Source organism: Tunturiibacter gelidiferens (assembly GCF_013410115.1).
In the GTDB taxonomy this organism is placed as follows: Bacteria; Acidobacteriota; Terriglobia; order Terriglobales; family Acidobacteriaceae; genus Edaphobacter; species Edaphobacter gelidiferens.
The window spans coordinates 460,797-576,139 of the sequence record NZ_JACCCV010000002.1 but is presented as its reverse complement, the minus strand read 5'-3'; the positions used below and the strand labels follow the sequence as shown (position 1 = coordinate 576,139).

Annotated in this window: 90 protein-coding genes, 1 tRNA gene and 1 pseudogene (2 of these 92 cut by a window edge); 53 read left to right on the top strand and 39 right to left on the bottom strand. The window is 57.7% G+C overall.

Features of this window, described 5'->3' with window-relative positions; translation table 11 throughout:
• A protein-coding gene (locus tag HDF12_RS14490) for a cytochrome b/b6 domain-containing protein (protein ID WP_348641519.1) crosses the window boundary here: on the bottom strand, positions 1-593 show its 5' portion. 184 nt of this gene lie to the left of the window's left edge; only the first 593 of its 777 coding nucleotides appear in the window; it begins with the start codon at positions 591-593; its stop codon lies beyond the left edge, outside the window.
• A 206-nt stretch (positions 594-799) separates the two neighbouring features.
• Here HDF12_RS14490 and HDF12_RS14485 point away from each other — a divergent pair, with 206 nt between their 5' ends.
• Both HDF12_RS14485 and HDF12_RS14480 read left to right on the top strand, forming a co-directional pair.
• Positions 800-1,810, top strand: coding sequence for a hypothetical protein (locus tag HDF12_RS14485; RefSeq protein WP_179584480.1), 1,011 nt, complete (start codon positions 800-802; stop codon positions 1,808-1,810).
• A 548-nt stretch (positions 1,811-2,358) separates the two neighbouring features.
• The gene (locus HDF12_RS14480) at positions 2,359-2,985 is read left to right on the top strand and encodes a TetR/AcrR family transcriptional regulator (RefSeq protein ID WP_183787862.1); all 627 of its coding nucleotides are present in this window, start codon (positions 2,359-2,361) and stop codon (positions 2,983-2,985) included.
• Positions 2,986-3,027: 42 nt separating this feature from the next.
• Here the strand turns inward: HDF12_RS14480 and HDF12_RS14475 are convergent, their stop codons facing one another.
• Positions 3,028-3,816, bottom strand: coding sequence for a 3-keto-disaccharide hydrolase (locus HDF12_RS14475; RefSeq protein ID WP_179584476.1), 789 nt, complete (start codon positions 3,814-3,816; stop codon positions 3,028-3,030).
• Between the two features lie 157 nt (positions 3,817-3,973).
• Positions 3,974-5,029 (bottom strand): 3-deoxy-7-phosphoheptulonate synthase, encoded by a 1,056-nt coding sequence (locus HDF12_RS14470; RefSeq protein WP_179584474.1) that lies wholly within the window; start codon positions 5,027-5,029, stop codon positions 3,974-3,976.
• Positions 5,030-5,227: 198 nt separating this feature from the next.
• Here HDF12_RS14470 and tdh point away from each other — a divergent pair, with 198 nt between their 5' ends.
• The 8 genes from tdh (at position 5,228) to HDF12_RS14430 (ending at position 12,922) form a co-directional block, all read left to right on the top strand.
• On the top strand, positions 5,228-6,262 hold the full coding sequence (tdh, locus tag HDF12_RS14465; RefSeq protein ID WP_179584472.1) for an L-threonine 3-dehydrogenase: 1,035 nt from the start codon (positions 5,228-5,230) through the stop codon (positions 6,260-6,262).
• 426 nt (positions 6,263-6,688) lie between these two features.
• Entirely contained in the window at positions 6,689-7,429 is a 741-nt protein-coding gene (locus HDF12_RS14460; protein WP_257025675.1) for a class I SAM-dependent methyltransferase, read from the top strand.
• 4 nt (positions 7,430-7,433) lie between these two features.
• A complete protein-coding gene (locus HDF12_RS14455; protein WP_257025674.1) occupies positions 7,434-8,213 on the top strand; it encodes a TIGR04282 family arsenosugar biosynthesis glycosyltransferase in 780 nt (259 codons plus the stop codon).
• Positions 8,213-9,673: an MptA/MptB family glycosyltransferase gene (locus tag HDF12_RS14450; protein WP_179584468.1), complete on the top strand. Its 1,461-nt coding sequence runs from the start codon at positions 8,213-8,215 to the stop codon at positions 9,671-9,673. Before HDF12_RS14455 ends, HDF12_RS14450 begins: the two co-directional genes overlap by 1 nt.
• Positions 9,670-10,812, top strand: coding sequence for a radical SAM protein (locus HDF12_RS14445; protein WP_179584466.1), 1,143 nt, complete (start codon positions 9,670-9,672; stop codon positions 10,810-10,812). The genes HDF12_RS14450 and HDF12_RS14445 overlap by 4 nt, the downstream gene beginning before the upstream one ends.
• Positions 10,813-10,877: 65 nt before the next feature.
• A complete protein-coding gene (locus HDF12_RS14440; protein WP_179584464.1) occupies positions 10,878-11,354 on the top strand; it encodes a GyrI-like domain-containing protein in 477 nt (158 codons plus the stop codon).
• Positions 11,355-11,405: 51 nt separating this feature from the next.
• Positions 11,406-12,104, top strand: coding sequence for a glycosyltransferase family 2 protein (locus HDF12_RS14435; protein WP_179584462.1), 699 nt, complete (start codon positions 11,406-11,408; stop codon positions 12,102-12,104).
• Positions 12,105-12,166: 62 nt separating this feature from the next.
• Positions 12,167-12,922 (top strand): TIGR00266 family protein, encoded by a 756-nt coding sequence (locus HDF12_RS14430; RefSeq protein WP_179584461.1) that lies wholly within the window; start codon positions 12,167-12,169, stop codon positions 12,920-12,922.
• Positions 12,923-12,977: 55 nt separating this feature from the next.
• Here the strand turns inward: HDF12_RS14430 and HDF12_RS14425 are convergent, their stop codons facing one another.
• Entirely contained in the window at positions 12,978-13,412 is a 435-nt protein-coding gene (locus tag HDF12_RS14425; protein WP_218892470.1) for a hypothetical protein, read from the bottom strand.
• A gap of 56 nt (positions 13,413-13,468) precedes the next feature.
• On the opposite strand from HDF12_RS14425, the gene HDF12_RS14420 reads away from it, so the two are divergent.
• The gene (locus HDF12_RS14420; RefSeq protein WP_179584459.1) at positions 13,469-14,863 is read left to right on the top strand and encodes a cytochrome P450; all 1,395 of its coding nucleotides are present in this window, start codon (positions 13,469-13,471) and stop codon (positions 14,861-14,863) included.
• On the opposite strand, the gene HDF12_RS14415 is transcribed toward HDF12_RS14420, so the two are convergent.
• On the bottom strand, positions 14,860-15,282 hold the full coding sequence (locus HDF12_RS14415) for a DoxX family membrane protein (protein ID WP_179584456.1): 423 nt from the start codon (positions 15,280-15,282) through the stop codon (positions 14,860-14,862). The two genes, HDF12_RS14420 and HDF12_RS14415, sit on opposite strands and share 4 nt — an antisense overlap.
• A 129-nt stretch (positions 15,283-15,411) precedes the next feature.
• Between HDF12_RS14415 and HDF12_RS14410 the strand changes: the two genes are divergently transcribed.
• The gene (locus HDF12_RS14410) at positions 15,412-16,203 is read left to right on the top strand and encodes an ABC transporter ATP-binding protein (RefSeq protein ID WP_179584454.1); all 792 of its coding nucleotides are present in this window, start codon (positions 15,412-15,414) and stop codon (positions 16,201-16,203) included.
• A gap of 306 nt (positions 16,204-16,509) precedes the next feature.
• On the opposite strand, the gene HDF12_RS14405 is transcribed toward HDF12_RS14410, so the two are convergent.
• From HDF12_RS14405 to HDF12_RS14365, 9 genes are all read right to left on the bottom strand, one after another.
• A complete protein-coding gene (locus tag HDF12_RS14405) occupies positions 16,510-17,115 on the bottom strand; it encodes a GNAT family N-acetyltransferase (RefSeq protein WP_179586929.1) in 606 nt (201 codons plus the stop codon).
• Between the two features lie 403 nt (positions 17,116-17,518).
• Complete coding sequence (gene argH / locus HDF12_RS14400; RefSeq protein ID WP_179584452.1) at positions 17,519-18,940, bottom strand: argininosuccinate lyase; 1,422 nt, start codon at positions 18,938-18,940, stop codon at positions 17,519-17,521.
• A 10-nt stretch (positions 18,941-18,950) separates the two neighbouring features.
• On the bottom strand, positions 18,951-19,466 hold the full coding sequence (locus HDF12_RS14395; protein ID WP_179584450.1) for a hypothetical protein: 516 nt from the start codon (positions 19,464-19,466) through the stop codon (positions 18,951-18,953).
• A gap of 65 nt (positions 19,467-19,531) precedes the next feature.
• Positions 19,532-20,881 carry an argininosuccinate synthase gene (gene argG / locus HDF12_RS14390; protein WP_179584448.1) on the bottom strand — a complete coding sequence of 450 codons (1,350 nt, stop codon included), beginning with the start codon at positions 20,879-20,881 and terminating at the stop codon, positions 19,532-19,534.
• Between the two features lie 189 nt (positions 20,882-21,070).
• Positions 21,071-22,165, bottom strand: coding sequence for an ornithine carbamoyltransferase (gene argF, locus HDF12_RS14385; RefSeq protein ID WP_179584446.1), 1,095 nt, complete (start codon positions 22,163-22,165; stop codon positions 21,071-21,073).
• The gene (locus tag HDF12_RS14380; protein ID WP_179584444.1) at positions 22,158-23,414 is read right to left on the bottom strand and encodes an aspartate aminotransferase family protein; all 1,257 of its coding nucleotides are present in this window, start codon (positions 23,412-23,414) and stop codon (positions 22,158-22,160) included. The genes argF and HDF12_RS14380 overlap by 8 nt, the downstream gene beginning before the upstream one ends.
• A complete protein-coding gene (gene argB, locus HDF12_RS14375; RefSeq protein WP_179584442.1) occupies positions 23,411-24,193 on the bottom strand; it encodes an acetylglutamate kinase in 783 nt (260 codons plus the stop codon). Before argB ends, HDF12_RS14380 begins: the two co-directional genes overlap by 4 nt.
• Positions 24,190-25,359: an N-acetyl-gamma-glutamyl-phosphate reductase gene (gene argC / locus HDF12_RS14370; RefSeq protein ID WP_218892468.1), complete on the bottom strand. Its 1,170-nt coding sequence runs from the start codon at positions 25,357-25,359 to the stop codon at positions 24,190-24,192. The genes argB and argC overlap by 4 nt, the downstream gene beginning before the upstream one ends.
• Complete coding sequence (locus tag HDF12_RS14365; RefSeq protein WP_179584440.1) at positions 25,352-25,792, bottom strand: arginine repressor; 441 nt, start codon at positions 25,790-25,792, stop codon at positions 25,352-25,354. The genes argC and HDF12_RS14365 overlap by 8 nt, the downstream gene beginning before the upstream one ends.
• A 199-nt stretch (positions 25,793-25,991) precedes the next feature.
• On the opposite strand from HDF12_RS14365, the gene HDF12_RS14360 reads away from it, so the two are divergent.
• The 5 genes from HDF12_RS14360 (at position 25,992) to HDF12_RS14340 (ending at position 35,191) form a co-directional block, all read left to right on the top strand.
• Positions 25,992-30,524, top strand: coding sequence for a glutamate synthase-related protein (locus HDF12_RS14360; RefSeq protein WP_179584438.1), 4,533 nt, complete (start codon positions 25,992-25,994; stop codon positions 30,522-30,524).
• A 277-nt stretch (positions 30,525-30,801) separates the two neighbouring features.
• Entirely contained in the window at positions 30,802-31,395 is a 594-nt protein-coding gene (locus tag HDF12_RS14355; RefSeq protein ID WP_218892467.1) for a TetR/AcrR family transcriptional regulator, read from the top strand.
• Positions 31,396-31,516: 121 nt separating this feature from the next.
• Positions 31,517-33,310, top strand: a complete 1,794-nt coding sequence (locus HDF12_RS14350; protein ID WP_306458029.1) for an AMP-dependent synthetase/ligase — start codon at positions 31,517-31,519, stop codon at positions 33,308-33,310.
• Positions 33,279-34,139, top strand: a complete 861-nt coding sequence (locus tag HDF12_RS14345; RefSeq protein ID WP_257025672.1) for an HAD family acid phosphatase — start codon at positions 33,279-33,281, stop codon at positions 34,137-34,139. The genes HDF12_RS14350 and HDF12_RS14345 overlap by 32 nt, the downstream gene beginning before the upstream one ends.
• Before the next feature lie 20 nt (positions 34,140-34,159).
• Positions 34,160-35,191, top strand: coding sequence for an MBL fold metallo-hydrolase (locus tag HDF12_RS14340; protein WP_257025671.1), 1,032 nt, complete (start codon positions 34,160-34,162; stop codon positions 35,189-35,191).
• A 7-nt stretch (positions 35,192-35,198) separates the two neighbouring features.
• On the opposite strand, the gene HDF12_RS14335 is transcribed toward HDF12_RS14340, so the two are convergent.
• A complete protein-coding gene (locus HDF12_RS14335) occupies positions 35,199-36,896 on the bottom strand; it encodes an energy transducer TonB (RefSeq protein WP_179584434.1) in 1,698 nt (565 codons plus the stop codon).
• Between the two features lie 163 nt (positions 36,897-37,059).
• On the opposite strand from HDF12_RS14335, the gene HDF12_RS14330 reads away from it, so the two are divergent.
• From HDF12_RS14330 to HDF12_RS14320, 3 genes are all read left to right on the top strand, one after another.
• Entirely contained in the window at positions 37,060-38,100 is a 1,041-nt protein-coding gene (locus HDF12_RS14330; protein ID WP_179584431.1) for a 6-phosphofructokinase, read from the top strand.
• 113 nt (positions 38,101-38,213) lie between these two features.
• A complete protein-coding gene (locus HDF12_RS14325; protein WP_179584429.1) occupies positions 38,214-38,468 on the top strand; it encodes a helix-turn-helix domain-containing protein in 255 nt (84 codons plus the stop codon).
• A 5-nt stretch (positions 38,469-38,473) separates the two neighbouring features.
• Complete coding sequence (locus HDF12_RS14320; protein WP_179584427.1) at positions 38,474-38,677, top strand: hypothetical protein; 204 nt, start codon at positions 38,474-38,476, stop codon at positions 38,675-38,677.
• 61 nt (positions 38,678-38,738) lie between these two features.
• Here HDF12_RS14320 and HDF12_RS14315 read toward each other — a convergent pair whose 3' ends face one another.
• Positions 38,739-39,614 carry a metallophosphoesterase gene (locus HDF12_RS14315; protein ID WP_179584425.1) on the bottom strand — a complete coding sequence of 292 codons (876 nt, stop codon included), beginning with the start codon at positions 39,612-39,614 and terminating at the stop codon, positions 38,739-38,741.
• An 86-nt stretch (positions 39,615-39,700) separates the two neighbouring features.
• On the opposite strand from HDF12_RS14315, the gene HDF12_RS14310 reads away from it, so the two are divergent.
• From HDF12_RS14310 to HDF12_RS14285, 6 genes are all read left to right on the top strand, one after another.
• Positions 39,701-40,774, top strand: coding sequence for a M24 family metallopeptidase (locus tag HDF12_RS14310; protein WP_306458028.1), 1,074 nt, complete (start codon positions 39,701-39,703; stop codon positions 40,772-40,774).
• A 39-nt stretch (positions 40,775-40,813) separates the two neighbouring features.
• Positions 40,814-41,317 (top strand): acetyl-CoA carboxylase biotin carboxyl carrier protein, encoded by a 504-nt coding sequence (gene accB, locus HDF12_RS14305; RefSeq protein ID WP_179586919.1) that lies wholly within the window; start codon positions 40,814-40,816, stop codon positions 41,315-41,317.
• A gap of 60 nt (positions 41,318-41,377) precedes the next feature.
• Positions 41,378-42,733, top strand: a complete 1,356-nt coding sequence (gene accC / locus HDF12_RS14300; RefSeq protein ID WP_179584421.1) for an acetyl-CoA carboxylase biotin carboxylase subunit — start codon at positions 41,378-41,380, stop codon at positions 42,731-42,733.
• Complete coding sequence (gene thiE / locus HDF12_RS14295; protein ID WP_353071617.1) at positions 42,734-43,366, top strand: thiamine phosphate synthase; 633 nt, start codon at positions 42,734-42,736, stop codon at positions 43,364-43,366.
• Between the two features lie 128 nt (positions 43,367-43,494).
• Complete coding sequence (locus tag HDF12_RS14290) at positions 43,495-44,985, top strand: APC family permease (RefSeq protein ID WP_218892548.1); 1,491 nt, start codon at positions 43,495-43,497, stop codon at positions 44,983-44,985.
• Positions 44,986-45,008: 23 nt separating this feature from the next.
• Positions 45,009-46,619, top strand: coding sequence for an amino acid permease (locus tag HDF12_RS14285; protein ID WP_179584419.1), 1,611 nt, complete (start codon positions 45,009-45,011; stop codon positions 46,617-46,619).
• An 89-nt stretch (positions 46,620-46,708) separates the two neighbouring features.
• Here the strand turns inward: HDF12_RS14285 and HDF12_RS14280 are convergent, their stop codons facing one another.
• From HDF12_RS14280 to HDF12_RS14270, 3 genes are all read right to left on the bottom strand, one after another.
• Positions 46,709-49,348, bottom strand: coding sequence for a hypothetical protein (locus tag HDF12_RS14280; protein WP_257025670.1), 2,640 nt, complete (start codon positions 49,346-49,348; stop codon positions 46,709-46,711).
• A 76-nt stretch (positions 49,349-49,424) separates the two neighbouring features.
• Positions 49,425-50,183, bottom strand: a complete 759-nt coding sequence (locus HDF12_RS14275) for an ABC transporter ATP-binding protein (RefSeq protein WP_281376719.1) — start codon at positions 50,181-50,183, stop codon at positions 49,425-49,427.
• A 129-nt stretch (positions 50,184-50,312) separates the two neighbouring features.
• A complete protein-coding gene (locus tag HDF12_RS14270; RefSeq protein ID WP_179584417.1) occupies positions 50,313-51,713 on the bottom strand; it encodes an efflux RND transporter periplasmic adaptor subunit in 1,401 nt (466 codons plus the stop codon).
• Between the two features lie 288 nt (positions 51,714-52,001).
• Here HDF12_RS14270 and HDF12_RS14265 point away from each other — a divergent pair, with 288 nt between their 5' ends.
• Positions 52,002-53,741 carry a GWxTD domain-containing protein gene (locus HDF12_RS14265; protein ID WP_179584415.1) on the top strand — a complete coding sequence of 580 codons (1,740 nt, stop codon included), beginning with the start codon at positions 52,002-52,004 and terminating at the stop codon, positions 53,739-53,741.
• 144 nt (positions 53,742-53,885) lie between these two features.
• The gene (locus HDF12_RS14260) at positions 53,886-55,610 is read left to right on the top strand and encodes a carboxypeptidase-like regulatory domain-containing protein (RefSeq protein WP_179584413.1); all 1,725 of its coding nucleotides are present in this window, start codon (positions 53,886-53,888) and stop codon (positions 55,608-55,610) included.
• A 353-nt stretch (positions 55,611-55,963) separates the two neighbouring features.
• Here HDF12_RS14260 and HDF12_RS22025 read toward each other — a convergent pair whose 3' ends face one another.
• Positions 55,964-56,875, bottom strand: a complete 912-nt coding sequence (locus HDF12_RS22025) for a hypothetical protein (RefSeq protein WP_373563932.1) — start codon at positions 56,873-56,875, stop codon at positions 55,964-55,966.
• 350 nt (positions 56,876-57,225) lie between these two features.
• Between HDF12_RS22025 and HDF12_RS14245 the strand changes: the two genes are divergently transcribed.
• Both HDF12_RS14245 and glgA read left to right on the top strand, forming a co-directional pair.
• Positions 57,226-58,536 (top strand): winged helix-turn-helix domain-containing protein, encoded by a 1,311-nt coding sequence (locus tag HDF12_RS14245; protein WP_179584411.1) that lies wholly within the window; start codon positions 57,226-57,228, stop codon positions 58,534-58,536.
• Positions 58,537-58,708: 172 nt separating this feature from the next.
• A complete protein-coding gene (gene glgA / locus HDF12_RS14240) occupies positions 58,709-59,944 on the top strand; it encodes a glycogen synthase (protein WP_218892465.1) in 1,236 nt (411 codons plus the stop codon).
• A 51-nt stretch (positions 59,945-59,995) separates the two neighbouring features.
• Here the strand turns inward: glgA and HDF12_RS14235 are convergent, their stop codons facing one another.
• The 5 genes from HDF12_RS14235 to HDF12_RS14215 all read right to left on the bottom strand — a co-directional run bounded on the left by HDF12_RS14235 (position 59,996) and on the right by HDF12_RS14215 (position 67,934).
• Complete coding sequence (locus HDF12_RS14235) at positions 59,996-60,949, bottom strand: carbohydrate kinase family protein (RefSeq protein ID WP_246373400.1); 954 nt, start codon at positions 60,947-60,949, stop codon at positions 59,996-59,998.
• A gap of 48 nt (positions 60,950-60,997) precedes the next feature.
• Positions 60,998-62,356, bottom strand: coding sequence for an APC family permease (locus HDF12_RS14230; protein WP_179584409.1), 1,359 nt, complete (start codon positions 62,354-62,356; stop codon positions 60,998-61,000).
• 41 nt (positions 62,357-62,397) lie between these two features.
• Complete coding sequence (locus tag HDF12_RS14225) at positions 62,398-64,932, bottom strand: glycoside hydrolase family 2 protein (protein WP_179584407.1); 2,535 nt, start codon at positions 64,930-64,932, stop codon at positions 62,398-62,400.
• Between the two features lie 393 nt (positions 64,933-65,325).
• A complete protein-coding gene (locus tag HDF12_RS14220; RefSeq protein ID WP_179584405.1) occupies positions 65,326-66,489 on the bottom strand; it encodes a LacI family DNA-binding transcriptional regulator in 1,164 nt (387 codons plus the stop codon).
• A gap of 203 nt (positions 66,490-66,692) precedes the next feature.
• Positions 66,693-67,934, bottom strand: coding sequence for a tetratricopeptide repeat protein (locus HDF12_RS14215; RefSeq protein WP_179584403.1), 1,242 nt, complete (start codon positions 67,932-67,934; stop codon positions 66,693-66,695).
• A gap of 216 nt (positions 67,935-68,150) precedes the next feature.
• Here HDF12_RS14215 and HDF12_RS14210 point away from each other — a divergent pair, with 216 nt between their 5' ends.
• Both HDF12_RS14210 and HDF12_RS14205 read left to right on the top strand, forming a co-directional pair.
• Positions 68,151-71,792, top strand: a complete 3,642-nt coding sequence (locus HDF12_RS14210; RefSeq protein WP_257025669.1) for a TonB-dependent receptor — start codon at positions 68,151-68,153, stop codon at positions 71,790-71,792.
• A gap of 268 nt (positions 71,793-72,060) precedes the next feature.
• Positions 72,061-74,091, top strand: a complete 2,031-nt coding sequence (locus HDF12_RS14205; protein ID WP_179584399.1) for a beta-N-acetylhexosaminidase — start codon at positions 72,061-72,063, stop codon at positions 74,089-74,091.
• Positions 74,092-74,294: 203 nt separating this feature from the next.
• On the opposite strand, the gene HDF12_RS14200 is transcribed toward HDF12_RS14205, so the two are convergent.
• The 3 genes from HDF12_RS14200 to HDF12_RS14190 form a co-directional block, all read right to left on the bottom strand.
• Positions 74,295-74,370: transfer RNA gene (locus HDF12_RS14200), tRNA-Lys, on the bottom strand.
• 184 nt (positions 74,371-74,554) lie between these two features.
• The gene (locus HDF12_RS14195; protein WP_179584397.1) at positions 74,555-75,409 is read right to left on the bottom strand and encodes a menaquinone biosynthesis family protein; all 855 of its coding nucleotides are present in this window, start codon (positions 75,407-75,409) and stop codon (positions 74,555-74,557) included.
• Positions 75,410-75,504: 95 nt separating this feature from the next.
• A complete protein-coding gene (locus HDF12_RS14190) occupies positions 75,505-76,101 on the bottom strand; it encodes a biotin transporter BioY (protein WP_179584395.1) in 597 nt (198 codons plus the stop codon).
• A 214-nt stretch (positions 76,102-76,315) separates the two neighbouring features.
• Between HDF12_RS14190 and HDF12_RS22400 the strand changes: the two genes are divergently transcribed.
• Positions 76,316-76,447: a hypothetical protein gene (locus tag HDF12_RS22400; protein WP_257025668.1), complete on the top strand. Its 132-nt coding sequence runs from the start codon at positions 76,316-76,318 to the stop codon at positions 76,445-76,447.
• A 74-nt stretch (positions 76,448-76,521) separates the two neighbouring features.
• Entirely contained in the window at positions 76,522-76,911 is a 390-nt protein-coding gene (locus HDF12_RS14185; protein WP_179584393.1) for an FtsB family cell division protein, read from the top strand.
• A 156-nt stretch (positions 76,912-77,067) separates the two neighbouring features.
• Here the strand turns inward: HDF12_RS14185 and HDF12_RS14180 are convergent, their stop codons facing one another.
• Positions 77,068-79,560 (bottom strand): ABC transporter permease, encoded by a 2,493-nt coding sequence (locus HDF12_RS14180; protein ID WP_179584391.1) that lies wholly within the window; start codon positions 79,558-79,560, stop codon positions 77,068-77,070.
• Between the two features lie 338 nt (positions 79,561-79,898).
• Here HDF12_RS14180 and HDF12_RS14175 point away from each other — a divergent pair, with 338 nt between their 5' ends.
• The 7 genes and pseudogenes from HDF12_RS14175 to HDF12_RS22935 form a co-directional block, all read left to right on the top strand.
• Complete coding sequence (locus HDF12_RS14175; protein WP_179584389.1) at positions 79,899-81,872, top strand: peptidylprolyl isomerase; 1,974 nt, start codon at positions 79,899-79,901, stop codon at positions 81,870-81,872.
• Between the two features lie 157 nt (positions 81,873-82,029).
• The gene (malQ, locus tag HDF12_RS14170; RefSeq protein WP_179584387.1) at positions 82,030-83,625 is read left to right on the top strand and encodes a 4-alpha-glucanotransferase; all 1,596 of its coding nucleotides are present in this window, start codon (positions 82,030-82,032) and stop codon (positions 83,623-83,625) included.
• 37 nt (positions 83,626-83,662) lie between these two features.
• On the top strand, positions 83,663-83,848 hold the full coding sequence (locus HDF12_RS14165) for a hypothetical protein (RefSeq protein WP_179584385.1): 186 nt from the start codon (positions 83,663-83,665) through the stop codon (positions 83,846-83,848).
• On the top strand, positions 83,845-84,444 hold the full coding sequence (locus HDF12_RS14160) for a 3-hydroxyacyl-CoA dehydrogenase NAD-binding domain-containing protein (protein ID WP_179584383.1): 600 nt from the start codon (positions 83,845-83,847) through the stop codon (positions 84,442-84,444). Before HDF12_RS14165 ends, HDF12_RS14160 begins: the two co-directional genes overlap by 4 nt.
• 130 nt (positions 84,445-84,574) lie before the next feature.
• Positions 84,575-85,831 (top strand): ABC transporter permease, encoded by a 1,257-nt coding sequence (locus HDF12_RS14155; RefSeq protein ID WP_179584381.1) that lies wholly within the window; start codon positions 84,575-84,577, stop codon positions 85,829-85,831.
• A gap of 4 nt (positions 85,832-85,835) precedes the next feature.
• Complete coding sequence (locus HDF12_RS14150; RefSeq protein WP_179584379.1) at positions 85,836-87,077, top strand: ABC transporter permease; 1,242 nt, start codon at positions 85,836-85,838, stop codon at positions 87,075-87,077.
• A 69-nt stretch (positions 87,078-87,146) separates the two neighbouring features.
• A pseudogene (locus HDF12_RS22935) lies at positions 87,147-87,230 on the top strand (pentapeptide repeat-containing protein); the annotation flags it as partial.
• Between the two features lie 132 nt (positions 87,231-87,362).
• On the opposite strand, the gene HDF12_RS14140 reads toward HDF12_RS22935, so the two are convergent.
• Both HDF12_RS14140 and lpxB read right to left on the bottom strand, forming a co-directional pair.
• A complete protein-coding gene (locus tag HDF12_RS14140; protein WP_179584377.1) occupies positions 87,363-89,345 on the bottom strand; it encodes a M1 family aminopeptidase in 1,983 nt (660 codons plus the stop codon).
• A gap of 45 nt (positions 89,346-89,390) precedes the next feature.
• Positions 89,391-90,629, bottom strand: coding sequence for a lipid-A-disaccharide synthase (gene lpxB, locus HDF12_RS14135; RefSeq protein WP_373563981.1), 1,239 nt, complete (start codon positions 90,627-90,629; stop codon positions 89,391-89,393).
• 57 nt (positions 90,630-90,686) lie between these two features.
• On the opposite strand from lpxB, the gene HDF12_RS14130 reads away from it, so the two are divergent.
• Positions 90,687-91,373, top strand: a complete 687-nt coding sequence (locus tag HDF12_RS14130) for a YdeI/OmpD-associated family protein (RefSeq protein WP_179584375.1) — start codon at positions 90,687-90,689, stop codon at positions 91,371-91,373.
• On the opposite strand, the gene HDF12_RS14125 is transcribed toward HDF12_RS14130, so the two are convergent.
• Entirely contained in the window at positions 91,360-93,396 is a 2,037-nt protein-coding gene (locus HDF12_RS14125; RefSeq protein ID WP_179584373.1) for an ABC transporter ATP-binding protein, read from the bottom strand. The genes HDF12_RS14130 and HDF12_RS14125 overlap by 14 nt on opposite strands.
• 59 nt (positions 93,397-93,455) lie before the next feature.
• Positions 93,456-94,238 carry a DUF1223 domain-containing protein gene (locus tag HDF12_RS14120; protein WP_179584371.1) on the bottom strand — a complete coding sequence of 261 codons (783 nt, stop codon included), beginning with the start codon at positions 94,236-94,238 and terminating at the stop codon, positions 93,456-93,458.
• 102 nt (positions 94,239-94,340) lie between these two features.
• Between HDF12_RS14120 and hemW the strand changes: the two genes are divergently transcribed.
• The gene (gene hemW, locus HDF12_RS14115; RefSeq protein ID WP_179584369.1) at positions 94,341-95,567 is read left to right on the top strand and encodes a radical SAM family heme chaperone HemW; all 1,227 of its coding nucleotides are present in this window, start codon (positions 94,341-94,343) and stop codon (positions 95,565-95,567) included.
• Positions 95,568-95,601: 34 nt separating this feature from the next.
• On the top strand, positions 95,602-96,648 hold the full coding sequence (locus HDF12_RS14110) for a threonine aldolase family protein (protein ID WP_179584367.1): 1,047 nt from the start codon (positions 95,602-95,604) through the stop codon (positions 96,646-96,648).
• A gap of 40 nt (positions 96,649-96,688) precedes the next feature.
• On the opposite strand, the gene HDF12_RS14105 is transcribed toward HDF12_RS14110, so the two are convergent.
• A complete protein-coding gene (locus HDF12_RS14105; protein WP_179584365.1) occupies positions 96,689-98,488 on the bottom strand; it encodes an ATP-binding protein in 1,800 nt (599 codons plus the stop codon).
• A gap of 37 nt (positions 98,489-98,525) precedes the next feature.
• Entirely contained in the window at positions 98,526-98,894 is a 369-nt protein-coding gene (locus HDF12_RS14100) for a response regulator transcription factor (protein ID WP_179584363.1), read from the bottom strand.
• Positions 98,895-99,053: 159 nt separating this feature from the next.
• On the opposite strand from HDF12_RS14100, the gene HDF12_RS14095 reads away from it, so the two are divergent.
• From HDF12_RS14095 to phoU, 7 genes are all read left to right on the top strand, one after another.
• A complete protein-coding gene (locus HDF12_RS14095; protein ID WP_179584361.1) occupies positions 99,054-99,758 on the top strand; it encodes a winged helix-turn-helix domain-containing protein in 705 nt (234 codons plus the stop codon).
• A gap of 11 nt (positions 99,759-99,769) precedes the next feature.
• Positions 99,770-101,140: an ATP-binding protein gene (locus HDF12_RS14090; protein WP_179584359.1), complete on the top strand. Its 1,371-nt coding sequence runs from the start codon at positions 99,770-99,772 to the stop codon at positions 101,138-101,140.
• A gap of 108 nt (positions 101,141-101,248) precedes the next feature.
• Entirely contained in the window at positions 101,249-102,256 is a 1,008-nt protein-coding gene (gene pstS / locus HDF12_RS14085; RefSeq protein ID WP_179584357.1) for a phosphate ABC transporter substrate-binding protein PstS, read from the top strand.
• A 133-nt stretch (positions 102,257-102,389) separates the two neighbouring features.
• Complete coding sequence (gene pstC, locus HDF12_RS14080; protein WP_179586902.1) at positions 102,390-103,454, top strand: phosphate ABC transporter permease subunit PstC; 1,065 nt, start codon at positions 102,390-102,392, stop codon at positions 103,452-103,454.
• A 1-nt stretch (position 103,455) separates the two neighbouring features.
• Positions 103,456-104,367: a phosphate ABC transporter permease PstA gene (gene pstA, locus HDF12_RS14075; protein WP_218892463.1), complete on the top strand. Its 912-nt coding sequence runs from the start codon at positions 103,456-103,458 to the stop codon at positions 104,365-104,367.
• Positions 104,367-105,125 (top strand): phosphate ABC transporter ATP-binding protein PstB, encoded by a 759-nt coding sequence (gene pstB / locus HDF12_RS14070; RefSeq protein WP_179584355.1) that lies wholly within the window; start codon positions 104,367-104,369, stop codon positions 105,123-105,125. The genes pstA and pstB overlap by 1 nt, the downstream gene beginning before the upstream one ends.
• Complete coding sequence (gene phoU, locus HDF12_RS14065) at positions 105,125-105,787, top strand: phosphate signaling complex protein PhoU (RefSeq protein WP_179584353.1); 663 nt, start codon at positions 105,125-105,127, stop codon at positions 105,785-105,787. Before pstB ends, phoU begins: the two co-directional genes overlap by 1 nt.
• Positions 105,788-105,874: 87 nt before the next feature.
• On the opposite strand, the gene HDF12_RS14060 is transcribed toward phoU, so the two are convergent.
• From HDF12_RS14060 to HDF12_RS14050, 3 genes are read right to left on the bottom strand one after another with little or no spacing between them, the layout of a single operon-like run.
• Complete coding sequence (locus HDF12_RS14060) at positions 105,875-109,498, bottom strand: UvrD-helicase domain-containing protein (RefSeq protein WP_179584351.1); 3,624 nt, start codon at positions 109,496-109,498, stop codon at positions 105,875-105,877.
• The gene (locus HDF12_RS14055) at positions 109,491-112,229 is read right to left on the bottom strand and encodes a PD-(D/E)XK nuclease family protein (protein ID WP_179584349.1); all 2,739 of its coding nucleotides are present in this window, start codon (positions 112,227-112,229) and stop codon (positions 109,491-109,493) included. Before HDF12_RS14055 ends, HDF12_RS14060 begins: the two co-directional genes overlap by 8 nt.
• 45 nt (positions 112,230-112,274) lie before the next feature.
• Positions 112,275-113,432: an MFS transporter gene (locus tag HDF12_RS14050; protein ID WP_257025667.1), complete on the bottom strand. Its 1,158-nt coding sequence runs from the start codon at positions 113,430-113,432 to the stop codon at positions 112,275-112,277.
• A 58-nt stretch (positions 113,433-113,490) separates the two neighbouring features.
• Between HDF12_RS14050 and HDF12_RS14045 the strand changes: the two genes are divergently transcribed.
• Positions 113,491-114,378: an SCO family protein gene (locus tag HDF12_RS14045; protein ID WP_179584347.1), complete on the top strand. Its 888-nt coding sequence runs from the start codon at positions 113,491-113,493 to the stop codon at positions 114,376-114,378.
• Positions 114,379-114,546: 168 nt separating this feature from the next.
• Here the strand turns inward: HDF12_RS14045 and HDF12_RS14040 are convergent, their stop codons facing one another.
• Positions 114,547-114,726 carry a hypothetical protein gene (locus HDF12_RS14040; RefSeq protein WP_218892462.1) on the bottom strand — a complete coding sequence of 60 codons (180 nt, stop codon included), beginning with the start codon at positions 114,724-114,726 and terminating at the stop codon, positions 114,547-114,549.
• Positions 114,727-115,030: 304 nt separating this feature from the next.
• On the opposite strand from HDF12_RS14040, the gene HDF12_RS14035 reads away from it, so the two are divergent.
• On the top strand, positions 115,031-115,343 hold the 5' portion of the coding sequence (locus HDF12_RS14035) for a TMEM14 family protein (protein WP_179584344.1). 68 nt of this gene lie beyond the right edge of the window; only the first 313 of its 381 coding nucleotides appear in the window; the start codon lies at positions 115,031-115,033; its stop codon lies beyond the right edge, outside the window.

The window sequence follows — 115,343 nt, the reverse complement described above, 5'->3', positions numbered from 1 at the left end:
GACTGCCGGCCTCCGAGTGCGCTTGCGAGGAAGGGATAGGCGGAGACAAGCGACGGCGACTGAGCGAGGCCGGTCCAGATGATGAGCGGGAATAACACGAAGATTACAGTCAGATAGGCGGTCCGCTGGATCACGTTGTAAGCATTGGCACCGGGTTCCTCAGAGGATGGGCGGCGGTGGAGGTACATTGCGATCACGTCGCGGTAGGCTTGCCAGGTGCGCTGGCCACGGGGAGGGAGCAGGTGGTTGCGGAGGTGTCCGTTCCACAGGCTTGCCCCGAGGTAGAGCAGCCCCGTGAGAACGAGGACCCATGCGGCCTCAAAGTGGAGGTAACGACTCCAGCCGTTCTGGTCGGGGAGGACACGATAGCCAGTGGGCACGGTGCCTCGTGATGAAGGGATATGCAGGTTGACGAGCGGAGCCATGTTCACGTTGCCGGTCTCGCCCCAGTAGAAACGGGGATGAGAGATGACGATCTCAATGCCGGTCAACAGCAGGGCGAAGAAAGCTGCGGTGGTTATCCAGTGAGTAAGGCGAACGAGTGCGGAGTGTCGGGGATCTTCGGATTCGCGCAGTACGGACGTGCGTGGCACACCCGGAGGATAGCACCGGGGAATCGAGGAGTTGAATTTTAATCGCGCACTTAGATTTCAGCTGGTTTGCAAGGGCGCGTTGGCGATTTGTTTCGGGCGCTCAGGTTATTTAGGGTCCTTCAAGAGGGGTCCATTCGAGATAGCGCAATTGACATCAGTCGAGTCTTAATATATATACCTACTAGTACGTATTTTTTAGGAGGGTTATGAAACATCTATCCGGTGCTGCGTTCGTGCTTATCCTTCACGCGTCTTTATGCGTGCCAACCCATCTCTCGGCTGCAACCATCCAGGTTGTTTCCCAAGATCATGCCGTTCTTGCTACTGTCGCAACCTGGAAGTCCACCAAGGCTGAACATGTGTATGGGCTACCAGATATGAAGCCCAATAAAAAAGGCACATTGACGCTCGGTGCGGATGCCCTTACGTTCACAGGGAAGTCGGGCAATACGTCCATTCAGCGCAGTTCTGTAACGGCCGTGAGCGCCGGCAACCAGAGAGTCGAGATCTGGGGTATCGGCGGAAGGCTCTTGAGAATGACGATCCCTGATGGCGGCGGCGTCGCAGCGGCTGCCGTCATGCATCACCGGGTCGACATGCTGACGGTTGAGTTCAACGACAGCAGCGGCGGCTATCACGCTGCTGTCTTCTTACTACCAGCCAAAGAGGCAGACCGTGCGCTGGAGAGCTTCGTTTTAAGTCCTGTGCCGCCACGGAAATTTTCGGAGACGGTCTGTCATAACGCCCCGATTGAACCGAAGAGTGTGCTTGTGTCCGCTCCCAACTGGGATCAAGCTGAGGTGCCGGCTGCCTATCGAGCACTCGTATACGAGCACCTGATCGATCGTATTCAGAGTACGAAAGAAGTCGCGCATGTCTATCGGGGTGGCGAAGATAATGGCCAAGGTGTGTGCCCACAGTACAAGGTTCACATCTCGATTGCGACTTTCAAGGAGGGAAGCTCGGTGATGCGTGCAGCTCTGGGCCCTGCCGGAATGTTCGTTGGGACCACGCAGATGAAGTTCGATGTCACTTTCACCGATTCGTCGGGAAGGCTGAATACAAGCGAACAGATCACGGCGACGATGCGAGGCGAGTCCGAGAGCACAAACGTCGCGGATCACGTCGCCAAAAGTATTGCCAAGCATTACGCTACCGTGCTGAAGAGCGCCGACAAGAGCAACTCAGCGAAGAACATCGTCGACCCTGCTTCGTAAATCCGCAGAAGCGTCGTCCGTCATGGAGGCTGCGTGACGGCGCTCTTAGCAGAGTTCCTTGCTCCTTTCTACACTGTAAGCACCCAAGAGCTTCACTTTCTGAGCTTTGAGCGAAAAACAGAGAGGAAACATGAACACCGGCGAAGTACCGCACACGACTGACAATCGTTGGAGTAACGATTCGTACCTGGAGATGGACCACAGGCTCAATTCCTTGCGCTCGCTTGTTTGTGATCTTCTCAAGACCAATCAGGAGCTCCGTCAGGCTCTTCTGGAGGCGAGGTCAGGCGTATCTGAGGATCAGGGCTCGCGGTCGTCAGATGCTTTGGGAGCGAAGAGCGAACTTTGATCAATCAGAATCAGGTATCACCACCTTTATCAACGTGGCCGGCACTAGTCTGCAGATAGTGAGTTGGCTCCATCGAGTTGGAGCCGTCGAAGCGTCGTACTCAAACCAAATTATGATGATGAATAGTCTTCGCCATTGCGCAGAGCGCGTTTCAACCGCCGAGGAAGGGCTTTACTTCACGAACATGAGACCAGAGAAGATGACAGTCAAAACAGCTAACAAACACGAACTCAGGACAAGAGAGACGCGGGCACTTTTGCTCCAGGCTGCTGAAACGATCTTCGTGCGGGACGGATACGAAGGGGCAGAACTGGGAGAGATTGCGGCCCTTGCCGGGCGCACCAAGGGTGCAATCTACGCGCAATTCAAGAGCAAAGAGGATATCTTTCTCGCGCTCATTGAGGAGCGCACGAATTGCTACCGCGCTCGAATGGAAAAGATTTTGGCCGCATCAACGACCGTTGACGGGAATATGAATGCTGTTCGGAATTTTTTCCTGGAGCGCACTGAAGACCAGGCGTGGTCCCTTTTAGTATTGGAATTCAAACTTTTTGCCTTGCGGCATCCCGAATCGAAGAAGCGGCTGCAGACGTTGTACGCCGGAATCCTCTACCGGACTGATGAAAAGAAGCTTGCCGACATACTAGGGGCAGCCGCGAAAGGAAAAGATGCGATCAGTCGGGCGGTCGCGGTCCAAACCCTGGGACCCGTGATCTCTGCTCTCGTTCTCGAATCTCAATTGGAAAACCATCTTATGAATAAGAATGTCATCAAGAAGGTTGCTAACCGAATATTTGACGCTCTGCTGGAAGTCCCGACACGTTAGTTTGCGATGAGATTCAGGCTCTCTTCGGTGTGGGAAGGTTTGCTATTTGAGTTCGCGGACCCAGATGTTGCGGAAGCTGATGGGTTCGCTCTTGTCGCCGTGGGCTTGCAGTTTGATGGGGGCGGTATCGTACTTTTTGTAGAAGGGCTGGCCGATGTAGAGCGTTTCACCTTTTAGTTCGAAGTGATTCTCGACGAGGACGCCGTTGAAGAGGACGGTGGCGTAGGCGGGAGTTTTGACGGTGGCGTCGGCGTTGAAAGTTGGTGCGGTCCAGATTACGTCGTAGGTCTGCCACTCGCCGGGTTTGCGGTTTGGATTGGCGAGGGGAATGGCCTGCTTGTAGATGCTTCCGGCCTGGCCGTTGACGTAGGTCTTGTTGTTGTAGGAGTCGAGGATCTGGAGCTCGTATCCGGCGTCGCCGGGGCCGGTGGAGGCGAGGAAGACGCCGCTGTTTCCGCGTGCCTGGTCGGTGCCGGTGATGTTCTCGGGGATTCTCCACTCGATGTGGAGCTGGTAGTTCTTGAAGGTGCGCCTGGTTTCGATGTTGCCGGAACCGGGCGCTTTGCTGACGGTGAGGATGCCGTCGGCGACGGTCCATGCGGCGGGGGATTTGTCTTTGGTGGAGACCCATTGGTCTAGGTTTTTTCCGTCGAAGAGGACGATGGCGTCGGAGGGGGGCGCGGAGTCGGTGATGCCGGGTGTGACGATTGGGGGGACCGGCTCGTAGACTTCGGTGTCCTGGTGTTTTGGTGCGGCAGGCTGTTGGGCGGTGAGGGAAGTGGCGGCGATCAGGGCTGCGAGTGCGAGGAAGTTCGAAGGTTGAATGCGCATGATTTTTCTAGAAGAGAATATACCCAATCGTGCGCTGCCTGAGAGCGTCGTCATCTTGCTACAGGTGAACGGATGGATCCGCGAGGACAAAATACGGGGATCCTTCGCTCCGCTCAGGATGACGACTTCTTGGATATCGGTTGGGAAGGTGGCTTGGTTAGCTGCGGGCGGAGCGGACGGCGGCGGCTAGTTCGGCCAGGGCGGTTTTAGTTTCGGGCCAGTCGATGCAGGCGTCTGTGATGGACTGGCCGTAGACGAGGGGTTTGCCGGGGACTAGTTTTTGGGCGCCGGCTACGAGGTTGCTTTCGAGCATGACTCCTATGATGCGCTTGTCTCCGGCGGCGATCTGGGCGGCCACGTTGCTGGCGACGCCTGACTGCTGGGTGTGGTCTTTGTGGCTGTTGGCGTGGCTGCAGTCGATCATGACCTGGGGGCGGATGCCGGCCTTCTCCATCTGCTTGCAGGTGTCTTCGACGGCGGTGGCGTCGTAGTTGGTGGTGTTGCGTCCGCCGCGCAGGATGATGTGGGTGTCGTGATTGCCTTTGGTGACGAAGATGGCGGTCTGGCCGTGTTTGGTGTGGCCGAGGAAGTTGTGCGCCTGGCCGGCGGAGAGGATGGCTTCGATGGCGATCTGGACATTTCCGGAGGTTCCGTTTTTGAAGCCAACGGGGCAGGAGAGTCCGGAGACGAGTTCGCGGTGGACCTGGCTTTCGGTGGTGCGGGCGCCGATGGCTCCCCAGCTGACAAGCGAGGAGACGTACTGGGGGGAGATCATGTCGAGGAACTCGGTGCCGGCGGGGACGCCCATCTCGGCGAGGTCGAGGAGGAGATGGCGGGCTTTGCGGAGGCCGTCGTTAATCTTGAAGGACTCGTCGAGGTAGGGGTCGTTGATGAGGCCCTTCCAGCCGAGTGTGGTGCGGGGTTTCTCGAAGTAGACGCGCATGATGATGCAGAGTTCGCGGGAGTGCTCGGCGATGGCGGATTTGAGGAGCTCGGCGTACTCGCGGGCGGCTTCGGTGTCGTGGATGGAGCAGGGGCCGACGACTACTAGGAGGCGATGGTCTTCGCCGTGGAGGATTTTGATGATCTCGGTGCGAGCCTTGTAGGCGGTTGCAGAGGCGGCTTCGGTGATGGGGAGCTCTTCTTCGAGGGCGACGGGCGGAAGGACGACTTTGGTCCAGGTGATGCGAAGGTCATCGGTGGGAAAGAGCATGGGTCTCGCTTGAGTCGGATCAGATGGAGCGGCATTCCGCTGTGAGTCTTGTGAAAGTATCACGTCCCCTCAATCTTATAGCCTGATGGCTGCTGTGTACTGGCGGACGATCGGGTGCAGACTAGAATAGTAGCTGCGGGTTGTCTTCGACGAAGCCGCGATTCATCTGCGAGATGCAACAGGAAAGGTTTCCCCCAAGTGAAGGCATTAGTGAAGAGCCGCGAAGAACGCGGCCTGTGGCTAGAGGATGTTCCCGAGCCTGAGATGGGCATCAATGACGTTAAGATTCGTGTTCTGGCTACCGGGATTTGCGGTACCGACCTCCACATTTATGAGTGGGATGCGTGGGCCCGTTCGACGATCAAGCAGGGGCTGACGATTGGGCATGAGTTTGTCGGCGAAGTGGTGGCGGTGGGGTCGAACGTAAACGACATTCCGATCGGGCAGCTGGTGAGCGGCGAGGGGCATGTGGTCTGTGGGCGCTGCCGCAATTGTCTTGCTGGGCGGAGGCATCTTTGCGCGTTCACGCTGGGTGTCGGGGTGAATCGTAACGGGGCGTTCGCGGAGTACATTGTGCTGCCCATGTCGAACATCTGGATTCATAGTCCAGGGGTGCCGCATGAGATCGCGGCGATCTTTGATCCGCTGGGAAATGCGGTGCATACAGCGCTGGCGTTTCCGGTGCTTGGCGAGGATGTGCTGGTTACAGGCGCGGGGCCGATCGGGATTATGGCTGCGGCGGTGGCGCGGCATGCCGGAGCTCGGCATGTGGTGATCTCAGACCCGAATGAGTATCGCAGGGCGCTGGCGGAGAAGGTTGGGGTGACGCTTGCAGTGGATCCTCGGGCTACACCTCTGAAGGAGATTCAGCAGAAGCTGCATATGCAGGAGGGCTTCGATGTGGGGCTTGAGATGTCGGGCAATCCGAACGCATTCCGGGATATGCTCGCGAATATGAGCCACGGCGCGAAGATTGCGATGCTCGGGATTCCGTCGGAGGATATCTCGATCAACTGGAACCAGGTGGTGTTCAACCAGCTTACGATTCGCGGCATTTACGGACGGGAGATGTATGAGACCTGGTACAAGATGACCGTGATGCTTGAGAGTGGATTGGATATTTCGGGAGTGATTACGCACCGGATGAACTGGCGTGACTATGAAGACGGCTTTGCGGCGATGCGATCGGGGAACTCGGGCAAGGTGATTCTCGATTGGAGCGACGTTGCTTAGGTTGTCCGCGCTTGAGTTGAGGTAGGTGTAGAGCTCGCATCCCACCACGGTTTTCCCTCGGTCTGAGAGGGCGGATCGTGGTGGAACTGCGTTATGGGTCCGCCGGCCTGAGATACATGTCGGGATTCGTAAGTCGGGCGTTCTCTATGGTCAACAAAATTCATACAATTTTCGATTGCATGTGGTGGGCTGTCGCCCGTGTTATCTGCCGGATGGCTGCTATCTGTAGCGGAAGCGGGCAATCTACGACATTAGTACGGCCGTAACTTTAATGGGAGATGTGAATCAAACTACGCAGGAGCAGAACGGTGCACATTCCAGACCATTAAGCGTCTATTATCTGAGTCATCGCAAACCCGGGAGTTCTCGACCGAAGCGCACGTTCACACCTTGACAGGGCCAAGAATGGAAACAAGCGACTGCGAAATGCCCGGCCGGACCCTTGCGCATCCTCCTGCGCATCAGCCGGACAGCCTCTTTGAGAGCTGCTCGTGGTTTTACGCTCTTTGCCGTGAATATTTGTTTCGCGATCACACGCCGGAGATCAGTCGAGCGCTGTTTCCTTCTGCGAGACCGGCTCCTGGTACCAGGGTTCTTGAGCTGGGTTGTGGCCCTGGCTTCTATGCCTGTCGACTCTCGCAGGAGTATCCGCAGATTCATACCACTGGTGTCGACCTCTCGCGTCGATTGCTGGCGAGAGCGAAGTCCCGGGCTGCGAGTAGAAGTCTTCAGAACTGCACGTTCGCGCATGGCGACGCCCACTCTCTCCCGGATGATTCCAACTCTGTCGACGCAATTGTTGTCTCGCGGCTTTTTCTGATTGTTGCGAACAGGGAGGCTGTGTTGGGTGAGATCTTTCGGGTTTTGCGGCCGGGGGGACGCTGCTTTATCGCAGAACCGACCTCGGGCTTTCGCACACGCATACCACTTGGCTGCATGTGGCTGCTCTCTAAGGTGACTAATAGTCCCGCCGGAAGATATCGCGAGCCGCGACAGGCTGACGTGATGAGTGCGCCTGACTTTTCCGCGTTGATTCATTCGCAGCCTTGGGGCGAGGTAGACCTGCAATATGATGGCTGGTATCAGTACGCGGTCTGCGAGAAACGAGCTGAGGCTCTGATCGACTCCGCATGGCTGGAGAGGCGGGTCGAATGGAGGGCGGTTTAGTCTTATGACTCCTTCAACGATGTCCTACCCGATTCTTGATCCTGGGAAGCCGGTGGCGGTAAGAGCCGGGCAGACGGCTCTCGCTGTGATGGCGAAGGCTCCGCGCGCTGGTAAGGTGAAGACCCGCCTCTCGCCTCCTCTGACGCCGGAACAGGCTGCGGATCTCAACATCTGTTTTCTGAAGGACACTGCTGAAAATATCGCTTCGGCTTCCGTGCCGGGTGGCGCGGTTGGGGTGATTTCTTATACTCCGGCGGGCGATGAGGGCCTCTTCGACAATCTTCTGCCTGTCGACTTTGCGTTGATTCCGCAGCGTGGCGATGGCTTTGGCGAAAGGCTGTTTGCGACTGCACAGGATCTTCTCTCCTGCGGCTACGGCAGCGTTTGTCTTATTGACTCCGATTCGCCCACCGTTCCGGTGGCCGCGTTTAAACAGGCCATCGCTGAGTTGCAGAGGGAAGGTGACCGCATTGTTATTGGGCCGGCAATGGACGGTGGCTACTACTTGATCGGACTCAAACAGGCTCATCCCGAACTCTTCGCCGAGATCGCGTGGAGTACTTCGTCTGTGTTTGCGGAGACGGTTGCTGCGGCGAACAAGGGTGACATTGAGGTCGTAGTTCTGCCCCTTTGGTACGACGTAGACGATGGAGAGACGCTTGAATTGCTGACTGCCGAACTGCTTGACGACGCCCTGCCACCGTTTGCCACGCTGGCCGGGTATCGCGCTGAACATACGCGCGCTTACCTTCGTTCGCTGCGATCTAGGGGAGGCGAAAACTGATGATCGCAACGACCGACCGTGCTGCAAAATCCGCCGCGAGCGTTGGGATAGACTCTGGTGTTCGTCGACACTGGTCGGTTGCTCGCGCGTGGCACACCAATGCTGCACTGGTTCTGATCGGGATTGCTCTCTTCTTATTGACGCGACAGTTGGTCAGCGAGTACGACCACTTTACGATTGGGTTTTCCGGCGTGTCGGGGTGGTCGTGCATTCTTTATCTTGGCGCGGCGTTGATAGTGCTGACCCAGCCAGTCGATAGATTCACTTTTCCTATTATTGTGACTGTGGCGATCGCGTGCCGTCTGGTTGCGCTGCTGGGTCCGCCTTTTCTTTCGAGCGATGTCTATCGATATGTGTGGGATGGCGTGGTCCAACATGCTCACATCAGCCCGTATCGCTATGTTCCCGGGGATGCTGTACTCGCTTTTCTGCGGGAGCCTTTTCAGAGTGTCTTCGACAAAATCAACCGACGTGACTATGCCCACACTATTTATCCGCCCGCGGCGCAGGCGCTCTTCTATTTGATTACCTGGATCTCCCCAACGATCATTTTTATGAAGTCGGTGATGGTTCTGTTCGAAGGGATTACGATGTATGCGCTCGTGTCCCTGCTTCACTCGCTCGGTTTTCGTCGCGAGCAAACACTGCTTTATGCGTGGTGTCCGATGCTTGTGTGGGAGATCGCCGGCTCGGGGCATCTTGATTCTGCGGCGATGGCGTTCATTGGGCTTGCTTTGCTGGCGCGCTTTCGGAAACATCCAGTGCTGACAGGAATCTTTCTCGGCGTCGCTATTCTGCTGAAGCTCTATCCGCTTGTGCTGCTCCCTGCGCTCTATCGACGCGGGGATTTCAAGATGCCTGCCGCTGTTGCCACCGTTGTAGCGGTGGGCTACGCGGCATATTCGAGCGTTGGTCTTCTCGTCTTTGGATTTCTTGGGGGTTATGTAAAGGAAGAGGGTCTGGCGACGGGCTCGCGATACTTCTTACTGGAGCTAGCGCAACAAATCCCAGGTCTGCACGGTCTCTCTACTGCCGCCTACATCGTTTTTTGTGCTGCGGTCTTCGCGGGGATCGTCTGGCGGTGCGGGCAGATCGCGGGCCGCGACCGGAGCAGCCGTAAAAAGCCGTTTGCTTCGGATGGGGTTGCGGGTTTTCTTCCGCCTGCGTTTGCGCTGGCGAGTGCGCTGATGTTTTTGTTTTCACCTCACTACGCGTGGTACATCCTCTGGTTGATTCCGTTTTTCAGTTTGATGCCGAACCTGCCAATCCTGACTTACGTTCTCGGCTTCTTCTACCTGTACACAACGGATTTGGCTGAGCCGGGGCCTAAGATGTTTCTGGCTAATAAAATTCTCTACGCTTCGGTGTTTGCAGCGTTCATAATTCAGTTAGCTTTCAAGCGATGGCCGATTCATCGCAAGTTGTTTATTCAACCAGTGGTGGCGAGTGAATCTCTATGAGTACACTTCTTCCGATTCTTCCTCCCAACGACCTGCTCCATGACAAGGAGAGGCTTAGCCCCGCGGCGCAGCAGGCTGAGGAGGAGAAGAACCGCATGCGCCGGTACTTCGAGAAGCCTGAGTCGGACGCACATCTTGCTGCGATCGCCGCTTACGAGCCGTTTTGTCTTTACCTCGAGACGACGAACCGATGCAATCTGCTGTGCACGACCTGCCCGCGCACCTACGAGGAGCTGGAGCCCGAGGCCGATATGCCGTGGGAGCTTTTCACGTCTCTCATCGATCAGTATCCGAATATTGCGCGGGTTGTGCTGCACGGCATCGGCGAGCCCATGCTAGTCAAGGACATTGCTCAGCGAGTGAAGTATTTGAAGGATCGAAACATCTATGTTTTGTTCAACACGAATGGGACTTTGCTCACGAAGGCGAATGGGCGGGCTCTCATTGAAGCGGGTCTGGATGAGCTTCGCGTGTCACTCGACGCCGCGGAGTCTGAGGTCTTTCAGATGGTTCGCGGCAAGGACTTCTTCGACAAGATCGTTGCTAACGTCAAAAATTTCACGCGACTGCAGCGCGAGCTTGATGCTCCCAAACCGCGCGTGTCATTGTGGCTAACTGGTCTGCGTGAGACGGTGGATCAGCTACCTAATTTTGTGCGTCTGGCCCACTCTATCGGGGTGACCGAGGTTTATCTACAGCGGCTGGTATTCTTCGATGTCCCGATGGATGAACACTCTCTCGCGCGTGCGGAGTCGGCGCTCTTTGAACACACTACCGAGCGAGAAGAGGCTTTGATTCGTGAGGCTGAATCGGTTGCTCAAGAACTCGGTGTGATGTTCTCTGCATCCGGCGCAGTCGATCCTGGCGAGTCAATCAAGATGCAGCGCTCAGATAGTCCGTGGTCCCTGTGCCGTCGGCCCTGGTCGCTGATGTACATCACGGCGAACGGGCGTGTGCTGCCGTGCTGCATCGCGCCTTTCAGCATGAAGGGCTATGGCAGCTTTACTCTGGGTGATGCTACGCAGAGTAGCCTCCGCGAGATATGGAATGGGGCGGAATATCAACATTTCCGCGAGGGCCTTCTGACCAGCGCTCCGCCGCCGGCCTGTGTCAATTGCGGACTTCGCTGGAGCCTTTGACGATCGCTCTTGCACCTTTGCGGCAACGCCTTATAATCGCACCTGCGAAAGACAGAGAGGATGCGATGAATATCCAGCAGCACTCCGGCTTCTACGTGGTAGGCGTAGCGGCGCGCACGCATAATGCGGCTGAGAAGAATGGCAAGGGAAAGATCGGGGAGATCTGGCATACCCTGCTGCGAGACAATCTCGCCGCGAAGATCCCGAACAAGCTTGGGATTGATCTGATCGCGGTGTATACCGACTATGAAGCCGGCCGTGACGGTTACTACACCTACCTTCTTGGATTGCCTGTCTCTTCCATTCACAACATACCCGCGAAGTTCGTCGCGAAACATGTTCCCGGAGGCCGCTACGCAGTTGTTACGTCGAACAGAGGGCCTGTGACACGGGTGGTTCCGGAGATATGGGACCGGATCTGTTCTATGTCGGCCGGCGAATTAGGTGGCTCGCGATCCTTCCGTGCCGACTACGAGGTTTACGACCAGCGTTCGACCGATCCGGAGAAGGCCCAGATCGAAGTGTATGTCGGTCTTCGCTAGACGCATCCATACGCACTGAATTTCAGGATTGACTCGAAGTAAAGAATCAGAATGCAACCAACAATTTCTGTCATCATTCCGGCGCTGAATGAAGCCGAGTCGATCGGGCATGTTGTCTCCGAGATGCCCTGGCAACTCATTGCCGAATGCATCGTCGTCGACAACGGGAGCTCCGATGAGACTGCCGCTGTTGCGGAGGCGGCAGGCGCGCGCGTCGTTCGATCTCCGCGTGGATATGGAGCTGCCTGTAAAGCGGGCTGCGAGGCGGCAATTTCCACGAGCCTTATTCTGGTCTACATGGATGGCGATGGATCCGATGTTATTGCGGGCCTGCCACGACTGGTGGGTCCGATAGAGGCCAACGAGGCGGACTTCGTTCTCGGCTCGCGAATTCGCGGCACGCGTGAGGCGGGATCTATGCTCGGTTCGCAGGTCTTCGCTGCACATCTGGTCAGCACTCTTTTGCGTCTTTTTCAAGGCGTGCACTATACCGACATGGGGCCCTTTCGTGCGATTCGTAGAACGTCACTCGATGAGTTACAGATGTCGGAGCTGACCTACGGATGGAATCTAGAGATGCAGATTCGCGCTGCTCAGAACAAACTTCGCATTCGGGAGATTCCAGTCGATTATCGTAAACGCATGGGCGGAACCTCCAAAGTTTCGGGTGATGTGAGAGCGAGTATGAAAGCTGCGATTCGCATTCTCAAGGTCCTGTTTCGCGCGGGTCTTTCGCGCAAACTGAGCTAGGATTGCGAAGAAGAAGGAAAGTTCCAACGTATACTTGTTGCGTCAAGTTATCAGGAGACACTATGCAAAGTCGTATTCTCGGCACCACTATGCCCGTTCTCGAGTTCGCCCTCGGCCCGAATGACGCGGTCATCTCGGAAGCAGGGGAGCTCTCGTGGATGACTTCTTCTGTTCAGATGACCACGCACACTCAACACGCGGGTGGCGGCGGCTTCTTCGGGGCAATTGCGCGGGTCGCGGGCGGCGGATCGCTCTTTATGACTGAGTACAGGGCGGTTGGCGGTTCCGGCGAGGTTGCGTTCGCGACGCGAGTTCCAGGACACATCGTACCTGTGGAGGTTGGTCCGGGGCATGAGTACCTCGTTCACCGTCATGGGTTTCTCTGCGCCACCGCCGCGATAGAACTAGGGGTTGGTTTTCAGCAGTCGCTTGGCGCGGGGATCTTCGGTGGTGACGGTTTTCTGTTGCAGAAGATCAGCGGACAGGGCATCGCCTGGCTGGAGCTATCTGGGGAGCTTGTCATCAAGGATCTTGCTGCCGGCGAGACGCTGCGCGTTCATCCCGGTCACGTGGGCGCGTTTCAGTCTACTGTTGCGTTCCAGATCCAGCGCGTTCCTGGCATTAAAAACATGATCTTTGGCGGAGACGGTGTCTTTCTTGCGGCGCTTACTGGACCTGGCCGCGTGTGGCTGCAGACTCTGCCTATTTCGCGGCTTGCACATCAGATTCAAGAGTATCTGCCGAAGGAGCGCGCGCAGCAGGCTACTGAGGGCGGGGTCGTTGGCGGTATAGTGGGTTCCATCCTGAAGGGAATGTAGTCGCGATTAGCTGAATTGACGACATTCTTCTCCCTGTTCGTGATGGGTGAGATGTTTAGGTTTTAGAAAGTGAAACGACTATGCCCCCGGCAACGATCAGCGTTCCTCCTATAAGGATCGTTGGTGAGGGAACCTGTTTGAAGATTAGCCATGAGAGCAGTTGGGCGACTACGAAGAAGAAGACGACGTACAAACCAAGTAGTCTTCCAAAGTCCCACGGTGGTGCGTTGACGGTCCAACCGTATGCAAAGAGGATGATTGCGGCTGCGCCGAACATTAGAATGCGGGCCCGGGCTGAATTCGAATGAAGGCCTGCACGAATTAGAGCATCGCCGCCGGCTTCGAGAGCTGCGGCGGCAAGCAAGATCAAAACTGTGGCGATGCGGCTCATGTTTCTATGTGATGAGACTCTTGAGGACAGCTCTACATAGAGGACCATGTCGCGGATAAGAAAGTCGTAAAAGCGCTTCTTCGAGCGGGTCAAAGTCATTTCGACCAGATGCTGCAGCCCCTGCCAGCCGGGGCTAAACTCGAGTAGAGGCTCGAATGACAGTAGTTGCGCTCGATATTCATCCAGGACGCTCGAAGAGATTTCCTGCTGGCCCCTCGTTTCTTCCAAGGTTTTTGACAGGCCGCATGTTTCGACAGACAGCGGTTGAGTCTATGGTGGAGTCTGCGCGGCGTTACGGAGACCTTGTCCACTACACCGTCTTTGGTCGCCATATCTATCAACTGAATCATCCTGAGCTTATTGAGGATTTTCTTATCAAGGACGCGGGCAAGCATCACCGCGGGATCGTGATGCAACGGTCAAAGACTGTTCTAGGAGAAGGGCTGCTGACCAGTGAAGAGCCACTGCACATGCGTCAGCGAAGACTTGCGCAGCCGGCGTTTTTGCGTCATCGAATTGCAAATTATGGAGAGGTGATTGGAGAGAATGCTGCCGCGATCTCACAAAGTTGGAAGCCTGGTTCGATTCGTGATGTGCATGAAGATATGCTCGAGCTGGCGTTGCGGATTGTCGGCAAGTGCCTCTTCGATCTGGACGTTCAGTCGCACGAAGAGGTGAAGAAGGTTTCGGCTGCGGTAGATGCGTTCATGGGGTTTCTTCCGCTGGCCATACTGCCATTCTCGGAACAGATTCAGCGATTGCCGCTGCCTGCCATGACGCGGATCCGGAAGGGACAGGCGGACCTCGACAGGATCATTTACGGAATGATCAAGGAGCGCCGCAGATCTCCGGGAGATCGGGGCGATCTGCTCTCGATGCTGATGGAGGCGGTGGATACGGAAGGATCCAGCGGCCGCATGTCGGACCAGCAGGTGCATGATGAGTGTCTGACGATTATGCTGGCGGGGCACGAGACCACTGCGAATGCGCTGAGCTTTGCGCTGTGGCTGCTCGCCAAGTACCCGGAGGTGCAGACGCGTTTGTATGAAGAAGCCCGTATGGTTCTCGGAGATCGTGCGCCGACAGCAGCCGATTACTCCCGTCTTCCTTATGCTACTCAGGTTTTTTCCGAGACGATGCGGCTTTATCCACCGGTCTGGGTGATTGCCCGTAGCTGTGTCGAACCATATGACATCGCCGGCTATGCAATTGCCAAGGGAGCTATTCTTATCGCGCCTCAGTTCGTCGTTCACCGCGATGAGCGTTTCTATCCGGATCCACTTCGATTTGATCCTGAGCGTTTTGCAGTGGATAAGAAGGAGACTGTAAGGTCGCGCCCGCGCTTCGCCTTTTTTCCGTTCGCGGCGGGAAGCCGGCAGTGCATCGGTGAAGGGTTGGCCTGGATGGAAGGAGTGCTTTCTCTTGCTACGATCGTCCGTGACTGGAGGCTTAGCCTGCCAGTTGGAGCCCCGGCTCAGATCGCGGTCAATCCTGCAATTAGCCTGCGACCGAAGCATGGAGTTCCGTTATTGATGGAACGAAGAGGCTAGCGCCCCTCCATCCAGGAGTCGATCGAGTATCCGTTGCGGCGGTGTAGAAAGATCAATATGGAGTAGACCAATGCATAGGTCAGTTGAATTGCTGCGGCGGCCCAATCCTGCAAAAGTGCGGATCCAAACGTCAGCACGACGATGAGGAGACTTGCCGCGATGAGCGCTGCTCGCGTTCTGAGGCCGATTAGAATTAGGAGACCGAAGAGACCTTCAATTGAGGGCAGGATCAATCCGAAGAACCAGACGCTCCATGCGGGAAGTGGTGCATGGCCGAACTGAATGACTAGCTTTGCGGCGAACTCGCCTGGGCCGGCAATCATGCGGCTTACGCCGTGCATCATCAAATTTACGCCGACCACTATGCGCAGTAGGGCATATGCTGTGCGCTCGTCAGAAAAATTCAATTCTTCAACCATTGGGTCCCCGCTTAGTGGTGCGCTCAACTCGGGATCGCATTATTTCTTCAGATGCCAAAGCTGACGGAACGGTATAAGGAATTGTCGAGGGATGCATAAGTTGAGTGCGGGGCTCTATATTCTGGAGCGATGCAAGGAAACTCAACAGAACCTTTTCTTCATCTCGCTCACGTCAATGTAGCCCGCGGAGATAGTGTCGTTCTTCACGACATCAACCTGTCGGTTAATGCGGGGGAACATATAGCGATTCTTGGCCCGAACGGATGTGGCAAGTCGACGCTGATCAAGACCATAACGTGCGAGTGTTATCCGCTGGTGCAACCGGAGATGAAGGTGAGAATCTTTGGGCGCGAACGGTGGGATCTAACGGAGTTGAAGAAGCGGCTCGGGGTTGTTTCTGCGGAGTTGCCAGGGAAACAGACGCTACAGACTACGGGGCGCGATGCCGTGATTACTGGCTTTTTTTCGAGTAGTACGCTGTGGCCGAATCTTGTGGTGACGGAGGCTATGCGGGCTTCTGCGGAGGAGGTGTTGGGGCAGACTGATGCGGTGGGGTTTGCGGAGAAGCTGGTGGGAGAGATGTCGGCGGGGCAGCAGAGGCGGATTATGATTGGGCGGGCGCTCGTGGCGTCGGCGGGGATGTTGTTGTTGGACGAGCCTTCGAATGCGCTGGATCTTGCGGCTCAGGCGGAGTTGCGAGGGTTGTTGCGAAGGTTAGCGGAGCAGGGGACTGGGATCATGCTGATTACTCACCATATTGCGGATATTCCACCGGAGATTGATCGGATTTTGATGATGCGGGAGGGGCGGATTGTGGCGGATGGGTCGAAGGCGGAGCTGCTGACCGCAGAGAGGCTGAGTGATCTGTTTAAGACGGAGGTTCAGCTTTCGGAGCGGGATGGTTTTTATCACGCTTGGTGAGGGATTATTTTCTGGCGTGGTGATTTGCGGGTTTTACAGGGGGGATTTTGCGAACAGTGGGTGCGCGGCGTGGTGTTTTGGGTGGTGAAACGTGGTGTTTAAGCATGGTAAACGTGGTGGGTTAGCAGTCACTTTTTCAGTGACGAAAAATGCGCCACGGTTTTGAGATTTATTTTTGAGTGGTTGAAAGAGATGTCCTGCCGGACGGGCCCACTGCGCGTGGAGCGGTCACTTCGTGACTCGTCTTCCGGTCTGGGCGCGATCAATTGCTCGGTCCTCCCGTTGGTCGGAAGTAGGAGAACCGCTTTAGTCTGCTTGGGGGATTACGCCGGTTTGGAGCTTGACTAGTTCTGGCTGGGCTATGCGTGATGGGCCGAGGACCGCGATTTTGGGTAGGGGGCCGCGGACCATGGCTACCTCGTCGCAGGCGTAGAGGCGCGGGCAGGTCTGGCAGTCCTTGTAGATCTTGTCGGGCAGGGTGGTGCGGTCGACTACGCGGAAGCCGAAGTGGAAGAAGAAGTCGGGGATGCGGGTGAAGAGGCAGACGGCGGTGACCTTTTGCTCTTCGGCTTCTTCAAGGAGGGCGCGGAGGAGACGGCCCCCTGCGCCCTGGCCCTTGGCTTCGGGCTTGACGACGATGGAGCGGACTTCGGCGAGGTGGGGGCCGTAGAGGTGGAGTGCTCCGCAGCCGAGGAAGACGCCGCCTGAGTCTCCATCGACGGGGGATTCGGCTACGGCGAAGTCGCGGATGTTCTCGCAGATCTCGGCGTAGTTGCGGCGGAGGAGGGTGCCGTCGCCGGAGAGGGAGTTGACGAGATCGAAGATGTTGACGGCGTCAGGGAGCTTGGCCTTGCGCACGGTTGCGCCGCCTACGCGGAGGCGGGATGAGGAGGTGGATTCACTCACGGTCATCAAGGGGGTAGTGGGCAACTGCGTTTAGCTCCTTACTTTATTTTCGCAGAGTATTGGATGATTTGATGATTCGGTTTGGTGCGGGGGTTGAAGAGTGCGGTTCGCGTGTGGCGCGAATGCTAACTCATGCGGTGAGACTGGGTAAGTAGCGTTCGCAACGGCAACAGACGAAATACGGGGGTCTCTCCACTACGCAATAGACGATGGAACTGTCTATTGCTTCGGTCGAGATGACGAATCTTTGGGGAAGCGGGATTGGATGAGACTGCATGAGTGGGCATTCGCAGCGGCAACAGACGAAATACGGGGGTCTCTCCACTGCGCGATAGACGATGGAACTGTCTATCGCTTCGGTCGAGATGACGAATCTTTGGGGATGCGAGAGATTGAACCGGCTTTGTCGTCACGCGTGCTCCGTGAGACGGGCCTTGGCTTCAGCGAGGGCTGTGGCGACGCGGGGACGGGCGGTGCCTCCGATTACGTCGTGGCAGTCGAGGGTGGCTTCGAGGGTGATGGCGGCGAAGAAGTCTTCGCCGAATGCGGGGGAGATTGCGCGGAGGTCTTCGAGGGTGAGTTGCTGGAGTTCGCGTTGGGTTTCGAGGCCCCCGTCTCCCATTGCTAGGCGGACGGCGTTGCCGATGTGCTCGTGGGCTTTGCGGAAGGGGATGCCTTTGTCGGTGAGGTAGGTGGCGGCGGCCATGGCGTTGAGGTAGCCGGAGTGGGCGGCGGTCTTCATGATGTCGTAGCGGAACTTGAGGGAGGCGGTGAAGGCTGGGAGAACGCTTAGGATGCCGGCGATGGTGTCGGCTGCGTCGAAGACTGGCTCCTGGCCTTCTTGAAGGTCTTTGTTGTAGGCGAGGGGTAGGCCTTTGATGAGTGTGGCTAGTGTTGTGGCTGCGCCTAGGAGGCGTCCGGATTTGCCGCGGATGAGTTCGGTGAGGTCAGGGTTCTTCTTTTGCGGCATGGCGCTTGAGCCGGTGGAGAAGCGTTCGGGGAGGTCTAGGAAGCCGAACTCGGCTGTTGAGTAGAGGGTTAGTTCTTCGGCGAAGCGGGAGATGTGGATGCCTAGAGTGGCGATGGCTTGGGTGAATTCGAGGGCGAAGTCGCGGTCGCTGGTTGCGTCCATGCTGTTGGGGGTGGGGGCGTCGAAGTTGAGGGCGCGGGCTGCGATGGTGCGATCGAGGGCGAGGGTTGCGCCGGCGACTGCTCCGGAGCCGAGCGGGCAGAGGTTCATGCGCTTGCGGGCGTCGGTGAGGCGGCTGGCGTCGCGCTCGATCATGCTGACGTAGGCGAGGAGCCAGTGGGCTACGAGGACGGGTTCGGCGCGCTGGAGGTGGGTGTAGGAGGGCATGGTGGCTTCGCCTGCTGATTCGGCGAGTTCGATGAGGGATTTGCGCCATGCGGTGAGGCCTGCGAGGGTGTTGTCGATGGCTTCGCGGACGAAGAGGCGCATGTCGGTGGCGATCTGCTCGTTGCGGCTGCGGCCGGTGTGGAGCTTGAGGGCTAGGTCGCCGATTTGTTTGGTCAGTTCGAGTTCGACGTAGTGGTGGACGTCTTCGGCCTGGGGATTGAAGGTTACGATGGCTTCGCCTTGTTCGGCGTGCTGTTTGGCTACGGCGCGGAGGCCTTCTTCCATTTGCAGAAGCTCTTCGCTGGTGAGGATGCCGGCGGCTTCGATGGCGCGGGCGTGGGCTATGCTGGCTTCCACTTCGTAGGGGACGAGGCGCCAGTCGAAGGGAAAGGAGCGTTGCCAGGATTCGAAGGTAGGGTCGAGTGGTTCGCGGAAGCGGCCGGACCACATTTTGGTGGATTGGGTGTTGGACATATTCTGGCTCTCAGGGGCTCGGATTCGTGTTGGTGCAGGACGGCATGGACTGAAGCGGCACATGCATCGAGATGAAGTTTGGCGAAGGATGCTTGATCTCGATCGGTTTAGCGTTAGGCGCCTCCTCATGGGCGATCTGGCAGGTCACCTGGTCTAAGCGACCGTGTTCAATCTCGATTTCGACGATGCCGCGTGATTCTGACTGGGCGCGAAAAAAATACTGCTTCCCCGGCTCAAGCGTAATAGCAAGGTGATGGCCGCTGGTGGGGTGGCTGCCGTACCAAGCAGCGAAGTCATGCAGCCCCGGAGGAATGTTTAGCGTAGCGAAGCGGTCGTTTTTGGCGAAGGAGAATCCCTGGTGAAACGGAAACAGACGTTGGGTGCCATCGTAGATTGACCCATAAAATATGCCTGTGTTTGTGCCGGGTACTCCACTCTTGAGACGAGAGCCATGAACATAGAAAGTGACCTGAGTGCTTTGCGCGAACCCGTAGGAAGAAAGCGCCAATAGTATAGCGAGCAACAAGGATCGAACTTCTCTCGACATCACACCCTGTCGCGTAAAGTGCGAAAGGGCGGGCAAACGGCTTTTCACCTTGTGATCTCCTTATCGGTTCCGCTGTTGAGTTGGGGCATTTCGGAGCCTTTGCTTAGGGTGATTAGGCCGCTTTGCGCGTAGGTGATTAGCTTGGCGCGGGTGTCGGTGATGTCGAGGTTGCGCATGGTGAGCTGGCCGATGCGGTCGCGGGGGGAGAAGGTGGATTCGCCCTTTTCCATGGTGAGGCGCTCGGGGTGGAAGGTGAGGTTGGGTGAGGCGGTGTTGAGGATGGAGTAGTCGTTGCCGCGGCGGAGTTCTATTGTAACTTCGCCGGTTACAGGTTTGGCGACCCAGCGCTGGGCGGCTTCGCGAAGCATGATGGCCTGGGGGTCGAACCAGCGGCCCTGGTAGAGGAGACGGCCTAGCTTGCGGCCGTTGTCGCGGTACTGCTCGATGGTGTCCTCGTTGTGGATGCCGGTGATGAGGCGCTCGTAGGCGATGAAGAGGAGAGCGAGGCCAGGTGACTCGTAGATGCCGCGGCTCTTGGCTTCGATGATGCGGTTTTCGATCTGGTCGGACATGCCGAGGCCGTGGCGGCCGCCGATGGCGTTGGCTTCGAGCATGAGGGCTACGGGGTCGGAGAGCTCTTTGCCGTTGAGGGCTACGGGGAAGCCTTCTTCGAAGCGGATGGTGATGGCTTCACGTTTAATGTGGACGTCGTCACGCCAGAAGGCGGTGCCCATGATGGGGGCGACGATCTTCATGCTGGTGGTGAGGAGCTCGAGGTCCTTGGCTTCGTGAGTTGCGCCGAGGATGTTGGAGTCGGTGGAGTAGGCTTTTTCGGCGGACATCTTGTAGCCGAAGCCGGCCTTGGTCATGAAGGCGGACATCTCGGCGCGGCCGCCTAGCTCGTCGATGAAGGTGGGGTCGAGCCAGGGCTTGTAGACCTTGAGGTCGGGGTTGACGAGGAGGCCGTAGCGGTAGAAACGCTCGATGTCGTTGCCTTTGAAGGTGGAGCCGTCGCCCCAGATGTTGACGTCGTCCTCTTTCATGGCGGTGACGAGCATGGTGCCGGTGACGGCTCGGCCGATGGGGGTGGTGTTGAAGTAGGTGACGCCGGCGGTGGTGATGTGGAAGGCGCCGGATTGGAGGGCGGCGATGCCTTCGCGAACGAGCGGGCCGCGGCAGTCGATGAGGCGGGCCTTTTCGGCGCCGTACTCTATGGCTTTGCGGGGGATCTCGTCGTAGTCGGCTTCGTCGGGCTGGCCGAGGTTGGCGGTGTAGGCGTAGGGGAGGGCGCCCTTCTGCTTCATCCAGTGAAGCGCGGCGCTGGTGTCGAGGCCTCCGGAGAAGGCTATGCCGACTTTTTGGCCGAGGGGAAGGGTTTCAAGGATTACGGACATTTGGTACAAACCTCGATGGTTCAGCTGATGCGTTAGGCGGTTTGAGCGTAGCTCGAACACTTTGGCAAAAAGTTCGGGCGGTTGTGGTTGGTGTGAGGCTTCGGGATCCTTCCCCTTCGCTTCGCTCAGGGTCAGGATGACAGCAAAAACAAACAGAGGCCGGGTGCGTCTGCGAACGGCGACCCAGGCTTAGGAGCGTTTGCGGGGTTGGATTCCGCGGCTGCGGCTGTTGGAGGTGCGCTTGGCCCCGCCGAGGAGCATGAGCAGGATTGCTTTTTGGGCGTGCATGCGGTTTTCGGCTTGATCGAAGACGAGGGACTGGGGGCCGTCGAGGACGGCGTCGGTGACTTCGGCGTTGCGATGGGCGGGGAGGCAGTGCATGAAGACGGCGTCGGCTTGCGCGTTGGCCATGAGGGCTTCGTTGACCTGGTAGGGCTTGAAGATGGGGGCGCGCTTGGTGGCCTCGTGCTCGAAGCCCATGGAGGTGCAGACGTCGGTGTAGACGGCGTCGGCTCCGGTGACGGCCTTGACGGGGTCGTGCATGAGGGTGATGCTGCCGCCGGTGGTTTCGGCGATCTCGATGGCTTTGTGGATGATTTCGAGCTTGGGGGCGAAGCCTTTGGGCGTGGCTACGGTGCAATGCGCGCCGAGTTGCGCGGCGGTGAGCATGAGGGAGTGGCAGACGTTGTTGCCGTCGCCGATGTAGGTGAAGTGAAGGCCCTCTGCGGAGCCGAAGCGCTCTTCGAGGGTGAAGAAGTCGGCGATGGCCTGGCAGGGGTGCTCGAGATCGGAGAGGGCGTTGATGACGGGGATCTTGGAGCAGGCGGCGATCTCGGTGATGGTGTCGTGGGCGTAGGTGCGGAGGACCATGATTGCCATCCAGCGCTCGATGTTGTGAGCCATGTCGGAGAGGGATTCGCGCTCGCCGAGGGGGGACTGGGTCTGGTCGACGAAGATGGCGTTGCCGCCGAGGGTGTTGATGGCGGTCTCGAAGGTGAGGCGGGTGCGGAGGGAGGCCTTCTCGAAGAACATGACCATCTGGCACGCGTCGAGGGCGTGACGGAAGTCTTCGGGATTGTTCTTGACGGCGTGAGCGAGCTCCATGAGGGCTGCCATCTCCTCGACGGTGAGGTCGGCGATGGAGCAGAGGTCGCGGCCGTGGAGGCGCTTGGAGGCTTCGCTGAAGGCGGTGTCGGACTGGATGCCGAGGGTAGCGTGTGCGCGTGTGGGGGCGAAGTCTTCAGCTTCGGACTTCGTGTTCATGATGACGGTTTTGCTACCCATTGGCTTTGTCTCCTGCCGGAACTGCTCCGGCCAGTGCTGCAGTGAAGATCTCGTCGAAGGCTTTGATGGCGGTGTCGACGTGTTGACGCTCCAGAAGGAAGGGCGGGAGGAGCCGGAGGACTGTCTCGCTGGTGCGGTTGATGATGATGCGGCGCTCTAGCATCTGTGCGGCGACGCGCTGGGCAAGGTCGGCGGAGTTGATTTCGATGCCGAGCATGAGGCCTTTACCGCGAACGTCCGTGATGCAGTCGTGGCGCTTGGCTAGTTGCGTGAGTTGATCGTGGAAGTATGCGCCTACTTCGTTGATGTGGGCGAGAAGGTTGTCGCGCTTGATGGTGTCGATGACCGCAATGGCTACAGCGCTTGCGAGTGGATTGCCGCCGAAGGTGGTGCCGTGCATGCCGGGAGTGATGGCCTCGGCGGCGGCGTTGGTGCAGAGCATCGCGCCCATGGGGATGCCGTTGGCGATGGGCTTGGCGAGTGTGGTGACGTCTGGGAGGATGTTGTAGTGCTGGTAGGCGAACCACTTGCCGGTGCGGCCCATGCCGGACTGGATCTCGTCGGCGATGAGGAGGGCGCCGGTGGAGTCGCAGAGGGCTCGAGCTGCGGCGAAGAACTCTTGAGTTACGGGATGGATGCCGCCTTCACCCTGGATGGGTTCGATGCAGATGGCGCATATTTCATTCGAGAACTTTGCGCGAAGGTCGGCTACGTCGTTGAAGCGGACGAATTCGACGCCGGGCATGACGGGCATGAAGGGCTCGCGGTACTTGTCCTTCGCGGTGGTGGCGACGGAGCCCATGGTGCGGCCGTGAAAACTGTGGTCGAGTGCGAGAAACTTTGTGCCGATGACTTTGCTTTTAGAGCGGAGGAGACCGGCGTGGGCGCGGGCCAACTTGAGGGCGGCCTCCCAGGCTTCGGTGCCGCTGTTGGTGAAGAAGACGCGGTTCAGACCGGTGATCTCAGTGAGGCGAAGGGCGAGTTGGGCAGTGTGCTCGTGGAAGAAGAGGTTGGAGGTGTGGATGAGGCGTTTCGATTGGCTGATGATCGCGTCTTCGACGGCGGGGTGTGCGTAGCCGAGGCCGTTGACGCCGATGCCGCTGAGGAGGTCGAGGTAGTCGTTGCCGTTCTCGTCGCGCAGGTGAACGCCCTCGCCGCTGACGAAGAGGATGGGGTTGCGCTCGTAGGTGTTGAGGAGCAGCTTCTTCTCTGCCGCCTGGATGGATTGCAAGTTCGGTGTTGCGTTCATGCGACCATGACCTCCGTTCCGTCGTTGACCCGTGTGGAGACGAGGTCAGGTAGTAGAGATGCTGCTTTTGCGGGAAGAATGCGTACGCGCTTGACGCCGTGAGTGAGGGCATCGCGGCAGGCGTTCAGTTTGGGGAGCATACCGCCGGAGACGACCTGCGCCTGCTCCATGGCGGGAATCTGTGCGAGGGTGAGCCAGCGCATGACGTTGCCGTCTGCGCCTTTGACGCCGGGGACGTCGGTGAGGAAGACGAGGGTGTCGGCTTTGGTGCCGATGGCGCAAGCTGCGGCCATCTCGTCGGCGTTGATGTTGTAGTACTCACCGTCGAAACCAAGGGCGATGGAGGAGATGACGGGGACTGCGCCCATGGCCCAGATGGCCTCGAGCCACTTGGGGTCCATGGCGGCGATCTCGCCGACGAAGCCGAGGTCGGGGTTGGTCTTTTTCTTGCGTGCGCGGAAGACGTGGCCGTCGCCACCGGAGAGGCCGACAGCGGACTGGCCGTGCGTGCCGATGGATGCGACAAGGGACTTGTTGACGCGGCCGGCGAGGACCATGAGGGCGGCGTCGCGGGTTTCGGCGTCGGTGATGCGGAGGCCGGAGATGAACTCGCTCTTCTTGCCCATGAGGGCGAGGGTGCGGGTGAGTTGCACACCGCCACCGTGGACGACGGCGACCTGATTTCCATCAGCGACGAGGTCGGCGATGGCTTTGCCGCAGGCGTGGAGGATCTTCTTGTCCTCGAGAGCGGCACCGCCAAGTTTGACGACGAATCTCACAGCAAGCCCTCCTCTTCGTTCCATCCGCACATCAGGTTGAGGTTTTGGACGGCCTGGCCGGAGGCGCCCTTTAAAAGATTATCGAGGCAGGAGACCAGGATCAGACGCTTTCCGTCGGCGGCGAGTGCGAAGCCGAGGTCGCAGAAGTTGGTGCGAACGATGTGTTGAATCTCCGGCAGGTGCGGCGTGGCGCGGAGCCTGACAAGCGGGCTATGTCGGTAGAAGTTCTGCAGCACTTCAGTGATGGTGGAAGGCTCGGTCTTTTCTTTAAGCCGGACGTAGATGGTGGAGAGGATGCCACGCGGTATGGGGAGTAGATGCGGGGTGAATTGGATTTGATCCGAGGTGATGTGGAGCTGCTCGAGTAGCTCTCCGGTGTGGCGGTGGCCGAAGACTGCGTACGCGGAGAGGTTGTCGGCTGCGTACATGAAGTGGGTTTTGGCGGTGGGTGCTTTGCCTGCGCCGCTGACTCCGGATTTGGCGTCGCAGATGATGCCGTGGTCGAGGTCGATAAAGCCTGCCTGGACCAGAGGGGCTAGCGCGAGGAGGATGGAGGTGGCGTAGCAGCCGGGGTTGGAGACGATGCGGGCTTTGCGGATCTCATCGCGGTGGAGTTCGGGGCAGCCATAGATGGCTTCGGATTGAAGCTGCGCGGCATGCTCTGCGTTGGCGTCTTTGAGCTTGTAGACTTCGCGGTTGGCGTGATGCTGGAGACGCCATGCTCCGCTTAGGTCGATGACTTTGATGCCGCGTGAGATGGCTTCAGGGACCCACTCGCGGGATTGCTCGTGCGGGGTGGCCAGGAAGAGGACTTCGGTTCCGGCATCGACGAGGCGCTCCCAGGTGAAGGGGAGGATCTGGTGGGTGCGGCTGGCGCCGGCGACTGCGAGTTGCGGGTGGAGATCTTCGAGGTAGAGCTTACTGGTGGGCTCTGTTTCTCCGCCGCGTCCGAGGAACGTTGGGGTCGAGTTCTGGAATCTTGGATGATGCAGGAGCAGGCGTGCTAGTTCGCCGCCGGCATAGCCGCCGATGCCCGCGATGGCTACGCGGGGTGCGGTACCGCTAAAAGGCCCACTGCGCGTGGAGCGGTCACTTCGTGACGGGTATACCCCTTCGGTGGGCGCTCCCGTTGGTCGCGATGAGATGTTTTCTGCTGAGTTAGCCAAGGTAGCCTTCGATTCGTGTCTTCAACAGGTTTGCTTGTTTTTCGTCCGGGCAGATGATGAGGACGGTGTCGTCGCCTGCGATGGTGCCTATGACCTCAGGCCAGTCCTCGTAGTCGATGCCGGCGGCGATGGGTTGAGCGCTTCCAGTGGTGGTGACGAGGACGAGGAGGTTGATGGCCTGGCGCACCTCGAGGCCGAAGCTTTCGAGAACTTCGCGGATGCCGGGGAGTGCATCTTCGTCGGAGTCGTTTCCGTTGGGAAGAGAGTAGCCGTTCGGTCCTTTATTTAATCTCAGTTCATGGATATCGCGCGATAATGTTGCTTGAGTGACATGAAATCCGCGTCCGGCTAGTTTTCGACGTAGCTCGTCCTGGCTGGTGACCGCGCTCTTTACCAGCAACTCTCGAATTACGGCGTGACGCTGTTGTTTCATGAGTTTGTTGTACCTGTGTTCGCGTAGTTAAGTCGTCAATTGTGGCTCAATTTGTTAGAGAGCCCACCTGTATAAATATACATTATCTGTGTATATTTATACACGCGTTGCTTCGTCTTCTCTTTCGTTGACGAGCGCTCCACAAAAAAGGAAGGGTTGTAGCCGGGATTTTGGTGCCGGGTGCGACGTATAGTGAAGCATGGAACGGTCCCTGGCAGCTAGTTTGAACCCAACTCGCCGAGATGCGGGTGTGTCTTCCTCGGTTTCGCCGTCATTAGTTGACGAGCGTTTTGACCACGACTCGTGTGGTGTGGGTTTTGTTGCCTCGGTGGGCGCTTCGCCTTCGCATGTGATTCTGGAGCAGGCGCTGACGGCGCTGGGCAGGCTGGCTCATCGTGGGGCGACGGCGGCTGATGGGAAGAGCAGCGACGGAGTGGGCGTGATGACCGCGGTTCCGCGGTCGCTGCTGGTGAAGGCTGCGAATCTCTCGATCGATGACACGCAGTTGCTGGGTGTGGGGATGTTGCTGATTCCGGCGGCGGAGACGCGTGCCGAGGAGGTCCTGGGACGGTGCCTGCTCTCGCATGACTTCGAGATTCTTTGTTGGCGCGATGTTCCGGTGCGGACGGAGTTCCTAGGGGAGACGGCGCTGGAGACGATGCCGAAGATTCGGCAGGTGCTGATTGTCGACGGTGCAGATGCAGAGCCGGAGACGATGGAGCGGCGGCTGTATCTGGCGCGGAAGCAGTTTGAGCGGGCGCATGAGCAGGGCGACGTTACGGGGTACGTATGCTCGCTATCGTCACAGACGATTGTTTATAAGGCGATGTGTACGGGAGTTTTTCTGCGGGATTTTTATCCTGATCTGGCTTCGGAGGACTACGTTACGCCGTTCGCGGTGTTTCATCAGCGCTATGCGACGAATACGTCGCCTACCTGGCATCGCGCGCAGCCGGGGCGGAAGCTGGGACATAACGGCGAGATCAATACGGTGTGGGGAAACCGGGCGCGGATGGATGCTCGCGACTCGACGCTGCCGGTGGAGTGCAAGCCGGTGCTGACGAAGGATGGGACGGACTCTACGAGTCTGGATGAGGCGGTGGAACTGCTGTCGCAGAATGGCAGGACATTGGCTGAGGCTGTTCGCATGTTGTTGCCGCCGGCGGCCGAAGGGCATCATGAGTCTTCGTTTTTGAGGTACCACACGGATTGCGCGGAGCCGTGGGATGGTCCGGCTGCGCTTGCGTTCAGCGATGGACGCGTGGTGGGTGCGGCGCTGGACCGGAATGGGTTACGGCCTTGTCGATTTGCGATAACGAGTGCGGGGCTTGTGGTTGCCGGGTCGGAGGCGGGGTTGGTGGATCTCGATCCGGAAGAGGTGACGCATAGCGGACGGCTGGGGCCGGGGCAGATGCTTCTGGTGGATCTGGAGAAGCACAAGGTTTATCAGGATGAGGAGCTGCTGGAGCTGTTCGACGTGGGGGCTACGTACGCGAAGCTGGTGGAAGATACTCCGCTGATTGCGGCTGAGACGCCGGTGGTGGATTCGGCTGCGCTGGCTGCGGTGCAGCGTGGATTTGGATATACGCGCGAAGACGTGAAGATGATTTTGCAGCCGATGGCGCTGGAGGGGAAGGACGCTGTGTATTCGATGGGGGACGATACGCCGCTGGCGTTTCTGGCCCGGTCGCCTCGTCCGATCTATGCGTACTTTCGACAGAGGTTTGCGCAGGTGACTAATCCGCCGATTGATTCGCTGCGCGAATCTTGCGTGGTGTCGCTGCATACGCGACTTGGACCTTGGCCTCACATGCTGGATAAAAATGCACCGCTGCCTGGAGTTTCGCTGCCTTCTCCCTTTTTGACGCTGGGGCAGGTTGAGGCGCTGCGGAAGGGTGAGTATCCGCATAAGGAAGAGTTGAAGCTTGCGGAGTTGCAGGCGGTGTTTGGTGCGGAGAAGACGCTGACGCAGGGGATCGATGAGCTGTGCATGCAGGCGATCAAGCTGGTGCGGGAGGGGGCTCGTATTCTGCTGCTGTCTGATCGCAGTGCGAGTGCGGAGAGGCTGCCGATTCCGATGGCGATGGCTACGGGTGCGGTGCATCATGCGCTGGTGGATGCGGGGTTGCGTACGCTCGCTGGGCTTGCTGTTGAGGCGGGAGACTGCAGGGATATTCATCATGCTGCGGTGCTGATTGGTTATGGCGCTGGAGCAGTCTGTCCGTGGCTTGCACTGGAGACGGGCAGGAGTCTTGCGCCTGCGGGTACTGACGCGGCGGATGCTGAGCGGAAGATGATGAAGTCGCTCGATGCCGGGCTGGCGAAGGTGATGTCGAAGATGGGGATCTCGGTGGTGGACAGCTACCGTGGGGCCCATCTGTTCGACATTCTCGGGTTGCACTCGAGCGTGGTGGCGCGATGTTTCTTTGGGACGCCGGCTCCGTTGTCAGGTGTGGGATTTGCCGAAGTGGAGCGGCAGCTGCGGCAGACGTGGACGCCGGGCGAGGCGGTCGCTGTGGCTTCGGCAGAGCTGCCGGACTATGGGTGGGTGCGATTCCGGAAGGCTGATGTTTCGGAGCCGCATGCGTGGCAGCCGCCTACGGTGAAGGCGTTGCAGTCGGTGGTGGGGAGTGCGCGGAATGTTCCGCAGCCTACGGACCCCGCGGGTGCATTTGCGATCTATACGCGGGATGTAATTGCGCGTGATCCTGCGGTGCTCAGGGATCTGCTGGAGATTCGTCCGGCCGGGCCGGAGTTGGTGCTGAGTGATGTGGAGACGCCTGCGAGTTTGTGCAAGCGATTTGTGGCAAGCGCCATGTCGCTTGGGTCGTTGAGTCCAGAGGCTCACCAGACGATTACGGCGGCGATGAATATGCTGGGCGGCCGGTCGAATACGGGCGAGGGCGGCGAGGACTCGGCGGTTTATCGCTTGCATCCCATGGGCGCGGAGAAGACCGACGCGGGTGTAGGAATGAGTGTTGCTGCGCGGGCAGGCGGCGGAGCGGCGGTGGCCGAGGCCGCAGTGGAAGCGCCCGCGGTGCATGTGTCGCTGAACAACAAGATCAAGCAAATTGCGTCGGGACGGTTTGGCGTGACGGCGGAGTATCTCGTGCATGCGGAGGAGATTGAGATCAAGGTGGCGCAGGGTGCGAAGCCAGGCGAGGGTGGACAGTTGCCTGGGCACAAGGTGAGCGGGCTGATTGCGCGGTTGCGTCATGCGCAGCCGGGAGTGGCGCTGATCTCGCCGCCGCCGCACCATGATATTTACTCGATCGAGGACTTGGCGCAGCTGATCTATGACTTGAAGCGCGTGAACCCGAAGGCTGCGATTGGGGTGAAGCTGGTGTCGGGTTGTGGCGTGGGTACGGTGGCTGCTGGTGTGGCGAAGGCTTATGCGGATTACATCGTGATCGCTGGGAACACTGGCGGGACTGGTGCGGCTGCGCTTTCGAGCATCAAGTATGCGGGGAATCCGTGGGAGCTGGGGCTTGCTGAGGCGCAGCAGGTGCTGATGCAGAACGGCATGCGCGGACGCGTGAGGCTGCGCACCGACGGCGGGCTGGCTACGGCGCGGGATATTTTGATTGCGGCGCTGCTGGGCGCGGATGAGTATGCGTTCGGGACGGCGGTGCTAGTGGTGCTGGGCTGCGACATGGCGCGGCAGTGTCATTTGAATACTTGTCCGACGGGGATTGCGACACAGAAGCCGGAGCTGCGGGCGAAGTTCCGTGGAAAGCCGGAGCATGTGGTGCGGTTCTTCGAGCAGCTTTCGGGGGATCTGCAGCATCTGTTAGCTCGGTATGGACTTCCTTCGATGGAGGCGGCGATTGGGCGCTCGGATCTGTTGGAGCAGGTTCGGTTCGATGGGAATCTTGATCTGCAGCCGATGTTGGCGAAGGTGTCGGATGGGCCGAGCCGGTTTATGGGCGTGCGGAATACGCAGCCGGTGGCGGGGCCACCGCTCGATGAGCCCTGGGTTGGGCCGGCGATGACGGCGACGGATGCTGGAGAGCCTTTTGTTGTGGACTCGAAGATTGCTAACTCTGATCGTGCGGTGGGTTCTCGGTTGGCGGGAGAGCTGGCGCTGCGTCGAGCGCAGGGAGAGCTTGCGGCGGATATTACGTTCAACCTGACGGGAACGGCTGGACAGTCGTTTGGCGCGTTCACGGTGGATGGGATGAAGCTGGTACTCGATGGACAGGCGAACGATTTCGTCGGGAAGGGCCTGTCGGGTGGCGAGCTCGTGATTCGAGCGCGTGGTCTGGCGGCGAAGGACAGCGGGAAGCATGTGATTCTTGGCAACGTCGCTCTCTATGGCGCGACGTCCGGGCGGTTGTTTGCAGCAGGACGTGCTGGAGAGCGGTTTGCGGTTCGCAACTCGGGCGCGATTGCCGTTGTCGAGGGGGTGGGTGACCATGGGTGCGAGTACATGACTGGTGGTGTGGTGGCGATTCTTGGCAGGGTTGGCATTAACTTTGGCGCTGGGATGACGGGGGGCCTGGCGTGGGTTTTGGATGCGGATGGTTCCTTCGTGTCGGGGCTGAGGTATCACCCGGAGTTCATTGATGCGGAGTCGTTTGATGTCGTTGGCGCTGAAGCGCAGGAGAGTCTGCGGGCGTTGATTGCGGAGCATGTGAAGGAGTCAGGGAGCGGGCTGGGGCAGGCGATGCTGGCGGATTGGCCTGCGCGGGCTGCGGAGTTCATTCGGTTGACTCCGCGTCCCCAGGCTTAGACGCTGATCAGGCTGCTGTGGTGTGGCATTGGGATGGCGCGCCACAGCAGCGTGAGAGGACGACTGGTTAGATTGCGGCTACGCCGTAGATGTGTTCGGCGATGCACTTCCGTGAGACAGGGATTGCATAAAGATTCATTTTGGAGGAATGAATCGTAATTCATTCTTGGCAAAGTCGTGTGGATTCATTAGAGTGGCGGCACCGGAGATTTCCGGTTTGAGGCCTGGACTGAAACGATTAGCGAAGAAGACGAGGCCTGATTCGATCAAGGCAGATGTGCCGACAACGGGACCCGGAAGCGAAAAATATCAGCGCATTCTGGATGCGGCGGTGGAGGTCATCGCCGAGCACGGTTATTTCAGTTCGCCGGTAAGTGCGATTGCGAAGCGCGCCGGGGTGGCGGATGGGACGATCTATCTCTACTTCAAGAGTAAGGACGACGTGCTGCGGACGGCGATCGACTCGACCTTCGACAAGTTTCATCGGCAGGTGGAGGAGGAGTTCAAGACGCTGCAGGGGCCGCGGGAACAGTTGGAGTACATCGCACAGGTTCACCTGGAGAGCCATGCGGTGAATCGCAGCATGGCGGTGTTGATGCAGACCGAGGTGCGGCAGAGCGCGAAGTTTATCGCGGAGTTTTCGCATCATCATCTGGTGAAGTACATCCAGGTGGTGCGCGAGGTGGTGCGGAGGGGGCAGCAGGAGGGAATCTTTCGGCGCGATGTCTCCGACGGCGTGGTGGCTCACTGCATGTTCGGGGCGATTGATGAGCTGCTGAGTTCTGCTGTGTTTACGGGACGGGTCTATGATTCGAAGGCGACGGCGGCGCAGGTTATGGATGTGCTGCTGAGTGGGATTCAGACGAAGTGAACACCTGTCTTGGTTGTGGTGATTTTGGGAAAAGGGTCGCAAAAGCAGATTCCTCCGCTGCGCTGCGGAATGACAACAATAAATGCGTTGCGGAATGACAACAAAAGAGATTTGGAGATGAATGATGTTTGATTTTGTGACTTTGAATGATGTTTTGGAGCAGGCGACGGGGCGGGGCGGTCTGGCAGTGATGATGGGGCAGGGCGCGGATGGGGCGTGGAAGCAGATTACCTCAGATGAGCTTTATGGGCGGGTTCGTGCGCTGGCGGATAAGTTTCGCGGATGGGGTGTGGGGAAGGGCGATCGCGTGGCGATTGTTTCGGAGAACAGGTGGGAGTGGCCGGTGACGGACTTTGCTACGCTGGCGATTGGGGCAGTGGATGTGCCGCTCTATCCGACGCTGACGCCGGAACAGATTGGGTATATGTTGCGGGACTCGGGGGCGAAGGTGGCGGTGCTGTCGTCGCGGGAGCAGTATGACAAGCTGTCGGCTGCGGGCGAGTTGCCGGAGCTGGAGCATGTGGTGGTGATGGACGCGGGAAGGTTTCCGAATGCGGAGAGCTTTGGCGCGCTGATGGAGGGGGCGAAGACGAAGCAGCAGAGGGATGTGGGCTTCGATGGGATGCTGAAGACGGTGAAGCCGGAGGACCTGGCGACGATTATTTACACGTCGGGCACAACGGGAGAGTCGAAGGGCGTGATGCTGACGCATGGAAACCTGACGAGCAATGTGAACTTCTCGACGGGCAAGATGGGATTTTCGGAGAAGGATAGCTGCATCTCTTTTCTGCCACTGTCGCATGTGACGGCGCGCCATCTGGATTACTCGATGATGTGCCATGGGGCGCGGCTGGCATATTGTCCGAAGTTTGACCAGCTGGCGGCGGCGATGAAGGAGGTGAAGCCGACGGTGTTTGTTGCGGTGCCGCGGGTGTATGAGAAGATTCGGCAGGCGGTGGAGGGCAAGTCGGCTGCGTCGCCGGCGAAGTTGAAGATACTGCGCTGGGCGTTGGGCGTGGGGAAGAAACATCGGCCGGAGATCCTGGCAGGGACGACGCCTGGTTCGGTGAGCTGGAAGATTGCGAACAAGCTGGTGTACTCGAAGATTCGCGAGGCGTTTGGCGGGAGCGCTGAGGTGTTCATCTCGGGCGGCGCGCCGCTTGGGATGGATTCGGCGGGGTGGTTCGCGGATGTTGGGATCCGGATTTTTGAGGGGTATGGGTTGACGGAGACCTCGCCGGTGATTGCGCTGAACTTTCCGGAGGCGCATCGGATTGGGACGGTTGGGCAGGCTTTGAAGAATGTGGAGTGCCGATTTGCGGAAGACGGCGAGCTGGAGGTGCGGGGGCCTTCGGTGTTTGTGGGGTACTGGAAGAAGGAGGAAGCGACCAAGGAAGCATTTACTGCGGATGGGTGGTTCAAGACTGGGGATATCGGGAATATCGATAAGGATGGGTACCTGTCGATTACGGACAGGAAGAAGGAGCTGTTGAAGACGAGCGGAGGAAAGCTGATTGCTCCGCAGCCGATTGAGAATAAGCTGAAGGCGAATGTTCTGGTGGCGCAGGCGGCTCTGGTGGGCGATAAGCACAAGTTTGCGTGTGTGCTGATTTCTCCGAACTTCGCGGCGCTTGAAGGATGGGCGAAGGGGCAGGGCATCAACGCCGGTGATCATGCGGCGCTGGTGAAGGATGCGAAGGTGGTGAAGGCTTACCAGGAGATCGTAGATAAAGTGAATATGGGCCTGGCGAACTTTGAGAGTATGAAGCGGATGAGCGTGGTTGCCGAGGAGTGGAGCGTGGAGGATGGAACACTGACTCCGAGTATGAAGTTGAAGCGCCGGGTGGTGGAGCAGAAGTACGCGAAGGAGATTGGAGATTTCTATGCGGATGAGGCGACTGCATCGAAGGGGTGAGTTAGATGGTTTAGGGGGCGGTGTGTTGCGCGTCATGGGTGTGATGGCGCTTGCTGGTGGAGTTTGTCTGGCGCAGATGGGACCGCCGGTTTGCGCGGTGCCGGCGGGAAAGCAGGTTGCCAGTTTGCGGCCTCAAGTAGGACCGAGGCCTACGGTGGAGGCCGCGGTGGCTACGGGGGAGACCGCGGCGGCAGATCCGACGATGGTGGTGGCGGCAGAGCCGATGGAGAACTTTGGGGTGGCGCGATATCGGCTGGAGGACTACGCCGATTGCGTGGGGACGGGTGGGTGCTACTGGGCGGATCTGGATGCTCAGGCTAAGCGGGCAGAGGCCGGGTTGAAGAGGCTGATCGCTGCGGAGAAGGTGGGCGAGAAGCTGGCGCTGGTCTTGGATATTGATGAGACGTCGCTGACGAACTACTGCGAGATGAAGCGGGAGGACTACGGATTTATCTCGGTGCCGTTCAACGAGTGGGCGGTCTCACCGGAGGCGGACATGCCGATAGCGGGGACGCTTAGGTTGTTCAATGAAGCTCGGGCAGCGGGGTTGGAAGTTTTCTTTATCACGGGGCGGCCTGGGGAGCAGAGGGCAGCTACGGCGAAGAATCTCGAGGCTGCAGGGTATAAGGGATGGAAGGGGCTCGCGCTGCGAGAGGGGCCTCAGAAGACAATGGCTACAGTCGCTTACAAGAGTGAGGAGCGAAAGAAGATTGTGGATGCGGGGTATCGGATCGTGATGAGCGTTGGGGACCAGTGGAGTGACTTGAATGGGGAACCCAGGGCGGAAATCAGCGTGAAACTGCCGAATCCCTTTTACTATTTGCCTTAGGATTGTGCAGGGGGCTTGATTTGGGGACTTTAGTATCCGGCGATAGGACGGTGTTGCGGCGGGCGCGTAAGGCGGGGCGGAGGTTTTTAAATCCGGTGCCTACCGTGATCGGTGGGTTGAGTACGATGTTCAAAGTGCTGCCGCATTATTTGATGAATAAAGCGGAGACGGTGCCGGTGAGGGCGCTGGGGCCGTTCCACACTGATGTTTCGATGTATGACGCGGCTCCTGCGAGTGGGCTCCGGGTGACCTGGATGGGGCACTCCTCGATGCTGATGGAGATTGATGGGCTGCGAGTGCTGATGGACCCGATGTGGGATGAGCGGGCTTCTCCGACGCGATGGGCGGGCCCGAAGAGGTTTTTTGCTGCTCCGATGCGCCTGGAGGAGTTGCCGCCTGTGGATGTGGTGTTGGTGTCGCATGACCACTACGACCACCTGGGCGAGGTTACGATTCGAGGATTGGCGCGGCTGGCGTCGATGCGTGAGGCGAGGTGGGTGACCTCGCTTGGTGTGGGAGAGCTGTTGCGGGGATTTGGAGTTGATACTGCTCGGATCTCGGAGCTGGATTGGACGCAGAGTGTCTCCGTGGGTGGAGTGGAGATCACAGCAGTTCCGTCGCGGCATTTTTCCGGGAGAAGCCTATTCAATCGGTTTGAGACTCTTTGGTCGGCGTTTGTTTTTAAGGGTCTAAAACACAGGGTTTACTTTGGTGCGGACTCGGGATGGTGGGAGGGGTTTGCGGAGATCGGCGCGACGTATGGACCGTTCGACCTGACGATGCTGGAGATCGGAGCGTTTGATGCGCTGTGGAATGCAATTCATCTGGGGCCGGATGGTGCGGCACGTGCGTTCGAGGCGCTAGGCGACAAGGGATTGATGATGCCTATTCATTGGGGTCTGTTCGACCTGGCGCTGCATGCGTGGCGGCAGCCGATAACGGCGATGCTGGAGATTGCCGATGAACGGGGGATTCGGTTGTGGGCGCCAGAGCCGGGACGGCCAACAGAGGTAGTCAGTGGGGTGGAAGTGCGGTCGGATTGGTGGCTGTGAGCGGGCTCTAGTGCCGCGCGAAGTCAACACTGACGATAGTTGCTACCTCTACTGGAACGCCATCCACCAGATAGGGCCGGAAGCGCCAGGTGCGTACTGCGCTGGTTGCGGCGCTTCGTAGCAGGCGGTGTCCTTTGAGGACGCGCAGGTTCTCGACGGTACCTTTTTTCGAGATGATGGCCTGCATAACGACATTTCCCTGCGTATGGGTGAGACTAGCGAGCTTCGGGTAGGTAGGCTTTGGAGCGGAAAGAAGATTCGCTGCCATGACACCGGACGATACGTTGACACGGCGATTGGAGAGCACTGAGGGAGTCCATCGAGTGGCTGCGCGAGGGGCTGGTTCAGGGGAACGAGCATCTGTGCCAGCGGTGGTGTCAGTGGCTACTTCGGCAGAGCTCTCGCTGTAGGCGGGGGCAGAACTTGGCGATGGGTCGAAGGAACTCGATGCGGTTGTGCTGGATTGTCTGGTTGCGATCGGGGATCGCGGGTTTACGGACTGATCGCTTTTGGCCACGGACCTCGAGGTCGTGTTTGATGGGTCGGTGGTGAAGACTGCTGAGGGTTTCTGGGTCTCGTGAGGTAGAGAATCTGCGCTGGGTGGAAGAGTCTCGCTGACGGGGACGGCGTTTGCCTGGGCCGTGTCACGCCCGAGACGCCGGTACACGAGACCCGCAAGGAGCAGCACGCCGCAGAGAAGAAGAATTGGGAATGCATATTGTCTCCCGGAAGAGAACAGATGTTTGGACCGTGTCCAGGGCTGAGCGAAGGCCAGAGGGAATTTCTTGGTTTGCCAAAATTTCTTTGGCTCTGGGTCGTGCTTCGGCTCGTTTGCCTGGTTCGCCTCGACATTCTTCCTGACTTCATTTTGTCGTGTTGCCTGGAGGGGGTCTCGATTTGAATCAGAGTCGTCGTGCCGTGTGAGTGGCGGAACGGCGGCGGAGAACTTCGCATCGTTGGCGTCTCTGACGTGCGGAGTGACGTTCTGGCTGTGGGGTTGCGGCGCAGCGGGCAGCACAAGCGAAGGGATGTTTTCGAGTCGCGGCTCCATTCGGCTAATCCGTTGGTCGATTGAGTCGAGGTAGAACTTGACCTCCAGGCTGCTGAGCTCGAGCCGGGTGAGCGATTCTGTGAGAATGTTCACGTTGGCGTGGGAGTCGGCAGCTATCGGATCGAGTGAGGAAGCAAAGGCGGGCTGGAGGATCAGTTCTTGTGATCCTTGGTCCGGAGTGGTGTCGGAGATAAAGGTATCGTGGTGTGTCGCGAGGGGCGGATGGTCAGGGGAGGAGCGGTCGAGCGCTAGAGAATGTTCGTCAGGGTCGACAATAGATTCTGAACAGGGGCTGTCGGGGTGTTCGGCGCTGATTCGACTGCAGCCTCCCACGCTGATGAGGAAGTCGATGATGAGGTTGACCGGCAGGCTGATCTCGCGGTCGGAGGTGGCGACGTCAGGGCCGCCGCTGGCTACGGCGAGGATCGTGAGGACAGTACGGAGGGAGACCTGGCTCTCCCTTTCCATAAAGGTTTTAGCCAGAACGGAGAGATCGGCGCGAAGCTGGGTGTCCTTTTGAAGCCTTCGGGCGAAGGTGAAAAAGTTGTCCGGTACACCGAAGGCGACGCCACTGCTCCGAAAAAAATCCTGCAGTTCGTCGATGTACTCACCGAACCGGGAGATCGTTTCCTGCGAGTCGGAGAAGAAGGTCATGGCAGTCGTTTTGATGCCGATTGACCCCGAGTGGTGATCCTGCCGGGCATGAAGTGTGGAAATTGGCAGATTGAGGCTTGCGGCCGGTCGATGACACCGATGGTCTGGCCAAGGGGTGCGGCTAACTGAGGTATGATTTCGCTGACGTTTAAAGGAGATTGCGATGCGGGTTGGGATGTTGACTGGAGGCGGAGATTGTCCTGGGCTGAACGCTGTGATCCGGGCGGCGGTACGTAAGGGGATTTTGCACCATGGGGATGAGTTTGTCGGCTTCATGGAGGGGTGGCGGGGCGTGTTAGATGACGTAACGATGCCGCTTACGCTCGCGACGACCTCTGGGATTCTGCATCGGGGTGGGACGATTCTGCGGTCTTCGAGAACGAACGTGAAGAAGATTCCTGGTGGGTTTGAGAAGTGTCTTGAGGTGCTGGGGAGACACAAGCTGGATGCTCTGATTGCGCTGGGTGGAGATGATACCCAGTCGATCAGTTTGGCGTTGAGCGAAAAGGGCGTGAAGTGCGTGGGCGTGCCGAAGACGATCGACAACGATTTGAATGGGACTGACGCCTGCTTCGGGTTTGATACGGCTGTGGGGATTGCCACCGAGGCGGTGGACCGGCTGCACTCGACCGCAGAGGCGCATAACCGCGTGATGGTGTGTGAGGTGATGGGGCGCGATGCTGGATGGATCGCGATTACGGCGGGCATCGCAGGCGGCGCGGATGTGATTCTCGTGCCGGAGGTGCCGATCGATATCGAAGAGGTGTGCCGTTTGGTGAAGTATCGGCGCGAGCATGGGAAGAAGTTTTCGATTGTGGTCGCGGCCGAGGGCGCACAGTTTCCAGAGACTGGGCAGGCGACTCACGGAACTTCTGTCGACTCTTTCGGCCATGCGCGGCTGAGCGGGATTGGGCAGGCGCTGGCGGAGGAGATTGAGAAGCGCACCGGCTACGAGACGCGCAGCGTGAACCTGGGGCATACGCAGCGGGGAGGGACTCCTTCGGCCTATGACCGGATGCTGGCTACGCGGTATGGCGTGGCGGCGATCGACCTGGTGCATGCGGGGAAATTCGGCCGTCTGGTGGTGCTGAAGGGGACCGAGATCACGGATATCCCGTTGGCGGACGCGATTGCCAAGACGAGAACGGTGGGGGAGGACTTACTGGCGGTGATGAAGGGGTTACAGCCGTTAGCTTCCAGTTAACAAAGGGAGATTTTTGTTGTGCCGGTAGACAAAAGGGGGTACAAAGAGGGTGCTGGGTGTTGCTCTGCATCCGGCATCCACTTTGCACTGCTTTCGTCGAACGGAGACTTGTGATGGCTGTGTCGGTACAGGCAACGGTGCGTGAGGTGATGGACATCCGGCAGGCGTCGGAGTATCTGGGCATCAGCGGGGACACGTTGTACAGATACGCGTCGGAGGGGTTTATTCCTGCGTTCAAGCTGGGGAATCGGTGGCGGTTCAAGAAGACGCTGCTGGATGCCTGGATGGATGAGAAGTCGGGCGTGAAGCCACCTGCGCCGATTGCTGTGATGCCAAAGCAAAAGAAGCCAGTTGCGAGGGCGCGGTAGACGGATTGATTAAACTGCTGGCGTTGCACATCGATGGATACGTTGTCCTGTTCGGGGCAGTTGCAGTCGCGGCGTTCTGGTTTGCGATTCAGCTTTGCTGGTCGGCTGCGGGCAAGCCCTGGTATGGAGTGGTGGGGCGGCTTGTGGGGGCGCTGGCGCTGCTGGGACTGGGAATCGTGATGATCTTTTTTACTGCCTTCGGGACCTGACTGAGGGGTTCGATTATCTGCGATGGAGGTTCGAACCTCTGTGCCGTATGGTGCGTGCTGCTTAGGCCGGTTGAAGTGTAATGACCGTGATCTCCGGAGGACAGTTGAGTCGGAAGGGCAGCCCCACGGTGCCGATACCGCGATTAACGTAAAGCTGCATCTGATTGAAGCGATAGTGGCCTTCCGGATATTTTTCGCCTAGCGGAGGCAGGATGAGCGGGCCGAGGAAGGGCAGACGGACCTGGCCGCCGTGGGCGTGGCCGGAGAGCATGAGATCGACGAGCGGGCCGCGGGGATGGGCGATGACTGTGTCGGCGTAGTCGGGTTCGTGCGCCATGAGAATGACTGGGCCGTCGGGCTTTGTGGGGATGGCGAGATCGAGGTTGGGAGCGCTGGTGCCGGGGTCGTCGACGCCGCAGAGCCAGAGACGAGCGCCGTTGCGTTCGATGGGAAGATACTGGTTAACGAGAACTGGCGTGCCGCGGCTGGAGAGAGCCTGGATGACCATCGGGGCGTCGACGGCTACGTCGTGATTGCCGAGGATCGCGTAGCGCAGGGGGGCGGTGAGGGTGGCAACGATCTCGGCGCAGCGGTGGGCTGCGTGTTTGCCGGCTATGAAGGTGATGGAGCCGTGGGTGATGAAGTCGCCGGTGAGGAGGACGAGGTCTGCGGCCAACGTGTTGACTTTGCGGATGACGCGCTCGAGGAAGAAGGGCTCGGTGTACTCGTCGAGGTGGATGTCGCTGAGTTGAACGATGCGGTAGCCATGGAAGGCGGAGGGGAGATTCGCGATGGCGATGGGACGTTGGACGATGTCGACTTCGTGGCGAGCGATCTCTCCGGAGTAGAGAGCCAGAGCTGCGGCGGCGGTCCCTGAGCCTATGAGGAAGTTGCGTCGAGTAAAGCGCGACGGCTGAGCGGATTGAGAGCCGGGCATACTTCATGATACCGGGTGGAAGGGGATAGACGAAAGGCGGTGTTCGATCTGGGAGTTGGGTAGAATCAGAGGTAATGAATTTTAGTTTGAGAAAGAAAAGAGCCGGCGCCGCGGCGAAGGTAGCTGGAGTTGATGGGATACTGGTCACACATCTCCCGGACGTTCGTTACTTGTGTGGGTTTACCGGCTCGAGCGCGGTGCTGGCGTTGGTGGGCGCACGCGCAACGCTGTTTACCGATGGACGGTACACGGTGCAGGCGCGGGCGGAGGCGGCTGGGACTAAGGTCGTGATTGCGAAGAAGCCGGCTGTGGTGGCGGCTTGTGAATGGCTTGAAGCAACTGGGGTGAGGCGCTGTGGGTTCGACGCGGCGCATACGACGGTGACCGCTTTGGAGACGATGCGGAAGGCGCTTTCGGCGAAGGTGCGACGGGGGATGTTTGTGGCGGTGGGGCCGGTGGTGGCCAGGATGCGAGAGGTGAAAGATGCCGACGAGATAGAGCTGATACGGGCCGCTGCGCTGGTGGGGTGCGATCTATTTGATGGCATGCTGACGTATCTTGAGGCGGGGCTGACTGAGGTGGAGGTGGCGGCGACGCTGGAGTACGCAGCGAGGCTAGCGGGTGCGGAGGGGATGTCGTTCGATACGATCGTTGCGAGTGGAGAGCGATCGGCGCTGCCGCATGGGCGAGCGACGAGGGCAAAGCTGCCGAAGCAGGGGTTCGTGACGTTGGACTTCGGTGTTATTCTCGACGGATATTGCAGCGATATGACCCGTACCGTGCACATGGGCAAGGCGTTGCGTAATGAGCGGGACGTGTATGATTCTGTGCTGGAAGCGCAGGAGGCTGCGGTCGCCGCTGTGGCGCCGGGCGTGACTGCCGGAGAGGTGGACGAGGCGGCCAGGAGCGTTTTGCGGAGGGTGAAGCTGGATAAATACTTCAGTCACTCTACCGGGCACGGTGTTGGGTTGGAGATTCATGAAGGACCGAGACTTGCAGCGAAGCAGACGCAGGTGTTAAAGCAGGGAATGGTGATTACAATCGAACCTGGTGTGTATATGCCGGGACAGTTCGGTTTGCGCATTGAAGATATGGTTTTGGTGACGGCTAATGGCGGTGAAGTTTTGACGCCCAGTGTGAAGGCCTGGATAGAGCTCTAAAAAAGACATGGTGCCGGAAGAGGCACGGGAAGAGACATGATGGACGGAAATAAGTTGAATGAGCTGCGCGAACTGGTCGAGTTTTTGAAGGCGAATGAGATCGCCGAGTTCGATATGGAGCAGGACGACCTGAAGGTGCGGATCAAGTTTGCGGGTGAGCCTGCTGCCGCGCCTGCCGGTGGGTTTGATATGGCGCAGTTGAGTCGATTGATGGCGTCAGCTCCTGCTGCTGCGCCGGTGTCTGCTGCTGCTCCTGTGGGTGGGGCGATTGCAGCTGCTCCGGCTGCTGAGGTTGAGGAAAAGCTGCATGAGGTGAAGTCGCCTATTGTGGGGACCTTCTATGAGTCGCCGTCACCGGGCGCGCCTGCGTTTGTGAAGGTAGGCGATCAGGTGGAAGTGGGGCAGGTGCTCTGCATCGTTGAGGCCATGAAGCTGATGAACGAGATTGAGTCCGATGTGGCCGGCGAAGTGGTGAAGCGGATCGCGGCGAGCGGCCAGCCGGTGGAGTATGGACAGGCACTGTTTGCCATCAAGTCGCGATAAGAGACGGTAGCGATCCGTCAGCAAAGATTCGTAAAAGATCGATGGAAGGCTCCTGTATTTATGTTTCGTAAGGTATTGATTGCCAATCGTGGGGAGATTGCACTGCGCGTGATCAGCGCTTGCAAAGAGATGGGTATCCGCACGGTCGCGGTATATAGCGAGGCTGATCGGAATTCGCTTCATGTGCGGTTTGCCGATGAGGCGATCTGCATTGGACCTCCACGTTCGGCGGACAGCTATCTGAATGTGCCTGCCGTGATCTCGGCGGCTGAGATTGCGGACGTTGACGCGATTCATCCCGGGTATGGATTGTTGAGCGAGAATGCGAACTTCGCAGAGGTGTGCCGGGCTTCGAATATCAAGTTCATTGGGCCTCCGCCAGAGGTGACGCGGATGATGGGCGAGAAGTCCACGGCGCGACAGACGATGAAGAAGGCGAAGGTGCCGATTCTGCCGGGGTCGGACGGCGTGATTGCCGACGAAAACGAAGCGCTGGAGTGGGCGAAGGATGTGGGATATCCGGTGATTCTGAAGGCTGTCGCAGGCGGCGGCGGTCGCGGAATGCGCATCTGTCGCAACAAAGAAGAGCTACCGGGGATGTATCAGCAGGCTTCTACGGAAGCAGCGAATGCATTCGGCAACGGCGATATGTACATGGAGAAGTTCATTGAACGACCTCGGCATATCGAGTTCCAGGTGCTGGCGGATGAGCATGGAAATGTAATGAGCCTGGGCGAGCGGGAGTGTTCGATTCAGCGTCGGCATCAGAAGCTGATCGAAGAGGCTCCTAGTCTGATGATCACGCCGAAGTTGCGGGAGGAACTAGGTAAGACGATCAAGCGAGCGCTGGAGAATATCGGTTATTGGAACGCCGGGACCATCGAATTTTTGATGGATGAGGATGGCAAGATCTACTTCATCGAGATGAACACCCGGATCCAGGTGGAGCATTGTGTCACCGAGATGGTTACAGGAATTGACCTGGTAAAGGCTCAATTACGGATTGCCGCGGGGGAGAAGCTGACCTCGATTATTACGCGCCCGGTGGAGATTCGTGGACATGCGATCGAGTGCCGGATCAATGCAGAACATCCGGAGAAGTTCACGCCCAGCGCCGGAAAGATTACGGCTTTCAATCTGCCGGGCGGCAATGGGGTGCGGGTGGATACTGCCCAATATGCTGAGGGATTTGTGCCGCCTTACTACGATTCGTTGATCGCAAAGCTGATCTGCCATGGATCGGATCGCGAAGATGCGATGAACAAGATGCAGCGGGCTCTGAGCCAGTTTGTGGTGCAGGGAATCCATACGACGATTCCGCTGCATGAGAAGATCTTTGCGGATAAAGAATTTCGGTCGGGGCAGTTCGATACGAAGTTTATGGAGCGATTCTTCGAGCGGCAGAAGGACAGCTAGGTGGAGACCTCTCTGCCTCGCTTGTATCCGATTGTGGATGACGGGTTTCTGGTGAGTCGCGGCTTTACGGTTGAGCGATTCGCGAAGGAACTAAGAGCAGCTGGGGTTGGGCTGCTCCAGTATCGCAGTAAGACGACAGGTCCTCGGGAGGTTCTGAGGGTTGCAGCGTTAATTCGTGATGCGATGGCTGGAAGTGAGTGTCGATTGATTTTGAATGACCGGGCAGATCTCGCGTTGCTTGCCGGGTGGGATGGAGTTCATGTAGGGCAGGAGGATCTGTCGCCTGATGAAGCACGCCGGGTTGTGGGGGCACAGCGTTGGGTGGGGGTTTCGACGCATACCGAGGAGCAGGCTCGACAGGCGGAGTTGAGTTCTGCGGATTATGTTGCCGTGGGGCCGGTGTTTGCTACGGGGACGAAGCTGGATGCGGAACCGATTATTGGTTTGGCGGGTGTGAGGCTGGCGCAGAGACTGACGAAGAAGCCGATTGTGGCGATCGGTGGAGTTACGCGGGCGAATGCGCGAAGTGTGATCGATGCCGGGGCGGATTCGGTTGCGGTGATCAGCGCATTGATCGCTGAGGGGGAGTCGGTTGAGAAAGTGGCGAGAGACTTTCTCGATGTTTTGCGGTAGAACAGACGAACGTGAATCTTGTGAAAAAAATAACAGCAGATCCCCCTGCTTCGCTTCGGGATGACAAACAAATAGGCATTGTGGACGATGCTGCACCGGTGTCGTCGGCTCCTCAGTTTGTACAGGGGATGGGGCTGTTTTCGGCGACCGCGATTGTGATGGGTTCGATGATCGGGTCGGGCATCTTCATTGTGTCGGCGGATATGTCGCGCGGGTTGGGTTCGCCGGCGTTGCTGATTGCGGCCTGGCTGGTGACGGCGGCGATGACCATGATCGGCGCGCTGAGCTACGGGGAGCTCGCGGCGATGATGCCTAAAGCCGGTGGACAGTATGTTTATCTCCGCGAGGCGCTTGGGCCGCTGTGGGGTTTTCTTTATGGGTGGACTCTTTTCCTGGTGATTCAAACAGGGACGATTGCGGCCGTGGGGGTTGCGTTCGGAAAGTTTCTTGGAGTTTTCTTTCCGAGTGTGAGTGCGCAGAACTGGATCTGGCACATTGGGCATGTTCCGCCGTGGCATGTGGGACCGATGGTGTTGGGCAACATGGATATTGGGCTGAATACGGCGAACCTGTCGGCGATTGTGGTGATCACGCTGCTGACGCTGCTCAATACCTTTGGCGTGAAGATGGGGGCGGCAGTGCAGAATGTCTTCACCTCTGCGAAGGTGCTTGCGTTGGCGGCGGCGGTGCTGGTGGGTGTGCTGGCAAAGAATTCGGTTGCGGTGGCGGCGAACTTTGGGGCGGGCTGGCAACACTTCTGGACGGGGGCAGGATGGCACACGTTGCATGCGGTGCAGGTGGGGGTGGGTGGCCCGACCGCCTATGTTGGATTGCTGACAATGGTGGCGGTGGTTCAGGTGGGATCGCTGTTCAGCTCGGATGCGTGGAACAACGTTACCTTTACGGCGGGCGAGATCAGGAACCCGAAGAAGAATCTTCCGCTCTCGTTGGCGATTGGCACGGGTGTGGTGCTGCTGCTGTATGTGCTGTGCAACTTCGTTTATCTGAGTGTGCTGCCGCTGGCGGGCGATGCAGCGGCGACGACGATTGTGGGCCGAGGGATTCAGTTTGCTTCTGAGGACAGGGTTGCGACGGCGGTGATGGAGCAAGCCCTTGCTGGCTACGGCGCGAGGCTGATGGCTGCGGCGATTCTGATCTCGACCTTTGGATGTGTAAACGGAATGCTCCTGGCGGGTGCGCGGGTGTACTACGCGATGAGCCGGGATGGGCTGTTTTTTAAGTCTGTGGGGAGGCTGAGTGAGAGGTCGAAGACGCCGGTGAACTCGCTGTGGGTGCAGTGGGCGTGGACCTGCCTGTTGTGCCTCTCGGGGAGTTATGGGCAGCTTCTGGATTATGTGATCTTTGCCGTGCTGGTCTTTTATATTCTGACGATTGCGGGGCTGTTTGTGCTTCGGCGGACTCGGCCGACGGCGGCGCGGCCTTATCGGGCGTTCGGGTATCCTCTGCTGCCGGGGCTTTATATCGTGATGGCGCTGTGGATTTGTGCAGTACTATTGCGTTACAAACCTCAGTACACGTGGCCGGGCCTGATAATTGTTCTGTTGGGCATACCGGTGTATCTGGTGTGGAAGCGACAAGCTGTCGCGGATGCTGTTTAGGAAGTTGGGAGATTAGAGCGCGCATGGGAAATTTGTTTGCCAAGAAGTCGATGAACAAGATGATGGCCGAGGCCAATGAACATGGCGTCGATACACTGGAGCGGGTGCTGGGGCCAGTGCAGTTGACTGCACTCGGCATCGGCGCGGTGATCGGTGCAGGTATCTTCGTGCTGAGCGGATTGGGAGCGAGAACCGCCGGGCCTAGCCTGATGCTGGCATTTGTGCTGAGCGGGTTGGGATGCGCCTTCGCGGGATTGTGCTATGCGGAATTTGCGGCGATGATTCCGTTGGCAGGCAGCGCCTACACCTATGCGTACGCGACCCTGGGTGAGTTGATCGCGTGGATCATCGGGTGGGATCTGACGCTTGAGTACGCGATGGGCGCGAGCACGGTGAGTTCGGGTTGGTCGAACAATTTTGTAGAGATGCTGAACATCTTCCATCTCAGGTTTCCCTTATGGCTGGCCTATGATCATTGGACGGGGCTGAGGCAGGCGACCGATCGTGTGGCGAGAGGCATGGTTTTGAGCTCTCATCCGGGCATGGTTCCGGGTACTCCAACGTTCAGCGATGCGATGGACGCATTGAAGGCGGCGCATCCGCCCGAACTTGAGACCCAGGCGCATGCGCTATTGAATGCACCACACATCTTTGGAGTGGAGATCGGGGTCAATGTACCGGCTTTCCTGATTGCGCTGGTGATTACAGCGGTGCTCGTGGTGGGCATTAAAGAGAGCGCGAAGTTCAACGCGACCATCGTGGCTATCAAAGTTGGAATCGTGCTGTTTGTGCTTGGGCTGGGATCACACTACATCACCAAGTCGAATTGGGGGACGGACTGGCATAGCTTCGCGCCGTTTGGCGTTGGCGGAATTGGACTGGCTGCTGGTCTGGTCTTTTTCTCGTACATCGGTTTCGACGCTGTGTCGACGACGGCGCAGGAGGCAAAGAATCCGCAGCGCGATCTGCCAATTGGGATTATCGTGTCGCTTTCTATCTGCACGCTGCTCTACATCGGAGTGGCGGCCGTTCTGACTGGGATGGTGCCGTGGCGCGAGGTGAATATTGAAGCACCAATCTCGCGGGCCTTTCTCGATCACAACTTGGCGTGGGCTTCAAACATCGTGACCATTGGTGCGCTGGCCGGGTTGACCAGCGTGATGTTGGTGATGTTGCTGGGGCAGAGTCGGGTACTCTACTCGATGGCACACGACGGTTTGCTGCCGAAGAAGTTTTTTGGGGATATCCACCATAAGTTCAGGACGCCGTGGAAAGGTACGATCCTCGCAGGCCTTTTAGCCGCAATTGTGGGAAGCATTACTCCCATCGACGATATTGGCAAGATGGTGAACATCGGAACGCTGTTGGCGTTTGTCATCGTATGTATCGCCGTGATTGTGCTGCGGAGGACCGATCCTGATCGCGCAAGGCCGTTCAAGACACCGCTGGTGCCGTTCGTGCCGATTCTTGGGATTTTCTTCAATGGCTACATGATGTACAAGCTGGGAATCTGGAACTGGGTCCGATTGATCGTGTGGCTGATTATCGGGCTCGTTGTCTATTTCACCTACAGCAGAAAACACAGTACGCTGCAGCAGAGCCTTGAAGCGAAGGAGTCAGTGGAGATCAAGTAGCAGACAGATTTTGAGAGCAAGAAGGGCGTCCGGCTTCGGCTGGGCGTCTTCTTTCATTTGGCTCTGATTTGCTCCTAGACTAGTGGTTGCTAATTTCTCAGTGGGCTCTTGGGGCTGGCGGACGCGGTCGGGGAGTTGGGTGCGGCGGTCGGCGCCGCCTGAGGCAGGATTGGAAGAATTACGGTATTCGCGGACGTGGGGTCGTCGCGCAGGCGGAGAAAGAAGCCGGTCTTTGCGGGGCGGGGGAGCGTAAGAGCGGTACCAACGAACCCTTCCGGGACAGTGATTGGAGAGGTAAAGGCAACGTCGGTGGCGATGGAATCTACCAGATAGAGGCTGGAGCCGGTGACAGTGCAGGGCTGGGTGGTGTCGGCGGGGCAGTGAAGGTCTTTGAAGGTTGGGAGGCGGACGAGAGTGACAAGTGGGAGCCAGTCGCCGGTGGTTCCGTCGGGGGAGACGGGGCGAAGGCGGAGTGGCCCAAAGGCGGAGGCGCCAAAGTCTTTGAGGGGATCCAGGGTGGCGAGGATGGTGTGCGGATTTTGAAGTACCAGGTTGCCGGAGGAGACACTCAGGGTGGTGTGCAGACTTTCGTCGGCGTTCGCTATCTCAATCTTGCCGGAGCGGGGAAAGGGCACAACTGACTTGAGGGAGAAGGTGAGTTGCTGGTCGGCTGGCAGATCGTCCTGGTCGGCTAGGTGGATGGGCGTAGTGCTCGATTGGCCGATGTTCTTGCTGATGAGAGTAACGGAGGGCCGTGGTGGCGAGACCGTGACGGGAAGGGTGAGGGTGCGACCGTCTTTGAGTGACAAGCTGGCGGTAAGATGGTCGCCGACGCGAAGTTTGGGCGCCTGGCTGTTTGGGGGAAGGGTAAGACGAAGTTGAGTGTCGGAGTTAGGTGGTGCGGGAGTTGGGGTCGCGGTGTCCTGATTAGAGGGCGTGCTTGGCGGAGCGGGGGTAAAGGTGAGGTCGTTGATGGTTAGCTGCTGGACCTGATCGAGGCTGGAACCGGTGAGGTCTGCGGTGGTGTCCCCGGCGTGGAGTTCGAGCGAGGCTAGACGTGCGGGTTCAGAGTAAGTCTTGGCGGCGACTGTGCTTGCCTTCGTGTCGCCAAACTGTTTGATAGCGAGGTGAAGGGCACCCGGGTTGATGGATTTGAGAGAGACGGTTACGTCGACCGCGGCAGGTTTGCCCGTTGGCTTCCACTTGGTTTCGACCAATTTGCCGGCGCTGGTGTCGAGAGAGATGGTGTCGACGCATGCGGTGCCGGTGGAGCTGAGCATGAGATGATTTTCGCGGCCTGCGATCAGGACGTCATCGTCGGCGAGCTTCCAGTCTTTTCCTGGGGTGTCCTGGAGCTGGAGGGTGGGACCTTTGAAGGCGTCGAAGCCCCAAAAGCCGGTAATGGTGCCGGTGTCGGTGTTGGTGGTTTGATGCGCTGCAGGTGCAGAGGCCGCTACCGCCGGTTGGGATTCCGGAGTTGCGTTGGAACTGACGTTTTGTACAGGGTCGGAGTTTGCGTATGGGTTCGATTCGAGGGACAGGGGCTTCCGCGCGGGTGCGTGGGAGAGGACGAGGCCGCCTTCAAAGGCGTCCGGCTTAACCGGAATATCGGTGCCGCCGTTGGGGCCATCGATATGAAGGACGAGATCGTGTGCCAGCGTGGTCGCGTAGACAAGAGGCGCGCCCTCTACAGGAAGAACAACAGCGGGTTTGAGCAGGCAGGAGACGCTGTCAGGACTGGAGGCGCGGAGGGGTGGGGGGACCGAAGCCTGAATTGCAGGAAGGCCGATGACGATGACGGATTTGGGGTTGTTGAAGGAGGGTGGGGTGTTGAGGCGAAGGTTGAGAGCATCGCCATCAGGAAAGGCAATTGCGGGAATGTATTGATACTTGGCGGTGTGAAGGCTACTGGTGATGCGGATAAGATCCACGATAGCACCGACATAGGCGCTGTAAGTACCTGCTCCGGCGAGTTGGGTATAGCTGGCCTGAGCGATGAAGTCAGAGTTTGCTCCACTGCTCAACGCGTCGGCGACGGTCTGGCCATGGCCATCATCGAGAAGACTTTGGTTTCCGGCTTGAGTGAGACAAGCGGCCTGCATGTCGACGGGGCGTTTGAAGCAGTCTCCGTTCGGCTTGAGATTGAGGGTGCGGGAGAGAAGATCAGAGTGTTCGGCGAGACCCTTGGAGTCTTCGGGTGGCACACGGCGGATAGCGGCGAGGTAGGCCTCAATGCGGGCCTGCTCGAAGCCGGCCTCGATGAGGTCTTGAGACGCGCGGACGAAGATGCCGGGGCGACCGCGAACCGCGGAGCGAAGGGTGCTGAAATCGCCCCCGGTTTCGGGCGCAAGGAAGAGGATTACCTGCTGAGCCTCGGTGGGAACAGTGATGGTGACGCCCTCTTCGCGGACCTTCTTATTCCAGGTCTGGATTTCAAAAAACCAGTTGTCTGGCGGAGGATTTGTGGTTCCGCGCAGAAAGGCGGCGACCAGGAGGTAGTGAACTGATTGCGTGGGGGGGAGGTCTGCACGGAGCCAGATCTTGTCGCCAGGCTGCAGGTTGGGGACTTGGGCAATGGGCAGAACTTTGCCAGAGCGCGTGACGTGGACGTCTACCTTTGGCCCAGCCAGGTCGAAGCGCGCAGGGTCAGCGTGGAGCAGCGAACAAGCCAGAAGGGTGGCAGCGAGGGCTCCAAGGAAGCGCGAACGACGAAACGCTTTTGCCATCATTCCATTTTAGACGGGAATGAGCTGGGTGCGGATGTAACCGTGCCGCATTGAATCTTTATCGCAACTGATGCTGCAGTCAGTTACGGATGCGCGCCGAGAGATGGTCGCCGGCGATGACGCCGTCGCGGATGGTGACGATGCGGTGGGCGTATTCAGCGATGTCGGGCTCGTGGGTGACGAGGATGATGGTGTTACCGCCGGCATGAAGTTCGTCGAACAGAGCCATGATCTCGTCGCCCGTTTTGGAGTCGAGGTTGCCGGTGGGTTCGTCGGCGAGGATGATTGAGGGTTTGTTCACCAAGGCACGGGCGATGGCGACGCGCTGACGCTGACCGCCGGAGAGTTCGTTGGGCTTGTGCATCATGCGAGTGCCGAGACCGACTGACTCGAGGACACTCTTTGCTCGCTCGGTACGTGCCGCGGCTGGTGTGCCGTTGTAGATCAGAGGCAGCTCGACGTTGTGGAGCGAGGTGGCGCGGGCCAACAGGTTGAAGGTCTGGAAGACGAAACCGATCTCCTTATTGCGAATCCGGGCGAGCTCATCGTCGTTAAGCTCGGAGACGTCATGGCCGTTGAGCCAGTAGCGGCCTTGGGAGGGCGAGTCGAGACAACCAATGAGATTCATCAGGGTGGACTTGCCGGAGCCAGAGGGACCCATAATGGCAACGTACTCATTGTGGCGGATGCGGAGGTTGACACCGCGGAGGGCGTGCACCTGCTGATCGCCCATCTCGTAGGTCTTCCAGAGATTGTCGGTGACGATGACGTCTCCGGGGGTGGGTCCGGAGGCGTTGCTGGTGCTTAGGTTGGATTCGACTGCAGTTTCAATGGCCATCCGGTTCTCCGTGCTCCTACGTGTTTCAGGATAGTACGTTTGGGGTGGTGGGATGGTTCCGCGGTATTGACTGAGTCACTCCGAGAACAACAATTTTAGGGCTTTTTTCAGTATATTCAGGTTTTTTTCTTATGATTTGTCGGAGTCGCCTGGAGCTTCAACGCTGTTGTCTACTTTGACGGAAGTTCCACTCTTTAGGGTTCTCAGGATTCGATAGCGTCCAGTGACGATTTCATCACCGTCTTTCAAACCGCTGAGGACCTCGATATCTGTGGCTCCTGTGACCCCAGTGGTGATTGGAACGAAGATGGCGCGGCGCTTTTTATGGTCTGTCCGGAGCACGTAGACCCCCTGGACCGGTTGAGGTTTGCGTTCGGGAGCGCTGGAGGTGGAAGCGGATACTACGCTTGGTTTGCCTGCGTTCGCTGCGAGTGCTTTTTCGACGGCAGGATCACGCTGCACGAGTGCCTGAATGGGTATGATGAGCGCGTTCGGCTTGTGGGCGGTTGTTATCTTTGCTGTAGCCGAGAGGCCCGGGCGAAGGTCGTCGGAGGCCTGGTCGAGGGTGACGACGACCTTGAAGTCCTTGGCTTCCTCGGTACCTGTGGTGCTCTGTGTGGTCGAGAGGCCGGTGGTTCGGAGAAGGGCCTGATCGCCAACCTCGGTGACGTGGCCTTTGAAGACCCGACCTGGCAGCGCGTCGACGGAGACATCAGCGGGCTGGTTCAGGGAGACGTTGACAATGTCAGTTTCGTCGACCTTGACCTCCGCTGTAATGACGGACATATCGGCGAGGGTCATGATTGTGGATCCGCCGGCGTTCTGGATACCAACGACGACAGTTTCGCCCTCACGCACGGGAACGTTGGTAACAAGTCCATCGAACGGGGCGCGGCTGATGGTTTTGTCGAGGGCGTCGAAGTTTGCACGCTGACTGGCGACTGCCTGGTTCATGTGGCCGCGTTGCGATTCGGTCTGCGCGATAGCTTGAGCGAGAGCAGCCTGCCGCTGGGCGAGGGTAGCGGAAGCCATGTCGTACGCGGCTTTCTTGGCGTCGAAGTCCTGTTTCGCGATCAGCTTTTCGTTGTACAAGGACTCGGCGCGGCCGAAGTCGAGTTTTTTCTGTTCAAGGTCAGCTTTGCCCTGGGCGATGTTTGCCTCGGCGGTCTTTTCCGCGGCAGTGTAGCTGGTGATGTCTGTGCGCGATGAGGCGATAGTCGCTTGCTGGGCTGCGACGGTGGCCTGCGGTTGGACACTTTCGACCGTGGCGAGGGTCGTACCAGCCTTTACGTGATCGCCTTCTTTGACATAGAGGTGGGTGATGCGCCCGAAGGCGGTGGCACCGACGTTGACGTAAGTCTTCGGCTTGATTTGGCCGGTGCCGTTGACGATAGAGACCAGATCCTGGTGCACGGCCTTGCCTGTGGAGACCTTCGTAACGCTGGCCTGCCCATGAAGGATGGTGCCGACGACGATGCCTGCAAGAACCAGGACCGCAACTACGATCAAGAGGATTTTCTTTGTGCTCATTGCCGCTTTCTATCGCACCTCCGCGGCAGTGCAGAGGTGGTTGGGAGTCGGTGCTCGCTAAAGACAGTACGGAAGCGGAAGAAATTGCGTTCCGTAATCTTGCCAAAACCTGAGTGAGATCACTTTACGAGAAACTGCGCAAAAGCCTGCAACTATCCGGTAGACGAGACTTATGGGCTTGCCCGGGAATACGAGCGATGATATCAGGGGCGGTCTGGAGTCTCCTCTTGTAACGAAGATGTAACCGCTCTACAATGTTGGTTGGTAACAGGAGTGCACCCCTTCTTTATGACGACTTCCCGGCGCTTGGTATCCAGCACGACCCTATTTTTGTTGATCCTGATGGGGGGGCATGTTTTGACTGCCCAGGAAGCACCTAGCGATTCCGCACAGGCCGACGGCGTGACGAAGGGACCGGTGACGGTGGAAAAGCCGGATCCTTTGAAGCGTCCTCTTAGCGATAAAGAGAAGCGCGACCAGCAGAAGGCGCTGAAGGCCGAGTTGAAGGGTGTTTACAAGAAGTGGGTGGATGAGGACGTTCGTTGGATCATCACCGACCAGGAGTTGCAGGCGTTCAAAAGCTTGAGCAATGACGAGGAGCGCGACCAGTTTATTGAGAACTTCTGGTTACGACGCAATCCGAATCCTGACTCGCCGGAGAACGAGTTTCGCGAGGAACACTACGCGCGCATCGCTTATTCGAACGACCACTTTGCCGCCGGCAAGCCTGGCTGGAGAACTGATCGCGGTCATATTTATATTGCTTACGGGAAGCCCGACAATATCGACTCGCATCCGAGCGGCGGAAGCTACGAGCGCCCTGTCGAAGAAGGTGGCGGAAATACCTCTACGTTTCCCTTCGAGATTTGGCACTACCGCTATCTGGCGGGTATCGGGGACAACGTTGATATCGAATTTGTCGATACCTGCATGTGCGGCGACTATCACATGACGATTGATCGCTCCGAGAAAGATGCTCTGAAGCACACCCCAGGTGCTGGCCAGACACTTTATGAGCAGACCGGACAGTCGAAACAGGCAGACCGATTTTCGGGCGGCGGACTGGAACAGCTTGGTGCAGGGCCGCTATCGTCTCAGAACCAAAGCAAGCAGTTTGACCGATTGGATCGATTCGCCAAATTGATGGCTCCTCCGGAGATCAAGTTCAAGGATATGGAGTCGTTTATGACGACTTCGAAGATTCTCACCGGGCCTCCATTTCTATTTGACGTGCGTACCGACTACGTGAAAGTCACCAACGATACGATCTTGGTTCCTGTAACGTTGCAGATCAAAAACGGCGACATTACGTTTACGAATAAAGATGGTGTCGCGATGGGCACGGTGAACATCCTGGGCCGCGTCTCGAATCTGAATCACAAAGCAATACAGACCTTCGAAGATACGGTCAGTGTCCAGGTCCCGAGCGAACTGCTTGCGCGCAAACGAACTGATCAGTCCGTCTATTGGAAGTCGCTGCCGCTGCGTCCTGGGCTGTACAAGATCGATATTGTTATCAAGGACGTCAATAATCCCGACCATATTGGCAGGTGGCAACGTAGTTTGAACGTGCCAGCCTACGATGATGACCGGCTTGCTTCGTCTTCCCTCATTCTGGCTTCTTCCATGGAAAGAGTGCCATCGAAGGATATCGGCGCTGGAAACTTCATCATTGGCGACACACACATTACTCCACGCGTTCCTACTGGAATTGGGGTGCCTGTTACGTTTCATCGAGCACAGAATCTGAACTTCTGGATGCAGGTTTATAACCTGGGGATCGACGAGAAGAGCAAGCAGAATGGTGCGACGATCGAGTATCAGATTTTGGACGTGGCAACGAATAAGTCCATTCTTGAGACGCAGGAGCTGACGTCGAAGACCAACCCTAACGCCGATCAGGTTACGATTGAAAAGAGTTTGCCGCTGGCGAGTCTTCAGCCCGGTAAGTATCAGGTCAACATCAAAGTAAATGATGGAATAACGAAGCAGCAGATCGCAGAATCTGCGCCGTTTAACGTAGATTAGACAGGTGCGGTTAGAACGGGAACATGGTTATACAGACGCTAATTCGTAATAACCAGTTACATCGCACTCTGTAACGCCGCCCCCTAATTTTTCTGGGTGCGGGATGACTCTGGACAGCCATTCGACGCGCAGGACGGTTTTACTGTGCAACGACCCCAGGTGAAGATCGCGCTTCTGTCGCTGATGCTGCTGTCTGCAGCCGTCGGCGTTGCCGTGGGACAAAGTGCGACTGTCTCGGGGGTGGTTCGCGATGCGCAGGGTGTAGCGCAGCTGGGTGCTTTGGTTCAGGTAATAGCAGCTGATTCTGCAATGGCTGGAACTGCGTTTACTGATCTTCATGGGCGCTATTTCATCTCTCATCTGCTTCCCGGCCAATATGAGGTACGCGCCAGTGCGGCGCTGTTTGTTCCGGCAATGCGGGGTAACTTGCAACTTCAGTCTGGAGCTCAGGCGGTCGTCAATCTCACTTTGAGTACTCTTTTCGAATCGACTGCGTGGCTTCCGGCAGAGCGGCGCAAGGCAGATGAACCGGGTGACGATTGGAAGTGGACTTTGCGATCGGTGGCTAATCGTCCAATCCTTCGGCTGACTGAAGATGGCGACGTGATCATGGTCTCATCCAGCGTTCGAGAGACGCCTAAGCGTGCTGAAAGAGTGCGCGCCGAGGTTACGGCTGGCGATGGCGGGTTCGGGAGTAACGGAATTCACAATGTTTTTGCGTTCGACCGAGTACTCGATGACGGCGCCGGTTTGACACTGCATGCGGATATTGGGACCCAACCTGGGGCACCTTTTGTGGGGCAATCCACTGAAGTTGCGACCGGGTATGGAATGCAGCTCGGGATGGGGGGCGCGGCACGGACGGTGTTGAGCTATCAGGGGCATCCTGAGGTGCTGGGGCCGAACGGCTCGTCTGGGCTGGAAGTGATGCAGCTGGCCAGCGGGCAGAAGATGCAACTTGGGGACTTGGTGGACGTGGAGGCTGGAGGCACCGTGTATGTTGTCCGGACCTCTGGTTATGCCTCCGGGTCGCGGCCGTTCCTGAAGGTCACGGCGCACCCCACCGAGAACTGGAACTTCGGCTACCGAATGGCTACGTCGCAGGATCTGCAGTCGTTTGCTGGGCTCGATACTGTTAAGCGTGAGCTGCCTGTAGCCGCGATCTACCAGGGGAAGATCCAGACCGAGGGCGGACTGCACCAGGAGTTTACTGTCGGTCGGAAGACTGGCCGGGGAATGGTGCAGGTCGCGTATTACAGTGATTCCCTTGATAGGGTGGCGGTTTCTGGTGGCGGCGCGTTGACTGCGGCTGATATTGCTCAGACAGGACAGAACGGCGCGAGCGGGATTATCGCGGATTCCACGACGGGGAACTTCAGATTTTTGAGTGCGGGCTATAACGTCAGGGGCCTGAATGTAATGATGACCGAGCCGCTGACCACTAACCTTTGGGTTGCGTTGGAGTATGGCACCGGAGCGGGGCTTGGCGCAAAAGATGGGGCTGCTGTCGGTCTGCCCGGAACTGGATCTGACCTTGCGCCGGTGAGCGCCCGGACTGCGACGGTCGCTTTGAGAGGCCGGGTGCTCCGCAGTGGTACAGCGGTTCGAGCAGCTTATCGCTGGCAGCCGACACGACTCGTGACCGCGGTTGATCCCTATGCTCCTTTCAGTGATCAGGCGTACCTCAGTTGCTATCTGCGGCAGACTTTACGGCTGGGAAGTCTATTGCCGCCGGGGCTCGAGGCTACGGTTGACGTCACAAATCTTTTGGCGCAGGGTTATCGACCATTCCTGTCGGCGGATGGACAGACCCTGTTCCTTGCGCAGTCACCTCGGACGATTCAGGCCGGGCTTGCGTTCACCTTCTAGCCCGCCTTTGTGTCCCCACACGGATGTAGCATGACCCACGTCCGCTAGTCAGCCTCCTGACTCTGTCAGGTTGGCCACCCCGGTACTGTTTTTACGAGGAGTCTGACTGCCGACCCGACTCGCCAGGAGCAGAGTTCGTGGTCGCTTATGGCTCTTTAAGGTGAAGCACAAAAATTCATCGTCGGCTCCTCATGGATAATCGGATGCCAAAGAGATCACCCATTGGCCGAGTTTCACAGATCTTCCAGATCACAGATGTCCTATTCATCCAATGCCTAACCTAGGCGTGCTAATTGATGGCTTGCGGTCGAGAAGTGCGTTGGTGAGACGACGCGTAATCGGTGAGTACCCCGTCATTTTTCAGTTTCCCTTTCATATTTATTGATCCAGTTGACTTCCCACGTCTTTCCGCCATCGTCTGAAAACGCTTGTTCGGATTGTGCCGTGTCAGGGGTGACCTTCCAAATGGAAAATCGTACAAGGACCGATCTGCCGTTGATTAACTCGTAGTCATAAAAGTCGCCACGCCCATTCTTGAATTCGCTAACGCCGGGTATACCGAGCGTGCCAACGGTTGGCGTCGCAAACTCTAAGTTCCACTCCCGTGTCGATGGGTTGAACCAGCGCAGGGACAAGAGGTCGATGTGACCGGCTGGACCATCCGCCTTGTACTCCGCCAGATTGGCGCGGCCATCCCAGACTTTCTTGACGACGGTGGCACCGTCCATGTCGACCCACGTCGTCGATCCCGTCAGGGGATGCAGAAGTCGGGAAGAATGCGTCTTCCAGGTGCCGAAATCGAAATCGAAGTCGTGTTGCCCGTCCTCTGCTGCGGTTGAGGTCTTTGCAGCCTTGTTCGCCCCGACGTCGGAAACGTCCAGGGCTGTCGATTGTGTTTCCCGTGTCAGGTCTGCAATGAAAGCCGCCGCCCAGGTCGCACCACCGTCATTCGAGTAGGATTCTTCGTAGCGATGAGAACCCGGCTTGATGTTAGACCACACCCCGCGAACCAGGATTGATTTGTCGTGAAAGGTGTCCTGGGAGAAGAGCTCCCCGCGTCCGTCTTTGAACGAACCGATCGTCGGCGTATTCAAAACCCCCATCTTGCTATCGATGAACGACTGGCTCCACTGATGGGACTGAGGGTTATAAAGAAATAGAGTTAACCCCTCCCAATGTCCGTTCGGGCCGTCGGCCTCGATCTCCTCCAATTGGGCCCGACCATCCCAGACCTTCCTTACTGTGACCGTTCCGTTGAGTTCCATCGACTTGGAAGAACCTGCGAACGGATCGAGGACTCGCCTGATATGGGTATGCCATACCCCAATGTTGAAGTCGAAGTCGTGTTGCCCGTCCCGTCCCGAAGCGGGCTGAGGCGCGGCGTCTGACACTGCCTGGGCTATTAGGGGAGACGTCAGATCCGGACGTCCGCCAAATCCACATATTAGAAAACCGATGACAGCGATGCGAAGCTTGATGCTCCGCTTGTTTATGGGTCGCCGATGTTTCGCCATCCCGAGTATCTTGGTCTGGCAGGGAAGAGAATGGATTATTGGTGTTCTGCTCTCGCTCATGCGAGCAGTGTAGGCTTGTTTCCACGTTGAACATTCCACTTATGACACACGGATTTTCAAAGAAAAATCAAAGCTCGGTTGACTATGCCTACCGGTTCGGTGATTTCGAGCTCCATCCAGAGGAGCGACTCCTAAAGAGAGCTCGCATTCCGGTCCAGCTCCAGCCCAAAGCCTTCGACGCTCTCCTCTGTCTGGTGCGAAGGGCGGAACGTCTCGTAAGCAAACAAGAGTTGATCAACACTCTCTGGCCATCGATTCATGTGAGTGAATCAAACCTTACCAACACAATCGTGAGCCTGAGAAAAATTGTCGGGCGCGAGACGATTCGCACCGTTTCGAAACACGGCTATCGATTCGAACTGGCAGTTACGGGTGAACCAGGCGTCGCGCAAGCCACATATGAGAAATTTACGCGCGCGAAAGAGTTGACTGTTCAACGTTCTTTGGAGTCGATGCATCTCGCGCGCGATTTGTACTGGACCTGCCTGGCTGCGGACCCAAGCTTTGCACCTGCCTGGGCGTGGTTGGGTCGATGTTGCTGGTTCCTTGATAAATTCAGCGGCAACTCTTCGGCGAATCTGGAGTTGGCACATGCCGCATTTCAGCGAGCGTTTGCGCTCGATCCGGAGTTGGCCTGCGCTCATCAGTTCTACACCTTGCTGCAGGTAGACACTGGACATGCAGATGAGGCTATGGGGAGGCTCCTTGAACGGTTGGAGCGTCATCCTGGGGAGCCGGAATCGTTCACGAGTCTTATTCAGGTGTTTCGTTTTCGGGGATTACTTGTAGAGTCGGTTGAAGCGCACAGACGAGGAGTTGAGTTAGATCCGGCGCTCGTCACAAGCGTTGCTCACACGTTATTCCTTGCTGGAGAATTTGCGTCTGCCATAGAGCACTATAGCGGACGCGCTGCCTACTATCTCGACGCGGCGGCCTGGGCGGCCTTGGGTAATCGGAAGCGAGCGATTACCCTGTTGCGTGAACGGTTGGGTCGTATGCCGTTATCCAAGTTGATGAACGCACTCATGAGTTCGTTGTTGGCTGTTCTCGAAGGTAGAACGGATGAGGCAGTCCATCTCATGGAGACGGCGGACACAACTCGCGAACCCGAAATTCTCGTCTATTTCGCACGTCACTACGCCCGGCTCAGGATGACAGATTCCTCGGTGAGCGTTCTGAAGCGGGCGGCGCAGTCAGGCTTCGTCTGCGCACCCACCACTCTAACTTCAGACCCTTGGCTGAGCGCATTGCGGAGACATCCGGAGTTTGCCTCACTGTTGAGGACTGCGGAAACTCTGGTTGAGGAAGCACGATCAAACCTCGGCGCGTCTCCGAAGAGTTGGCCATCTTGATCCGCTATCAGGCCGGGAATGTAAGCAAGCGACTGACGGCGCGATAGAGCAAAATCATTCCGGCGGGTCTGCCGCAGTCGAAGACAGGGTGCAGAATTTTTGGATGCATTTGCGTATGATGTGTCTCTGTTCGATTCGACGTATGGGTTGAGATCGAACGAGGAGGCTTTGCTTGCGAGTTGGTCTGATGACACGAGAGTACCCACCCAATGTCTATGGGGGCGCCGGAGTTCACGTTGAATATCTCAGCCTGGAGTTGGCCAAGTCGATTGAAGTCGAGGTTCACTGCTGGGGCAATCAGTTTCTTGACGAAGGAAATCTGCATGTCCGCGGTGCGGAGCCGTGGTCGGAGATCGCCAAGGGCACTAACGAGAAGTACACGACGGCGCTCGAGACTCTGAGTCTTAATCTTGTCCAGATGAAGTCGCTTGCGGCAATTGACATTGTGCACACGCATACCTGGTACGTGGCAATGGCGGGCTTTCTTGCAAAGAAACTCTTTGACGTTCCGTTTGTACTAACAACGCACAGTCTGGAGCCGCTCCGTGCGTGGAAGGCAGAGCAGCTTGGTAGCGGATATGCGATGAGTTCGTGGATGGAACGCACCGCGATCCTGGATGCGGATGCAGTGATCGCTGTATCGCACGGCACCAAAGAAGACATTCTCCGCGCTTATCCGGAGATCAAGCCGGAACGCATTCACGTGATCTACAACGGGATCGATCTGAAGGAGTATCAGAAGACTCCGGATGCGTCGGCGCTGATCAAGTACGGAGTTGATCCGACGATACCTTATGTTTTGTTCGTCGGCCGGATTACGCGGCAGAAAGGCGTCACGCATCTTGTGGAGGCAATCCCTCATCTTCCAAAAGGGACACAGGTGGTGCTCTGCGCAGGCGCGCCGGATACGCCAGAGATTGCGGCCGAGATGCGCGAAAAGGTTGAACAGGTCAGCAAGATAAACTCGCGAGTGGTATGGATCGAGAAGATGGTGACAAAGCCGGAGGCGATTCAGCTCTACAGCAACGCGGCTGTCTTTTGTTGCCCTTCTGTCTACGAGCCATTCGGCATTATCAATCTCGAAGCGATGGCTTGCCACGCCCCTGTAGTGGCGAGCGCGACGGGTGGAATTTTGGAGGTTGTGGTGGACAACGTGACGGGCTATCTGGTTCCGTTCGAGCTGGATCCTGTGACGACGTTTCCTTCGAATCCTGAGAAGTTCTCGCGGGATATTGCGGAGAAGATCTCCGTTCTGCTCGCTGATCCTGAGAAGGCCAAACGGTTCGGCGAGGCGGGCCGTAAACGTGTGGAGGAGACCTTTGCGTGGTCTGCGATTGCGAAGCAGACGATCGACCTCTACCGGACCCTCCTCCGAGACCGCAGCATGGCGAGTCGTCACGATAGATAAAGGCATCCTGAAATCAGATACGTTGAGACGGCCGGCGACGTACGTTTGGTGTTAGGAAACGATCTGCCCGACAACGCCAAGGCTCTCAAAAAATTCCTGCATCCGTTGTGGCATTGAAAACGCCTGGGTCCCTCCGCTTGCTGTGGTGGAATAGGCCCCGCACGCATTGCCCAACGCAAGGCAGTCCCTCAGACCGGCGCCGTGAACGAATGCGTGTAGAAACCCGGCGTTAAAGCTGTCGCCGGCGCCTATGACATCGATAACCTCGGTGTGATGGCCAGGGGCTTCGTAGCGTAGTCCTCCATGCATGACTAAAGCACCCGCGGCTCCGCGTTTGATGACCAGCATGGGAATCATCTCGGAGAGCTTGTTAATCGCGTCGTCTAGATTGGCCTCATTCGCCAGTCGGCAGGCTTCTCGTTCGTTGGGCATAAGGATATCGAGATGGGTGAGGGTCTCTGCGATTGGACCCTCCCACAAATTCGCGGGATCGTCATTGGTATCGAGCGAGGTAGTCAGGCCAGCCCGGCGCATTGTGGCCAAAAGTTTTGGCACATCGTTGCGTAGTCCGCGTTGGAGGAAGAACGACGACAGATGAAAGTGTCTGCCGGAGGCAAGATAGGCGAGGTCGAGATCCTCGTAGCGGAGGTCGGAGATTGTGCCCGAGTAAGTAAGGGCGCGGCGACTGCGTTCATGTTGTAGCAGGACGGTCAAACCGGTGCCTATTTCTGGTTTCGGAGCGACGGCATGAGAGAGGTCTACTCCTGCACGAAGAAGAGGTTGCAGACAAAGATCCGTGAACGGATCGGCACCCAGCTGCGGAATGAAGCCGATGCGGCTGCCTAGAACGGCGAGGTTGTGCGCGGTGATAGCGGAGGAACCGCCGAGCGTCAGAGCCATGCTGGTGGCTAGAAATTCTCGCTCGACGGGAAGCTCTTCCGGTAAACCGTACATGAGCAAATCTATGGTGATCTCGCCGGCCAAGGTTATATCGAACTGTGCCAACTTACCTCCTAGGCTATTTTCGTCCTACCGATTTTGAGATCCGATCTCTCATGAGCGCGTGCGGAGCTGTGTCCTTCCCTTCATCTGCTGTCTCCGAAGTAGCCATAAAGCGATACCCAGCGTAGCCCAGACGGTACCCGCCCATCGTGCTGTTGCGCCGAGATTGAGCCACAAAAAGAAGCAAACTACGAAGCCGGAGAGAGAAAGCACAATGGGGAACAATGGGTTCGTACCAGCGGTACGATGAGCGCGATAGGCTAGTACCGCGGATGCGACGTTGACACCCATGAAGGCCAGGAGAGCGCCATAGTTCAGCAGTTCGGTTCCAAGTTGGTAGCTCATGGCGAGTGAGCCTGCCAGGACGATCGCGCCGATCAGCAGGACGTTGTTCTGTGGGATGCGACGAATCGGATTGAGCGTACCGAAGAACCTGCGCGGCAAAGCTCCGTCTTGACCCATGGCGAACAAGAGCCGTGCCGCTCCTAATTGTGACGCCATGCCGGAACCGATGGTAGCGATCAGTAGCGCACCATTCATCAACGCGAATAGAAAGGGACCTCCGGCGCGCCGCGCGATCGCTACATAGGCGGTGTCGAGATCAGGGAAGGCGACACCGCGTGGCCACACCAGCTGCGCCAGATAGACCTCGATGGAAGCGAGAACACCGGTGATGAGGCAGGTGAGAATGATTGCACGCGGAATAGTACGGGATGGATCGTGCGCCTCATCGCTCAGTGTAGAGATCCCGTCGAAGCCAATGTAGGTGAGCACCGCGATCGAGGTGCCACGAAAGACAGAGTGGGCCGAGAAGGTACTTCTATCGTAGACAGGGTTCGTATAGAACGCGAATGACGATGTATGGAGATGGAAGATGTATCGCACGGCCGCGACTACAAAAAGAATGATCACGATGCCTAACCCTGCTGCGACAGCAGAGTTAATGCGCGCCGAGGTTTCGACGCCTCGCAGGTTGAGGATGGTGAAGAGTCCGGCGAAGAAAAGTACCCAGAGGATGTAAGGAACTTCTGGAATAAAGTTGATTGCGGCTTTACTGCTCCAGATAGTGCAGATCAATGGGTTAAGAATGTAGTCCATGGCCATGCACCAGCCGGTCATGTAGCCGAGAGCCGGATGCAACTCTTCGCCCACGTAGGTGAACGCAGAACCGCCCTTGGGATAGGCGCGCGCCATGCGGCCGTAGCTGTACGCGGTGAACAGCATGGCGACCAGCGCGAACAGGATTGCCATCACTACGTGACCGCGCGACTCCTGATAGATGACACCGAAGACTGGCATCGGCGCAGTCGGTTGAATCAGGATGATGCCGTAGAGGATGAGGTCGCGATAGCGCAGACTTCGCTTCAGCGTGACCGTCTGTCCCTCATGTTGCAGCTCAGTTGGTATCATGCCTCTTTTTTCCCTTTATTGATCATGCGTCCACACTGTGGTTACAAAGGCGACTCGGGCTTCTCGGGAGTAACCTGAGAGTTGATGGTCACCGGCTCCACATTCCACCCTTCTATCTTCACCTTCAACCCAGACTTCCCCTTCAAATCGACGCCGGAGAGGAGGTCGGAAGGCAGCTGTGCAGTCAAGTCACGCTCTTCGCCCGGCATCAGTTCAATGTAGTTATCGCTCCAGGTAATTCGTGTCAGCTTCCCCCCTTGAGCATCATCAAGCTCAGCTGCGACTTGAAAGGCCAGGGCCTTCGACGGATTCGAGACGTGCAGATGAACCATCGTCCCGGAGCTTCGCGCTGTCGCTGTGACGCGTGAAGGTGCCAGGCTCTGTAGAGCTGTCATGTCTTCAGATGTCTTCGTCGGTGTGTGCGTGTAAGTAGTCTTTGCCCAGTCGAACTCCGTCAGCTTAGCCGGCACCCAGTAGAAGTTTCTGCTCTCAACCGTATCCTTCGCATTCTTCAACTCGAGCTGAACAAAGTACACGGTGGATGGAGCTTGGAACACCGCTTGCGGGATGTCGAATGCTTTGATCGAGCTATCGGGGCCGACATCCAGAGCGGTGGATTTGCTGAACAACTCCTTCAGGTTGATGTCATACACATGAGCAACTGCAGTTAGACCGGGCGTAGCCTTATAAAGGCTGTTGACGACATAGACACTGTGATCGTCATAGGAGTACTGCACATGCAGCAACTCGCACGCTTTCTTTGTCCCGTAGTATCCGCCTGCTGCATCGAGGTAGTAGTCGTAGAGGTGCCAGATGCTCGAAGGCCACGCGTTGTTGAGCATCCATTGAATAACCCCGGTTGAGTTGTACTTGTTGCGGCCATAGGCCTCAAACATGGCCCGCTCGCCATCGAAGGCCATAGACTGGGCAACCTGGTTATAGCGCGCCGCGGTCTTTGCTTCGCCGTAGGTTGCTGACATGGCGTCGTTGAAGACGTGAATATCCTGGAAGCCTTCGCCGCCCGCGTGATAGCCCCATACTGCGTCCTGCGGCCAATGATGATCAGGCGGCAACATCTTTTTCAGACTCTCCGGTGAGGGAATTGCTGGACCTGGGCTGGTCTCGGTGTTGAATCCATAGGCCCCGCCATACTTGGTATCGACGAGCCAATAAGAAGGGGCAACAAAATCATACGGGCCAGTCATCTTGACGCCACTCTGACCGCTCACGCTGGTTGGTGTTGCGCTGGCCGAAGACACGATGGCATTTGGCCAATGCATCTGCTCGAGAACTTTCAGGTAGGCCGTCTCGACGTTCGCGGGCGGCGGATTGTCGCTTCCGTTCAACCACGCAATCAAGCTGGGATGGCTGCGGATGCGCAGGATTTGAGATTGCAGCGAAGCCGTGGCGACGTTCAATGTATCGGGCGTCCACTTGTCCCAGTGCTCCCAATGATCGCAGCAGCACCAGCCCGCGATCACCAGAACCCCTTGCTCATCGGCCAGGCGAAAGAACTCGTCGGTCTCCATCTTGCCTTCCAGGCGGATCGTATTCAGGTGCATGTCGTGCACCATGCGAAACTCCTCGGCAAGGCGCTCGGGCTGTTGACGAAGCAGCATATCCTGCGACCAGCCTGCACCACGAATGAGAATGGGTCGCTGGTTGACGCGAAACAAGCGGTATCCCTTTGCGGTCAACTCGGAGTTAACCTCGCGTATACCGAAGCGGCGGGACTGCTCATCCGAAACCATGCCATCCAGAAGGAAGCGAAGAGTAAGGGTCTGGAGCGGATGCGCACCCTGGTCCGCCGGCCACCATACCCGCGGGTGTTCGATCCGGAGTTGTGGAAAGTCGCTTGGCGCAAACGAGATTGTCTTCTCTTCGCCCGCAGCCAAGCGCACGAGCTGCGAGATGGGTATGCCGGCGGCCGTGCCTTCGAGACGACCTTCGACCGGATGGTCTGTCGCGTTGCTAACTTCGGCGCGGATTGTAAGCTCCGCCGTCTGCAAGGAGGCATCCGTGAAGTGGGTTGTCGCCATTGGCGAACGGACTGCTACCGATCCACTTGTCATCAGAGAAACGGGCCCCCAGAGACCCATGTCTTTATCGGGCGGGCAAGGATTCCAGTCGACCCAGTTGATGCCCAGATCGGTTGGAGTGGGAGCAAATGTCTCCACGGCCAGCACATTTTCTTCACTTGGCTTAATAGCTTTGGTGACGTCGAACTCATATGTTCGATAGGCACCCTGCACCTGATCGGAGTCGGCGATCTTCCGGCCGTTCAGCCAAATGTCGGCGCGGTAGTTGATGCCGCCGAAGCGCAGCCAGATCGTCTTTCCTCGTTCGCTGGCAGCAACGTGAAACGTCTTGCGATACCACCAACCACAGCGATAGGGGCTGTCCGCTGGCATGTCAAGATTCGAGAAGTTTTCTCCCAGAGGGTAAGATGTCCCCGGGATCGAACGCAGATTTGTACCTACGAAGGGATCTTTGAATTCGCCTGCCGCAACCTGCACCGCGAGCACAGTTGCGGGAACGCTTGCGGAATACCAAGCCTCGGTTCGCGCATTTGGCATGGAGAGTTCTGCGCCTACGCCGTGGACCTTGCAATCTGACTGAACCGCCCAACCCGATTTGAGCGGTACCTCAGAGAGCGGACTGCTAGCCGCGGCGCGTGCTTGCCCATGGGATGCAGCAAGCCAGGCCCCCATGATCAATAGACAGCTCGGATTTATAAGGCACTTAATTGTGCGCGGTCGCAGAGTCATGCTCTTCAGTACCTCCAGAAATCTTTCTTACGTTTGCTTCCGCGACTCAACTCTGGACGAGATCCAGGCAAGATATCGAATGCAAACGGACGACTGGCGAAGTCGCACTTTGGCCATAGATGGGGACGACGAACGAATATTAGAACGTTTGAATAAAAATTGCAATGAGATAAAAATATCTCGATCGAACACAAACCTGCGCTATTCTTTTTTTCGTCGCGACCGCCCCTGAGCCGCAACACCCAACCGTGTTACTGGCGCAGTCCGTATATCGATAAGCCGTCTCGTCGTCGATTGGCGGATGACCAACTCTGGAGGCAACAAGTGTAGAGTGCCGGAGAGGGAAGAAGTCTCCGTCGCGGTATGGGACGGTTTTGTGTCAGCGAGCGAGTCGAGCACCCACTTGGCCGCGAGGCTTCCCATTTCCTCCATCGGTTGGCGAATAGTGGTGAGGCCGGGTGTATTCACGGCGGCATGGGGAACATCATCGAAGCCGATGACGGAACAGTCCTCGGGTACGTACCGTCCCGTCTGGCGCAGCGCCCGAATTGCGCCCAGACCCGTGAGATCGTCGAAGGCGATCACGGCGGTAAATTCAACTCCCTGTTCAATCATCGCCGAGATGAGACGATAACCTCCCTCGAAGCCGGAGGTTGGATCGTCGGCTGCCGGGAGTTGTCCGACGCGCTTAGAAGCGAGCGGTAGCCCGACTTCAGACGCGAAGCGCTGTATTCCGTTCCAGCGGCGATCACTGTCGGCCAGTTCGGAAGGACCACGGAGAACGGCGATCTTGCGATGGCCAAGATCGTAAAGATGCCGCGCAGCGGCGTATCCACCAGCCTCGTTGTCTACTTGTAAAGAGCGAACGCGGCTTGCTGTGAGGTCCCGGCCCACGCCGACCATGGGGATTTGACTCTTCCGAAAGTCGGCGAGCTGGTCGAATTCACCGAAAAGCCAGTTTGCGACAAGGATCAGCCCCTCGACCCGACGCTCCATCATCATCTCAAGATGGCGTCCAAACTGCTTGCGCTGGTTGTGAGCGATCATGATGATTGGCAGGTAGGTCGTCGGATGGAGTGCCTTCTCGATGCCCTGCAGGATGAGCGTGCAGAACGGATCGGAGATGTCGGAAACCATGATGCCGATAGTGTGGCTTCGGCGGCTGCGCAATGAGCGGGCCGCCGCGTCTGGACGGTAGCCAAGTTTGCTGGCGACAGCGCGGATATGCTCTTTGGTGCTAGCAGCAACATAACGGGAGAGTGGCGCTTCGTTGAGCACGAGGGAGACGCTGGAGATAGAGAAGCCGCTGACGCGCGCAACGTCGGCGAGCGTTATGCGCTTCGTGTAGTGGTTTTGAGTTAGCAAACGACGCGACCCCTTACGATTATAAAATCTGCGGTAGCTGTTGCCGAGTGTAAAGGAAGTTGTTGGAGCGCGCTCCGTAGAAGCTGCGGATGGAAGAATCGGCGCATCCTTTCGCTCCTTGTTGATCGGCGAAGTCGAATTCGTGGCACTATAGCAAGGTTCTTCGGGAATGAAATCCCGCCGTGATGCATATTCTGCAGCAGCTATTGCTGAGCGGCATCCTGCGCGTCGGCGGACCGGTCACCCGAAGGGTCTTGTTGCAGGCGATCGTTGAACGACTTCAGCAACTGCGCAGCCGTATCGAATTCTTGATGAGCTTTCGCGGACTGGCCTAGGCGGGTCAAAACTTTGCCCCTGGCGTAATGTACGCTGGCGCTCTGCGGCGCCAGGGCTTCGGCATGGTCCAACATCTCCAATGCCTCCGGGTAGCGGGCGGCATCCCGGTATAACTTAGCGAGACCGAAGTAAGAGTTTACGAGTGCGCTGTTACGTTCGATAGCTTGGCGGAAACTGTGTTCAGCTTTCTCGGGCTGATTGAGTTGGGCGTATAAAATACCGAGATCCTCGTAGTTATAGGCAAAGTCGGGTTCCAGTGCTGCGTCTTTTTGTAACTCCATCTCGGCCTGAGGATAAGCATGCTGCTCCAGGTAGGTGCGTCCCAGAAAGTAGTGCACCAGAGGAAGATCGGGGCGCGCGGCTACGGCGGCGCGGAACTCTTCTAAGGCTTTTTCGGTATTGTCTTCGGCCAGCCATGCCTTCCCAACATATAAATGGAACTCCGGAGTGTTCTGGCCAATCGCCAGCATCTGATCGAAGGCCTTCTTTTGTAGCAGAGGGTTGGACGATTTACTGGCCGCTATGCTCAGGACATAGAGATAGTTCAGATTCGTGGACTCTTGCTCCCACAGCGGCTTGAGGGTATCGCTGGCTTCCTTGTACTTATTCGTAAAAAAATAGCAGAGCCCCAGCAAATACCGTGCTTGAAGCGAATCGGGCGCACGCTGCAAGGCTTCAGAGAACGGTTCGATGGCCCCATCAAAGTCGTTCTTGCGGTAGTGAGCAAGGCCAATGTTCAGGGGAATGCCGGGCGCATTGGGAGAGAGCGATTCCGCTTGATGCAGTTCGACCAAAGCATCGTCCCACCGGCGCTCCCGCATATAGGCGACGCCTAGATTGACGTGGGCCGCACTCGACTTAGGGTCCAGAGCAATCACTCGTCGAAAGTCCTCTTCAGCGTCACCAAGTTGCCCGCTTTGCATGGCCTGCATGCCTTGGCGGAAGAGCAATGCAGGATCTGCAGAAGTGCTGGCGGAGTTTTGTGCGGAAGCAGGTACAGCGCCTGGCGTTGCTGAGATAGTGGCTTGCTCTTTGCCACGAGCACGGGCCTGTGCTGCATACAGCAAGCAGAGTAAGAACAAAGATCGAAATCCTTTGCAGCGATTCAAGTGGGTTCAGCCTTCTGGGGGCAGTGTACTGAAAAGCTGCCATGAGCACATACAGATCCAGGTCGAAATAAATAAACAAAAAAATTTTCTCTTGACAAGGTATTCAATCGTTCTAATATAGGCACATTCACTTCTGCCAACGCATCGCAAAGGGAATCTTTTTGTAGAACTGCCACTTCTTTTCATTTCCTGAGTGCTCACGGAGGCATTTAAGCCATGTGGTCCCGATGTTCTCTTTCCTCTGATCCAACCGTGCTATCCGCTCTTCCTCACTCTCCGTTCGACACCGTCGGGAAGTTACGGAAGTCGTCTCGCTCGAATGTCTTTCGCTCTGTGCTCTTTGCGCTATGTCTGCTTTTCCCGGCCTCAATCGTTGCGCAACAATCAAGTTCCATCGATGGTTCGGTTAAGGATAAGAGCGGCGGGGCCATCCAAAATGCCAAGGTGACACTCACCAATGTGGCCCAAAATACTAGCGTCGAAGCCACCACCAACGCGGCTGGCGAGTACTCTCTGCCCGGTCTCGAGGCCGGTACTTACAATCTGCAAGTCACCTCCCCGGGGTTCGAGAAGTTTTCCGCCAACGGGATCATCGTCCGCGTTGCGCGTAAGGAGCGGGTGGACGCGCAACTCACGGTTGGAGCCGTAACTGCCGAGATCCAGGTAAGCGGTACCGACTTGGGTGTCGTGCAGACGGAGTCGCCCGAGATCTCCTTCACCATCACGGGCAAGCAGATTACGCAGCTCGTGTTGAACGGCCGTAACTTCGCCCAGCTCGTGACCCTGTCCCCTGGTGTCGTCAGCCAGACCAACCAGGACGAGGGTCAGACCGGCGTTGCCGGCAGCGTCGAATACGCCATCAATGGCGGTCGCCCGCAGTACAACAACTGGGAGATCGACGGCGCGAGCGTCATGGACAACGGCAGCAACGGCACCCTTAACGTCTACCCCAACGTCGACGCCATCGCGGAGACGCAGGTGCTCACCTCAAACTACGGCGCTCAGTACGGTCGCAACGCATCCGGCACTGTGCAGTCCCAGACAAAGTCGGGCACCGACCGTCTCCATGGCGAGCTATTCGAGTTTCTCCGCAACGATGCCTTCAATGCGCGAAACTACTTTGCAACGACGGTTCCAACCTATAAAAAGCATGACTATGGCTTTACTATCGGCGGCCCGGTCTATATACCGCACCTCTACACTCCAGGCGTGAGGAAGACCTTCTTCTTCTACTCGCAGGAGTGGCGCCACGAGAATGTGCCTGGCACCAACTTCAATCAGCCGGTACCTTCGGATGCGCAGCGCACCGGAAACTTCTCTGACCTCTGTCCAGCCGCAGGAAGTCCCGTAGATACGGCGGATTTTCCTGATTGCCCAGTCACTCCACCCACCAGCCCATCCCCCGGCGTGTACTACCCGAACAACCAGGTACCCGTCGACCCCAACGGGACTGCGTTGCTCGCACTCATTCCCGCGGCAAACACGTCCGTCAACGGATCTCCGTACTATGTTGCATCTCCCGCGCAGTTGACCACCAATCGAGAAGAGCTCTTCCGCATCGATCAGGTCTTCAGCGAAAAACTGCGCGGCTTCTATCGTTTCATCTACGACTCCTGGTCCACGGTGAGTTCCTCTCCGACCTTTCAGACGAACGCCTTTCCCACCGTCCAAAACAGCTTCGCCGGCCCCGGCATCGATATGGTGGCCAGCCTCACCTACGCTGCCTCTCCGTCCCTGGTCAACGAGTTTGTGGCCGACTACACCACCGATCACATCACCCTCACCAATATCAGCAAGGGTATCGATCGTAGCGGCTTCTCCGGCAATGGGTTCTTCAATAACGGCTACGGCGGGGTCCTTCCTTCGATCATCCTTACTGGCAACTCGGCATATGCCGGCGGCTTTACCGTCAATACGGGTTACTTCCCGTGGCAGAACTCGAACCCCACCTATAGCTACCGCGACGACCTCACCAAAACTCTCAACCGCCAAACCCTCATCTTCGGCGTCAGCTTGATCGCTGGCCAGAAGAACGAGCCCTCCACAGGAAATAATCAGGGGACCTTTTACTTCAACACCTCTGCAACGGCGGTGACCACCGGGAATGCCTTCGCCGACCTGCTGACGGGCCAGATCGCTCAGTTCTCCCAGACCTCGGCTCAGCCGAAGTACTACAACCGGTACAAGATCGTTGAGCCTTACTTCCAGGACAACTGGCGCTTGACTCCGAAGTTGACCCTCAATCTTGGCCTTCGGTTGAGTCTCTTCGGTACCTATCACGACATCAGCAACCAGTCCGGTAACTTCGAGCCTTCAGCATGGAGCGCTTCGAACGCACCGACGATCGACGTAGACGGGACGCAACAATCCTCGCAACAGCAGGTGGGAGCGATCGTGCCGGGCACCGGAAACATCTTCAACGGCGTGGTCTCCTGTGGCAAAAATGGTGTCTATTCAGGCTGTATGAGCGGGCACCTCTTCAATCCTGCACCGCGCCTTGGATTTGCTTACGACGTCTTCGGCAACGGAAAGCTCGCAGTCCGCGGCGGCTATGGCATCTTCTTCGAACACACAAATGGCAACGAGAGCAACTCCGAGTCTCTGGAGGGCTCAGCCCCAATAGTGCAGACCCCGAATAAGTACAACTTCCCCGGTTACACCAGCGCGGGCGTAGGCGGGGTACAGTTCCCGCTGAGCGTTTTCGCAATCCCAACCCACGCTGTCTGGCCGTACGTCCAGCAATATAATCTGGCCGTCCAGGGTGAGTTGCCAAGCCACACGGTACTGCAGGTAGCCTACGTCGGCAGCGTTGGCAGGCATCTGCCCACTTGGTCTGACCTGAACCAGCTAAGGCCACTGTCCGCGGCTGAGAACCCTTACGGCCCAGGCCAGCCGATCTCAGCTGCAGATTGCGGAAGTATCACAGGTAGCTTCTCCGGTCCCACCCCCTATGCGGGCACAGTGAACGGTCAGCCGGTCACCGGAAATGTCCTGAACCATCTGATCATCGCATGCGGCCTCTTCGACGGCGCCGCTCCCTATCGGCCCTATGTTGGCCTCAGTGGAATCAATAACTCAACCAATTCCGTGAGTTCGAGCTACAACGCTCTCCAGATCGGTGTCAGCCGGTACTTTGGTGGATTGAACGGCAGTCTGGCATACACCTACGGTCACTCTATCGACGAAGGTTCGAACGGCGCGTATGGAGCGACTGAAGTCATCAACAGCTACAACCTCAGCCAGAGCAGGGCGAGCTCAAACTTCGACGAACGCCATAGCCTTGCAGTCAGCCTGGTCTATGACATTCCCCTCTTCACCCAACCCGGACTTCTGCACTCGATCCTCGGAGGATGGCAGGTCTCAGACCTCACCATCTTTCAAACCGGCACGCCATTCAGCGTGACCAACCAGGCCTACACGGATAATGCCGGAACAGGAAATGCCTTCGCCAACACTGCAAACGGTCAAGTGCAATCCTATCCGGATATCGTTGGGAATATACACGGCAAAGTCGCGACCAAGTATCCCTCTGGGCCGGGACCGCGGCTTTATAACAGCGATGCCTTTGCCGCTCCTCAAGGGCTCACTTACGGCAACGCCGGCCGCAACGTTCTCAACCTTCCTGCTCGCACGAACTTCGATATGGGTCTATTCAAGAACTTCGCCATTCGCGAAGGGATGCACTTCGAGTTCCGCACGGAGGCGTTCAACGTCTTCAACCATACCCAGTGGATGACGATCAATTCGTCCACAAGCTGCTACTCCACTCTAGGAGGCTGTTCGGCCGACCCCTTCCTGACGGCGACGGCAGCGCACAACGCGCGCATCCTCCAATTCGCTGGAAAATTTGTCTTCTAGACAAAATGAGAGAAGGAAACAAGCTGGTTGAATCGCTCAGTGCGGTTCAGCCAGCATTTGTCCGGCTGCTTGACAAATTGACGGTGGAAAAGAGGGTTAGAGAACGAGGCCCAACAGTTCCAGGCCGCTCCGAATTTCTAGTTGCGGTAGATTTGAGTCCAAACCTAAGTCATATATTATGAATACTTTGGCACGTTTTTGCCGGGGAGTGGGGTGTGCCCTTACTCAGACATCAAGCTCTGCATCACAAAACTGGGAGGAGATACCAATGCTGTCAGCACGGATGTCATCAGTAGTGCTTGCTTGTGCATTTTTAGCTGGCGGTTCGCCGCTGCAAGCGGACACACCACTGCCCATCATGCCGCTGCCAGCTCATATGGTCGAGGGTACGGGTAGCTTTCCGATCGATGGCGGATTTCAGATTGTCTTCCAAGGCCACACCGAACCGCGACTGGAGCGGGCGCGCGACCGCTTCCTCATCAATCTCACACGCGAGACCGGAATCCTTCATTGGCCCGCTTCCGCGGTGAATCAGCCTCAGTTCGTTATAAAGACAGCAGAACCGAGCGCGGAGGTTGAACAACTCGGAGAGGACGAGTCCTACCGCCTCGAGGTTGCGCCAGCTAGGGTGCTGTTGAGCGCTCCGAACCCGCTCGGCATTCTGCATGGGCTACAGACATTCCTTCAGCTGGTGCAGACGTCGCCGCAGGGTTTCGCCGTCGCCTCGATGACGATCGAGGACAGGCCGCGTTTTGCTTGGCGCGGGCTGATGATTGATGCAGGACGCCACTTCATGCCGCTCGATGTGATTCGCCAGACTCTGGACGGAATGGAGGCTGTGAAGCTCAATGTCTTTCACTGGCATCTATCCGAAGACCAGGGCTTTCGCGTAGAGAGCAAAGTCTTTCCGCTATTACAACAAAAGGGATCCGACGGCCTCTACTACACACAGGACCAGATCCGCGACACCATCGAGTACGCGCGCGACCGTGGCATACGCGTCATCCCAGAGTTCGATATGCCGGGCCACGCCACTTCGTGGTTCGTCGGATACCCGGATCTGGCGAGCGGCAAAGGCCCATATCGGATCGAGCGTAAGTGGGGCATCTTCGATCAGGCGATGGATCCAACTCGCGAAGCCACCTACAAGTTTCTTGACCGTTTCATCGGAGAAATGACAGCACTGTTTCCGGACGCCTATTTCCATATCGGCGGCGACGAGTGCAATGGCAAGGAATGGCAAGCAAACTCGCGCATTACACAATACATGCGCGAACATGGGATCAAGGATAATGCGGCCCTACAGGCATATTTCACCGGTCGTGTTCAAAAGTTGGTCACGAAGCGCGGCAAGATTACCGTCGGCTGGGATGAAGTCCTGCAGCCTGATACTCCCAAGGACGTCGTGATCCAGTCATGGCGTGGACAGGATTCCCTTGCGCAGGCCGCACTGCGTGGCAATCGTGGCATTCTCTCCGCGGGTTATTACATCGACCTCAATGAGCCGGCTTCTCAACACTATGCAGTTGATCCGCTCGAGAGCGCCACCGTCAAACTGACTTCGGAGCAGCAAAGCAACATCATGGGCGGTGAGGCGACGATGTGGACAGAATACGTAACTCCAGAGACGATTGGGAGCCGCATCTGGCCCCGCACCGCGGCCATCGCCGAACGGTTGTGGTCGCCGAAGGAAACGAACGGCATCGACTCAATGTATCGACGGCTTGCGATTGTCTCAAGAGATCTCGAATATTATGGCCAAACTTACCGCTCCGTCAGCGAGCGAATGCTACAGCGCATGATAGGTGATGTGGATTCATCCTCGTTGAAGGTGCTTGCTAGTGCGGTCGAACCGCCGAAAGAATACGCCCGCGAGGAGTTGGGGAACTACGATAGTTTTACTCCGCTGAATCGAATGGTTGACGCTGTGCCCCCAGAGAGCGATTGCGCTCGCGAGTTCCGTGACGCGGCCAATCGTATCGCCATTGGAAAGGCCACGCCGTCAGACTGGCAACAGGCGAGGCAGTCGCTCACCCTCTGGCGTGACAATGATGCTGTGCTGCAGCGATACTTGCCACAGTCTGCATTAACCGCGGAACTTGTATCGGTTTCGCACAATCTGAGTATGGCTGCAGCTATTGGCTTGTCGGCTCTAGGTTCTCTTGAGAACCGCGAGACGGTTAGCCCAACTGATCGGCAGGGGCAGCTCTCCTCGTTAAAATCGCTGGAAGCGCCACATGCAGTCCTCCTCGATATGATTGTTCCTGGAGTGGAAGTATTGGTGGCTGCAACTCGCTAAGCTAAAGCTCAAATCCGCTGTTCGGCCGCGCTATCAAACAGCAGGACGTTTCGAATGTCGCCGCCGCCGAACTCTTTGATCATGATGCTGCTATACCCGCGACGTGTGGTTGAGCATAACCGATGAATAAGATAGCGGAGTTCTCGGGGTGGCGGTCTACGAGTGACCTGGACGCGGGATTTTTCATTTTCACTCTGGTGAAGTGGTGGACGCGGTAGGGATCGAACCTACGACCAGTCGATTAAGAGTCGAATGCTCTACCAACTGAGCTACGCGTCCTTTTGGTTTTTGCTCCCAGAGAGGAGATCGGTAAGAGTCGTTGCATGGGGTATTTCAGGCAGGACTCAATTACTCGACTTGTTAAAGATAACACAGCTTGCAGCGTAAAACAGGGGCTGCAAGCTGTGAGTTGGACGAAAGTATTTTTGCCGCGATTAGTACTCGAGGGGCTACAAACCTTAGGCTACCCGACGAAATCTACGTTGGCGCGATGGGGGATGATGCCGCGCTCGTAGCCCATAGCGAGCAGCTTGCGAATAGCTTCTTTGCCGTCTTCGCCGTAGTTGAGAGTGCGCTCATTGACGTACATGCCGACGAAGCGGTTGGCGAGGGTGGGGTCGAGGTCGCGGGCGAACTGCATCGCGTAGGTCAGGGCCTCTTCGCGGTTGTCGAGGGCATGTTGGATGCTGTCGCGCAGGGCGTTCGTGGTGGTAAGAAGGGTTTCGGCGCCGAGGGAGCGTCGGATGGCGTTGCCACCGAGCGGCAGAGGTAGGCCGGTCTGTTCGCGCCACCACTGGCCTAGATCGAGGAGCTTGATGAGGCCATCGTTGGCGTAGGTGAGTTGGCCTTCGTGAATGATAAGGCCAGCGTCGAACTCGCCCGCAACGACGGCGGGAATGATTTTGTCGAAAGGAACTGTGACGGTTTCGACATCAGGGGCGAACAGCTTGAGGGTGAGGTAGGCGGTGGTGAGAGTGCCGGGAACGGCGATCCGAGTCTTCTTGATGTCGTCGAGAGAGAGCTTGCGCGGCGCGACGATCATGGGGCCGTATCCTTCGCCGACGCTGCCGCCGCAGGACATGAGGGTGTAATTGTCCTGCAGGTAAGGGTAGGCGTGGAAGGAGATGGCGGTGACGTCGTAGAAAGCTTCGTCGATTGCGCGATGATTAAGGGTCTCGATATCGGTGAGAGTGTGGGTGAACTTGAAGCCGGGGACTCGGACCTTGTTGGTGGCGAGGCCGTAGAACATGAAGGCGTCGTCGGAGTCGGGGCTGTGGGCGATGCTGATTTCCTGGATTGCGGTGGTTGCGGTGGTCATGATGCTTCCTTCGGACTTCGTGATACCTGTGTGATGCGCAGGGGGAGTAGAGTGGCCCTGCGCTGAGGTTGGATGCTTGCGGTCGGGTTGCTTGGTTAGGACTGACGCCAGCGTTGGAGTGAACTGAAGATGCCGGCGGCGGTGGTGATCTTGACGACTTCACCGGGGAGGAACGGAGCGATGGCCATGGTCCATGTGGCTGCTGCGTTGGTGTGGAGGAGATGCGAGAGCCAGCCTGCTCCGAGGAGGAAGATTGGTGCGCTGGCGATTGTGGCGGCTACGAGGCCGGCTCGGAACCGGGAGGTGATGCGCTGCATGGCACGAACGCTCCAACCGGCAGTCGCTGCGGCCACAGGGTAGGAGAAGAGGTAGCCCGCGTTGGGGCCGAGCAGGTGCGCGATGCCGCCGACACTGTGGGGCGTGAAGACGGGGAGGCCCATAGCTCCTTCAGCAAGATAGAGGACCATCGCGGAGAAGCCGACGACCGGGCCGAGCAGCATGCCGACGAGGATGACGGCGAAGTTCTGCAACGTGAGCGGCACGGGCGTGAAGGGAAGCGGCAGAGAGATGTGGGCGCAGATGCCGACGAAGGCGCTGGCTGCGACGGTGAGCATGACTTTGCCGGAGAGGGACTCCTGAAGCGATCCGGAGCGGTGGGCGAGACCGAGTTGAGAGGAGGTGGCGGATTGCATGCTTGAGGTCCTTTCGCGCTGGTGCTTTGTTGACGTTTCGATGCTGGGTCGGCGGTGTCGACTTTTAGATGGAACGTCTGGTGTGGATGTTATATAGGCTTGAGACGGTATGAAGGCTTTAGCGAGAGGCGACGTTGGTTCCTCGATTGTAAGCCCGTTGCGGAGGAAAGACCGTGACGCTGGTTGGTTGCGAGTAGAGAAATGGTGGGTCGAGATGGCAAAGAAAGTCGGCATGCTCTACAAGAAGGATAACAAGGGACCTGCGCTTCGTGCAGTTTTTCGGTTTCCGCTTTGGCAGCCGGACAGGCTTGCGGTTTCGGGGAGTATTCGTGGCGAGACGGTATGAAGTAGGTACGTGCCAGCTGGAATCGGGTTTTCCACTTGACGGTGAAGGGGGTGAAGTTTGTACTGGAATTTGAGATGGCTCGTTTAAAGACAACAGGCACGAGTGCGAAGCGGTCGAGTGCAATCGTCCGTTTGTATGAGCAGGGCCGTGTCGGTTGGAGGAAGGTCGCTACGGGCGCGGCTGCAGTGCTCGCGGTGGCGATGGGTTACCACGTTATCTTTGGGCAGAATGGGCTGACGGTTTATCAGCAGAAACGCAATGATGCGCAGAGCCTGGACGGCCAGCTGCGTACTCTACAACGGGAGAATGACCTGTTGAAGGGGCACGTCGGCAGGCTGCAGAGTGATCCGAACGCGATTGAACATCAAGCGCGCGAAGAGCTGCATTACACGCGACCGGGTGAGGTGATCGTGTATATGCCCGCTCCGGCTGGATCGGGCCCTGCCGGTGTTGCGAAGCAGTAGCTGATTCGTCTCGCCGCTCGATATTTTGCTTGAGTGCGCCGCTCCATATATCGCGTTTCCGCCTACCTGACCACGCTAGATGTGCCGTATTTTTTTGTCACTCCCTTTTCGCTTGAATTTCCATCCCGAGAGGCGAGGCAAGGCAACGCCCGTTGACTACTCGGACCGGAGCGCCTGGGTTAGATCAACGGATGCTGCGCGACGGGCCGGTAGCAGGGAAGCACCCAGTGCGAGCAGCAGAAGCGAAAGTGTCGCGAGGGTCAGTACGAGAGGATCAAAGGCACTGACCCCGAAGAGGAAGGAGCGCAGCAAACGGGAGGCGGCGAGGGCTCCTGCTAGGCCAATCGCGCAACCTAAGAGTGCAAGTCTGGCTCCCGAGGTGACAACTAGGCGGACGATGCCCGCGCGTTGTGAGCCAAGCGCCATGCGAATGGCCATCTCCTGAACCCGCAGGGCGACCGAGAACGCGATGACACTGTATATGCCGAGCACGGCCAGCAGGACGGCGATAGCGGCGAAGGATGAGATCAACGCAGTGTTGAAGCGGCGGGGAGCTTCAGAGTCCGAGATGGCGTGCTCCATGCTCTGGACCTGGGTGAGGGGAAGCTGCGGGTCGATAGAGTGCACCGTGGAGCGCAGTAGGTTCTCCATTTGCTCGGGCGCCATGGACGTGCGCAGAGCAATGTAACCGCCGTTGCCGTTGAGGTCGGTGGGCGAGGCAAGTGATCCGATCATTTCCTCTTGCTGCTCGACCGGCATGTAGTACTGCTGCTTCAGGGGTAGGTCGGGTGAGTTCTCCTTCACGTCCGCGACTTCGCCTACTACCGTGGCCCACGGTGTCTTCATCGTCTCTGTCCCGAGGCGGAAACGTTTTCCGATCGGATTTTGATTGGGCCAGGACTGCTGGGCCAGCATGTGGTTGACGATAACGATCGGCTGTCTGGTGGCGTCGTCGTCGGAGGTGAACAGACGACCGTGGAGCAAAGAAATGCCCATCGCGCTGAAGTAGTCTCCGTCCACCGCGATCGAAGTTCCTAGATCGAGACCTGCGGCGTTGGCCGGTAGGATGTGTCCCTCTGCCACAAAGGCGCTGCTGGAGTTGTTGCCGGAGGCTGGGAGGAACGTGGTAAGGCCGACACTCTTGACTCCGGGGAGAGACCGTAAACGACTGAGTAGCTTGCGATCGAATTCATCGACTGCAGTCTGGGTTCCGTATTGTTTCCTTGGGAGGCTGTAGTTGGCGACGAGGGTGTGGTCGGGCTGAAATCCGAGGTCGACCTGACGCATCTTCTCGAAGCTGCGGAGCAGCAGCCCAGATGCCGCCAACAGAACGAGGGCGACGGCGATCTCGGAGATGACGAGAGCTGACCGCAACCTGGCGTGGCCGCCGCCGGAGGTGCCGGTTCGGCCTCCTTCTTTGAGGGTGTCGTTGACGCTGGTGCGGATGGCTGCGAAGGCTGGGGCAAGGCCGCAAAGAACGCCGGTGACCACCGCAAGCCCAAGCGCAAAGGCGACGACCGGCCAGTCGAGGCCGATCTCATCAATGCGTGGCAGTGTCTCCGGTAGCGCCTGAATGCCGATGCGCAGTGCAATCGCAGCGAGCAGGAGTCCTATGATGCCTCCGGATATGCTGAGAACAAGACTTTCGAGAATGGCCTGCCAAAGCAGCGTGGAAGACGAAGCGCCAAGTGCGAGACGGACGGCAATCTCCCGGCGCCGCCGAATGGAGCGCACCAGAAGAAGACCGGCGAGGTTCGCGCAGGCAATCAATAGAACGACGGTGACAGCGAGAAAGAGGGTTCGGATGAGAGGCCGCGCCTCTTCGACGGTCTCTTCGTCGAGCGGCCTGACGATTGGGGTGATGCTGAATCCCTCCATGAAGGCGGGATAGTTCCGCATGGTCTCCTTAGCGACCCGGTTCGCATCCTCGACGGCCTGAGTTGCGGTGACGCCTGGCTTGAGGCGGCCCACCATCTGAAAGTTCCATGATGCTGCGCCAGTTCCGAGCTCTTGCGGTTCGAAGCTGATGGGAACCCACAGTTCGCTACGATTGAGGTGGCCGGGAACGAGGGGGAATTCGAAGTTGCGGGGCATAACGCCTATGACGAGGTAAGGCTTACGGTCGAGCAGGACCTTGCGCCCGAGGATGTTGGGATCGCCCTGAAACCGGCTCTGCCAGGTGGCGTAGCTTAGCACCATGACCTGTTGTCGCTGCTCGTCCTCCTGTCCAGTGAAGAAGCGACCGAGGAGTGGCTGAACAGCGAGTGCCGGAAAGACCCCGCCGCTCATCCGTGCTGCGTTGACATTGGCGGGTTCGCCTGCGCCGGAGAGCTCGTAACTGGTGGACTGGTAGCCGCCGAGGCTGGTGAAGCTGTGAGTGTCACGGGAGTAGTTGCGAATGTCGGGAGCAGTGACGCCGGCCTCGCCGTTACCGCCGACGTCCAGGCCCTTGAGGATGTCCGAGAGGACGACTAGTCGGTTGGGCTCGGGAAAGGGAAGCGGCCGCAGGAGGACTCCTTCGACGAGAGAGAAGATGGCGGTGGTCGCACCGATGGCTAAAGCAAGCATCAGAATAGCGGTGGCGGCGAATCCGGGTGACTTCGCTAGGTGACGGACGGCGATCTTCAGATCTTGAAAGAAGGAGCGCATGCGGGATCCTCAGAGAGATAGTTATGAGGAACTTAGCAATTGTCTTGCCACAGAGGATGCATGCGAGGTGGCCGTTTTCTTTGGATTTCATAGGGTTATGGGTCGCTTTCGCGATGTACCGGTGTCCATCAGCGGAATGATTGTCCATGGATGGACAGCCGGGGACGGAAGAGCGGGGAGATGAATTCCAAAGGCCAGTGATTTATACTTGTCGCTTGCCCTGCAACCGGCGTGGCGTTGGTCGACAGACCTCCCCGCAAGGTCACGCAAAATCCCGGGCACGCAGCCATTTCCGAGGAGGAAACGGCTCTCGCGCGAAGTGAAGGTTTTAGTCAAGCATGATTCGTATTCTGCAGCAGGACAACCGCATCACGAAGATTATCTTCGCCGTCATTATTGGATTTGCCGTGATCACGATGGTGATTACGCTGGTGCCCGGCATCTTTGACAACGCCACGACCAACGACGCGTCTGTCTACGCGACTGTCAAACAGCCTGGCGTCTTCGGGCGTGTCTTTGGGGAGAGCACGCCGATCAAGACCGTCGAAGTAAATCAGCTGGCGAGCCGGCAGCTGCAGCAACAGCATTTTCCTGATGCGTTGCTACCGTACTTCTTGCCGCGAGCGGGGCAGATCCTGGTGCAGCGCGCGATTTTGAAGCATGAGGCGGACAGGATGAACCTGCAGGTGAGCGACGAAGATCTCCGCCGCGAACTGCAGACAGGACCGTTTGCTCAGTATCTCTTTCCCAACGGCCAATACATTGGCGATGACGCCTACATCAACTTCGTACAGAGCGCCTTCCAGACCACTCGTGGCGATTTTGAGTCGCAGGTGAAGAGCGATATGGAGCTGAACCGCCTCCAGGCGCTGATCACGGGAGGAGTTTCGGTCTCGGATAACGCAGTGCGCGAAGCCTACAAAGTCGATGGGACCAAAGTGAAGTTCGACTACGCTGTGATCTCGTCGGATGATGTGCGTAAGACGATCAACCCGTCGGACTCGGAGTTGCAGGCATTCTTCAAGACAAACGCGGCGCGTTATGCGAACGCAGTTCCTGAGACGCGGAAGATTGAGTATGTTTCGTTCGACACCTCGAATCTCCCTGGCGGTAAGCCGCAGATCTCGGATGCGGACGTGTTGGCTTACTACACCGCGCATAAGGACCAATACCAGGTAAAGGAACAGGTGAAGGTTCGCCATATCCTGATCGCCGTCCCTGCCGGCTCGGATGCGAAGACAGATGCCGCTGCAAAGGCGAAGGCCGAAGATATTCTAAAGCAGATCAAGAGCGGCGGAAACTTCGCGGATCTCGCGAGCAAGAATTCGGACGACCCAGGTAGCAAGACGCAGGGCGGCGAACTGGGATGGCTGGATCGCGGTAAGACGGTACCGGAGTTTGATAAGGCTGCATTCACACTCGCACCGGGACAGACCTCGGACCTGATTAAGACGCAGTTCGGCTATCACATCCTGCAAGTGGAGGAAAAGAAGACGGCGCATCTCCGTCCGCTGGACGAAGTAAAGCCGGAGATCGTGCCGGTGCTCGAGCAGCAGAGGGCAGGTGCAGCAGAGCAGACATTTGCTTCGGCGCTGGCCGCGGATGCGAAGAAAAATGGCTTGGAGAAGGCAGCTGCGTCCAAGGGACTGCACGCGGTGACGACTGATTATGTTGCCAAAGATGGGGTCATCGCTGGGCTGGCTGATGGTTCGGCGTTGCTGACGCAGGCGTTCTCCGTGGTTAAGGGTGCGGATCCCGCTCCGGTTGCTACAGGCGATGGCTTCGCGGTATTCCAGGTAACCGATGTGAAGCCCGCGCATGCCCCGGAGTTTGCGGATTACAAATCGCACATTCTTGAGGACTATCGCGAACAGCAGGTGCCTCAGTTGTTGAGTGCCCAGTTGAACAAACTGGACGAACGGGCGAAGGTGCTGAACGATCTGAAGAAGGCCGCGGCAGAGATGAACGTTCCACTCAAGACGAGCGATCTCGTCGGCAAGGATGGTCAGGTACCGGATCTTGGCGCGATGAGCGGTGCAGGTTCGGTAGCTTTCTCGCTGCCGAAGGGAGCTATCTCGGGGCCGATCAACGCAGGCCGGGTTGGGGTTGTGCTCAGTGTGATCGACAAGCAAGAGCCTACTGCCGACGACATCGCGAAGAACTTCAATGCAACCAAGGACAAGCTGCTCAACGATCAGCGCGAGGAGATCTTCCGTGTGTACATCGGCGAGCTGACCCAGAAGTACGAGAAGGGCGGCGCGGTCCGGCTCTCGAAGAGGCAAGCGGAGCCGGGGTTGCCAGCCGGAAACTAGCTGCACGCTGAAACAAAGAGAGACAGACGCCCGAGTGAGCCCCTCGGGCGTCTTCGTGTTTTGTGCCGTTATCACTGTTGCCACATGGGGAGACTGTTGCATGACGCCGACTTATCGGTTTCTGGCATCATAAGTTGGAGTTGTAAGAGGGGGCTGGATGAGTGGGGACGTGAGCAATCAGGAACGTTTGTCGGGAGTTTTGCTGCATGTGACGTCGCTGCCTTCGTACGGTGGGATAGGGGACTTTGGGCCGGCTGCGTACGCATTTGTAGATTTTCTGGCGGCGGCGAAGCAGAGGATGTGGCAGGTGTTGCCGTTGAGTCCGACGGGATACGGGAGTTCTCCGTATTCGGCACTGTCGGCGTTTGCGGGGAATCCGCTGCTGATAAGCCTGGAGATGCTGGTGCATGACGGGTGGATTGCCGGGGAGCGGATCGTGGGGTTGCCGGGGCATGATGGGCCTGCGGACTTTGACGCGGCGTTCCGACTGAAGCTGCCACTGATTGAAGAGGCTGCTGGTAATTTTCTGGATCATGCCCCGGATGAGAGACGCGCGAAGTTTCAGAGATTCTGCGAACACAATAGCTCGTGGCTGCAGGACTACGCTATGTTCAACGTACTACGGCGCATGCATGAGTACGGGAGCTGGCATGAGTGGCCTGCGGAGTACGCGCGGCGTAACGGCGATGCATTGAGCAAGTTGATGAACGATCACGCCCGCGAGCTCGCGATCGAACAGGTCGTTCAGTTTTTCTTCAATGAGCAGTGGTGCGGTCTGCGGGGGTATTGTGCGGAACGCAAGATTCGTATCATGGGCGATGTTGCAATCTTCGTGAACTACGACAGTGCCGATGTGTGGACGCATCCTGAGATGTTCGAGCTGGATGAGGAACTGAGGCCGGTTCGGGTGTCGGGGGTTCCGCCGGACTACTTTTCCGTGACCGGACAGCGGTGGGGAAATCCACTTTACAAGTGGGGTCTGCTGAAGGAGCGCGGATTCGACTGGTGGGTGGCACGAATTCGGCGATCGCTGACACTATATGACGTGATTCGGCTGGACCACTTTCGCGGGTTCGAGGCGTTCTGGTCGATCCCCGCAGAGGAAGAGACGGCAATCAATGGGCAGTGGGTCAAGGCTCCGGGGCATGAGCTGTTTCAGCGTCTGAAAGAGGTGTTTGGCGATCTACCGTTTGTCGCCGAGGATCTTGGGCTCATTACGCCCGAGGTGGACGAGCTGCGGGAGCACTTTGGCATGCCGGGTATGCGAATTCTACAGTTCGGGTTCTCGGATCGTGGGGCGCATCTCTATCTGCCCCACCGGTATGTCCCAAATACGGTGGTGTACACCGGGACGCATGACAATAACACGACGCTGGGCTGGTGGCGGGATGATGTGAGCGGTGTCGAGCGTACCAACGTGCAAACCTATCTTCAAAAGATCGATCACGACGAAGACATTGTTTGGGCGATGATTCGTGCGGCCGCTCGATCGGTGGCGAATCTTTGTGTATTTCCCATGCAGGATGTGTTGCACCTGGGCAGCGAAGCCAGGATGAATACGCCTTCAGCTGGCGCGGGGAACTGGAGCTGGCGGTATGGCCTGAAGGCGGTGCATTCGGATTTTGCGACTCAACTGGCGGAGTTGATGGCGATGACCGATCGCGATGGATGGGAGAAGCCAACGGAGGGGATTGAGGCGGGAAAGCCGGTGGAAGAGGGGTCGAAACGGGCAGAGCTGGGCGCGAACGTTTAGACTGGGAGGGTATCTTAATTCTCAGGAGCACCAAAGCATGCCTCTCTCTGGCGAAGCAATCCGCACCATGAACTATGTTGATGACATTTCGGTAACGCTGCGCCGCATTCTCGCGGTGCTGCCGTCGCTGACAGAGGAGGAACGCCAGCGCGTGTCCGACCATATCAGGGGAGCCGAGCCTAGCTACGAGTCCGTGATCACGGCAGTCGCGAGCAAGAAATGATGAAGGAGGCTGCGGACCAGCCGCCGCTCGAGATTCGCAGGGTTGCGATCATCGGGGCCGGTGTGGCTGGCCGCAGCTTCGCATTGGCCTGTTCCGCCGCTGGGTTCGATGTTGTGCTGGAAGATGTCATGCCGGCCAATCTGTGGCGGGCTGAGGCGGCGTACGCAGACCTAAGCAAACGCGTTGTTGCGGGAAGTTTGGAGTTGGCCTCGACTGTTGAAGATGCCGTGCGCACAGCCGATATCGCGGTGGACTTTGTACCCGATGAGCTGGAGTCGAAGCTTGAGATCTTCAGCATGATCGACCGGATGGCTCCGCCGAAGACGATTTTGTGTACGCCGAGCTATGCGCTGAGTATTACAGATCTGGCGTCCTGTGTTTATAGGCCAGAACGGTGCGTTGCAGTGCGGGGCAATCTTGTTCGAGGTGATGCGGTAGTAGCTCCGGCGGTACGCGTGTTGTATCCAGCGGCTGCGCTGAAGCCAATTGTAGAGACTGTCCGTCGGTTTCTCTGTACGCTTGGACTTGCGGTACAGGCGGAGGCGGATCCCGACGAGCCTGCACTGATTAAGAATGTCCTTCCGGCAGCGCTGTAGGTTGCTCTTCTGTTGCAGTTAACCCTTTCTGTGTGAGCGAAGATTGCCAATGTTAATTCATTGCTGAAAGGGAACTGGTTTGCGCAACTCTGCGTAGACAACTACGGGGAGTTTTCGTCCAACCAACGCTATGCGCGCTCTAATCAATATCTTCGCTCAGGTATTCCGGTCGATTGGTGCCAACAAGCTGCGGTCGTTTCTGACGATGTTTGGAATCGCGTGGGGGGTGGCCTCACTGTTGCTGCTGATTGGGCTGGGTGAGGGATTTCGTTCGGGGCAGCGCAGAGGGCTCGCCGAGCTTGGCACTGATGTAATCATGATGTGGGGTGGAACAATTCCGGTGCTGCCGGAGCAGCATGTGGGGATGCGGCCGTACAAGCTGACGATGAGCGACGCGGCGGCGATTCGCGCACAGGCCCCGGACGTTCGGAATGTGACCTCGATCATCAATCGCAGCGATCTGAAGCAGGTAAGTGATTTTTCGAGTGCGGGCGGACAGGTGTTGGGGGTTGAACTGAACTATCCGCAGATCGCGAATCTGCCCATCGCGCAGGGACGATTTTTGAATCAGCAGGATCTGACTGAGCGACGCCAGGTAGTTGTGCTGGGACAGAGAATGGTTGGGCTCCTGTTTCCGGGACGTCCTCCGTTGGGCGCCGTGATCACACTGAATGGCTATCGGTTTCAAGTGATCGGAGTAGCAAAGAAAGTAGGGCGCGGCAACAACGATGGGCCCAATCAGAGAATCTACATTCCGCTAACGACGATGCAGGAGTTCTTTCCGATAACTGGAGACAATATCCCGCAAGACTCGATCTCTCAAATTCAATACCAGCCACTGACTGAAGAGTTGAACGAGACGGCAAAGTCTGAGGTCCACAAGATCATCGCAACGCGACACGGCTTCGATCCTGCTCGCAAAGAGGGTTTTGAGGAGTGGGACACAATCAAATCGAACCGCATGGTAGGGTTGATCTTTACCGCGATGGATGTGTTTCTGGGTGGGGTCGGCATCGTGACGCTTGCATTGGGAGCGGTTGGAATTATCAATATCATGCTGGTGACGGTGACGGAGCGGACGAAGGAGATTGGCCTGCGGAAGGCGTTAGGCGCGACGAATAGAAGCATTCTCTTCCAGTTTTTTCTTGAGGGGTTGACGCTGACGGCGCTGAGTGGGCTGATTGGAATTATCGGTGCCGCGGCTCTGATGGCGGCGCTCGGTTCGGTGGTCGGAAATAATGATATGGGGTTCGATCCGCCGCGATTGGTGCCTTGGTCGGCTGCGATGGCGATGGGGACGTTGACCTTGTGTGGCATCGTGGCTGGACTGTATCCGGCGAGACAGGCAGCAATGCTCGCTCCTGTTGAAGCACTGCGAAAGGAATAAGACCATGCTGAGTGACATTCTGGGGCAGGCTATAGAGGCGATGAAACACAATCGTCGACGGACGACGATCACGATTGTGGGCATGGCGTGGGGCATCGCAACGGTGGTGTTGCTGCTGGCTTACGGTGCCGGGTTTGGGCAGGCGTTCGAGAATATCTTTGCTCAGTTTGGTACGAACATGATCGGTGTGTTTCCAGGACGGACCAGCGAGCAGGCGGGCGGCTCGAAAGCGGGAGTGCAGGTTCGGCTCACGCAGGAAGATGTGGAGAGAATTCAGGAGACGGTGCCAGGGGTGATGCGCGTCGCCCCAACAGTGGACAAAACCGTGCCTGTGCAGAACGATTTGCATAGCTTCAGCTGGGATGTGACCGGAATTACGCCGGAGCTGCAGTCGATTCAGAGGCTCGATCTAGCCGCGGGGCGTCCGATCACTGAAGCCGATGTGCAGCAAAGGGCGCACGTTACGGTAATCGGCTCGGAGGCTAAGACAAAGCTATTTTCGGGGCTATACCCGATTGGCGAGAAGATCCGGCTAAATGGTGTGAGCTTTGAAGTGGTTGGGGTGATGACGCCGAAGATGCAGGAGGGCGATGACAGCGACATTAACCGTCAGGTGAACGTGCCGCTGACGACGATGAGCGATATCAAGGACACCAAATATCTCGACGGCATTTGGCTGGACTACAAGGGCGACCCCAAGATGGTTGAGGAGGCGCTGCGCAAGACACTTGCGATAGCACATGGCTACAGGCCGAGCGACCGGCGCGCTGTGTTTGTGGCGAACATCATGGAGCAGTTGACGCAGTTTCGAATTATTTCGCTGGGGTTGCAGGTGCTGCTTTCCTTTATCGGCGCGCTCACACTGGGGATCGCGGGAATAGGTCTGATGAACATCATGCTGGTGAGTGTACAGCAGAGAACGCGAGAGATCGGTGTGGAGAAAGCACTGGGAGCAAGGAAGCGACACATTCTGATGCAATTTCTGGCTGAAGCACTCGTGATTTCGGGTGTCGGCGGGGTGGGTGGCATTGCGCTGGCATATGCGGTCGCAAAGAGTGTAGGGCGGATTACGTTCTATAGTGCGCTTGCATCGAATGCGGAAGCTGGAGATATCCATCTGCTGATTTCTCCAAACACAGTTTTGGTGGCGACGATAATTCTCATCATCGTGGGAACGATCAGTGGGATGATTCCGGCGATGAAGGCAGCTGCTTTGGATCCGATTGAGGCGCTCAGGTACGAGTAGAGGAGAGACTTTTCAGCGAGTGGGCCTCGTTTTCGTCGACAAGAATCTCTCAATTCCTGCAACTTCGAGGACGCGGATTTCTACGGAACGGATCTCTCGGGAGCTCGATTTCGCAGATGTAATCTTCGGAACGTCGAGATGAGTAAAAGCTAGCTTGTCGACGCGCATCTTCGAGGGTCAGTAGTGGATGGAATCCAGTTGTACGCAGAGGATATTAAGGGCGCGGTGGTCGATGCATCGCAGACGCTGTTATTCGCTCGGTTTTTGGGCATACGAATTGCGTAGCTAGTTTTCACCACGCTGACATTTGTAGGGAGCTTGCATGGAGGCGCGTGCTTCGTTGACGGCGCCCTGGGTGTTGTCGTTGCTCTGTACTGCGAGACGATACTCGTTGACGGCACGGTCCCGCTGGCCGGTGCAGTCGAAGATGCGGGCCAGCTCGATGTGGCTCCAGACCTCGACCCATTTGGGATCGCCGTCGCCGCGGAGTGCGTCGCGGAAGCTGTTGGCGGCGGACTGGTAGTTGCGCTGCATGAAGAATATTTCGCCTATGCGGTAAGCGGCGAGCGAGCTGTTTTTGTTGGTGTCGAGAGCCTTTTGATATTCGATGAGTGCGGCTGTGAGGTCGCCCTGCGCGACTTGCTCTTGACCACGGAGGACGGCGACGCGGACGGCAAGATCCGGAGTGCTTTTTAGCAACCAGTTGTCAGGGTCAATGCTGATGCGGCGGGGGCGTCCGAACGTTTCGATGGAATATTGCGAGTCGGAGCCGGAGACGTCGACCCGGCGAATCTCCGTTTTACCGTCGGTTTCGATGCGGAGCTCGATCGGCATGCGGAATAGGTCGAGGTCCTGAGTGATGGCTCCTATGGTGCGGAAGCCCTTGTTGTCTCCGAGGCGGAAGACAGAGTATTTGTCGGCGAAGGCTGGGGCACCGGTTCCGTCGAGCCACTGGGCGAAGAAGGACTCAAGCTGGAGGCTGGATTCCTTTTCGGCTATGGTCTGAACGTTGGAGGTGTGGACCGATTTGTCGGTGTACTGCGAAAGAATAGTACGGAGAAATTTGGTGAAGACCTCGTCGCCCATCTCCCAGCGAAGCATGTGAAAGACCATGGCGCCTTTTTCAAGAGTCATGGACTGGAACTGCGGGGAGAAGGGGTCGAGGCGACCGATGGTTGTGAGTGGTTCGGTGTCATATGCCAGGGCGCCGGCAGAGACATCAGTGATGGCGGACTGGAATGCGTTTTTACCGGAAGAGTCCTCGAGGTACATCAGTTCGGCGTAGCGAGACATGCCGTTGGTGATCCAAGCATCGTTCATCGTCGCGGGTGAGACCTGACTGCCCCACCACTGGTGGGCGAGGGTATTGGAGAGCAGGCGCTGCTCGTTGCGGGCAGCGATGCGGTTGCCGGCGATGGCGGCTATCTCTGGGGCCCAGGCGGCGGAGACGGCATCGTCGGGTAGTTCGACCAGGTTCATGCGAGTGGATTCGGGTTGGCCGAAGGTGCCGGACATGAAGAGATATTCGCGCTCGCCCAAGCTGGCGAAGTCGTGGGCGTGGTCTTTGTGTTTTTCGGTAACATAGACGCGCATGTTGCCCGCGGTTATGGGCTCAAGGAACTTTCCCGCGATGATGGTGCCGGGGAAGCCGGGTTTGGCCCACTTAAAGGTATGTTCCGTGCGGTTGCCGGGGAGGCTCTTTGATGCGGCGACCCCGCTGCCAGAGCCTACGACGCGCTCGTCCGAAGGGACCCGGATGTGCATTTCGGCGGTGAAGCGATTGGTGAAGAGGCCCGTCATGGGGAACCAGCGGCCGGCATAGAGAAGAATGCTGATGGGATCTTCGACGGAGGCAAGCTTGATGCCTTCGACCGGGCTAGTGTCGGCGCCTTTGAGGGTCCCGGAGTATTCGAAGTGATATGTGGTGCTTGCGCCCTTTGCGAGAGGCGTTGAGAGCGTGAAGCGAACGGTACTGTTGTTGGTAAGGCGCTCGGATTCGAGAGAATGGCCCTGGGCGTCGGTGACCTTGGTGATTTGGAGGCCGTTGTTCAGCTCGAAGGTGGGTGTTGTGAGGTCTTCAAGGGCGGTGAAGGTGACCTCGACGGTAGCGCTGAGGCGGTTGACGGAGGGGTCAAGGTCGGCGCTGATCAGGTAGCCGGTGATCTGCAGTTGAGGCTTTACCGGCGCAGCCCAGGCTGCAGTCGCGAGAAGACAGAGAGAGAGCACCCTCATGGGTGTCGTTCGAAGGATGCGGAAGAGGGCGGACATGCGGGCTAAGATTCCTCAAAACATCATGGTACAGCGATCGATTGATTAGACGCTTGCAGTTACGTTTGGGCCACCAGCGGGCATTTTTCGAGACAAAAGTTCCTCGACGGCATCGCAAACCTGCTGTATAGGGCTTGAATTCAAGTCTGGACGGAGGATGTGGCGGACTTCCGCGAGGTCGGCGATCATCTGTTGGCGCTCAGTGGTTTCGGCAAGTAGGGGTGCCAGGGCCGCGGCCACGTTTTTGGCAGTAAAGCGGTCCTGCAGGAATTCTGGCACGATGCGGCGGCCAGCGATGAGATTGACCATGGCGATGGGAAGGTTACCGTCGGCGTCTGTCTGTGAAGGGATCTCCGGGGGGTAATGGATGAGAAGTTTTGCCAGCCGAAAGGTGACGGGAGAGACGCGGTAGACAACGACAAAGGGGTTTCCTATGACTGCCGCCTGGACCGTGGCTGTGCCGCTGGCGACAACACTGGCGCGGGCATGGTGAAGAGCTTCGCGGGCGCCGGGCACGAGATGAAGATGAAGGCGCTTCAGGTCTGACTCAGGTTTCGCGGGCCACCACTCGTCAGGGCCGGCGATATAGGCCTCAAGTTTTTGGCGATCGATAGTGGCAGCTACGGGCAATAAGAACTCGAACCCGCAGGAGAGTTGGTGAGCCAACTCGATCATTGCGTCTAAATTGGCGGTGATCTCTTTCCAGCGACTGCCGGGTAAGAGTGCGATCCACTGCTTGGCTGGGTCGAGACCATGGGCTGCAGCGTAATCACCGCGAGAGACCGTCGGTCTGGGAAGTTCAGCTAGGGGATGGCCGACAAATGTGGCGTCGACTCCCCGGGCTCGGTAGAACTTTTCTTCAAACGGAAAGATAACCATCATGCGATCGACGCGCTGCTGGACCCAACGAAGGCGGCGACGCTTCCAGGCCCAGAGTTGCGGGCTTACGAAGTAAACGACCGGAACGCCCAGTTTTTTCAGTTCGCGTGCAAGGCGGAGGTTGACGTCAGGAAAATCGATGAGGATGGCGACGTCGGGACGGCGCTTTTTGATGACGGCGACGAGACGGCGATACTCCCCATAGATGTAAGGAATGTGCCGGATGACCTCGGTGATGCCCATGTGGGCGACATCCTCGGCGCGGACGATGCGGTCTAGGCCGGCGTCTTCCAACTCCTTGCCTCCGAGCCCGAAGCCGATGAGGCTCGAGTGGCGGCTGCGAAGTTCGGAGAGGATCTGGGCGCCATAGTGGTCGCCACTGGCTTCGCCCGCAGAGAGAAAGATGGTCGGATTGGGGTTCGTGGTGATGGATCCAGTGTAGATTTTTCTGGAGGAATTCGCATGGTTTTAAGTGCAACGAAGAGGTTTCAGGCGGTGCTGGAGCCGGCCAACAACGGGCTGGGGTGGGTGATCGTGCGGCTGCCGTTCGACGTTGAGAAGGCATGGAAGAAGATGGTGCGGCTGCGGGTGAAGGTGGAGATTGGGGCTGAAATCTTTCGAACTTCTTTGTTTGGCGATGCGGTGCGGGGCGGCCATTTCGTTCTGGTGAACAAGAAGATGCAGAAGGCCGCATGCGCGAAGGTCGGAGCAATGGTGGAGATTGCGATCGAACCGGATCTCGAGCAGCGTGAGCCGGTGGCAACTGCCCAGTTCGAGAAGCTGTTGAAGCGAGAGAAGAGGTTGGCGAAGTGGTACAGGGAACAGAGTGAGTCGATGCAGTACGAGGTGGGCAAGTGGCTAAATGCGGTGAAAAGTCCCGAGGCGCGTCAGAGGCGTGCGGAGCAGATGGCGGAGCGGATGTTGCTGACAATGGAGGGAGAGAAGGTGCTACCGCCTGTGGTGGAAGCGGCGTTTCACAGGGCGCCGATGGCGCGTCGAGGGTGGGAGCTATTGACACCGACGCAGAGGATGAGCAGCCTGCTGGCGATCTTTTACTACCAGGGTCCGGAGGCTCGGGAGAAGCGTGCGAGGAAGCTGGTGGAGGACTGTTTGAGGGCGGCGAGACGAGCGGACGTCAGTCGGCGCTGAGGGGCTCGAGGGGAATCGAGTCGCTTCCTGAGCCAAGCTCCTGATCCCTGTACTGGAGTTGGTAGAGCTTCCAGTACAGGCCGCGTTCGGTGAGAAGCTGCTGATGGGTACCGCGTTCGCGGAGTTGGCCTTTGTGCATGACGAGGATGGTGTCGGCGCGTTGAATCGTGGAGAGACGATGCGCGATGAGGATCGAGGTGCGTCCGGTGATCATGCGGGAGAGGGCGAGGCGGACCCGGAGTTCGGTGTCGGTATCGACAGAGGAGGTGGCCTCGTCGAGGATGAGGATGCGGGGCGAATGGGCGAGGGCACGGGCGAAGCTGATGAGTTGCTTCTGGCCGGTGGAGAGCGTGGCGCCGCGTTCGCGAACTGGTTCGGCAAACTGCAAGGGTAGCGATCGGATAAAGTCGCCTATGTTGACCTCGTCCGCGGCGAGCTCAAGGCGTTCGTCGGTGATCCATTTAGACCCGAGGCGGATGTTGTCGGCGATGGTGCCGGTGAAGAGAAATGGATCTTGCAGGACGACGCCGAAGCGCTGGCGGAGCTTCTTCAGGTCTTGCTCGCGGACGTCGACGCCATCGACCAGGATGCTGCCGCGCTGAATGTCATAGAAGCGCATCATGAGGCCTGTGATAGTTGTCTTGCCAGCGCCGGTGTGGCCGACGATGGCGGCGGTTTCGTCTGGTTCGACTGTAAAGCTGACGCCGCGAAGAATCCATTCAATGTCGGCGAAGGTGTTGAGCTCATCTTCGGTTGCTGCAGCTACACGTGTGTATTGTGCTTCATCAAGTTTTTGGTAGGTGAACCAGACGTTGCGGAACTCGACGCGGCCAGAGTCATCACCAAGGATTGGGGAGGCGGGCGAGATGATGGTCGGCTGGGTATCCAGCAGGTTGAAGACGCGTTCGCTGGCTGCCATGGCCGCTTGCAGTATGTTGTACTTTTCGCTGAGATCCTGAATGGGCCGAAAGAAGCGCTGCGCGTACTGGATGAATGCGATGAGAACGCCAACAGTCACAACGCTGCCAGCCTTTGGCAGAGCGTGCAAAATAGGCTGCAGTTCGTGGAGTTGCGTTGCCTGGAGATAGTGGAGCGCGGAGATGCCGCCGCGCCAGATTACGAGCGCGATCGCGGTCGAGCTAAGGAACTCAACGACCGGGTAGTAAACAGCGTAGGCGAAGATGGCGTCGGTCCAAGCCTGTTTGTTCTCGGCGTTGACCGAGGAGTAGTCGTTGAAGGCGCGGCGCTCGCGGTTAAAGAGCTGCACGATAGACATGCCCGAGACGTACTCCTGCGTGAAGGAGTTGATCCGTGCCGTTGCCGCTCGCTGGCGGCGGTAGCTGTCGCGAACGTGGCGGCGGAAGATTTTTGTGACGTAGAGAATTGCCGGGATGACCGAGAGCGCGAGCAAGGCGAGCGGCCAGCTCATCCGCAGCATGATGAGAACAATGAACAGAAGAACGAAGATGTCCTCAAAGATGGCGAGCACGCCAGAGGTGAACATCTCGTTGAGTGCGTCGACGTCCGACGTGACGCGGGTCACGAGCTTGCCGACGGGGTTGTGATCGAAGAAGGAGGGCTGCATGCGCTGCAGGTGGCGGAAGATCTGGCTGCGAAGGTCGAACATGATCTTCTGGCCAGTCCACTGCATCATGTAGGTCTGCGCAAACTCCAGCACGTAGGTGAGAAGGAGCGCCCCGAGGTAAAGGCAACCGATCTGCGTGATGCCGGTCATGGGGCGCGAGCTCAGATGACGCGCAAGCCAGGAGAGCTTCGCCGGCGGCGTATCGGTCATGTAGGTGTCGACGGCGACCTTGACCAGATATGGTCCCATGACATCCGTCGAAGCCTTGAAAAAGATGGTAAGAGCTGAGAGACCGGTCTGTAGCTTGTAGGGCTTGAGGTATGTCAGAAGGCGTCGCATGAGGCGCGCGTCGTAGGCTTTGCCTGCGACCTCATCGTCTTGCGACGGCTTTTTCGCGGGCTGTTCCTTCGGATCCTTCGGTTTCTGCTCGTCGGCCATTTGCAATCTCTATTCTAGATGCTTAAGGGCGACTAGAGATTCGGGAAGTGCGGGGTTCATTAGGGTTTGACGTCTATCACCACTGCGCCCAATACAGTGCCTTGGTCGTTCAGCTGGGCGAAGACCACCACGCGCATGTTGACAACGTTCGCGTCTCCGGGAGCGTTAAGGCTGAAGCTAAGTGGGCCAGCCGCCAGGTCTTTCAAAGATCCAATGCGCTGCAGGTTCCGTACGACACCGACGTGCTGAAGCCTGCGACCGCCATTTTCGCCGTTGCGAACGTCAGTGATGTCCGTCGGATCGACCAGGGCGGCGTAGAGTTCGACGCGCGACGAAGATACCGAGGACGCAGGCAGCGAGACGGAGGCTGAGATTTTTCGGGCGTCTACCACGGGGCGGGAGAGCAATAGGTTTAGTTTGGCCTTCTGTGCGGCGCTTGCGATCGACCGGTGGGCGTGGGAGCTGTCGTTGCCGACGAACTGGTCAGTTCCGTCGACGATCATCTGCGGGGTGTAGACACCGTCAACGCCGAGGCGAGCGCTGTATTGGTTTTGACGCTCGGTGTACTGGTGTGAGGAGAAACGGTCGTGCCAGCCGAGATTGTCCCAGTAGTCGACGTGCTCGCCGAGCACGATGATCTCAGCGTTTTGAATGGGTTGATCGTGGTCGAGCTTAGCGAGCAAGGCGTCTGCGGGCGGACAGCTGGAACAACCCTCAGAAGTGAAGAGCTCCACCAGAACCGGCGTGCGGTTGGACGGAGCAGCCTGCGAGAGAGCGGAGATCGGCGCGGCGAGGAAGAAAAGCGAAAGGACGGAGGTGGCGAAGGAGCGAATCTGCAGCATAGAACTGAACCTCTGTAACGTTAGAGCCGCTTGCGCTTGTTTAGTTACGTCCACGAGAAAGGACCAAGCGTGAAACAATTGGAGGGAGGATATCTCGTACTAATGGCTGGCCCTGTTGGCGTCTACATTTCGGTTCCGTTCTGCAAGGCAAAGTGCACCTTCTGCAACTTTGCTTCGGGTGTATTCGGCGCAGAACGGATGCAGCACTATGTCGATCGCCTGTGCGGAGAGATTCGCGGAGCACACGAGGCTGCAGAAAGAATCGATGCCTCGCTCCCCAGGGCCGTGGACACGATCTACTTCGGCGGGGGAACGCCTAGCCTGCTTTCGGCTCAACAGTTTGAGAAGATATTTCAGCATCTGCGTGGCGAGTTCGACATCGACACTGATGCGGAGATCACTCTGGAATGTGCTCCGGGGCAGCTCGCGGATGGGACCCTGGACGAGCTATTGCGGCAGGGGATGAACCGAATCAGTTTTGGCGTGCAGTCGTTTGTTGACCGGGAGACGGTAGCGGTCGGGCGGTTGCATACGCGACAGCAGTGCGACGCGGAGATTGCGAGAGTGAGAGCTGCCGCCGTTCGCGATATCAATATCGACCTGATCGCAGGACTGCCGCACCAGACAGCGGAGAGTTGGCAGTACTCCGTGGAGCAGGCCATTGCAAGTGGTGCGCCACATATCAGTGTCTACTTGCTTGAAGTAGATGAGGATTCGCGGCTGGGACGAGAGCTGCTGGAGCAGGGAAGTCGATACAGTGCTGCAGCTGTGCCCGATGAGGATCAGGCTGCGGAGTGGTATCAGCATGCGTGCGACATGCTGCGGGATGCAGGTGTGCAACAGTACGAGATCTCGAACTTTGCACGGTCTGGACATCAGTCTCGTCATAATATGAAGTACTGGCAGCGTCAGCCTTATATCGGCTTTGGGCTCGATGCTCACTCGATGCTGCTTGCTGGTCCAGATGCGGTGAGATTTGCCAACACCAGCGATCTGGAACGTTATCTCGGACAAGGATCGGCTGCGAATCCGCTTCGCCTTTTTGAATCAGAGCAGGACGCGACGGATAGTCAGGTCGATATCGTCGGGCCTGGCGAGGCTTTTGAGGAGTCGCTCTTTCTCGGCTTGCGTCTTAATGAAGGGGTCGATCTCGGCACGTTACGGAGACAGTTTGGTGAGACCTTATTGGAGGAGACGATGCCTGCCCTGATAGAGGTTCGCGATGCAGGTCTACTGGTACTCGACTCTGGAAGGATTCGGTTGACTCCGCGTGGACGCTTAGTCTCCAACGAAGTCTTCAGCCGGCTGTTGATTTCTACCGCCGCATAAAAAAGAACAATCATCACAGGAGAGAACGAAGACCATGATCGATCTGCGCAGCGACACCGTTACCCGCCCCACCGCAGCCATGCGCGAGGCGATGGCCTCCGCGGAGGTCGGCGACGATGTCTATAGTGAAGACCCTACTGTCAACCGTCTGGAAAAAGATGCCGCGGAGGTTTTTGGTCGCGAGGCTTCCATCTTCGTGCCGACCGGAACAATGGGAAATCAAATTGCGATTCGGTTACATACGCGTCACGGGCAGGAGGTTATCTGCGAAGCGCGGTCGCACGTATTGGACTGGGAAATAGCGATGATGGCCGCGTTCTCGGGCTGCCAGGCACGTACGGTCGCAGCAGAGCGAGGCATCCTGACGTGGGACCACATCAAGCCTGCGATCGGCGCAAAAATCTACTATCGCGCTCAAACGGCGCTGATCAGTCTGGAGAACTCACACAACATGGCCGGCGGTACGGTAACTCCGTTGCCGGTTCTCGAAGAAGTATGGGCAGGCGCTCGCGAAGTCGGCTTACCAGTCCATCTCGATGGGGCAAGAGTGTTTAACGCAGCGACTGCGCTGGGACTTAGCGTGGCGAAGTTGACCAGCGGATTCGACACCGTCATGTTCTGTCTGTCGAAGGGGTTGGGCGCGCCGGTCGGTTCCATGCTGCTCGGCAGCAAGAAGTCAATTGATGAGGCTCGGATCTATCGCAAAGCCTTGGGTGGAGGCATGCGGCAGGCGGGTATCATTGCCGCTGCCGGGCTGATCGCTTTGCACGAGATGCCGAAGCGCTTGCAGGAAGATCACTCGAATGCTCGTCTTCTAGCAGATGCGGTCGCGTCGGAGCCCAGTAAGGCGGTGATCGATCTAGATGCGGTGCAGACCAACATTGTGATCTTCAAGCTGCTTGGCACAGATCAGGCCAACGGCGGCGATGCCGTGGGCTTCGTTGCTGCATTGAAGCAGAAAGGAGTGTTGGCCAGCGCCATCGGCCCCCACTCGGTGCGATTCGTGACGCACTACGATGTCGATCGAGTCGCTTGCACCAAGGCCGCGGCGATTGTGTCAGAGGAGTTGCGTGCGCTCTAATAACCGGGGCGGCTTTCGTGTCGTGGCTTAGACCGAAAGCCTAATCTCCGCCAGCATTGATAGTGGGATCGGTTGCGAGGAAGACGCTGACTCTGGTGCCGTGCGATGCGTCGCTCGTATCGCTGGAGATAGAGATCGTGCCCGCATGTTTATTGATGATTCCGCGGCTGACCCAAAGACCGAGGCCAGTTCCATGCTCTCCTTTCGTGGTGAAAAAAGGCTGGAACAGGTGTGGCTGTACATCGTCTGGAATGCCCACTCCATTGTCGGCTATCGAGATGATCGCCCCGGGTTGCAGCTTCTGGCCATTTGCTCCGACACTTGCGCATTGCGGTACGATGCTGACTTTTACCTGCCCGCCCTGACCGGCTGCTTCGGCCGCATTCGTGATGAGGTTGGTGAACACCTGCCGCAGTTCGGCAGGGAAGGCGCATACTTCGATCGGTTCGGGCATCTCTGTTGTCGTCGTCACACCGAGATCACTGAGTCGTCTTTCCATCAGAAGGAGAATCTCCTCCAGCATCTCTTTGAGATCCACCACAACAGGAGCCTTCGATTCGCGATACAGCCCAAGCATGGCGCGGCTGATCTGAGTGACTCGCGTCAACTCCTGCTCGGCCATATCCATGAAGTGGACCGATTCCTCGGGAGACGCGCCGTTGCGCATGAGATAAAGCAGATTCGAGACGGAGTCGAGCGGGTTATGGATCTCGTGCGCAATCGTGGCGGCAAGGCGACCCGCAACGGCCAGCTTCTCGTTCGCAATCAGAGCCTCTTGTGTTTTACGTTCCATCGTGATGTCGCGAAAGACGAGGACGATGCCGATCGTGTTGCCAGCTTTGTCGCGGATGGGCGCGCCGCTGTCGGAGATATCGAGTTCAGTGCCGTCCTTGCGCAGGAGAATGGTGTGATGGTTCGCCATGCCGACGATCCTGTCGAGTCGCCTCACCTTCGCGACGGGTGTTTCTACCGGTTCGCGCGTCGTCTCGTTGACGATGCGGAAGATCTCTTCGAGTCGTCGTCCATCGGCCTCGGTCTGACTCCAGCCGGTCAACTCCCTTGCTACGGGATTCATCATCTGGATGCGGCCTTCAGCATCGCACGTGATGACTCCGTCGCCAATCGATTCGAGAGTGGTCCGGAGTTGCTGCTCGGATTGGTAGAGTTCTTCGGCGCGGCGGCCTAGGATGTCAAGCGAACCTCGGTATGCTGCGGAGACTGCATGGAGACGGCTGCGGGTAAAGAGGCCGATCAAGACCCCCATTCCAAGAGCCAGCGCGAGCAACACGAGAAGCAGGCTATGGACTTGACGGTGCCACCGGGCGATTCGACGGGTGCGGCTGGCCTCAGCCTTCTGGATGATGTCGGTGAGGTCGTGACGAACATTGTCCATCAAGACCTTGCCATGCAGGTTCAAATCGACGTCGTTGGTCTGTCCTCCTCCACGAACGGTCGCGATAATGGGAAGGGCAAACGCGTCCTCCCATGTCTGATGTTCGTCTCGGAGGTCTGCAATGTCGTGCTTCTGGTCCGCGTCGGCTCCGGCCATGTTGTCAAGGTTTTGGATTTCGCTCTGCAGATGGGACTCAGCTTCGTAAAAGGGCTGCAGAAACCTTGTGTCGCCGGTGGTTTCGTATCCGCGTAGGCCGGACTCCTCATCCACAATCAGTTTCGAAAGAAGGGTCGCCTGTGAGATTCGGGCGTCAGATTCCTGGATAAGATTAACCGTTACGTTTGATCCTCGGATCTGGACGTAGAGCGCGCCGGCGACCACCAGCAACGCCACGACAGGCAATATGAACACCTGCCTTAGAATGTTATTGAACTGACTTAGATTCACAGTCCTCTCATCTCGTGCCTTGCCTTCGCGGGTTGGATCAACTGATTGGTTGCAGCAGGCTGCCTAGTTTTTCCAGAAGAACAGGCGCACCTTCTCCCTTAGTCATATAGAGATCCACCACAGAGGTCACCTCAGGAGCCAGACCAATGTAGGCGGAGAGCAAAAGGATGGGGACCTGGGGCTTTGTCTGACGCATCTGGATGGCGATTTCGCCGCCGTGCATGCCGGGCATGGAGTAGTCCAACACAACCGCCTCGACCGGCTCGGTTGAGAAGATGGCAAGGCCGGTCGGTCCATCTGATGCAGTCAACACTCGGTATCCAGCGCGTTCCAGCAAAATCTTCCGAACCTCGAGCCCGATTCGTTCGTCATCCACGCAAAGGACGAGATTGGAGTTCTGTTTCATGGAGTTCTGACCATCTACAACCCGTAGAATTACTCTAGAGTATACGAACGTACTCTTCATACGGTTTACTGTGGACGATTCATCGTACGTTAGCAATCCCCCGTCCGGGGTGCGCTAACCTGACGTTAATCAAGTCGCGAGTTGACAGGGGTTTACGAAGTGAGTCAGACGATTTTTGTTTTGGAAGACGATGCGGATATCTCCCGACTGGTGCAGTACCACCTGGAGAGCGCCGGCTTTACAGTTCGCCCGTATCTTGCTATCAATCAGATACTTGCCGATGCCGAACGGCAACCGCCCGCACTTTTTCTGTTGGACATCATGGTCCCCGGTGGCGACGGTCTCGACCTATGCCGACGGCTCCGTCAGAATCCTACCCTCAGCGTGGTTCCGATTATCTTCCTGACGGCACGCGCTGCCGAAAACGACCGCGTCCATGGCCTGGAGATGGGAGCGGACGATTACATCACCAAACCCTTCGCCACGCGCGAGCTTGTAGCGAGGGTCAAAGCGGTACTGCGGCGCTTCGAGAGACCAAGCTCGCCTTCAGTTCTCAAGTTCGAGAATGTTGAGATTGACGCCAGCGCGATGCAGCTTCGCGTGAACGGCGAACTGGTAACGACGACCGCTACGGAGTTTCGGCTTCTCGATTATCTCGCCCGTCATCCCGGGCGTGTTTTTAGTCGCGATCATCTTCTGGACGCGGTGTGGGGCGACGCCCGCTTTGTGACGCCTCGTTCGGTCGACGTTTACGTCCGTCGTATTCGCGAAAAGATCGAGGCCGACGCCGAGACACCGCGCTATTTGAAGACCATGCGTGGCGCGGGCTATCGATTCGAGATTCCTAAGGCGGCACAAGCCTAGGGGGGCGGCTCGTGAGGCGTGGTGTCTTTCTTTCGGTCTTCCTTCGCATCGCGATCGCGTTGGTATTCGTTGCGCTAGCAGGATTCTCCTCGCTCCCGCACCGCTGGATAATCGCCGGTGTCCTTGTTATCGCATGGGCCGGTATCAGTGCCTTCTCTCTGGCGCGTTCGGTTCGGCAAGACGTCACGCTCCTGCAAAATTCTGCCGCGGCGGTTCCTGAGCGCCAGGTAGGAGAGATCAAACCCTCCTTCAGCAATTTTGATGGCCTGGCACGTGCGATTTCAGTTGCCTCCGATCATGTGAACCGTTCGCTGAGCGAGGCCTCAGAAAGCCGGCACGAACTCGAAGCAATGATCGACAGCATGCAGGATGCGGTGGTTGCCGTCGATCCCGCAGGCCGCATTCAGTGGACCAATCAGCGGATGCAGAAGCTGATTCCAGGTGCTTCCTTTAGCAGCGCGATCCGTATCGGACACGCGCTGGTCCAGACGATCCGCGATCCGGAGATTCTGGATTGCGTTCGGACCGCCCTCGAGCAGCGTGTGGTGAGCGATGGCCGCTCGACCTCGCTTTTGCCGGGGCGTATCTTTGAAGTGAACGTCTCTCCGATGCCCGGTGGCGGAGCCGTGGCCGTTCTTCACGACATTACCCGCATCGAACAGGTCGAACGAACCCAGCGCGACTTCGTGGCTAATGTTTCGCACGAACTGCGTACCCCCTTGACGTCGATTACGGGTTACGTTGAAACACTGCTTGACCACGAGGCTTCGCTCAGTCAGTCAGCGCGAGAGTTTCTGACCATCATCTTGAAGAACGCAACTCGAATGAATCGCCTGACCGAAGATCTGTTGGTGATGGCACGGGTCGAATCCTCCGAGCAGGAGCTGCACCCGGCCCCAATCCCAGCCGACATTTTAGTGCGCGATGCTGTGCAGGCGATGAGCGGCCTCGTACAGGACACCGAATCGATCCTCGAGATTGGTGAGATCTCCTCCGCCGAGGTCTTCGCCGACACCGATGCGATCCTCCAGGTTCTCAGCAACCTCATTGAGAATGGTATCAAGTACGGCCAGGCCAGGAACGCACCCGTTTGCAAGGTGATCGTCTCGTCCCGCGACGTGTCGGATCCGATTGAGGCCGTCGAGTTCAGTGTGAGGGATTTTGGCCCCGGAATTGCCTCGGAACACCTCGGCCGCATCTTCGAGCGCTTCTATCGGGTAGACAAAGCGCGTTCAAGAGAGTCAGGCGGGACCGGGTTGGGACTCGCCATTGCACGACACATGGTGCAGACTCACGGCGGATCGATTCGAGCCGAAAGCGAGCTCAACGCCGGCAGCAACTTTATATTCACACTCCCTAAAGCTCAGAACTTAGTGGAATAATGCCGTTTTCACTACGATGTAACCTCCCCGTAACAATTCCCGCTCACACTCATTGTGAGATGTATTGACTGGTTTGATGGATCGATGCACTTAAGCCTAGGGGGACGAGTGAAACTGAAAGTCATCGCAACAGGCGTACTGGCGCTTTTAACTATCGGAGCCAACGCACAGAACATCAACGGAGCCGGGGCGACCTTCCCGTATCCTATCTACTCCAAGTGGTTTAGCGAATACAGCGCGCTGCACCCAGACGTGAAAATTAACTATCAGTCCATCGGCTCCGGCGGCGGTATTCGCCAGGTGTCGGAAGGCACCGTCGATTTTGGCGCTACCGACGGACCAATGACCGATCAACAGCTGAAGGATGCCAAGATCAAGGTGATGCACATCCCCACAGTCCTTGGTGCAGTGGTACCGGTCTACAATCTACCGGGCGTCAACAAAGAACTCAACTTCTCTTCCGACGTCATTGCCGATATATATCTTGGCAAGATTAGCAAGTGGAACGACGCGCGCATCGCAAAGGATAATCCGGGAGTCAGTCTGCCGGACAAATCGATTCTGCCCGTCTATCGTTCGGACGGAAGTGGAACAACATTTATCTTCACTGACTTTCTCTCAAAGGTGAGCCCTGACTGGTCGAACAAAGTAGGCCATAGCACCTCGGTCAAGTGGCCGACAGGTATCGGCCAAAAGGGAAATGAGGGCGTAGCCGGCATGGTTCGCCAGTCGCCTTACTCTTTCGGTTATGTCGAGCTGATCTACGCCGAGACGAACAAGATGAGCTTCGGCGCAGTTCGCAATGCTTCAGGTAGATTTCTCAAGGCGTCGACCGCCGGTGTGACCGCTGCTGCCGCCGCCACTGCCAAGACAATGCCTGCCGACTATCGTGTCTCCATCACGAACGCAGCAGGCGCCGACTCCTACCCGATCTCCAGCTTTACTTGGCTGCTGATCCCAACTCACTCCACCGATCCAAACAAGGCAAAGGCGCTGGCCGATTTTCTGGGCTGGATGCTGGACCATGGCGAAACCGAAGCCGCTGCGCTGACCTATGCTCCATTGCCCAAGCAGGTGCAGGATATGGTTCGCAAGAGCATCGCGAACGTAAAGTAGTTACTCTGCCGCACGGGTTTCACCTCGAGATCCGTGCGGCATCTTTTTTCTCCCAGTTTCAGGATAATAAGCTCGATACAATCGATCCGTAGAGTCAACCGTCAGGAAAAATAGGATTGTGTCTTCTACCCGTATGACTCCCGAAAGAGAATCAAGCTCTCCGTTGCCTGTACCGTCGCCCCTGCCAGCGCCTCCTGTGGCATCTGCTGCGGATGCGACGCCGACTGCGGTTGGTGCAACCCAATCTCCAATTCGAGACTTCCTCAGCAAACGGGGAAGCGGCAGCTTTGCTGATAATAGCTTCGCCGCGGTTATGCTTCTCTGCGCGTGCAGCATCTTCGCCATTGTCCTCTTTATCTTCGTCATTCTGGTCGTTCACTCCCGGTTGAGCCTCATCCAGTTCGGTTGGAAGTTCTTCACGCGCCAGGCGTGGGATCCGGTTTCTGGAGACTTTGGTGCGCTGCCCTTCATCTATGGCACACTCGCCACTTCGCTGCTGGCTCTATGTATGGCGGTCCCACTGGCACTTGGAGTAGCGATCTTTCTTACGGAACTGTGCCCCCGCGTTCTTCGTGCCCCGATCTCCTTCCTCACGGAACTGCTGGCAGCCATTCCCAGCGTCGTCTATGGTCTTTGGGCCGTCTTCGTCCTTGTCCCGCTCATGCGTGATCTCATCGGCCCCTTCCTCTATAAGACGCTCGGCTGGACCGGCTTCTTCGAAGGCACCAACTTCGGCGTTGGCCTTCTGACAGCCAGCATGATCCTCGCGATCATGATCCTTCCGATCATCTCCTCGCTGACCCGCGACATCATGAACGCGGTACCCAATAGCCAGCGAGAGGCTGTACTTGCTCTGGGAGCCACCCGTTGGGAGATGATTCGCATCGGCGTTCTGCGCAACTCCCGGATCGGCATCGTGGGAGCCGTCATGCTGGGGCTCGGTCGTGCCCTCGGGGAGACGATGGCTGTCACCATGGTCATCGGCAATCACCCCGATATCAGTAAGTCGCTCTTCGCTCCCGGCTACACGCTGGCCAGCGTCATCGCCAACGAGTTCTCTGAGGCCACCGGCGATCTTTACCTTAGTGCCCTCATCGAGATCGGCCTCGCGCTCTTCCTGGTAACCATCGTGGTGAACGCTATCGCACGTCTGATGGTCTGGGCGGTCACACGCAACGCGCCGGCGCGGGTGAACTGACATGAGTACTCAACCCTTGAGCAACCAGCCCCGCCCCATGGACTTCGAGTCCAAGTCCATGCGCAGAAACAAAGCATGGCGCGCCACTACCAACTACTTTGTCAGCGGTCTTTGCATCCTCGCGACTGTCCTGGTAATCCTGCCGTTGGTCGCTATCCTCTTTTATCTGATCTATAAGGGTGCGAGTTCGCTAAATCTCGCCTTCTTCACGCACATTCCCGCCCCGGTAGGTGAGGCCGGTGGAGGTATGGCGAACTCCATCGTCGGCTCAGGCATCATCCTCTTCCTTGCTAGCCTGATGGGTATCCCAATCGGCATTGCGGCCGGAGTCTATCTTGCAGAGTTTGGTCGGGGCAAGACTCTTGCCACCGCGGTCCGTTTCACGGCAGACGTGCTGAATGGCGTTCCATCTATTGTCATGGGCATCTCGATCTATTCGCTGATCGTCGTTCAACAAAAACACTTCTCCGCTCTGGCTGGAGGAGTAGCTCTCGCCATCATGATGGTCCCAACCATCACGCGCACCACAGAAGAGATGCTCGCCACGGTTCCGCATGCTATTCGTGAGGCCGCTCTTGGCCTTGGCGTCCCTAAATGGAGAACAGCGATCTCGGTCAGTCTACGTACGGCCTCGCCTGGCATCATCACCGGCTGCATGCTGGCATTCGCCCGCGTTGCTGGAGAGACCGCTCCGCTGCTCTTCACTGCTTTCGGAAATCAGTTCTGGAACTTCAAACTCAGCGAACCGATCGCCGCTCTGCCTCTGCAGATTTACGTCTATGCCATATCGCCGTATGACGAGTGGCATCGTCTCGCTTGGGCCGGTTCGCTCGTTCTTATCGTCTTAATCATGGTCTCGGTCACGCTCGTCCGCATCTTTGCCAACCGCGGCGTACTCAAGGGAGGAAGCTAGTGGGAGTCGGCATTTTAGTTGAGGATTTGAACGCGTGGTATGGAACAACGCACACCCTGCAGGACATCAACCTGCATATACCGGCGAACCACGCCACCGCGCTCATCGGCCCTTCGGGCTGCGGTAAATCCACCTTCGTCCGTTGCCTCAACCGTATGCACGAGACCAATCCCATCGCCCGCGCCACCGGCACCGTCAAGATGGGTGACGTCGACATCTACAACGACGCCTCGCCGGTTGAGATCCGCCGCCGCGTTGGCATGGTCTTCCAGCGGCCCAATCCATTCCCGACCATGTCCATCTACGACAACGTCGTCAGTGGCCTCAAACTCAACGGCTTCCGCAATCGCCGCATCCTCGACGAGACGGTCGAGCGTTCCCTCAAACAGGCCGCGCTTTGGGAAGAGGTCAAGGACGATCTCAAAAAGAAATCCGGCGCCTCGCTCTCCGGAGGCCAGCAACAACGTATGTGCATCGCCCGTGCGCTCGCTGTCGATCCAGAGGTTCTACTGATGGACGAACCCGCCTCTGCGCTGGACCCGGTCTCAACCTCAAAGATTGAAGATCTCATCTTTCAGCTCAAGAGTCAGTACACCATCGTCATCGTGACGCATAACATGCAGCAGGCAGCCCGCGTTGCCGAAAACACCGGCTTCTTCCTCAACGGTAAGATGGTCGAGTTCGACTCTACCCACAAGATCTTTACGAACCCGAGGGACAAGCGAACGGAAGACTACATCACCGGGAGGTTCGGCTGATGCGCGTCAAATTTCATCAGAGCCTCGACGAACTGAAGGAGAAATTGCTTGTGATGGCGGGGATGGCGGAGCAGGCGATTCAGCGCTCCATCGAAGCCTACCGCACGCGCGATCTTTCGATCTGCGAACTCGTCTTCCGCGCCGAGCCCTCCATCAATCGTCTCGAACGCGAGATCGATCAAATGGCGCTAGACTTGCTGGCTATGGAACAGCCAATGGCCATCGATCTTCGCTTCATTCTCTCAGTGATCAGAATTAATGCCGACCTTGAACGCGTGGGCGACCAGGCTGTCAACATTGCTGTGCGCGTAAGAGAGATGGGTGCTTTCGCCAACATCGATCTTCCGGTCGACATTCCCAAGCTCGCCTCACTCTCTTCCGCAATGGTTCGCAAATCGCTACAGGCCTTCATCGAAGGCGATGCCGAACTAGCCGAATCTGTTCTTCGACTCGACGATCAGGTTGACGAGATGAATGATGCTGCTTTTTACGCGCTCAGTTCGCTCATCAAGGAAAAGCCCGAACTTACTCCGCAATCGCTCAACGCTCTGATCATCGCCCGCAACCTGGAACGCGTCGGCGACCACGCCACTAATATCGCCGAAGATGTTATCTTCTGGGTTCGTGGCGCGGACGTCCGTCATAACAGCAACGCACTCTAGCTCGGCGATGGTATAGGATTACTACGATTCCCACCTCCATTTGAGTCCGAGAGATTGGTGCTGCCTCCGGCTCCACGGAACCCAGAGTCAGTCTATGTCTGGTTCCCACCAGACGAGTTTTGGCATCATCGGATAGTACAGGCCAACTCGCAGCTTTCCGCTCTCGACGCGGTCGCCCATCGTTTGGGCATACAGCTTCATCTGGTCCGTGTACTTCATTCGCTCCTCGGCAAGAAACTCGTCGATTCCTTCGCGGCCGTGCGTCGCTGTTTTGTAGTCGATGATCCAAAGATAGCCCGCCCCAGGCTCCATCGGTTTTGCCCCACCATGAAACACCCGATCCAATCGCACACTGCTGCGCACATCGCTCCACGAGCTCAGCGAGAGTTCGCTCGACGCTTGCTTGTGCTGGCTCAGCACCCATCGTCCCTCGTCGTCCTGCAGCATATTGATGAGCGCTGTCTTCACTCGTGGAACGAGTCGCTCGACGACGGCGGGCTGTAGGCCATCTCCCCGCAGCACAGCCGCGATTCGCGGCGTCCATCCCGCCACTTCGGGCAGTACGGTCTCAACCCTCGTATTAACCGCCAGCCTCTTCGCAAGCATCTCCAGGAAGGCATGGACAGCGTTGCCAAATGCGCGAGCCTCGAAGGAGCCTTCAGGTCTTTCGAAGTGCGCAGATCCTGGTTTAATCGCTTCCTCGCCGTAGGAGAGCTTCTGGTTTACCGAAAATCGTGATTCTGGATTGAATTCCATTGGAAAGCGTTGGAGCATCGCGGGTCGCACAACTTCGTCTGCGGCTGCTGCAATATCGCCGATGAAGCTATCTCCTTGGGACTTCGGAAGCATCATGAACATCTGGCCGGGGATCTTCGAGTCTGGCGCATTCACCCTAAAGTGTCGTTCCGCTGCGGGCCACGCGGTAGCCAGCAGACTCCCATGAGGGCGGATTACCTCGCCCCTCGCCGTGGCTTCGGGAGAAGCGAACAGATGCAGCTCCTCCCGCGCTCGCGTACATGCGACATAGAAGAGCCGCTTTCTCTCCGCAGCCTCCTTTGCCTTATCCATGTCCTTCAACCAACGATTTAGTGCCTTTGAACCTTCACCGCGACTCACGATCGGTGCGAGCATGATGTGCGCCGCTTCTGAATCGCCGGAATCGATCTCACTCCATGTAAGCAACTTCTCACGATCCGCAGGATCTTTCTTCTGAAGTCCCGGCACTATCACGACATCCCACTCCAGGCCCTTCGACTTATGAATGGTCATTAAATCGACTGCCCAACCTCCGGCCGCCGGTTGGGCAAACAGTTTATCCAGTCGGCGTTTCAGCAGCCTGACATTAGTCGTACCGGTGTCCTTTTCCATCTCATCTAGAAGCTGTAGATACCTTCGTGCATTGGCCAACTCGCCCGGCTTCAAAGACGCATCCCCGCCTAACGATCGCCAGGTTCTCTCTACCCATTGGGATGCGCCTAACCCCGACCGCTTCTCCTGTGCTGCTTGCAACACGGGCCACACGCGCATCAGCCTTGCACGGCTCTTTTCATTCAGCAGGTCAAGTCTCTCTGTGATTAGATCTCCGATGCATCGCTCTGAGCAATCGGGATCATCCCCGCCCGCCAGCGTATGAAGATCGGCACGCCCAAGGCCGCACCACGGGGCATGCAGCACTGCGAGCCACGCCACGCGATCGGCCGGGTGCATCATGGCTCTGGTCAGCGCAAAGAGATCGAGAACCTCCTGCCTTTGACCGAGCGCTTCTATATCCACTGCACGAAACGGAATTGTTCCCTTCGCCTCATCCTTCAGTTCCACCACGATATCGGCCAGTAGATTGCGGCTCCTCACCAACACCGCCAACTTCCATGGTTCGCCGCGTCCCTGCGGCAGCGGCCTGCTCCGCCAATCCTCGACGATCGCCCGCACCTGTTCTGCCTCCAACTTGGCCTGTCGCCGCTTCATTTTCTTTTTCGTTCTAGCCGAAGTTTCTGAGGCCAGCACACCCGTATGCCACACGAGGCTCAGCGAGCCTCGTCGCGAAGGCCCCCGGACAGCCTGTGCCTCGACATATGGCACCTCCTCCGGATTCGCAGCATTGATTTTCCGGGGAAACAGCAAAGAAAAATCATCGTTGAACGCTTCAACAAGCTCACTTTGCGAACGGAAGTTTGCCGTCAACCGAAGTCTTCCAACCGGAAGATCGCCCAGAAGTTCAGTCTCCATCGTCTTCACGAACCGCTCAACTCGCGCCTGTCGGAACAGATAGATCGACTGCTTCGGGTCGCCTACAAGAAATACGGTTTGACTGTGTCCGTCCCATCTCTGTGTGAGTAATTGAATAAGTTCGTACTGACCTGTGGACGTGTCCTGCATCTCATCGACAAGCAAGTGCTGCAGACTCATACCCAATGCTTTGCTCAAATCAGAGATAGCGCCATCCCGCCGGAGCGCGACCTGCGCTAACAGTCCAAGCTCGGCAAAATCGCACTCTCCACGCCGCGCAAACACTAGCTGCAACTCAACCAGCGCCCTGCTTAAAACGCGAAACAGCGCCTTTGCCACGGCCCACTGCTCTCGCGGATACCGAACAGGCGGCAGGCCCCTCACTCTTTTGATCGCTTCAAGCACATCATCGCGGTCCCGCAGCTGTTGCATCAGAACCTTCAGCCGCTCGGCGTGATTTTTTTCAATTTTGAAGCCCAAATGATTGCGAGTTGCAGTCGCCCTCCACTTCGATTCCTGTGTAGTAAGCAGATGAATCAAGGCTCGCCAGTGTTCGAGGTCTTCAGCAGTCTCCTGCGGTGTGGTGTGCAATCCGGCACACATGGCAATTGGAGAAGGCGTTCCTCTATAGCCCTCCGCGTTCCCCATCTCACCCGCAAGCGAGGCCAGTTCCTGCAGAATGTCTTCCGGAACACTGAGCGACAATCGCGTCAGTCCGGCACAGACAGCTTGCTCCAGCGCCAGCTCAAGCTTGGGCAGCACCGCTTGATCTAGAAAAGCATCGTCCAGTTGCTGTCTTCCCAGAGGGACCAACTCTCCCCACTGATTGCGCAGCGGAAGCATCTCCATCAATAGCCGCTCGCAGTCCCGAAGACTGCCATCGCGATGCAACAAAACTGTACGCAGTGCAGCGTCTAACTCCACATCACTGCCACCGAGTTGCATCAACGTCTCTCTCGCCGCTTCCCGATACATCAACGTTGGATCTTCGACTGGCGTCTGCCGTCCTCCAGCGCCTGAGAGAACCGGCAATAATCGCGCCACCTCACCGCAAACTGAATCGATAGTGCGAATATTCAATCTGCGTGGATGTTGCAGCAACTCCCATCCCAGAGAAGCGTCATGGCGGAGCACCATCTCTGCCAACGCACGTGTCTCACGATCGAAGTCGGAATAGCTCTTCAAGGGCTCGCATCGGGAAGCACTCTCCAATTGAGCGATTACTCGCTCCCGCATCTCGGCCGTCGCTTTTACTGTGAAAGTGATGGCCAGAACCTGAATAGGATCTTCGACACTCTCATCGGCTAACAGCTTCAGGAAGCGTTGAATCAACAGACCGGTCTTGCCGGACCCGGCCGGCGCCTCTACGATCCAAGATTGTCGAATATCAAGGGCTTGCTCTCGCTCCTGCCAGTCTGGTGGCCGCCTAACGTGAGTGTCCCCTGGAAGATCGTCAGTCTTCGCAGCTACAAACAGATCAGCCACGGCTCACCCCCGCCCCAAAGTCCTCCTCCTCCTCCTCGTCCTCCTCAAGCAGTGAGACGTCAAGCCTGCATAAGATCCTCTGTTCACAGTGAGCGCAGGTTCGCGGATACGTCTTTGGACTCACACGCGCGTCGCCCGAATAAAACTCTTCTGCTAGCGTCACCAACACTTCTCTCCACCGATCCACCTGACCTTCGAGTGTTGGGGCGTCTTTCAGTTTGCTTGGCTTGGGTAGAACGCCATCACCTACCGCGTAGCCCTTTAGACCCCGGCCCTCACCTGCCCGGACCAGACCGAAAGCGACTCCCTGCAACCGATCCGCTTGCGTGAGGATGGCATACAACGGAAGCTGTGGAGCGTCGGGTCTTGAAGTCAGCCAGTCGTTGGGCGACGCGTGGCCTGTCTTGTAGTCAATCAGCACCTCACCGTCTTCCACTACGTCGACCCGGTCCATACGAACACTCAGGCGTAGCGGACCAACGCGGACATCTCTAAGCTCTTTCTCGCTGAGCTTGACCTCGAAGGGTAGTCTTCGCTCCAACTCCAGCTCAAGCCATCCCGAAAGAAGTCTGCGCAATCTCTCGCGTTGCACCTCTACATACGCTTCGTCCCAATTGGTCGCACTCGCTTCTGCTGTCTTCTTCAATGCCTGAGCGGCACACCACTCCAGCGCCTCATTGCGTTCCTCCGTGGTCATCGACCGCAGATTGTCCTGCGTCTTCACCTTGTCCCAAAAGATCTCGAGCGCCTTGTGTACCGCCGTACCGCTCTCTCTCGCATCCATGCCAGGTTCGATCGATTCAAGCTCTGTCGCCCACAACCGCTTCTCAGCAAAGGCCCGAAAACCGCACGCCGCCTGCAATTCCAAAACTCTTGCGCCGCCGCGAATCACGCGGTCCGGTAATGCCTGAACCTCAGCAATGTCCGCGATCTCTTCCAACTCAACAATTGAGCGCTGCGGCTCACGCTCTAGGAGCTCGGCGGCTCCAACCGCCTCCAGGCTGAGCCCGGTCAGTAACGGCGAAGGTCGCTGGTTCCCCTCCGAAATCTCCTTTGCGTAACTGAACACGATAGTGCTCGCACTTGCAGCAATCCGCTCCGTGATCCTTCGCGCGCGTTCGCTGTCCAGCGGTGCATCTGTTCCCGGCATCTCCAATTCACTTTGCAGATGCCAGGGCAGCAGGGAACTACCAACGGTCGGCATCGGCCAACCCAGCTCGCCCGCACGTAAGAACCACACCGCGTCAAAGGTGCTTCCAGCAGCCTCCAACGGACCCATCACCTGCACGGGAGCTTCTCGCGACTCCGGCGCAAACATAGTCTGGCGAGCAATTCTTTCGATAGCTCCCAGCGCTTGTGCAAAGTCGACAGGTACGCCATCGAAGTCCAGCGTTGCGAGCTCATCCAGGGCACTCTCCCACTTGCGCCGTGTCTGAAATTCAACGCTGGTCTCCCTGTCTCTAGAGGCCCACGCCGCCGTTACCAGAATCTCCCGCATCTTTTCTGCCCAGTCTGCATGCGAACGCGCATCAAGTCCTTGCAATCGGTCCGCAACTCTCAGCATTGCGCGCAATGTACGAAGCAGTTGCGAGAGTTTAGACCTGCGTTTTGATCGATCCATCATCTCGATCAGTCCGCGCAGCGAGATCTCCGGTCGCAGCATTCGAGCTTTACGGAGTTCAAAGGCATCGAACTCCGCGCGTGCACTCGCCTCTCCAGTGCGCACTGCGAAGTAAGGCGACAGCAGCAATGCACTCACCGTCTCCAGCGGCAACGGCTCGCTTGACCATCGCAGTAGATCGAACGCGGTAGCAACCATGGGAGTCTCGATCAACGTTGAACCGAGCGAAAACTCATAAGGTTTAACGTGATCGTCTGCGCGGATGTCTTCAAGCTCAGGTGCCAACACTTCCCGAAGCACCCGGTCGATCTCTCTGCGCTCGCTCTCAAGCGCAGGCACGATTACTGCGACAGTCGCCCCTGCGTTCTCTTCAAGAAATGTCCGCATCCAGCGCGCTGCGATAAACAACTCCTCCGGGCCATCGTTCGCTTCTACCAGTAAGCGTCGCTGCGCAGCAATAGTTATCCGCAACTCCTCTACCTGAATCCCCGTCGAGAGTAAGGCCTCCACCAGCCGACTTTGCGTTGGGGTCATATGATCGAATCCAACCAACACAACCCTGCCCGCGGTGAGCTCAAAGAAACTGATTCTCGCGAAACCCTTTTCGAGTTCTTCACATAGCTTGTCTTCTACCTGGGCCTGTGCGATGAATCTCTCAGCCTGGCATAGACGTTCAAACGTGTGCGCCCATAGCTGAAACGACCGTGTATCCGAGTTGCCGATCGCTTCCTGCAGGCCTGTTTGCCCATCGTAACTGCATATCAGCTGCCAAGCCTCTGCCGCCATTACAGCCAGCGAGTCCACAGTTCGCAGACTTGCCAGCTCATCGTCTGCTTCGAGAATGGAACGCCACACCACATGCTCCTGTGACCGATTCAACATCATCTCCGCGACGTGGGCGTCTACCACCAGCCGATGCCACATGTTCGCAAGCCATGCATCCCACGACATCACAGTTGCGGGCGTCCAGCTTGTAAGCCCCGAAGCACTGTTGCGCTGATCCCACCCGCGCCGAATGGCGCGTGCTGCCCGCTGGTTGCCCGTCACCACGACTGCACCCTGTTCCAACGCCTCAGCGATCCCATCCGGCAGCAGTCGACGACCGTCCATCCTTCGGTTATACGCCCACCGTCGCAGGAAAAACAGACTTCGGAATTAGTCCGCGGCCTGCCGCGTCCGCGCTGTAACCAAACTCATCGCGAGCAGTCCCAAGGCGGCCGCAAAAGGCAGACCGAGCGCCAGCTGCAGCGATCCTGTCCGCGTAGAAATTACTCCCATCATCCAGGGCAACGCCGCTGCCCCCAATCCCGAGACCGCGACCACGATGCCTGCCTGCCGCGCAGTTGGCCGTTCGGCCATCAGCAGCGCAAAGGTGGCTGGAAAAAACGGCGCCAAACTGAGCCCTAGGAGAACGGCAAAGCCAGCAATGGCCCCAGCGGAATGCGCCATCGCCAGAGCAGCCGTGAACCCGGCCGCCAGTGCCAAACTCCATCGCTGTGTAGTCTTCTCTCCCACGTGCAGCATTACTGCCGAAGCGCCCAGACGCCCGAATGTCAGCGCCATCCAAAGCAGCAGCGTCGTATACTCACTCACCGTCAGAGTCTTTTCGCCATACCTCAGTGCGAACGTCGTCAGCCACCCGCTCAGGCACGTCTCCAACCCGCCATAGAGCACAAGCAGCCCAGCGAAGTAGAGATAGACTCTTCCGCTCAACCCCATCTGCGGCCCGGTCTCTGTCGACGCAGCGTCGAAGTCTTCAACACCCGAAACTTCTCCACGCATCTGCATCCACAGCACCAACAGGCCAATCACGAACAGTCCTGCGAATCCCGCAAGCACTCCCCTCAGCACAAAGTGCGGCAACAGCCATGCAGCCAGAAGCGCAGACAGCATGGCTCCCAGACTGAACGAAAAATTCAACAGCGACAAAGCCGAACCCCGATGCGCCGTGAGCCTGCGGCCAGCCAGAATGTTGATCGAAGTAATGATCTGCCCCAGCCCAAATCCACCCACAAACAAACCTGCGCACCCAACGCCCATCGACGGAGACAGCGCAAAGCCGCCGAATCCCGCTGCGCCCGCAACCAACCCCACCAGCAGACTCCACCTCAGCTTTTGTGACACCGTGACTCCACCAAGAAACGCGCCGCAGAACTTCGCCGTCATCAAAAGTCCGCTTTGAGCGTCCACCATCCCCCACTGCTTCGCCAGCAAAGGAAGAATCGGTCCCAGCAAGGCTGTCCCAAGACCAGCAAGCATTAGCCCAAAGTGCATCAGCCCTTGAGAAGGTGCCCCATTCTTACTTCGCTCCATCAATCGCTCCTTCGTAGTCTCACAGTTCAGCCATTATCATTGACTCAGGAGTCTGCCCGTGTCCCGCAAGCCTTTACTTCTTCTTACCTTCCTTGTTCTCTTCGCTGGCTGTCATCAGAACACGTCTACGGCATCCAAACCACCTTCTGCCGCAAAGACCTTCACCATTCGCGGTAGAGTCCTCTCCACCGATGCCACCCACGTCACGCTCGATGGCGAGAAGGTTCCCGGCTTTATGGAGGCGATGACTATGGACTACAAGCTCGCAGATCCCAGCGTCGTCAACGAGCTCCACGCCGGCGACCGTATCACAGCCAAGGTCTTAGCCGACAAGGAGGGCGACAGCTATGGAAATGTTCGTCTCGAAGACATCGTCGTCATCGCGCAGGCCCGCCCCGACTACAAGCCTCCCGTCTCCTACCACGTTCCCACCGCAGGCGATGTTGTTCCCGACTTCAAACTCCTCAACCAGAGCGCTCGCACAATTCACCTCGACCAGTTCAAGGGCAAGGTCGTGCTGATGACTTTCATCTACACTCGTTGCCAGCTCGCAGACTTTTGTCCTCGCATGAGCCACAACTTCTCCGACATCGACAAAGCGCTTGCCGCTGACCCAGCCCTCTACAGACAGACCCATCTCATCAGCGTCAGTTTCGATCCCACCTACGACACGCCCAAGGTTCTTCGCAGCTACGGCGGCGCCTATACCGGCAACTACACCAACGAAAAGTTTCTCCACTGGGACTTCGCTGCGCCAACAGAGAAAGAGTTACCTGCGATGACACAATTTTTCAATGTAGGCGTCACCCCCGGCGACAACAAATCCCTCACCCACTCTCTCTCGACTGTCCTCATCGGCAAAGATGGCAAGATCGTCGACTGGTACCCCACCAACGAGTGGAAACCGGAAGATATATTAGTTGCAATCAAGAAGAGTGCCGCCTAGCCCATAGACAAACAAGAGATCGAGATTCCTCATCTGAATAGGTGTGTGTAATACGCACTGAGGTATGTGTGTGTAATACGCACGGAGGTAAGTTCAAATGAAGATTCGTCGAATCGCTATTCCAGCACTTGCTATTGCACTTGCAGCTCCAGGTTGCGTGTTGCTCAGTCATACCCCCAGCCGGCACCAGGCTACGGGCAGGGACCAGCCGGATGGGACGTTCCACCGCAGGAGTTCCGCGACATTCAACGGCAGGGCTACCATGATGGCATCGAAGGAGCCCGCAAAGATTTCGACAACCATCGCCGGCCCGACGTAAATAATCGCGATGAGTACCGTCATCCGCACGTGCCCTCAAGCGCACGGAGTGATTATCGCGATGGTTTTCGTCGTGGCTATGAGACTGCGATGTCGCACATGATGAACGGTCCAAGATAGCGGAAGTTATCGTCGCAAAATACCCAGCCGTTGAGGTTGGGTATTTTTTGCTGTCCAGCACCCACTCAGGTACGTCTCAGCGATTTCGCGGATGCCGGTTCTGGTGCTCGCGCCCTTCTGGGCAGTTATAAATCCTCTCTACCGCCCCTTCGCGGAGGGCTAGCCACGCCATTGAAGTATCCTGATATTGCGTTCTATCAAGGAGTTCCACTTCATGGCAAAACTTACTATCGCCTTTGGCGTCCTGCTCATTTTGCTTGGCATTACAGGCTATCTCACCACGGGTAGCGCTCATCCTACGGCGCTGATCCCCAGCGGCATCGGCGTCTTCTTTGTCCTCTTCGGTGTTATGGCGAATACTGAAGACTCCAAAAAACGCAGCCTCTGGATGCACATCTCCGTCACGGTAGCGTTGCTGGTCTTTCTGGGAATGATTCCCTCCGCCATCGACACGCTCAGACTCTCCCGGGGCGCCTCGTTTCCTCACCCCATAGCCGTCGAAGAGAAGGGTGCACTTTGTCTCTTCT

Bases quoted from the DNA above. Each gene is read 5' to 3' on its own strand.
- HDF12_RS14125 (WP_179584373.1), bottom strand. From the start codon at position 93,396: ATGGCCGACGAGCAGAAACCGAAGGATCCGAAGGAACAGCCCGCGAAA.
- HDF12_RS14155 (WP_179584381.1), top strand. From the start codon at position 84,575: ATGCGCGCTCTAATCAATATCTTCGCTCAGGTATTCCGGTCGATTGGT.
- HDF12_RS14050 (WP_257025667.1), bottom strand. From the start codon at position 113,432: ATGGAGCGAAGTAAGAATGGGGCACCTTCTCAAGGGCTGATGCACTTT.
- malQ (WP_179584387.1), top strand. From the start codon at position 82,030: ATGAGTGGGGACGTGAGCAATCAGGAACGTTTGTCGGGAGTTTTGCTG.
- HDF12_RS14430 (WP_179584461.1), top strand. From the start codon at position 12,167: ATGCAAAGTCGTATTCTCGGCACCACTATGCCCGTTCTCGAGTTCGCC.
- HDF12_RS22025 (WP_373563932.1), bottom strand. From the start codon at position 56,875: ATGGAACTCAACGGAACGGTCACAGTAAGGAAGGTCTGGGATGGTCGG.
- HDF12_RS14190 (WP_179584395.1), bottom strand. From the start codon at position 76,101: ATGCAATCCGCCACCTCCTCTCAACTCGGTCTCGCCCACCGCTCCGGA.
- HDF12_RS14290 (WP_218892548.1), top strand. From the start codon at position 43,495: ATGGGGCTGTTTTCGGCGACCGCGATTGTGATGGGTTCGATGATCGGG.
- HDF12_RS14445 (WP_179584466.1), top strand. From the start codon at position 9,670: ATGAGTACACTTCTTCCGATTCTTCCTCCCAACGACCTGCTCCATGAC.
- HDF12_RS14415 (WP_179584456.1), bottom strand. From the start codon at position 15,282: ATGGTTGAAGAATTGAATTTTTCTGACGAGCGCACAGCATATGCCCTA.
- HDF12_RS14360 (WP_179584438.1), top strand. From the start codon at position 25,992: ATGGAACGGTCCCTGGCAGCTAGTTTGAACCCAACTCGCCGAGATGCG.
- argG (WP_179584448.1), bottom strand. From the start codon at position 20,881: ATGTCCGTAATCCTTGAAACCCTTCCCCTCGGCCAAAAAGTCGGCATA.
- HDF12_RS14485 (WP_179584480.1), top strand. From the start codon at position 800: ATGAAACATCTATCCGGTGCTGCGTTCGTGCTTATCCTTCACGCGTCT.
- accC (WP_179584421.1), top strand. From the start codon at position 41,378: ATGTTTCGTAAGGTATTGATTGCCAATCGTGGGGAGATTGCACTGCGC.
- HDF12_RS14110 (WP_179584367.1), top strand. From the start codon at position 95,602: ATGATCGATCTGCGCAGCGACACCGTTACCCGCCCCACCGCAGCCATG.
- HDF12_RS14265 (WP_179584415.1), top strand. From the start codon at position 52,002: ATGACGACTTCCCGGCGCTTGGTATCCAGCACGACCCTATTTTTGTTG.
- HDF12_RS14330 (WP_179584431.1), top strand. From the start codon at position 37,060: ATGCGGGTTGGGATGTTGACTGGAGGCGGAGATTGTCCTGGGCTGAAC.
- HDF12_RS14270 (WP_179584417.1), bottom strand. From the start codon at position 51,713: ATGAGCACAAAGAAAATCCTCTTGATCGTAGTTGCGGTCCTGGTTCTT.
- HDF12_RS14210 (WP_257025669.1), top strand. From the start codon at position 68,151: ATGTGGTCCCGATGTTCTCTTTCCTCTGATCCAACCGTGCTATCCGCT.
- HDF12_RS14175 (WP_179584389.1), top strand. From the start codon at position 79,899: ATGATTCGTATTCTGCAGCAGGACAACCGCATCACGAAGATTATCTTC.
- HDF12_RS14425 (WP_218892470.1), bottom strand. From the start codon at position 13,412: ATGACTTTGACCCGCTCGAAGAAGCGCTTTTACGACTTTCTTATCCGC.
- pstA (WP_218892463.1), top strand. From the start codon at position 103,456: ATGAGTACTCAACCCTTGAGCAACCAGCCCCGCCCCATGGACTTCGAG.
- HDF12_RS14225 (WP_179584407.1), bottom strand. From the start codon at position 64,932: ATGCCAAATGCGCGAACCGAGGCTTGGTATTCCGCAAGCGTTCCCGCA.
- HDF12_RS14435 (WP_179584462.1), top strand. From the start codon at position 11,406: ATGCAACCAACAATTTCTGTCATCATTCCGGCGCTGAATGAAGCCGAG.
- HDF12_RS14130 (WP_179584375.1), top strand. From the start codon at position 90,687: ATGGTTTTAAGTGCAACGAAGAGGTTTCAGGCGGTGCTGGAGCCGGCC.
- argH (WP_179584452.1), bottom strand. From the start codon at position 18,940: ATGTCCAACACCCAATCCACCAAAATGTGGTCCGGCCGCTTCCGCGAA.
- HDF12_RS14280 (WP_257025670.1), bottom strand. From the start codon at position 49,348: ATGATGGCAAAAGCGTTTCGTCGTTCGCGCTTCCTTGGAGCCCTCGCT.
- HDF12_RS14285 (WP_179584419.1), top strand. From the start codon at position 45,009: ATGGGAAATTTGTTTGCCAAGAAGTCGATGAACAAGATGATGGCCGAG.
- HDF12_RS14440 (WP_179584464.1), top strand. From the start codon at position 10,878: ATGAATATCCAGCAGCACTCCGGCTTCTACGTGGTAGGCGTAGCGGCG.
- HDF12_RS14100 (WP_179584363.1), bottom strand. From the start codon at position 98,894: ATGAAACAGAACTCCAATCTCGTCCTTTGCGTGGATGACGAACGAATC.
- hemW (WP_179584369.1), top strand. From the start codon at position 94,341: ATGGCTGGCCCTGTTGGCGTCTACATTTCGGTTCCGTTCTGCAAGGCA.
- argF (WP_179584446.1), bottom strand. From the start codon at position 22,165: ATGGGTAGCAAAACCGTCATCATGAACACGAAGTCCGAAGCTGAAGAC.
- HDF12_RS14475 (WP_179584476.1), bottom strand. From the start codon at position 3,816: ATGCGCATTCAACCTTCGAACTTCCTCGCACTCGCAGCCCTGATCGCC.
- phoU (WP_179584353.1), top strand. From the start codon at position 105,125: ATGCGCGTCAAATTTCATCAGAGCCTCGACGAACTGAAGGAGAAATTG.
- HDF12_RS14275 (WP_281376719.1), bottom strand. From the start codon at position 50,183: ATGGCCATTGAAACTGCAGTCGAATCCAACCTAAGCACCAGCAACGCC.
- HDF12_RS14230 (WP_179584409.1), bottom strand. From the start codon at position 62,356: ATGATACCAACTGAGCTGCAACATGAGGGACAGACGGTCACGCTGAAG.
- HDF12_RS14150 (WP_179584379.1), top strand. From the start codon at position 85,836: ATGCTGAGTGACATTCTGGGGCAGGCTATAGAGGCGATGAAACACAAT.
- HDF12_RS14335 (WP_179584434.1), bottom strand. From the start codon at position 36,896: ATGACCTTCTTCTCCGACTCGCAGGAAACGATCTCCCGGTTCGGTGAG.
- HDF12_RS14315 (WP_179584425.1), bottom strand. From the start codon at position 39,614: ATGCCCGGCTCTCAATCCGCTCAGCCGTCGCGCTTTACTCGACGCAAC.
- HDF12_RS14365 (WP_179584440.1), bottom strand. From the start codon at position 25,792: ATGAAACAACAGCGTCACGCCGTAATTCGAGAGTTGCTGGTAAAGAGC.
- HDF12_RS14160 (WP_179584383.1), top strand. From the start codon at position 83,845: ATGATGAAGGAGGCTGCGGACCAGCCGCCGCTCGAGATTCGCAGGGTT.
- HDF12_RS14450 (WP_179584468.1), top strand. From the start codon at position 8,213: ATGATCGCAACGACCGACCGTGCTGCAAAATCCGCCGCGAGCGTTGGG.
- HDF12_RS14195 (WP_179584397.1), bottom strand. From the start codon at position 75,409: ATGACCACCGCAACCACCGCAATCCAGGAAATCAGCATCGCCCACAGC.
- HDF12_RS14345 (WP_257025672.1), top strand. From the start codon at position 33,279: ATGCGGATGAGGCGACTGCATCGAAGGGGTGAGTTAGATGGTTTAGGG.
- HDF12_RS14380 (WP_179584444.1), bottom strand. From the start codon at position 23,414: ATGAACGCAACACCGAACTTGCAATCCATCCAGGCGGCAGAGAAGAAG.
- pstC (WP_179586902.1), top strand. From the start codon at position 102,390: ATGACTCCCGAAAGAGAATCAAGCTCTCCGTTGCCTGTACCGTCGCCC.
- HDF12_RS14420 (WP_179584459.1), top strand. From the start codon at position 13,469: ATGACAGTAGTTGCGCTCGATATTCATCCAGGACGCTCGAAGAGATTT.
- HDF12_RS14140 (WP_179584377.1), bottom strand. From the start codon at position 89,345: ATGTCCGCCCTCTTCCGCATCCTTCGAACGACACCCATGAGGGTGCTC.
- HDF12_RS14470 (WP_179584474.1), bottom strand. From the start codon at position 5,029: ATGCTCTTTCCCACCGATGACCTTCGCATCACCTGGACCAAAGTCGTC.
- HDF12_RS14460 (WP_257025675.1), top strand. From the start codon at position 6,689: ATGCCCGGCCGGACCCTTGCGCATCCTCCTGCGCATCAGCCGGACAGC.
- HDF12_RS14480 (WP_183787862.1), top strand. From the start codon at position 2,359: ATGACAGTCAAAACAGCTAACAAACACGAACTCAGGACAAGAGAGACG.
- HDF12_RS14120 (WP_179584371.1), bottom strand. From the start codon at position 94,238: ATGCTGCAGATTCGCTCCTTCGCCACCTCCGTCCTTTCGCTTTTCTTC.
- HDF12_RS14245 (WP_179584411.1), top strand. From the start codon at position 57,226: ATGACACACGGATTTTCAAAGAAAAATCAAAGCTCGGTTGACTATGCC.
- HDF12_RS14180 (WP_179584391.1), bottom strand. From the start codon at position 79,560: ATGCGCTCCTTCTTTCAAGATCTGAAGATCGCCGTCCGTCACCTAGCG.
- HDF12_RS14350 (WP_306458029.1), top strand. From the start codon at position 31,517: ATGATGTTTGATTTTGTGACTTTGAATGATGTTTTGGAGCAGGCGACG.
- HDF12_RS14455 (WP_257025674.1), top strand. From the start codon at position 7,434: ATGACTCCTTCAACGATGTCCTACCCGATTCTTGATCCTGGGAAGCCG.
- HDF12_RS14205 (WP_179584399.1), top strand. From the start codon at position 72,061: ATGCTGTCAGCACGGATGTCATCAGTAGTGCTTGCTTGTGCATTTTTA.
- HDF12_RS14325 (WP_179584429.1), top strand. From the start codon at position 38,214: ATGGCTGTGTCGGTACAGGCAACGGTGCGTGAGGTGATGGACATCCGG.
- HDF12_RS14185 (WP_179584393.1), top strand. From the start codon at position 76,522: ATGGCTCGTTTAAAGACAACAGGCACGAGTGCGAAGCGGTCGAGTGCA.
- HDF12_RS14410 (WP_179584454.1), top strand. From the start codon at position 15,412: ATGCAAGGAAACTCAACAGAACCTTTTCTTCATCTCGCTCACGTCAAT.
- HDF12_RS14405 (WP_179586929.1), bottom strand. From the start codon at position 17,115: ATGACCGTGAGTGAATCCACCTCCTCATCCCGCCTCCGCGTAGGCGGC.
- HDF12_RS14165 (WP_179584385.1), top strand. From the start codon at position 83,663: ATGCCTCTCTCTGGCGAAGCAATCCGCACCATGAACTATGTTGATGAC.
- accB (WP_179586919.1), top strand. From the start codon at position 40,814: ATGGACGGAAATAAGTTGAATGAGCTGCGCGAACTGGTCGAGTTTTTG.
- HDF12_RS22400 (WP_257025668.1), top strand. From the start codon at position 76,316: ATGGCAAAGAAAGTCGGCATGCTCTACAAGAAGGATAACAAGGGACCT.
- HDF12_RS14055 (WP_179584349.1), bottom strand. From the start codon at position 112,229: ATGGACGGTCGTCGACTGCTGCCGGATGGGATCGCTGAGGCGTTGGAA.